105 protein-coding genes, 1 tRNA gene and 1 pseudogene (2 of these 107 running past the window's edge) are annotated in these 115343 nt (G+C 60.7%); 66 read left to right on the top strand and 41 right to left on the bottom strand.

Going from position 1 to position 115343, the window contains the following annotated elements; genetic code table 11:
• Together VM99_12910 and VM99_12905 are read left to right on the top strand one after the other, a co-directional pair.
• Positions 1-221, top strand: partial view of a lysine transporter LysE gene (locus VM99_12910; protein ID AKJ98921.1) — the 3' end only. It extends 442 nt beyond the left edge of the window; the window shows 221 of its 663 coding nt (coding positions 443-663); its start codon lies off the left edge, out of view; it ends in the stop codon at positions 219-221.
• 81 nt (positions 222-302) lie between these two features.
• Positions 303-788, top strand: a complete 486-nt coding sequence (locus tag VM99_12905) for a transcriptional regulator (protein ID AKJ98920.1) — start codon at positions 303-305, stop codon at positions 786-788.
• A gap of 7 nt (positions 789-795) precedes the next feature.
• Here VM99_12905 and VM99_12900 read toward each other — a convergent pair whose 3' ends face one another.
• A complete protein-coding gene (locus VM99_12900) occupies positions 796-1281 on the bottom strand; it encodes a GNAT family acetyltransferase (protein ID AKJ98919.1) in 486 nt (161 codons plus the stop codon).
• Positions 1282-1423: 142 nt separating this feature from the next.
• On the opposite strand from VM99_12900, the gene VM99_12895 reads away from it, so the two are divergent.
• From VM99_12895 to VM99_12880, 4 genes are all read left to right on the top strand, one after another.
• Complete coding sequence (locus VM99_12895) at positions 1424-1858, top strand: ketosteroid isomerase (GenBank protein AKJ98918.1); 435 nt, start codon at positions 1424-1426, stop codon at positions 1856-1858.
• Between the two features lie 67 nt (positions 1859-1925).
• Complete coding sequence (locus VM99_12890; GenBank protein ID AKJ98917.1) at positions 1926-2270, top strand: dehydrogenase; 345 nt, start codon at positions 1926-1928, stop codon at positions 2268-2270.
• A gap of 28 nt (positions 2271-2298) precedes the next feature.
• Positions 2299-2775 carry a polyketide cyclase gene (locus VM99_12885; GenBank protein ID AKJ98916.1) on the top strand — a complete coding sequence of 159 codons (477 nt, stop codon included), beginning with the start codon at positions 2299-2301 and terminating at the stop codon, positions 2773-2775.
• Positions 2775-4016: an RNA polymerase subunit sigma-24 gene (locus tag VM99_12880; GenBank protein AKJ98915.1), complete on the top strand. Its 1242-nt coding sequence runs from the start codon at positions 2775-2777 to the stop codon at positions 4014-4016. Before VM99_12885 ends, VM99_12880 begins: the two co-directional genes overlap by 1 nt.
• 497 nt (positions 4017-4513) lie before the next feature.
• Here the strand turns inward: VM99_12880 and VM99_12875 are convergent, their stop codons facing one another.
• From VM99_12875 to VM99_12855, 5 genes are all read right to left on the bottom strand, one after another.
• The gene (locus VM99_12875; protein ID AKJ98914.1) at positions 4514-5857 is read right to left on the bottom strand and encodes a peptidase; all 1344 of its coding nucleotides are present in this window, start codon (positions 5855-5857) and stop codon (positions 4514-4516) included.
• 207 nt (positions 5858-6064) lie between these two features.
• Positions 6065-8116 carry a diguanylate cyclase gene (locus VM99_12870; GenBank protein ID AKJ98913.1) on the bottom strand — a complete coding sequence of 684 codons (2052 nt, stop codon included), beginning with the start codon at positions 8114-8116 and terminating at the stop codon, positions 6065-6067.
• Positions 8117-8422: 306 nt separating this feature from the next.
• The gene (locus VM99_12865) at positions 8423-9019 is read right to left on the bottom strand and encodes a superoxide dismutase (GenBank protein AKJ98912.1); all 597 of its coding nucleotides are present in this window, start codon (positions 9017-9019) and stop codon (positions 8423-8425) included.
• A 175-nt stretch (positions 9020-9194) separates the two neighbouring features.
• Complete coding sequence (locus VM99_12860; GenBank protein ID AKJ98911.1) at positions 9195-9797, bottom strand: amino acid transporter LysE; 603 nt, start codon at positions 9795-9797, stop codon at positions 9195-9197.
• A gap of 5 nt (positions 9798-9802) precedes the next feature.
• Positions 9803-10204, bottom strand: coding sequence for an acetyltransferase (locus VM99_12855; protein ID AKJ98910.1), 402 nt, complete (start codon positions 10202-10204; stop codon positions 9803-9805).
• A gap of 89 nt (positions 10205-10293) precedes the next feature.
• On the opposite strand from VM99_12855, the gene VM99_12850 reads away from it, so the two are divergent.
• From VM99_12850 to VM99_12835, 4 genes are all read left to right on the top strand, one after another.
• Positions 10294-11193 carry a LysR family transcriptional regulator gene (locus tag VM99_12850; protein AKJ98909.1) on the top strand — a complete coding sequence of 300 codons (900 nt, stop codon included), beginning with the start codon at positions 10294-10296 and terminating at the stop codon, positions 11191-11193.
• A gap of 89 nt (positions 11194-11282) precedes the next feature.
• Entirely contained in the window at positions 11283-12275 is a 993-nt protein-coding gene (locus VM99_12845; GenBank protein AKJ98908.1) for a 3-beta hydroxysteroid dehydrogenase, read from the top strand.
• Positions 12276-12381: 106 nt separating this feature from the next.
• A complete protein-coding gene (locus tag VM99_12840) occupies positions 12382-13257 on the top strand; it encodes an ATPase (GenBank protein ID AKJ98907.1) in 876 nt (291 codons plus the stop codon).
• 446 nt (positions 13258-13703) lie between these two features.
• Positions 13704-14882 carry a transposase gene (locus tag VM99_12835; protein AKJ98906.1) on the top strand — a complete coding sequence of 393 codons (1179 nt, stop codon included), beginning with the start codon at positions 13704-13706 and terminating at the stop codon, positions 14880-14882.
• A gap of 101 nt (positions 14883-14983) precedes the next feature.
• On the opposite strand, the gene VM99_12830 is transcribed toward VM99_12835, so the two are convergent.
• From VM99_12830 to VM99_12820, 3 genes are all read right to left on the bottom strand, one after another.
• Positions 14984-16891: an isoleucyl-tRNA synthetase gene (locus VM99_12830; protein AKJ98905.1), complete on the bottom strand. Its 1908-nt coding sequence runs from the start codon at positions 16889-16891 to the stop codon at positions 14984-14986.
• A gap of 131 nt (positions 16892-17022) precedes the next feature.
• Positions 17023-18018 carry a C4-dicarboxylate ABC transporter gene (locus tag VM99_12825; protein AKJ98904.1) on the bottom strand — a complete coding sequence of 332 codons (996 nt, stop codon included), beginning with the start codon at positions 18016-18018 and terminating at the stop codon, positions 17023-17025.
• A gap of 118 nt (positions 18019-18136) precedes the next feature.
• Positions 18137-18553, bottom strand: coding sequence for a lactoylglutathione lyase (locus VM99_12820; protein ID AKJ98903.1), 417 nt, complete (start codon positions 18551-18553; stop codon positions 18137-18139).
• Positions 18554-18717: 164 nt separating this feature from the next.
• On the opposite strand from VM99_12820, the gene VM99_12815 reads away from it, so the two are divergent.
• The gene (locus tag VM99_12815; protein AKJ98902.1) at positions 18718-19422 is read left to right on the top strand and encodes a hypothetical protein; all 705 of its coding nucleotides are present in this window, start codon (positions 18718-18720) and stop codon (positions 19420-19422) included.
• Here the strand turns inward: VM99_12815 and VM99_12810 are convergent.
• From VM99_12810 to VM99_12795, 4 genes are all read right to left on the bottom strand, one after another.
• Positions 19395-19604, bottom strand: a complete 210-nt coding sequence (locus tag VM99_12810) for a hypothetical protein (protein ID AKJ98901.1) — start codon at positions 19602-19604, stop codon at positions 19395-19397. The genes VM99_12815 and VM99_12810 overlap by 28 nt on opposite strands.
• A complete protein-coding gene (locus VM99_12805) occupies positions 19598-20740 on the bottom strand; it encodes a hypothetical protein (protein AKJ98900.1) in 1143 nt (380 codons plus the stop codon). Before VM99_12805 ends, VM99_12810 begins: the two co-directional genes overlap by 7 nt.
• Positions 20741-20858: 118 nt before the next feature.
• Positions 20859-22355, bottom strand: a complete 1497-nt coding sequence (locus tag VM99_12800) for a hypothetical protein (GenBank protein AKJ98899.1) — start codon at positions 22353-22355, stop codon at positions 20859-20861.
• Between the two features lie 290 nt (positions 22356-22645).
• Positions 22646-25909 (bottom strand): Cro/Cl family transcriptional regulator, encoded by a 3264-nt coding sequence (locus tag VM99_12795; protein AKJ98898.1) that lies wholly within the window; start codon positions 25907-25909, stop codon positions 22646-22648.
• A 274-nt stretch (positions 25910-26183) separates the two neighbouring features.
• On the opposite strand from VM99_12795, the gene VM99_12790 reads away from it, so the two are divergent.
• Complete coding sequence (locus tag VM99_12790) at positions 26184-28109, top strand: hypothetical protein (protein AKJ98897.1); 1926 nt, start codon at positions 26184-26186, stop codon at positions 28107-28109.
• Between the two features lie 82 nt (positions 28110-28191).
• Complete coding sequence (locus VM99_12785) at positions 28192-29046, top strand: hypothetical protein (GenBank protein AKJ98896.1); 855 nt, start codon at positions 28192-28194, stop codon at positions 29044-29046.
• A gap of 57 nt (positions 29047-29103) precedes the next feature.
• Here VM99_12785 and VM99_12780 read toward each other — a convergent pair whose 3' ends face one another.
• A complete protein-coding gene (locus VM99_12780) occupies positions 29104-29508 on the bottom strand; it encodes a MarR family transcriptional regulator (GenBank protein ID AKK01746.1) in 405 nt (134 codons plus the stop codon).
• A 219-nt stretch (positions 29509-29727) separates the two neighbouring features.
• Here VM99_12780 and VM99_12775 point away from each other — a divergent pair, with 219 nt between their 5' ends.
• From VM99_12775 to VM99_12765, 3 genes are read left to right on the top strand one after another with little or no spacing between them, the layout of a single operon-like run.
• Positions 29728-30534, top strand: a complete 807-nt coding sequence (locus VM99_12775) for an AraC family transcriptional regulator (protein ID AKJ98895.1) — start codon at positions 29728-29730, stop codon at positions 30532-30534.
• Between the two features lie 35 nt (positions 30535-30569).
• Complete coding sequence (locus tag VM99_12770) at positions 30570-32924, top strand: histidine kinase (protein AKK01745.1); 2355 nt, start codon at positions 30570-30572, stop codon at positions 32922-32924.
• A gap of 46 nt (positions 32925-32970) precedes the next feature.
• Positions 32971-35280, top strand: coding sequence for a TonB-dependent receptor (locus tag VM99_12765; protein AKK01744.1), 2310 nt, complete (start codon positions 32971-32973; stop codon positions 35278-35280).
• Here the strand turns inward: VM99_12765 and VM99_12760 are convergent.
• The 6 genes from VM99_12760 to VM99_12735 form a co-directional block, all read right to left on the bottom strand.
• Positions 35264-36337 (bottom strand): diguanylate cyclase, encoded by a 1074-nt coding sequence (locus tag VM99_12760; GenBank protein AKJ98894.1) that lies wholly within the window; start codon positions 36335-36337, stop codon positions 35264-35266. The two genes, VM99_12765 and VM99_12760, sit on opposite strands and share 17 nt — an antisense overlap.
• A 280-nt stretch (positions 36338-36617) precedes the next feature.
• A complete protein-coding gene (locus VM99_12755; GenBank protein AKJ98893.1) occupies positions 36618-36848 on the bottom strand; it encodes a hypothetical protein in 231 nt (76 codons plus the stop codon).
• Positions 36845-38032 (bottom strand): toxin, encoded by a 1188-nt coding sequence (locus VM99_12750; protein AKJ98892.1) that lies wholly within the window; start codon positions 38030-38032, stop codon positions 36845-36847. The genes VM99_12755 and VM99_12750 overlap by 4 nt, the downstream gene beginning before the upstream one ends.
• A 291-nt stretch (positions 38033-38323) precedes the next feature.
• Positions 38324-38602 carry a transcriptional antiterminator gene (locus VM99_12745; protein AKJ98891.1) on the bottom strand — a complete coding sequence of 93 codons (279 nt, stop codon included), beginning with the start codon at positions 38600-38602 and terminating at the stop codon, positions 38324-38326.
• A 74-nt stretch (positions 38603-38676) separates the two neighbouring features.
• Complete coding sequence (locus VM99_12740) at positions 38677-39564, bottom strand: dihydrodipicolinate synthase (GenBank protein ID AKJ98890.1); 888 nt, start codon at positions 39562-39564, stop codon at positions 38677-38679.
• A gap of 19 nt (positions 39565-39583) precedes the next feature.
• Complete coding sequence (locus tag VM99_12735; protein ID AKJ98889.1) at positions 39584-40366, bottom strand: aldolase; 783 nt, start codon at positions 40364-40366, stop codon at positions 39584-39586.
• Positions 40367-40516: 150 nt separating this feature from the next.
• On the opposite strand from VM99_12735, the gene VM99_12730 reads away from it, so the two are divergent.
• The 6 genes from VM99_12730 to VM99_12705 all read left to right on the top strand — a co-directional run bounded on the left by VM99_12730 (position 40517) and on the right by VM99_12705 (position 48822).
• Entirely contained in the window at positions 40517-41083 is a 567-nt protein-coding gene (locus VM99_12730; protein ID AKJ98888.1) for a DNA-binding protein, read from the top strand.
• Positions 41084-41595: 512 nt separating this feature from the next.
• Positions 41596-41955 carry a hypothetical protein gene (locus VM99_12725; GenBank protein ID AKJ98887.1) on the top strand — a complete coding sequence of 120 codons (360 nt, stop codon included), beginning with the start codon at positions 41596-41598 and terminating at the stop codon, positions 41953-41955.
• A 232-nt stretch (positions 41956-42187) separates the two neighbouring features.
• Complete coding sequence (locus tag VM99_12720; protein ID AKJ98886.1) at positions 42188-43012, top strand: hypothetical protein; 825 nt, start codon at positions 42188-42190, stop codon at positions 43010-43012.
• A 755-nt stretch (positions 43013-43767) separates the two neighbouring features.
• Entirely contained in the window at positions 43768-44109 is a 342-nt protein-coding gene (locus VM99_12715; GenBank protein ID AKJ98885.1) for a hypothetical protein, read from the top strand.
• Between the two features lie 18 nt (positions 44110-44127).
• Complete coding sequence (locus tag VM99_12710; protein ID AKJ98884.1) at positions 44128-47496, top strand: hypothetical protein; 3369 nt, start codon at positions 44128-44130, stop codon at positions 47494-47496.
• Between the two features lie 132 nt (positions 47497-47628).
• Positions 47629-48822: a transposase gene (locus VM99_12705; GenBank protein AKJ98883.1), complete on the top strand. Its 1194-nt coding sequence runs from the start codon at positions 47629-47631 to the stop codon at positions 48820-48822.
• 91 nt (positions 48823-48913) lie between these two features.
• Here the strand turns inward: VM99_12705 and VM99_12700 are convergent, their stop codons facing one another.
• The gene (locus VM99_12700) at positions 48914-49816 is read right to left on the bottom strand and encodes a LysR family transcriptional regulator (protein AKJ98882.1); all 903 of its coding nucleotides are present in this window, start codon (positions 49814-49816) and stop codon (positions 48914-48916) included.
• Positions 49817-49955: 139 nt separating this feature from the next.
• Between VM99_12700 and VM99_12695 the strand changes: the two genes are divergently transcribed.
• Together VM99_12695 and VM99_12690 are read left to right on the top strand one after the other, a co-directional pair.
• Entirely contained in the window at positions 49956-50702 is a 747-nt protein-coding gene (locus tag VM99_12695; protein AKJ98881.1) for a short-chain dehydrogenase, read from the top strand.
• A 124-nt stretch (positions 50703-50826) separates the two neighbouring features.
• The gene (locus tag VM99_12690; GenBank protein ID AKK01743.1) at positions 50827-51507 is read left to right on the top strand and encodes a glutathione S-transferase; all 681 of its coding nucleotides are present in this window, start codon (positions 50827-50829) and stop codon (positions 51505-51507) included.
• 75 nt (positions 51508-51582) lie between these two features.
• On the opposite strand, the gene VM99_12685 is transcribed toward VM99_12690, so the two are convergent.
• The 7 genes and pseudogenes from VM99_12685 to VM99_12655 form a co-directional block, all read right to left on the bottom strand.
• A complete protein-coding gene (locus VM99_12685) occupies positions 51583-51912 on the bottom strand; it encodes a hypothetical protein (protein AKJ98880.1) in 330 nt (109 codons plus the stop codon).
• Between the two features lie 560 nt (positions 51913-52472).
• Entirely contained in the window at positions 52473-52682 is a 210-nt protein-coding gene (locus VM99_12680) for a hypothetical protein (GenBank protein AKJ98879.1), read from the bottom strand.
• Positions 52683-53299: 617 nt separating this feature from the next.
• A pseudogene (locus tag VM99_12675) lies at positions 53300-55297 on the bottom strand (hypothetical protein).
• 546 nt (positions 55298-55843) lie between these two features.
• A complete protein-coding gene (locus VM99_12670) occupies positions 55844-56824 on the bottom strand; it encodes an integrase (GenBank protein AKJ98878.1) in 981 nt (326 codons plus the stop codon).
• A gap of 288 nt (positions 56825-57112) precedes the next feature.
• A complete protein-coding gene (locus VM99_12665) occupies positions 57113-57388 on the bottom strand; it encodes a hypothetical protein (GenBank protein ID AKJ98877.1) in 276 nt (91 codons plus the stop codon).
• Positions 57389-57812: 424 nt separating this feature from the next.
• Entirely contained in the window at positions 57813-59141 is a 1329-nt protein-coding gene (locus VM99_12660) for an integrase (protein AKJ98876.1), read from the bottom strand.
• A 163-nt stretch (positions 59142-59304) separates the two neighbouring features.
• Positions 59305-59389: transfer RNA gene (locus VM99_12655), tRNA-Leu, on the bottom strand.
• A 108-nt stretch (positions 59390-59497) separates the two neighbouring features.
• Between VM99_12655 and VM99_12650 the strand changes: the two genes are divergently transcribed.
• From VM99_12650 to VM99_12625, 6 genes are all read left to right on the top strand, one after another.
• Positions 59498-60547 (top strand): S-adenosylmethionine tRNA ribosyltransferase, encoded by a 1050-nt coding sequence (locus tag VM99_12650; GenBank protein ID AKJ98875.1) that lies wholly within the window; start codon positions 59498-59500, stop codon positions 60545-60547.
• The gene (gene tgt / locus VM99_12645; GenBank protein ID AKJ98874.1) at positions 60544-61677 is read left to right on the top strand and encodes a queuine tRNA-ribosyltransferase; all 1134 of its coding nucleotides are present in this window, start codon (positions 60544-60546) and stop codon (positions 61675-61677) included. The genes VM99_12650 and tgt overlap by 4 nt, the downstream gene beginning before the upstream one ends.
• Before the next feature lie 43 nt (positions 61678-61720).
• The gene (locus VM99_12640; GenBank protein AKJ98873.1) at positions 61721-62056 is read left to right on the top strand and encodes a preprotein translocase subunit YajC; all 336 of its coding nucleotides are present in this window, start codon (positions 61721-61723) and stop codon (positions 62054-62056) included.
• 65 nt (positions 62057-62121) lie between these two features.
• Positions 62122-63990: a preprotein translocase subunit SecD gene (gene secD / locus VM99_12635; protein AKJ98872.1), complete on the top strand. Its 1869-nt coding sequence runs from the start codon at positions 62122-62124 to the stop codon at positions 63988-63990.
• Between the two features lie 9 nt (positions 63991-63999).
• Entirely contained in the window at positions 64000-64914 is a 915-nt protein-coding gene (locus VM99_12630; protein AKJ98871.1) for a preprotein translocase subunit SecF, read from the top strand.
• 115 nt (positions 64915-65029) lie between these two features.
• Positions 65030-65578: an outer membrane lipoprotein gene (locus VM99_12625; GenBank protein ID AKJ98870.1), complete on the top strand. Its 549-nt coding sequence runs from the start codon at positions 65030-65032 to the stop codon at positions 65576-65578.
• Positions 65579-65811: 233 nt separating this feature from the next.
• Here the strand turns inward: VM99_12625 and VM99_12620 are convergent, their stop codons facing one another.
• Entirely contained in the window at positions 65812-66630 is an 819-nt protein-coding gene (locus VM99_12620) for an inositol monophosphatase (protein ID AKJ98869.1), read from the bottom strand.
• 144 nt (positions 66631-66774) lie between these two features.
• Here VM99_12620 and VM99_12615 point away from each other — a divergent pair, with 144 nt between their 5' ends.
• The 22 genes from VM99_12615 to VM99_12510 all read left to right on the top strand — a co-directional run bounded on the left by VM99_12615 (position 66775) and on the right by VM99_12510 (position 86290).
• Positions 66775-67545 carry an RNA methyltransferase gene (locus VM99_12615; protein ID AKJ98868.1) on the top strand — a complete coding sequence of 257 codons (771 nt, stop codon included), beginning with the start codon at positions 66775-66777 and terminating at the stop codon, positions 67543-67545.
• A gap of 1 nt (position 67546) precedes the next feature.
• On the top strand, positions 67547-68323 hold the full coding sequence (locus VM99_12610) for a serine acetyltransferase (protein ID AKJ98867.1): 777 nt from the start codon (positions 67547-67549) through the stop codon (positions 68321-68323).
• A gap of 267 nt (positions 68324-68590) precedes the next feature.
• Entirely contained in the window at positions 68591-69082 is a 492-nt protein-coding gene (locus tag VM99_12605) for a transcriptional regulator (protein AKJ98866.1), read from the top strand.
• A gap of 50 nt (positions 69083-69132) precedes the next feature.
• Positions 69133-70347, top strand: a complete 1215-nt coding sequence (locus VM99_12600) for a cysteine desulfurase (protein AKJ98865.1) — start codon at positions 69133-69135, stop codon at positions 70345-70347.
• Between the two features lie 43 nt (positions 70348-70390).
• Positions 70391-70777 carry a scaffolding protein gene (locus tag VM99_12595; GenBank protein ID AKJ98864.1) on the top strand — a complete coding sequence of 129 codons (387 nt, stop codon included), beginning with the start codon at positions 70391-70393 and terminating at the stop codon, positions 70775-70777.
• Between the two features lie 24 nt (positions 70778-70801).
• Complete coding sequence (gene iscA, locus VM99_12590; GenBank protein AKJ98863.1) at positions 70802-71125, top strand: iron-sulfur cluster assembly protein; 324 nt, start codon at positions 70802-70804, stop codon at positions 71123-71125.
• An 8-nt stretch (positions 71126-71133) separates the two neighbouring features.
• A complete protein-coding gene (gene hscB, locus VM99_12585; GenBank protein AKJ98862.1) occupies positions 71134-71655 on the top strand; it encodes a co-chaperone HscB in 522 nt (173 codons plus the stop codon).
• 50 nt (positions 71656-71705) lie between these two features.
• Positions 71706-73568: a chaperone protein HscA gene (gene hscA, locus VM99_12580; GenBank protein AKJ98861.1), complete on the top strand. Its 1863-nt coding sequence runs from the start codon at positions 71706-71708 to the stop codon at positions 73566-73568.
• Positions 73569-73571: 3 nt separating this feature from the next.
• Entirely contained in the window at positions 73572-73913 is a 342-nt protein-coding gene (locus VM99_12575) for a 2Fe-2S ferredoxin (protein AKJ98860.1), read from the top strand.
• A gap of 13 nt (positions 73914-73926) precedes the next feature.
• The gene (locus VM99_12570) at positions 73927-74127 is read left to right on the top strand and encodes a FeS assembly protein IscX (GenBank protein ID AKJ98859.1); all 201 of its coding nucleotides are present in this window, start codon (positions 73927-73929) and stop codon (positions 74125-74127) included.
• Positions 74128-74215: 88 nt separating this feature from the next.
• A complete protein-coding gene (locus VM99_12565) occupies positions 74216-74641 on the top strand; it encodes a nucleoside diphosphate kinase (protein ID AKJ98858.1) in 426 nt (141 codons plus the stop codon).
• Positions 74642-74669: 28 nt separating this feature from the next.
• On the top strand, positions 74670-75818 hold the full coding sequence (locus tag VM99_12560) for a 50S rRNA methyltransferase (protein AKJ98857.1): 1149 nt from the start codon (positions 74670-74672) through the stop codon (positions 75816-75818).
• A 12-nt stretch (positions 75819-75830) separates the two neighbouring features.
• Positions 75831-76589: a pilus assembly protein PilW gene (locus VM99_12555; protein ID AKJ98856.1), complete on the top strand. Its 759-nt coding sequence runs from the start codon at positions 75831-75833 to the stop codon at positions 76587-76589.
• On the top strand, positions 76589-77638 hold the full coding sequence (locus VM99_12550) for a Cro/Cl family transcriptional regulator (GenBank protein AKJ98855.1): 1050 nt from the start codon (positions 76589-76591) through the stop codon (positions 77636-77638). The genes VM99_12555 and VM99_12550 overlap by 1 nt, the downstream gene beginning before the upstream one ends.
• Before the next feature lie 3 nt (positions 77639-77641).
• Positions 77642-78751: a 4-hydroxy-3-methylbut-2-en-1-yl diphosphate synthase gene (locus tag VM99_12545; GenBank protein AKJ98854.1), complete on the top strand. Its 1110-nt coding sequence runs from the start codon at positions 77642-77644 to the stop codon at positions 78749-78751.
• A 23-nt stretch (positions 78752-78774) separates the two neighbouring features.
• Positions 78775-80064 (top strand): histidinol dehydrogenase, encoded by a 1290-nt coding sequence (locus tag VM99_12540; GenBank protein AKJ98853.1) that lies wholly within the window; start codon positions 78775-78777, stop codon positions 80062-80064.
• Between the two features lie 40 nt (positions 80065-80104).
• Positions 80105-80746 (top strand): GTP-binding protein, encoded by a 642-nt coding sequence (locus tag VM99_12535; GenBank protein AKJ98852.1) that lies wholly within the window; start codon positions 80105-80107, stop codon positions 80744-80746.
• Complete coding sequence (locus tag VM99_12530; protein AKJ98851.1) at positions 80739-81890, top strand: dehydrogenase; 1152 nt, start codon at positions 80739-80741, stop codon at positions 81888-81890. The genes VM99_12535 and VM99_12530 overlap by 8 nt, the downstream gene beginning before the upstream one ends.
• A gap of 201 nt (positions 81891-82091) precedes the next feature.
• Entirely contained in the window at positions 82092-83564 is a 1473-nt protein-coding gene (locus VM99_12525) for a GTP-binding protein (protein ID AKJ98850.1), read from the top strand.
• Positions 83565-83880: 316 nt separating this feature from the next.
• The gene (locus VM99_12520) at positions 83881-85029 is read left to right on the top strand and encodes an aminotransferase (GenBank protein AKJ98849.1); all 1149 of its coding nucleotides are present in this window, start codon (positions 83881-83883) and stop codon (positions 85027-85029) included.
• Positions 85017-85808: a carbon-nitrogen hydrolase gene (locus VM99_12515; protein ID AKJ98848.1), complete on the top strand. Its 792-nt coding sequence runs from the start codon at positions 85017-85019 to the stop codon at positions 85806-85808. The genes VM99_12520 and VM99_12515 overlap by 13 nt, the downstream gene beginning before the upstream one ends.
• A gap of 68 nt (positions 85809-85876) precedes the next feature.
• On the top strand, positions 85877-86290 hold the full coding sequence (locus VM99_12510) for a hypothetical protein (protein ID AKJ98847.1): 414 nt from the start codon (positions 85877-85879) through the stop codon (positions 86288-86290).
• Positions 86291-86427: 137 nt separating this feature from the next.
• Here the strand turns inward: VM99_12510 and VM99_12505 are convergent, their stop codons facing one another.
• From VM99_12505 to VM99_12495, 3 genes are all read right to left on the bottom strand, one after another.
• Positions 86428-88107, bottom strand: coding sequence for a 2-isopropylmalate synthase (locus VM99_12505; GenBank protein AKJ98846.1), 1680 nt, complete (start codon positions 88105-88107; stop codon positions 86428-86430).
• Between the two features lie 465 nt (positions 88108-88572).
• Positions 88573-89406 (bottom strand): peptidase M23, encoded by an 834-nt coding sequence (locus VM99_12500; protein ID AKJ98845.1) that lies wholly within the window; start codon positions 89404-89406, stop codon positions 88573-88575.
• Between the two features lie 3 nt (positions 89407-89409).
• Positions 89410-90789, bottom strand: coding sequence for an exodeoxyribonuclease (locus VM99_12495; GenBank protein ID AKJ98844.1), 1380 nt, complete (start codon positions 90787-90789; stop codon positions 89410-89412).
• A gap of 220 nt (positions 90790-91009) precedes the next feature.
• Here VM99_12495 and VM99_12490 point away from each other — a divergent pair, with 220 nt between their 5' ends.
• The 4 genes from VM99_12490 to guaA all read left to right on the top strand — a co-directional run bounded on the left by VM99_12490 (position 91010) and on the right by guaA (position 95817).
• Complete coding sequence (locus VM99_12490; protein ID AKJ98843.1) at positions 91010-91777, top strand: permease; 768 nt, start codon at positions 91010-91012, stop codon at positions 91775-91777.
• Between the two features lie 69 nt (positions 91778-91846).
• Complete coding sequence (locus VM99_12485) at positions 91847-92395, top strand: sugar ABC transporter ATPase (GenBank protein AKJ98842.1); 549 nt, start codon at positions 91847-91849, stop codon at positions 92393-92395.
• Between the two features lie 295 nt (positions 92396-92690).
• A complete protein-coding gene (locus VM99_12480) occupies positions 92691-94160 on the top strand; it encodes an inosine-5-monophosphate dehydrogenase (protein ID AKJ98841.1) in 1470 nt (489 codons plus the stop codon).
• A gap of 79 nt (positions 94161-94239) precedes the next feature.
• Positions 94240-95817 (top strand): GMP synthase, encoded by a 1578-nt coding sequence (gene guaA, locus VM99_12475; GenBank protein AKJ98840.1) that lies wholly within the window; start codon positions 94240-94242, stop codon positions 95815-95817.
• A 100-nt stretch (positions 95818-95917) separates the two neighbouring features.
• Here the strand turns inward: guaA and VM99_12470 are convergent, their stop codons facing one another.
• Positions 95918-97864: a histidine kinase gene (locus VM99_12470; GenBank protein ID AKJ98839.1), complete on the bottom strand. Its 1947-nt coding sequence runs from the start codon at positions 97862-97864 to the stop codon at positions 95918-95920.
• 303 nt (positions 97865-98167) lie between these two features.
• Between VM99_12470 and VM99_12465 the strand changes: the two genes are divergently transcribed.
• From VM99_12465 to VM99_12450, 4 genes are all read left to right on the top strand, one after another.
• Entirely contained in the window at positions 98168-98575 is a 408-nt protein-coding gene (locus VM99_12465; protein AKJ98838.1) for a membrane protein, read from the top strand.
• A gap of 518 nt (positions 98576-99093) precedes the next feature.
• Positions 99094-99618 carry a DNA-binding protein gene (locus tag VM99_12460; GenBank protein AKK01742.1) on the top strand — a complete coding sequence of 175 codons (525 nt, stop codon included), beginning with the start codon at positions 99094-99096 and terminating at the stop codon, positions 99616-99618.
• A 152-nt stretch (positions 99619-99770) separates the two neighbouring features.
• Entirely contained in the window at positions 99771-101147 is a 1377-nt protein-coding gene (locus tag VM99_12455) for a copper oxidase (protein ID AKK01741.1), read from the top strand.
• Positions 101147-101644, top strand: a complete 498-nt coding sequence (locus VM99_12450) for a zinc-binding protein (protein AKJ98837.1) — start codon at positions 101147-101149, stop codon at positions 101642-101644. Before VM99_12455 ends, VM99_12450 begins: the two co-directional genes overlap by 1 nt.
• Before the next feature lie 198 nt (positions 101645-101842).
• Here the strand turns inward: VM99_12450 and VM99_12445 are convergent, their stop codons facing one another.
• The 8 genes from VM99_12445 to VM99_12410 form a co-directional block, all read right to left on the bottom strand.
• Entirely contained in the window at positions 101843-102799 is a 957-nt protein-coding gene (locus tag VM99_12445) for a tRNA methyltransferase (GenBank protein AKJ98836.1), read from the bottom strand.
• Complete coding sequence (locus tag VM99_12440) at positions 102796-103539, bottom strand: tRNA methyltransferase (protein ID AKJ98835.1); 744 nt, start codon at positions 103537-103539, stop codon at positions 102796-102798. The genes VM99_12445 and VM99_12440 overlap by 4 nt, the downstream gene beginning before the upstream one ends.
• Positions 103540-103641: 102 nt before the next feature.
• On the bottom strand, positions 103642-104277 hold the full coding sequence (locus VM99_12435) for a membrane protein (GenBank protein ID AKJ98834.1): 636 nt from the start codon (positions 104275-104277) through the stop codon (positions 103642-103644).
• A gap of 2 nt (positions 104278-104279) precedes the next feature.
• Positions 104280-104672, bottom strand: coding sequence for a peptidase inhibitor I42 (locus VM99_12430; GenBank protein AKJ98833.1), 393 nt, complete (start codon positions 104670-104672; stop codon positions 104280-104282).
• A 207-nt stretch (positions 104673-104879) separates the two neighbouring features.
• Positions 104880-107294: a Lon protease gene (locus tag VM99_12425; GenBank protein AKJ98832.1), complete on the bottom strand. Its 2415-nt coding sequence runs from the start codon at positions 107292-107294 to the stop codon at positions 104880-104882.
• A 159-nt stretch (positions 107295-107453) separates the two neighbouring features.
• On the bottom strand, positions 107454-108767 hold the full coding sequence (locus tag VM99_12420; protein AKJ98831.1) for an MFS transporter: 1314 nt from the start codon (positions 108765-108767) through the stop codon (positions 107454-107456).
• 413 nt (positions 108768-109180) lie between these two features.
• Positions 109181-110422 (bottom strand): CBS:transporter-associated region, encoded by a 1242-nt coding sequence (locus VM99_12415; protein ID AKJ98830.1) that lies wholly within the window; start codon positions 110420-110422, stop codon positions 109181-109183.
• A gap of 12 nt (positions 110423-110434) precedes the next feature.
• Positions 110435-111247, bottom strand: a complete 813-nt coding sequence (locus VM99_12410; protein ID AKJ98829.1) for a cytochrome C assembly protein — start codon at positions 111245-111247, stop codon at positions 110435-110437.
• Between the two features lie 193 nt (positions 111248-111440).
• Here VM99_12410 and VM99_12405 point away from each other — a divergent pair, with 193 nt between their 5' ends.
• From VM99_12405 to VM99_12380, 6 genes are all read left to right on the top strand, one after another.
• Entirely contained in the window at positions 111441-112817 is a 1377-nt protein-coding gene (locus VM99_12405; GenBank protein ID AKJ98828.1) for an RNA-binding protein, read from the top strand.
• 228 nt (positions 112818-113045) lie between these two features.
• The gene (rpsP, locus tag VM99_12400) at positions 113046-113297 is read left to right on the top strand and encodes a 30S ribosomal protein S16 (GenBank protein AKJ98827.1); all 252 of its coding nucleotides are present in this window, start codon (positions 113046-113048) and stop codon (positions 113295-113297) included.
• Between the two features lie 5 nt (positions 113298-113302).
• Positions 113303-113839 carry a 16S rRNA processing protein RimM gene (locus tag VM99_12395; GenBank protein ID AKJ98826.1) on the top strand — a complete coding sequence of 179 codons (537 nt, stop codon included), beginning with the start codon at positions 113303-113305 and terminating at the stop codon, positions 113837-113839.
• A 2-nt stretch (positions 113840-113841) separates the two neighbouring features.
• The gene (locus VM99_12390; GenBank protein AKK01740.1) at positions 113842-114594 is read left to right on the top strand and encodes a tRNA (guanine-N1)-methyltransferase; all 753 of its coding nucleotides are present in this window, start codon (positions 113842-113844) and stop codon (positions 114592-114594) included.
• Between the two features lie 44 nt (positions 114595-114638).
• The gene (locus tag VM99_12385; protein ID AKJ98825.1) at positions 114639-114989 is read left to right on the top strand and encodes a 50S ribosomal protein L19; all 351 of its coding nucleotides are present in this window, start codon (positions 114639-114641) and stop codon (positions 114987-114989) included.
• Positions 114990-115093: 104 nt separating this feature from the next.
• Positions 115094-115343 carry the beginning of a tyrosine recombinase XerD gene (locus tag VM99_12380; GenBank protein ID AKJ98824.1) on the top strand. It continues 647 nt past the right edge of the window, so only the first 250 of its 897 coding nucleotides appear in the window; it begins with the start codon at positions 115094-115096; the stop codon falls past the right edge of the window.

Here is a 115343-nt window from a genome sequence, read left to right as displayed (position 1 = left end):
CGGCGCTGTTTCTCAGTGGTTTTCTCTGCGCCGGGTTGCTATGGAGTGCGGGCCTGTGCCTGGCGGCGACCCAGGGCGGCAAATTGCTGGGGGATAAGCTGTTGCGCTACTCCTGCTGGGCATCCGCGGCGATCTTCTGCTATTTCGCCGTATACGTAATTGTTTCTGGCTACGACGAGTTCGTTGCAAAAACCGCCATGCCGGCCTTGCCGGGGTTCTGACAAGCGAAACGGTGCTGGCAATCACGTGTTGGCTTTCTATACTGCCAAGCCCGACTTCACGTTTTTCCGGAGTGTTGACGCATGGAAAAGCACGCACGCGATTACGCCGCCGAGCCACGCCTCGAACAAGGTCGCTTTCTACTGATTGCCGGTTTTGGCGCACGTTTTACCGCGTGCACGATGCAGGACATCCCGCTGGTCTGGGAGAAATTCCTGCCTTGGCTCGGCAAGGTGCCGGGGGAGAAGGATGAAGTCACCTACGGCGTGGGTTGCAACCCGGACGGGGAGGGCGGGTTCGAATACATCGCCGGCGTGGAAATCAGCCGGCTCGACGACTTGCCCGAACAATTCCGCTGGATCGAGATCCAGCCGGCCCGTTACGCGGTGTTCGAACACAAGGGGCCGCTGAAACAACTGCCGGAGACGTTCCGCTACATCTGGGATGTCTGGTTGCCCCAGTCAGGCCATGCTGCTGCGGATGCCCCGGAATTCGAACGCTACAGCGAAGATTTCAACCCAAAGACCGGCGAGGGCAGCCTGGAGATCTGGATACCGCTCCAACCGTGACCGGCGGCTAGAACATCAACCCCATCCGCCGCTCATAACCGATACGGCCCCTGTACGCCTCGCCGCTGTCGACCCAGCCCAGTCGGGTGTACAGGCCGATGGCCGCTGCATTATCGGCATCGACCGAAAGCTCCAGCCCCCTGATTTCCGGCCAGGCCGCCCGTGCCACGGCGGGCAGCGCCTCCAGGCAGGCTTTGCCGTAGCCCTGGCCCTGGACCCGATGATCGACCTGCAGGGCGTGCAGGGTGGCGCTGTGTTCATTGGCCCAGGCGGGCAGTACCGGCGGGCGCTTGAGCAGCAGGAAGGCCACGGGCACGTCGTTGGCCACCAGGGCAAAGCCCTTGACCCCGGGGCCGGGCCGGGACAGCAACGTGTGCAGTGCACCGTGGATATCACCGGCGTACTGCACCTGTGCGGGATGGATTTCGATGGCTTCGACCTGTTCGCGTTGCTGCGGGGTCAGGGCTTCGTAGGGTACGAGTTGGGCGGTCACAAAAACGTCCTTGGTTTGCCGGCAGTGTAGGGGCGCGATTCTAACGAATTTTTTGCCTCGAATTATTTTTGCCAGGGTTGTCGATTCGCCGTTTCTCCAGACGACAAAGGGTGTCTTCCACAAAAAACTGCGGAGAATCACCATGAATACCCAAGCCACCGAAACCCAGATCCAGGCCTTGATCGACACCTATCGCGAAGCGGTCATGAGCAAGGATGTCGAAAAAGTCATGGCCCTCTATGACGAGGACATCGTCTCGTTCGATGCCATTCAGGCCCTGCAATTCAAGGGCAAGGCCGCCTACCGGGCGCACTGGCAGGCGTGCATGGAAATGTGCCCCGGGCCGCACAAGTTCGACTTCCACCAGGTCCGGATCACGCCCGCCGACGCCATTGCCTTCGCCCACTGGCTGGCCTACTGCGGCGGCACCAACGACAAGGGTGAGGAACAGGCCTGCTGGATGCGCGTGACGGCCTGCTACCGGCGCGTGGCCGGGCAATGGAAGATCGCCCACGAGCACTGGTCGGCACCGTTCGACCCGATGGCCGGCACGGCGATCTTCGATTTGCAGCCCTGATCGTCGGTTTTTTCGCCAACGGTCTTTCTGCCGTCCATAGTTGATCCGTTCGATCGCGGAGTTTGTCATGAAGTACTTATGCCTGGTCTACAGCAACGAACACACGCTGCACAACGCCCCCGACAGCCCTGAGGATGCCGAGTGCATGGCCTACGCCGAGTCGATCCAGGGCAGCGGGCGGATGCTTGCCGCCGAGGCCCTGGCGTCGGTGCAGACGGCCACCACGGTGCGCATGCGCGGCGGCAAGCTGTCGATCACCGACGGCCCGTTCGCCGAGACCAAGGAGCAACTGGCGGGCTTCTACCTGATCGACGCGAAGGACTTGAACGAAGCCATCCAGGTCGCCGGCCATATCCCGGCGGCCCGGGTCGGCTGCGTCGAAGTGCGACCGGTACGCCAACTGAACCCCTGAACAACAATCACAAGACAGGATTTGACCCATGAACCTCAAGCCAGCCCCTCATGCGTTGTCCATCAGCCGAATGATCGACGCGCCGTGCCAGAAGATTTTCCGCGCCTGGACCGAGCCGGCCTTGCTGGTGCAGTGGTGGGGCCCCCACGGCATGACGACGCCGGAGTGCGAAATGGACCTGTGGGTCGGTGGCCAGTTTCGCACCTTGATGCGCGCGCCGGACGGCAGTGAGTACCCGACCATGGGCGTGTTCCTGGAAATCCTTGCACCTCGACGGCTGGTGTTCACCGATGCATTCGTGCCGGGCTGGATACCGTCGGGCAAGGCTTTCATGACCGCTGAAGTGGTGCTCGAAGAGGTCGGTGACAAAACCCGCTACACCGCCCGGGCATTGCACTGGAGCGAGGAGGATCGCCAGGCGCACGAGGCGATGGGTTTCCATGACGGTTGGGGCCAGAGCCTGGACCGCCTGGAAACGCTAGTCACCCAAGGCATGCCCGACTGATGCCGGCCGAGGCGGTTCGGGCGCGGGTCGAGCAGGTGTACCGGCAAGATTCGCGGCGCATCCTCGCCACGCTGATTCGCCTGCTGGGAGACTTCGACCTGGCGGAAGAGGCCTTGCACGACGCCTTTTTCATCGCCGTCGAACGCTGGCAGCGCGACGGCGTACCGGACAATCCGCGGGCCTGGCTGGTGTCAGCCGGGCGGTTCAAGGCCATCGACAGCTTGCGCAGGCGCGCGCGCTTTGCCGCGTCCCGGCCGCTGTTGATCGCTCAACTGGAGGCGCTGGAGCAGGCCGACTGGAGTGATGAAGACGTGGAAGACGATCGCTTGCGGCTGATTTTCACCTGCTGCCATCCGGCCCTGGCCGCCGATGCACAGGTGCCGTTGACGCTGCGAGAAGTCTGCGACCTGACCACCGAGCAAATCGCTCGCGCCTTTCTTGCCGCCCCGGCGGCCATTGCCCAGCGCATCGTGCGGGCCAAGGCGAAGATCCGTGACGCGAAGATCCCCTATCAGGTGCCGTCCCGCGCGGAGTTGCCCGAGCGGCTGGACAGCGTGCTGCGGGTGATTTACCTGGTGTTCAACGAGGGTTATTCGGCCTCGATGGGCGCCGAATTGACCCGTGAAGACCTGACCCGCGAGGCCATCCGGCTCGGGCGATTGCTCCTGCAATTGTTGCCCGAGGCCGAGGTCATGGGCCTGTTGGCGTTAATGCTGCTGCACGAATCCCGGCGCCTGGCGCGCACGTCGCCGACCGGGGAGTTGATCCTGTTGGACGAGCAGGACCGCACGGTGTGGGATGCCGAACTGATTGCCGAAGGCTGTGCCCTGGTGGAAGCGGCGCTGGGCACCCGACGGTTCGGGCCGTATTGCCTGCAAGCGGCGATAGCGGCGGTACACGCCGAAGCGCCGACGGCCCGGGAAACCGACTGGCCGCAGATCGTCGGGCTCTATGACGTGCTGTTGCGCGCCATGCCGTCCCCCGTGATCGAACTCAACCGCGCCGCCGCCCTGGCCCAGCGCGATGGCCCGCTGGCAGGCTTGTGCTTGATCGACGCGATCCTGGGCCGTGGCGAACTGCAGGACTACCACCTTGCCCACTCGGCGCGGGCCGAATTCTGCCGCCAACTGGGGCGGGACGACGAGGCCAGGGCCGCGTACGAGCGCGCCCTTGAACTGACGCAACAGTTACCGGAGCGGCGGTTTATCGAAGGGCGACTTGCGAAATTAGCCAAGCCATAGCCGGCCCGGTAAAAGTCGGGTTTAACTCGGTCATTGTGGGAGCGGTGATCACCAATGCCAGCCCCGCCTTGGAACCCTGTGGGAGAGCTTGCTCGCGAAAGCACAGTATCAGTCACCATCGATGTCGAATGTGCCACCGCCTTCGCGAGCAAGCCCGCTCCCACAGTTGGCGTTGCGGTGATCACCAATGCCAGGTCCACCTTGGAACCCTGTGGGAGAGCTTGCTCGCGAAAGCACAGTATCAGTCACCATCGATGTCGAATGTGCCACCGCCTTCGCGAGCAAGCCCGCTCCCACAGTTGGCGTTGCGGTGATCACCAATGCCAGGTCCACCTTGGAACCCTGTGGGAGCGGGCTTGCTCGCGAAGGCGGTGGTCCAGCCGACCGAGATGTTGACTGGCATACCGCAGTCGCAAGCAAGTCCCCCAAGTCGCTCCGATTTCTCCAGGTGCAAAAAAGGCGACCCGAAGGTCGCCTTTTCAGTTTGCCGGCGTCGATCAGAACTCGTGATCGGCGTTGTCCGGGTTCAGGTCGCTGATGCCCAGTTTGCCGGCCGCTTGTTCGATCGAACCGGTCTGCTTGACCAGTGCGGCGATGGCGTCGCGCACGATCTGGTTACCGGCGGTGTTGCCGGCGGCGATCAGTTGATCGTAGTGCTCGCCCTTGTTGGCGTGATCGACCATGACCTGGATCTTGGCCTCGGTGTCGGCCAGGTCGGCCTTCAGCGCGGTGTCCGCCGCCGGGTCGGCCTTGGCGACCAGGGACGACAGGCTGGCGCCAGTCATCTTGGTGCCGTCGACGCGGGTGTATTCGCCCAGGTACACGTTACGCACGCCCTTGGCGTCGTAGAAGTGCGAGTTGTGGGTGTTGTCGCTGAAGCAGTCCTGCTCGTCTTCTGGCGAGTTGGCTTCCAGGGACACCTTCATGCGCTCGCCCGCCAGTTCACCGAGGGACAGGCTGCCCATGCCGAACAGCATCTTGCGCAGGCCGCTCTCGGCCGGTTCCGCTTCCAGGGTGGCGCGGTAGTTGTCAGCCACGTTCGGCTTCCAGTTGCCGACCATTTCCTCCAGGTCGCTGACCAGCAGTTGGGTCACGGACTTGAGGTAGGCACGACGGCGGTCGTTGTGGCCACCGGTGGCGCCGGCGCCTTGCAGGTAGTCGGACGCCGGACGGTTGCCCGCACCCGGGCCGGTGCCGTTGAGGTCCTGGCCCCAGAGTAGGAATTCGATGGCGTGGTAGCCGGTGGCGACGTTGGCCTCGGAACCGCCCAGCTCGTTCAGGCTGGCGAGTTTTTCCGGGGTGATGTCCTTGACGTCGACCTTGTCTTCACCCACCTGGACTTGAGTGTTGGCGATGATGTTGGCGGTGGCGCCCGGGTTGCCCAGGGCGTGCTCGTAGGACTTGTCGACGTAGTCGATCAGGCCTTCGTCCAGGGGCCAGGCGTTCACCTGGCCTTCCCAGTCGTCGATGATGGTATTGCCGAAGCGGAACACTTCGCTCTGCAGGTACGGCACGCGTGCCGCGATCCAGGCAGTGCGGGCAGCGCCCAGGGTCTCGGCGTTCGGCTTGGCCAGGAACGCGTCGACGGCGGTTTGCAGGGTCTTGGCCGTGGATTCGGCATCGCTGTAGACGGCGTAGACGATGTCGGCGTAGTGCGCGACAACGGCCTTGGCGGCGGCTTCATCGACTTTGCCGGCGGCAGCAGGGGCGACCGGTGCCGCAGTGCTGGCGGCAGGCGCTGGCGCTTGCGGCGCGGCGGCCTTGTCTTTGCCTTCGCCGCAACCGGCGAGGGAAATAGCGATGGCCAGCAGACTGGCGGTAGCCAGAGGCATACGAATCATGGCGAACATCCTGCTTCGGAAATGGATGGGACAGGCGCGAGGGTGCGCAAAAACTGCGACATAATGCGAAAGATTTGCATTATGTGTAAAGGGTTGCGGCTGTAAATATTTCTTATTTAATCAATGCCGATCGCAGCCTCGGACTACTCCGACAGAACGGCGCGGAACCGTTGTAGGAAATGTTGAAGGCTGTGATGGATCAAGGAATCAGAGGATGGAGGCCTTGCTGCGCTCCGCCTGCTTCAGGTAAGCGCCCAGTTCCCGTGCCGGCAGCGGCTTGCTGTAGTAGTAGCCCTGACCTTCGTGGCAGCCCTCGGCGATGATGTAGGCTTCCTGCTCGACCGTCTCGACGCCTTCGGCGATCACTTGCATGCCCAGGCTCTTGCCGAGCTGGATGATCGCCCGGACGATGGTTGCGTCGTCTTCGTCTTCGAGCAGGTCCTGGACGAAGCTCTTGTCGATCTTGATCTTGTCCAGCGGCAGGCTCTTGAGGTAGCTCAGGGACGAATAGCCGGTCCCGAAGTCGTCGATGGCGATCAGTGCGCCGGAGCGGCGCAGGCTCAGCAGGTGTTGGGCCGCGGTGGTGATGTCTTCCATCAGGCCGGTCTCGGTGACTTCCAGCTCCAGGCTGCGCGGCGGCAGCCGGTACATCTGCAGGAGGTTGTTGACCACCCGCGGCAGCTCCGCATGGTGCAACTGCACCGTCGACAGGTTGACCGCCATGCGCAGTTGGGTGAAGCCCTGGTCATGCCATTCGCGCAGTTGCCGGCATGCCTGGTCCAGCACCCATTCGCCGATGGCGATGATGGTGCCGTTCTGTTCGGCCAGCGGGATAAAGAGGTCCGGCGGCACCAGGCCGTGCTCGGGATGGTGCCAGCGAATCAGGGCCTCGGTGCCCACTACCCGCAGGTCGCGGTAGCTGATTTGCGGTTGGTACACGAGGGTGAACTGCTCGCGGATCAGGGCCTCGCGCAGGTCTTTCTCCAGTTCGCGGCGGCGGCGCATCTCGCTGTCGACGCTGGCGATGTAGAACTGATAGCGATTGCGAGAGCGGCTCTTGGCCAGGGTCATGGTCTGCTCGGCTTTTTGCAGCAGTTTCTCGGTGCTGTCGCCGTCTTCGGGGAAGAGGGTGATGCCGATGGTCGCCCGCAGCCGGATCCCGTGGTCATCGAGGGCGAACGGCGCCTCCAGGTCGTCGAGGATGCTCTGGGCCAGTTCGGCAGCCTCGTAGGGCTGTTCGATGTCGGCCTGGACCAGGGCGAACTGGTCGCCCCCTAGTCGCGCCAGGGCACCGAGACGACCACTGTGGGCGCGCAGCCGGTCGGCGAGGGCGAGCAGCAACTGGTCGCCGGTCTGATAGCTGAACTGCTCGTTGATGCCCTTGAAATCATCCAGCCCGACACACAGCACCGCCACCCGACGTTGCAGACGGCCGGCATCCACCAGGATCTTGTCCAGTTGCTGTTGCAATTGCTGGCGATTGGGCAGACCGGTGAGAAAGTCGTACTGGGCCATGCGCAACAGGCTGTCTTCCGCTTCGTGGCGCAGGTGCGTGTTGCGCTCGATGGATTCGAGCAACTGGTTGGCGGTATTGATCCACAGCCCCAGCTCGTTATGTTCGTGACCGCGCAGTTGCGGGATCTTGTGGGCGCTGGGGCGATCAGGGTTGATTTCGGTCAGGTGCTCGATGATCCGCGACAACGGCTTGGTCAGCAGCCAGTGGTAGACCAGGTACAGCACCAGGCCCATGGCCAGGGCCCGAAGCATGCCGGAGATGAAGATGATCACCGAGCTGACGATGAAGCTCTCGCCATAGGTGGCGGTGTCGAGGGTAATGCTCAGGTCACCGTAGTATTCGCTGTAGGGCCCGCGCCCCACCAGTTGCGTGGTGAAGGTGCGCTCCTTGCCCAGGATCAGGTCGGTCAGCCATCGGCTTTCGGACGCCTGCAGGGCACGGCTTTTTTCGGCGAGCATGGTTTCGCGGGGATGGCCTATGGAGGCCATGCGTACGGCTTTGTCCTGGAACAGGCCTTCGATCACCTGCATGCCCATTTCCCGGTCCAGGCTGTAGACGGCCTGGGTCGACGGATCGCGGAACATGTCGAGGATACGCTGGGCGTCGTTGGCGACGGCCTGGTTGGTTTTGTAGGCATCGAACACGATCTGGGCGCAGCTCAAGAGCACGCCAACGATCAATGCCGAGAGGAGCACGACCCGGAGCAACTTCACAGACAAGCTGTTCTTGAGTTCCAGCTTCAAAGAGTGGTTCCTTGTTCCGTGCGGTAGCGTCAAGTTGCCATGAGTATTGGCAATCCTGTGATGTCAGTCAAAGGGACAATCAAACACCAGGGTTTTCGCCGATAAACATGGCCGATGGACGGTTCTTTCAGAGTGATTGCTCTATGCCCATTGTGTCGGTTGCAAGGGAGCGCAACTTGAGGCCTGGCGGGAATTTTTATTGGTGCTCAAGGCGCACGGTGTCCCCGGCGCCGATCGATACCCGGCCATTGGCGCCGGGCACAAAAAACCCGGCAAGGTGCCGGGTTCTTTGGTCTGGCTACGGGCTTAGGCGGTGAAGGTCTTGCCTTCGAACTGCTCGGCCACGAATTTCCAGTTGACCAGGTTCCAGAACGCTTCGACGTATTTCGGACGAACGTTGCGGTAGTCGATGTAGTAGGCGTGTTCCCAGACGTCGCAGGTCAGCAGCGGGGTGTCGCCGCTGGTCAGCGGGTTGCCGGCGCCGATGGTGCTGGCCAGGGCCAGGGAACCGTCAGCCTTTTTCACCAGCCAGCCCCAGCCGGAGCCGAAGGTGCCGATGGACGTCTTGCTGAACTCTTCCTTGAACTTGTCGAACGAACCGAAGGCCTTGTTGATGGCTTCGGCCAGTGCGCCGGTAGGTTCGCCGCCGGCGTTTGGCGCCAGGCAGTTCCAGTAGAAGGTGTGGTTCCAGACCTGAGCGGCGTTGTTGAAGATACCGCCCGAGGAGGTCTTGACGATTTCTTCCAGGGTCTTGCCTTCGAACTCGGTGCCAGGTACCAGGTTGTTCAGGTTCACGACATAGGTGTTGTGGTGCTTGTCGTGGTGGTATTCCAGAGTTTCTTTGGAGATGTGCGGCTGCAGTGCATCGTGTGGGTAAGGCAGCGGCGGCAATTCGAAAGCCATGGTGATTCTCCTAATCAGGTCAGTTGCGGTGAGCGCAAGGCCGATCACGGGCGGCCCGACTTGCGCCGGGGAGTTTGTACTCTTTGCGGCGCAGGAGTCGGATCATAGCACCGGGGGTGCGGCATAACCACGCAACAACTGTGTGGGATAGAGGTTCCAGAGCGGTTTGGAATAATCAGCCACTGACGATCAATTGCCCGGCTACGGTGAACATCATCGCCGCTACCAGCAGGTCGAGGATCCGCCAGGTGGCGGGGCGAGCCAGCCACGGGGCCAGCCGTGCGGCGCCGAAGGCGAGGGTGAGGAACCACAACAGCGACGCACTCGCCGCGCCGATCACGTAGGCACCGGGCATGCTCTGCTGGGCACCGAGGGAGCCGATCAACAGCACGGTGTCGAGGTACACGTGGGGGTTGAGCAGCGTCACCGCCAGGGCGCTGAGCAATACCGCCCGCAAGGAGCGCACGGCCTGGTTCTCACCGTGTTGCAGGCTTTGTTTCGAACAGGCCCGGCGCAACGCCAGGCTGCCATACCAGAGCAGGAAGGCGGCGCCGCCCCAGCGGGCGATCGACAGCAGCAAGGGGCTTTGGGCCAGCAGCGTTGCCAGGCCGAAGACGCCTGCCGCGACCAGCAGCGCATCGCAGGTAATGCACAGGGCGGCCACCGGCAAGTGGTGCTCGCGGCGCAGGCTCTGGGCCAGGACGAATGCATTCTGGGCACCGATGGCCATGATCAGCCCGAGGGCCATCAACAATCCGTTCACATAGCTTTGCCACATGTTCGTCACTCCCCGCTGGCGGCCAGTTGCCTAAGCACGTCCATGGCCCGTGCGGCGTCGTCACGGCCGACGAACAGATGGTCGTGGTAGTAGCCGGCAATCACGTTGCAACTGATCCCGGCGTTGCCCAGGGCCGTGGCGAAGGCGGCGGTCAGGCCTACGGCTTGCAGCGCCGAGTGCACGTTGAGGGTGATCCAGGCGGCGACGTAGTCCCAGCCCAGGCCGGCCTGCTGTGCCTGGGATTTTTCCAGGATGACGGTCAGCCCCTCGCGTTCGAGAAAGCTGCCGATGATCTCGATGCCGGCCGGCACCTGGCCGTCGGGCAGGCAGCAGAACACGTAGTCGCCGTGATTGAGCTGCGGGCTCAGGCTGCGGATCAGGGTGGTCAATGATGTTTCGCCAGGCATGGCTCGCTCCTTCAAATGATGCTGGCCATTGTCCGGTGGGGCGCTGTATAAGAAAAACCAATCCTGCTGATTACTCATTAGGAAAACTGATGTTCGACTACAAATTGCTTTCCGCCCTCGCCGCCGTGGTCGAGCAGGCCGGTTTCGAGCGGGCGGCTCAGGTGCTGGGCTTGTCGCAATCGGCCATTTCCCAAAGGATCAAGTTGCTGGAGGCACGCGTCGGCCAACCGGTCCTGGTGCGTGCCACGCCACCGGCGCCGACGGAGATCGGCCGGCGCCTGCTCAACCACGTGCAGCAAGTGCGTCTGTTGGAGCGAGACCTGCAAAGCCTGGTGCCGGCGCTGGATGAAGAAGGCCTGCCCGAGCGCTTGCGCATCGCCTTGAACGCCGACAGCCTGGCGACCTGGTGGGCGGCGGCGCTGGGCGATTTCTGCGCCCGGCAGCATGTGCTGCTCGACCTGGTGGTGGAGGACCAGACTGTCGGCCTCAAGCGCATGCGTGCGGGGGAAGTGGCGGCGTGCGTCTGCGCCAGCGAGCGTCCGGTGGCCGGTGCACGCAGCGTGCTGCTGGGTGCCATGCGTTACCGCGCGCTGGCCAGCCCGGCGTTCATCGCCCGGTACTTCCCCGACGGCGTGCGCGCCGATCAACTGGCCCACACCCCAGCCTTGGTGTTCGGTCCGGACGACTTCCTGCAACACCGCTACCTCGCGTCCCTGGGCGTCGAAGGCGGTTTTGAACACCATTTGTGCCCGTCGTCCGAAGGGTTCATTCGCCTTGCCGAAGCCGGTCTCGGCTGGGGCCTGGTGCCGGAATTGCAGGTGCGTGAACAACTGGCCCAGGGCACGCTGGTGAACTTGCTGGCAGATAAACCGATCGATGTGCCGTTGTACTGGCATCATTGGCGCAATGGTGGGCAGTTGCTCGGTGCGTTGACCGAACAATTGATCCGTTCCTCCCGGCAGTGGCTGGTGCCTTGGGCACCGTCCTAGACGTCAAGCAACAGGTCGCAAGCGACGCACAGTTAAATTGGCAGGTTGTTGTAGCTTGACGCTCGTAACCGCCCTTCCAAGGAGCATTCATGAAAATTCTGGTTACCGGCGCGAGCGGCTTCATCGGCGGGCGCTTTGCGCGTTTCGCCCTGGAGCAGGGCCTGGATGTACGGGTCAACGGTCGCCGGGCCGAGAGCGTGGAGCACCTGGTGCGTCGCGGTGCGCAGTTTGTCCAGGGAGACCTGAGCGATCCGCTGCTGGCGCGTGACCTGTGCGTGGATGTCGAGGCCGTGGTGCATTGCGCCGGCTCTGTGGGGCTGTGGGGGCGTTACCAGGATTTTCACCAGGGCAATGTCGAGGTCACGGAAAATGTCGTCGAGGCTTGCCTCAAGCAGAAGGTTCGGCGGCTGGTCCACCTGTCGTCGCCGTCCATCTACTTCGACGGCCGTGACCACCTCGGGTTGACGGAAGAGCAAGTGCCCAAGCGCTTCAAGCACCCGTATGCCGCCACCAAGTATCTGGCCGAGCAGAAGGTGTTCGGTGCCCAGGAGTTCGGCCTCGAAGTGCTGGCCCTGCGCCCGCGTTTTGTCACCGGTGCCGGCGACATGAGCATTTTCCCGCGCCTGCTGAAGATGCAGCGCAAGGGGCGGTTGGCCATTGTGGGCAATGGGTTGAACAAAGTGGATTTCACCAGCGTGCAGAACCTCAATGAGGCGTTGCTCAGCAGCCTGCTCGTCACCGGTTCGGCCTTGGGCAAGGCCTACAACATCAGCAACGGCGCTCCGGTGCCGCTGTGGGATGTGGTCAATTACGTGATGCGCCAGATGCAAGTCCCACAGGTCAGGCGTTACCGTTCCTACGGGTTGGCTTATAGTGTTGCCGCCCTGAACGAAGGGTTCTGCAGATTATGGCCGGGCCGCCCCGAACCGACGCTGTCACGTCTGGGGATGCAGGTCATGAACAGGCACTTCACCCTGGACATCAGCCGGGCTCGGCAGTATCTCGATTACGACCCCCAGGTCAGCCTGTGGGCCGCGCTCGATGAGTTCTGTGCCTGGTACAAAGCCCAGGATGCCCGCTGATCGGCCCGTCATGAACCGAGTGCCGGGTTCGGGGTCAATCGGTGCGGCGGGCGAGGGGGTTATACTCGCCGCACCCAGTCATCACCGGTTTCCCAAAGGTTGAACCATGCCCATGCGTAACGATGCCAACGACGACTTCGACGATGTACCGAGCCTGCGGATGCGCGCCGACATCCCCGATGACGATGACTTCCCGACCCACCGCCCGGCCCACGCGCAGGCGCGGCCGGCAGCCGTTGCCGCAGCCAAGGTCAAGGGCCCCAGCACCGGGCCGTTGTGGGCGTTGATCGGCGCCTTGGTGTGTGCGTTCGGCTTCCTGGCCTGGTGGAGCTTCCAGCAGATTTCCCTGATGGAACAGCAGCTGGTGGCGACCCAGGAAAGTTTTGCGCGCATCAGCGAGGATGCGGCAGGGCGGCTGCAGGATATTTCCGGCAAGGTGGTGGCTGGGCAATCCAATGTCATGAGCGACAGCGAAGCCTTGAAGCTGCAGATCAAGCAGCTGGAAGGCAAGCTCCAGGACCAGGCTCGGCAGTTCGACAGCAAGTTGCAGGAGCAGTACAAACTCCAGCAGGCCACGTTCGGTCCGTCCGCCGACCTGGACAAGGAGCTGGCCCAGCTCATTGCCCAGGCCACTGAGCAGCAGAACACCAGTATCCAGTTGCAGGCTGCCAACAAGGAGCTCCAGGCCCAGGTCAAGGCGTTGTCGACTGAAATGACGGCCCTGAAGAACCAAGGCGAGGGCGGAGCGCTGGATGCCCAGCTCAAGAGTATCGGCGCCGACATCACGGCGCTTAAGCGAGCCACCTCCAACTCGGCCCTCGAACGGCTGGAACAGGACGTGATCGTTCTCAAGAGCCAGCAGGACAACGGCGGCAACACCGCCGAATTCGACGCCTTCCGCGGCCAGGTCACCCGCAACATCAACACCCTGCAAGCGCAGATCCAACACCTGCAACAGCAACTCAGCGCTCGCGCCCAGTAAAGCCTTCGCGAGCAAGCCCGCTCCCACAGTGGTCTTGTGGTGCTGGCCGGAATCAGGTCCACCTCCATCCCTTGTGGGAGCGGGCTTGCCCGCGAAAGCGCTGGATCAGTCACGAAGATGTTGGCTGGCCTGACGCCTTCGCGAGCAAGCTCGCTCCCACAGTGGTCTTGTGGTGCTGGCGGGAATCAGGTCCACCTTCCATCCCTTGTGGGAGCGGGCTTGCCCGCGAAAGTGCCGGATCAGTCACGAAGATGTTGGCTGGCCTGACGCCTTCGCGAGCAAGCTCGCTCCCACAGTGGTCTTGTGGTGCTGGCGGGAATCAGATATGCCAACGCATTACCCCTGTGGGAGCGGGCTTGCTCGGGTAGAAACCGGGGACATCCTTTACGTTTTAAACCGGAGACATCGTTTACAGGTGCATAAATACGGTCAGGAGGTGCCTGACCATGCCCTGGAATCGAGAGTCCCCGATGGATCAACGAATCAAACTCATAGGCGACTGGCTGCAAGGCAGCTACTCCAAGAGCGAGCTGGCCCGTCACTACGGGCTCAGCCGACCCACTTTGGACAAATGGCTTGCACGCTACGAGGCGCACGGCATTGATGGGCTAAAGGAGCTGTCACGGCGCCCACATACGAGCCCTTTCAAAATCAGCGACGAGGTGCTTGAGCTGCTAATCGCGTACAAGCGCGAGCATCACAGCTGGGGGCCTGAGAAGTTGGTGCATAACCTTAAGATCGACCATCCAAACCTGTCTTGGCCCACTGTCAGCACGGCAGGCGAGTGGCTTAAGCGAGCAGGTCTGGTGCAAAAGCGCCGTTTCCTCAATCGACCGCCAGCAGGAAAAAATCCGCTGCGTGACGCCACTGGGCCTAATCAGACATGGGCCGCAGACTTCAAAGGTGACTTCGCGCTTCAGAACGGCCAACGTTGTTACCCTCTGACCATTACCGATCACGTCAGCCGATTTCTATTGCTGTGCAGAGCACAAGGCAGCGTTGCCGGTGCCCGCGAAGGATTTGACTGGGCGTTTCGGGAGTACGGTTTACCTGACGTAATCCGTACAGATAATGGCTCTCCTTTTGCCTCTACCGGCATTTCACGCATATCCAGTCTGGCCGCGTGGTGGATACGTTTAGGGATTCATCCGGAGCGAATCCAGCCGGGGCGGCCTGACCAGAATGGCCGTCACGAACGCATGCATCGAACACTCAAGGCTGCTTTGCTTCATGCACCTGAACGTAACCTGGTGGAGCAACAGCTGGCATTCGAACAGTTTCGACAGGAATTCAATTACGTGCGACCTCACAAGGCCCTAGAGATGAAAGTTCCTGCGGACCTCTATGAGCCATCAAAGCGGCAGTACGATGGGCGCGTGCCTGAGGCGGATTACGCGGCGGACATGACGATCCGTATGGTTAGGCAGAACGGGTCGATGAAATGGAAAGGCAAGATGATTTTCGTCAGCGAATCTCTGGCCGGTGAGGCGCTAGGACTCAAAGAAGTGGACGATGATGTGTGGGATATTTACCTCTGCAGCTACCTTTTAGGTAGGCTGAAAAGCGGCGAAAGCCGCCTTTCAAGCCAACAGAAACGTAAACGATGTCCCCGGTTTCAATTGTAAAGGATGTGTCCGTTTCTACACCGCGAAAGCGGAGGGTCAGCTTGCAACGATGTTGGATGTACCGGCCCCTTCGCGGGCAAGTTCCCGCAGGGGGAGTGGCTTCAAGTCGGCGGCGATTTCGGCGCCTGCATGCGGGTTGGCGGTTTGCCGTTGGCGTTGTGCTGGTAGATCTGTGCCGGTTGTCCCTGTTCATTGAAGAACACCTGGCCAATCCCCGCTGAGTTCCACAGGCGCTCGCCGGCCTCGGCATGTTCCGGGGTATGGGGAACGATGCGCATGCTGCGGCGCTTGGTGAACCAGTTCAGGGGCGAGCGCGGAGCGTAGAGCCAGCGGTTCAGGCGGTCGAACCATTCCAGCAGCGCCGGCGGGAACTCATTCTTGATGCCGCTGCTGGTGATCTGCCAGATGCGCGGGCCGCCCTTGCGGTGTGGGATAAGCACCTCGTAGACGAAGGAATAATGCACATCGCCTGACAGCACCACGTAATTACCGGGTGTGCGCGAGTGTCGGAAAATGTTCAGGATCACTTGGGCCGCACCGCGATGGGCCATCCAGTTTTCCGCATCCACCAACAGCGGATAACCGCACCAACTGAACACCCGTTGCACGGTTTCGATCAGCTTCACCCCGAAGATCGGCGCCGGCGAGACGATGATCGCCGAAGGATGGTCCAGCAGTTCCTGTTGCAACTCGCTCAGGGCTTCCCAATCCAGCAGGCCGGACGGTTGCTTGAGGTTGTTCTCGCTGCGCCAGCGGCGGGTGCGGGTGTCGAGCACCACCAGGGCCGGCGTGCTCGGCATCACGTAGTGCCACTGCTGGAAGCCCAGCAGCGTGTCGATCAGTTTGTCCTGCGGCGCGCTGTCGAGGTAGCGGTCGCGAGCGGTGGCGGTCACGGCCAGGGTTTGCTGGAGCACGTCGGCAAAGGCGTCCGGGTTATTGCCCCAACCCTGGCAGAGCATGTAGGCGATCAGGGCGTTGCCGATGATGCGCTTGGAGAACGGATGGCCATAGGCCGTTTCCTCCCATTGCGCGGACAGATTCCAGTCGTCGGTGATGTCGTGATCGTCGAAGATCATCAAGCACGACAGCTGCGCAAACACCCGCGCCACGCCACCCAGTCCGGCCTTGAAGGCGTCGATGCGTTGCTGTTCCAGGTCATAGCGCTGGCGCCGCTCCGGGGTCAGCTCGGGCGGCACCACGGTGATCAGCGTCCAGGGCACCGGCGACCACACCAGCAGGTACATCGCCATGACCTCGGCGAACGTCACCAGGTGATTGTCGGCGCTGCTGCTGGTGAAAATCGGTTTGCGCGCCCCGCCAAAGAAGCGCTCGCGCAGGGTTTCGTTGCTCTCCAGGGCCGGCAGTAAATCGGCGCGATGGTAATAACTGGCCGGGTGCCGGTAGAGCCTGGCGCTGTCTTGCACCACGGCACCGTCCAGGCATTCCTCGAACAGGCCCAGGCGCTCGATCAAGGCATGGATCGCCCGCAACATGGGGCCCGCGACGTCATCGGCGTAAACCTGGTCGCCGCTCATCATCAGCAACGCCGGCCGTTGTGCCGAGTCCTGTGCCAACAGCCGGTCGACACACAGCAGGCCGTCGTTGGCCGGGTAATGGGGCTTGCGGCACGAGCCGTGGACCAGTTGCTCGATGCGCGAATGCAGCATGAAGTTCGGGCACTGCGCCTCGCCATACAACAGGTGCGGCGCCCATTCGGCAATCGGGGCGCCATCCACCCGCAGGTCGTAATCGATCGGCACGTCCTGGGGCAGGGGGCTGTCGAGTGGCACGTCAATCAGATGGACGAACGCGTGCTGCCCCACCGGCACCACGGTGCAACGCGGCCCGTCGAGCTCAAGATCGCCCACTGCGTCGATGTGCAGCGTCAACGCCAGCGGTCGCGTGCCCACCAGCCACATCACCAGCCGCGTCGGTTCCAGGCGCCGCAACAGCGGACCGACCAGCACAGGGGGCAGGGAAGAGGCAATGTCAGCAGAAGACGGCAACATGGGTGGCGCAGGCTCTGTTCAGGGCAAGGCCGGGATCATAGCGCACTGTGCCTTGCGGCTGGACAGGACAAGCATTGTTCCGTGGCGAAGGCGCTCGTTGCCGCTGGGGACGAAGGGCCTTCGCCATGGTGTTACTGCGGCTTATTGGACGCTTCGGCGGCCTTGATCAGGTCTGGCCCGATCGCCTTCTCGAACGTCGCCCACACCGGCTTCAACCGTTCGCGCCAGGCGTTGCGCTCTTCGGGGGTGAGGGTAATGATCTCGGTGGTCTTGGCGTCGAGCACATATTGCTTGTCCTGCTGATTCAGCCGGTCCGCTTCCTGGTTCACATGGGCCGTCACCTCCACCACGATCTTGTCCAGTTCGCTGCGAATGTCCGGCGGCAGGTTGTTCCAGAAGTCGGAGGTGGTGATCAACATGTAGTCAAGTACGCCGTGGTTGGTCTCGGTGACGTACTTCTGCACTTCATGGAGTTTCTGGTCGTAGAAGTTCGAATAAGGATTCTCCGTGCCGTTGACCAGGCCCGTGCGCAAGGCTTGGTAAACCACCGAGAAAATCATCTTCTGGGCCTTGGCGCCCAATACCTTGAACTGTTCTTCCAGCACCGCTGAAACCTGCACCCGGAATATCAAGCCACGGGCATCGTCGGGGCTGCGCAAGGGCTTGTTGGCCGACAACTGCTTCATGCCGTTGTGCCAATAGGCCAAGCCGGTGACATTCTTGCTTTCCATGGACTTGAGCAACTTCTGGCCCTCGGGGCTCAGTTGAAAGCGGTCCACGGCGGCAATGTCGTCAAACAGGAACGGCAAGTCGAACAACTGCACGGTCCGGGTGTACTGCTCGAACTTCGCCAGTGACCGGGCAATGATCTGCACATCCCCCAACAGCAAGGCTTCCATCTCCTTGTCATCGCCATACAGCGTGGAATTGGGGTACACCTCGACCCGGACCTTGCCTGGCAATCGCTCCTCCACCAACTGCTTGAACAGCAGTGCGCCCTGGCCCTTGGGCGTTTGTTCGCCCACCACGTGGGAGAACTTGATGACAATCGGTTCGGCCGCCATGGCCGTGCCCAGCGCACTGATGGCCAGCATGCAGGCGAGTGTTTTGCACAGGCGTTTGAGCATTGCGAAGTTCCCTTTGCGTTGTGATGGGCGGCGCGGTGGTTCAAGAACGAGACACTGCAAGTCTAGGAGAAAAACCGTCGGCTGCCGGGCGACGCAGGGGGACCTTGAGTGGCGCCTTTTACGGCTCTTGAGCAGGGCCTTTCAATTCGATCTGGTTGCCATCCGGGTCGAGGCAGTAGATCGACGGGCCCTGGCCTTGCGCGCCGTATCGCACCTGCGCTTTCTCGGCCTCGACGCCGTTGGACGCCAGATGCGCGAGGATCGCGGCTTCATCGAAGGGCTCGATGCGCAGGCAGAAGTGGTCGACATTTCGACGCTGCTTATCGGCGGCCGGACCGCCCGGGCGCCCCAGCGGCCCTTCGACATCCACCAGATCGATCATCGAGACGCCTGTACCGAGATGGAGCATGCCAAGGTCATCTCGACGCTTCCTGAGTTCGCAGCCGAGCACCGACGTATAGAACGCCAGGCTACGCTCCATGTCCTTGACCCGCAGGACGATGTGATCGATGTGCTGAATCGTGAAGTTCCTCATGGCGGCCTCAGGGTCGTTGAATGGCAGGGCTCCTATCACCTTAGTGGAGAACAGGCAGAAACCAAGCCGTAAAGACTTGTGGGAATGGGCCATTGTGCAGACGATGGCGAGCCTGCTCGCGAAGCCATCAGCCCAACCACCCCGAACGCCTGGATGCGTACCCCATGATGAACTGGTTCAGAACCCTCACCCGTACGGACGCCATTGCAACACTGGCCTTGATCGTCTCCATCGCTTCAGCCTTCTTCACCTACCAGCAATACCGGGACAGCGTCGCCAGCCGCAAAACCCCGATCATCATCCGGGTCGGTGCCGAGCACACCAAGGTGTCCTTCTACAAACCCTATAAAGATGCCTCGGTCGTGCTCTTCAAACAGCGCTACAAGATCATCCTCACCAACAACAGCTTCAACCCCGAAAGCGTGATCGATTGGCGGATCTGGGAGCGCAGGGAAAACGGTGGGGGAGAATACCTCGGCATGAAATCCAAGCTGCTCGATTCCACAGGGGCGCCGATGAACCTGCCGTTCCTGATCGGCGCGAAAGAGAGCAAGGTGATCTTCCTGGACGTCGGCCAGAAGGTCACGCCAGATGCCTGGGCGGCCGTCGGGCCCCATGTGGGCCTCGACAAGGAGATGGACTGGTTCGAGGCCGACCGGCTCTTTGCCGATGCCGGGTATCCGCTGTTCGGGCAACTCACCCCGGGTGAAAGCTCCAAGCACCAAGACCTGCAAGTCGACCGCTGGCTGGCGGGCCCGGCTTACCAGGAGTTCCAGCTGAATTTCAGCAAGGCCGACGGGTATGAGGTGGCTGCGCAATTGTCATTGAATGTCAGCGATGTTTATCCACAGGGGGAGGCTGAGCGGTAAAACTGGCTGACAAACGCACGATCAAGCGCCTCGACCACCAGCACGATATCCAGATCCTTGGTCGGTCGAAATGTCTCTCCCAACTCGTCCATGACCATCGAAGCCGCCACGCCGCCAATCAGGATGTAACTGTTCTGATAGTCCTTGAAATACTCCTTGAACCGCTCTACGCCGACTACCATGTGAGGTTCTCCATCATTTCATCCAGACACATTTGCACGCGCTCATCATGGTCATCCTTGAGGCTGAGGTAGAGGGAAAAAGAATCGACAGCGCCCGGGGCTGAGTTGCTATGCACCGGCTCGTAGCTCCATACCTGAATGCAACATATGGCATGGTTTTGCGGTACTTCACGGTAAGGGGCGGTGCTTTCCAGTTTCGAATTCGTCGTTGTTGAGGTTGAGCTCCAAAGGCCGAAGTCCTTCCCATGGGCTGCATTCATTTCCAACTGAGCATGCGCTCGAATGTGATCGAACTGTGCTGCCGTCATGGCAAAGACAGGTACTTTTGGGCTGGCGAGAAGGCTCATCTCAGCCAATGCCGACTCTCCTGCCAGCAGCATCGGAATGTCAGAGGCCTCGGGTATGGCATTGAGCCAAAGTGTCTTTTTGACCGGGGTGCGCATGTGCTCTTTCGCCCTCTCCCAGGTTTCTCTGGGTGCCAGGTGAAAGAAAATCGCGTTCTCGCCCATCTCCTTTCCAGGTTGCACGATATCCAGATCGGTCAGTTCCTTGATGGCTCGGGTGACGGTCATTTTCGCGTAGCTAAAGGATTTCTCGAACGCGGAACGGGTTGTCAGCCACTTGTCCTGCCAGCCCTTGACCAGACACTGAATCAGCATGGCTTGAGTGGCTGGGCTCAGGGCCTGGGTTTTTTCCAGGCGCTGCCTGTAGTATTCGCGCAAATCCATGCCAAATGCTGGCAGAAAAAGTTGATTGCCTGGCACGATAAATTGGACACGCTTCTCTATCAGCCGCTTTCTGTCATAGCTCGGAAGTGTGTCGGTGACAAAAATCATCAGATGACCGGTGCCGGGTAACTTGTTGTACGCCGGTAGGTTGCGAATGGCTTGTATATGCTTGGCGACGTCCGCGACGCTGGCCTCACGCTGTGGACGCTCCTTTAGGATAAGACACTCGACGTTGAATAGTTCCGTAAGGAAAAACTCGTACCGGTCCCGCAGGGCATATGGAAGGACTTTGACCTCTTTCCAGGGCTTAAAGCGCAGCTTCAGACCGAGCACGCTTTCAACATAGACTTTGAGTTCGAAAAGATCAGGCCTTTCAATGAACTCAGGGTGGCGGCGGGTGGCAGTCATTGGGTGAGTGTCCATATCACGATTTCAGCACGGTATCAGAGGTGTTGATAGCGTGCAAAATTTCTGGTGTTTTTCGTATTTGAATGGCGCTCGCTCTCTCAAACACGGGCCTTTGTTTTCATTCAAACGCCAGGACATCAACGCCCTTGGCCTCGACCATCTGCGCAAACACCGGCAACCGCGCCACGAACGCTGTTTCAAACGCCAGGTACCGATCCTGCGTCGGCAGGTAGCGGATGTGCGGCTTGATGCGCCGGATGTCTCGGGTCGACAGTTTCAGCACCTCATGGGTGGCCTGGTTCCAGAACCACGCCAGGGTGTGTGAGCCGAAGGTGTGGGTCTGGTAGTTCCACACCCACCAGTCGCCGTGCCCGCGGCCAACGTGCAGCCTGCCGTGGAAGGTGCGCAGGGTGATGACCTGCTTGGGCTGGGTGACGAGCAGGCGCGTGTCCTGGCGCAGTTCGCTGCCAAAACCGTCGAGCAACGCCTGGGTCCTGGCGCCGGTCATGAAGTTGAAGCGCCACGCCAGCAGCACGGTTTCCTGGTAACCCGAGTGTTCGACATTCTGCCGCGTGCTTTCGCTGAACAGCAGGATCTCGTCGCCCCCGAGGTAGGCGGTCGCGGCGCGCAGTTTGCCGCCGCCGGCCGGCATCGGTTTGGCGGCGACGGCCTCGTGGGGCGCGTCCAGGTGCCAGATCCAGCACTGCGTACCGTGGTCCTGCATGAACAGCAAGCGGCGCGGGCCGATGGGCAGGATACTCAACTCATCCGAATGCTCGAAGATGACCTGGCTGCTGTCGGCGGTGATCCGCCAGATGCGCGTCAGGTGTTCGGGCTCGTACAGCCGCTGGCGTTCGAACACTTGGCCATCGACCACCACGCAGGGTTCTTCGAACGCGGGCCATTGTGTCTGTGCAGGGCCGAAGGGCTGTACGTCTTCGCCTTCGCGACGCTCGTAGATGTAGCGGTCGTCGGCGCTGTAGGCACCCCGTTCGACCTGACGGCGCCACAGGCTGTGCCGGTCGTCGGCATCGATCAACTGCAGGTCAGCGCCGTCGACTGGGTCGGTCCGGTGTTCGAGCATGTCCTGCTCGGTGGGCGGCCATGGGTTGTAGTCGATCAGGAAGCACAGCCACTGCTCGTCGTCCTGTTCAGTAATGCCGGCCCAGCCATTGCGGTAGTTGTATTCGTGCACATAGGTGGGCCCGGGATAGTCATGGACTTCAGGCAGCCAGTTCAACGGCTTGCGTTTGGTTGGCGTGGATTTGCGCGGGGTGGCGGCGCGAGCCTGCTCGATCCGTGTCGGTGTGAAGGGCGCCCGGTCCTGCCAATGCCGGGCAAACGCTTCGCGCTGTTCGGTCGGGACGATGACGGGCCGGTAGTCATCAGCACCGGCGTCGAGGTTCCACAGGTCGTAGCCGTGGCGCGCCAGCGCCGTTGCCAGGGCCTGGAAACAGACCTCGGGCATTTCGTTGGACAGTTCGTCCAGCAACGCTTCGAATGGCGCTCCGGTAAACACCGCGATGTCGGGATAGTAATGCTGGAACAACCCCAGGCATTCAGCGCCCGGCGTTTTCCAGTCGAGATGAATCAGCGGATCGAAACCGAGTTGCATCGTGCCTGCCGTCCCTATGGTTTTCAGCAGCCCTATCTTAGGCTCTGTCTGAAAAGCCTTGATACTCGTTCATGCTGCGTTGAAAACCGGCTCGTGCGCGAGTCCGATCGGAATGCTCATTTACTCCAGTAAAGTCGAGCGCGACCCCGGCCGTTCCTCGCCGGTTTTCGCCTTGCCTGACCTTCGTCTCAAGACTTTTCAAACAGAGCCTAGCCGGACAGCGAAGCAAAAAGCGCTCGCCATGGCAGGGCGTCCAGTGCGCGTTTGCTGGGGATGAAACCGCTCGGCCATCAGCCCAGCAACGCCCTCAAGCGAGGCATCGTGTTGCCAAACCCCAGCCGCTGTCCGTCCTCCCACAGGCCCTTGGGCATGGTCTCGCCGCGTAACGCTCGCCCCGCGCCGTCAATCACCTGCACATGGTGACTGACCCAGGCGCACGACGAGGCCTGCGGCAGCGCGGCCATCTGTTCTGCCTGCCAGGTCGCCCGTTCAACATCGCCGGCCAGCAGGCAGGTTTCCGCCGCCGCCACGCGAAAGCGCAGGGCGTTGTGGGCCAGGCAGGCCTGGGTGAGTTGGGCTTCGCCCTTGAGCAGTGCCTGCTCGCTCAGGGGCGAGTCGTCGACGATCATCGCCAGGCTGCCGTAGACCCACGGGCCGATGTAGCGTTGCAACTCGAAACGTTCGACCAGGCCGGCCGCGTCGATGATCAGGGCCTGTGCTCGCTCGCGATCGCCGTGGTGCAGCGCCACGCGCGCCAGGCCTTCGAGCAATATCGCTTCGAAACGGCTGGCGCCGAGGTTGCGGGCCAGTTCCAGTGCGCCGCTCAGTTGTTGCTCGGCCGCCTGGGCCTGGCCGCTTGCGACCAGGCCCCAGGAGGCGGTCAGGCGGGAGAACACTTCGGCGCGGTGGTTGCCGATCTTGCGGCTGCATTCGATGGCGTCGCCGGCGTCGCGTAAGGCGGGTTCGGGTTGGCCCAGGTAAAGCTGCGCCGAGCCCCGGGCGCTGCGGTTGCTCGCTTCCACGTGGACCAGCCCATGGCGTTCGCACAGGCGTACGCATTGGTCGAACACTTCGTAGGCGGTTTGCATCCGGCCTTGTGCGTAGTAGGAATCGCCGATGCCACTCAGGGCCTTGGCTTCGCTTTCCAGGTGGCGACCGATGCGCGCATAGGACAAGGCTTCTTCGTGCAGCCGGCGGCATTCGGCGTAGTCGCCACGGGGGAAGTAGATGTTGCCGCGCAATTGATGCAACTGTGCGAGGGCGATGTGGGCGTGCAGCGTGCGGGCGATCGGCAGGGTGGCTTCGATCAGGCGTTCTTCTTCGTCCAGGCAATCCAGGGTGTTGAGGGCGGCCGCGAGGCCGAGGGCGGCGTCGATTCGGTCTTGGGGCTGTACCGCCAAGGCCAGCGCCTGCTGGAAATGCTCCCGCGCCTCGGCGGTCTGGCCGAGGCCGGCACAAGCCTGGCCGCACAACAGGGCGAACGGGAAGTGGTGGCGCGTGCGCGCGTCGAAGGCCGCGCATTGGCGGGCCAGCGCCAGGACGCTGTCGTACTGGCAGGCGAGGCGCTTTTCGTCCATGGCCGCCAGCAATGCGTCGAACGCCGCCGGGTCGTTGCCCCGTAGCAGGTGCTGGGCGTGGAGTGTCCGGTCGCGCTCGCGGTAGAGCCGTGCCACGTCGCGGTGCAGTTGTTCGCGCAGGGCGGTGGGCATGGCGTCGTAGAGGCAATGCATGACCAGGTCATGGACGAACACGAAGCTTCCCGGCTCGACCTCGCGCAACAGCCCCTGGCGCATGTCCGCCGTCGGCAGGTAAGTGGCCTGGCCCAGGGCTTCGCGCCAGAGCGTCAGTTCGAAGCGGTTGCCCAGGACGGCGGCGTAGTGCAAGGCGCGGCGCTGGTCGGGGGCGAGTTTGTCGAAGCGGGTCTGGACCAGGTGCCGCAGGCTGTCGGGGAACACGCCTTCCTCACTCGACAACAGTTGTGTCAGGTACAGCGGGTTGCCCTGGGCGCGGGTGACACAGTCGGCCCGATAGCGCGGGTCGACGTCGGTGAACTGATCCGCCAGGGCGGTGGCTTCGCGGGCGCGGATCGGCGCGATGTCCAGTAGGCTCATGGGGTGGCTGGCGCCGGCGCGGATCTGGTTTTCCAGCGGGTCGCCTTCGGGGCGTGACGTCAGCAGCCAGACGATCGGCGCCTCGTCCGTGGCGTTGAGCAGCTTGGCCAGCATGGCAAACAGCGCGCTGTCGCCCCAGTGCAGGTCTTCAAGGCAGATCAGCAGGGGCTGGTGCACCGCGAGGCGCAGCACCACCTCACACATGGCCTGGAACAACCCCTGGGTGCGGGCCTGGTTGCTCATCGCCGCGTAGAGAGCGGGCGGTTCGGCCGCGCCAATGCCCGTCAACACGTGAAGAAACATCCGATGCTCGGCCGCGACTTTCAGGCGCGACAATGCCTCCTCCAACTGACCCGCGCCAACCGGCCCCAGGCCGAGCAGGCTGTGGAGCAACTGTCCCAGCGGCCAGAGGCTGCTGTTCATGCCGAAATCCAGCACATCGCCGCGGTGGCAGGCGAAGCCGCTCTGTCGGGCGATGTCGACAAACTCACTGACCAGGCGGGTCTTGCCGATGCCGGCCATTCCACGCACGTACACCACATGGCCGTCCTGGCATTCCTGGGTGGCCTCGATCACGCCCTTGAACTGCAACACTTCAATCGCCCGGCCCACCAGCGGGCGGGGCGCGTTTTCGTCGAGGCTGCGCGGGCGCCGGCATTTTCGATAGGCGGGAAATACCTCGTCGGCGGCGTAGAACTCAAACCGTGAGGCCAGCTGTTCGAGCAGGTTCTGGGCGACGTACACCGGCGCATGCCCGTAGCGATCCTGCAGCGGCTGGTGGGCCAGCGAAAGCGCCTCGGTGTGCAGCTCCGGGCTTTCGGCACTCAAGCGCACCAGCCGCAGCAACAAGGCGTGCCCCGGCTTGACGAACGCCTCCCGGCTCAGCGCCAGCGCGCAGAGTAAGCCGCGCTCGCTGTCACTGCGGTACGCCTGGGGGGAACCGAACTGGGCGATCACCACGCCTTGGGTCATCCCGAGCGGGACACCGCCGAACTGGCGCACCAACCGCTCGACCTCGTCGCCCAGCCCCTGGGTATCGAGACCGAAGGACAGCTCCAGCACATATCGGATGACGGTCTCGTCGGCCTGGTTCAACGCGTGTTGCGCAAAGGCCTGGTCGTGCAGCGCGAGCACGGCCTGTTCGATGTCGACCAGCGCCGCCGAGGCGGATGGCCCGAGCAGCGCGCTGACATCGACATCGAACGCCGTGGCCAGGTGACGGGCCGTGCGGTAGAGCACCGGCTTACCGGTTTCGGCGCGCTTGATCGAGGCAATGGACACGCACAGGTGTCGGTTCAGACAGGCTTCGGCCAGGGTTTCCTGGCTCAGGCCGTGCTGTTTGCGCAGGCCTTTCAACGAGGCGGCGTCCAGCAATACGCGACCGTCCGATACGGAGGCGTCGGGCTTGGGCAGGGCTGGAAACGAGCTTTGTCTGGAGTCCATGTCGATAGCCCTGGCCGGCCCCTTCGCTTCGGGCGGCGCGCCAATGAATGCACAATCCGATGTCGATCACCGGCACTTGCGAGGTCGAGCCTGGAAAACCGTTCGAGTCTACTCCACTGCATCGCCCGCGTTAACGGAAAGATGGCAATTGGCCTGATACCGAACTGATACCGGACTGACACCGTTCTGGACTGTCCGCCGATCCCGCCCGTTCCGATACTGAGCCCCATCAATTGGCACCAATTGATACAACCTGAGCGATGGGAGAACGGCAATGAACGATGGATTGATAGGCGGCTCAAGCAACGAACCACGGGACATCGGCGGTTCGCAATTACTGGGGCGCGGCCTGAACCGGCTCGACTGGGCCGGCGAAAGCAAGGAATGCCAGAAAGTGGGCGATACCGAGTCGGGCAAACGCGCCGTGCCGTACCGGCAAACCACTTACAACGTTGGCCAGAATGTCGCCATGAGCACGGCAGTCGCCAAGGATGATCACTTCGTCGAAACCTTCACTTCCCGCGACGAATACGAAAGCCATACCCAGTCCAAGGTCCAGGGCTCCGGTAAATACGGCGCGTTTTCCGCCGGCTTCCAAGTCACCTTCGGCAGCAATATCAAACAGCTCGAAGAGCGTGACGCCGTGCTCTACAGCCACACGGTGCGCCTGTGGAAACTGAACCTGGAGCTCAACCCCGACAGCGCGACCGCGAGCTTCAAGACGCGCGTCGGTGAGCTGCCCAAGGTCTTCGATCCGCGCGATGCAAAGCCGTTTTTCGATTTCTTCGTCGATTTCGGCGCCGACATCGTCAGCGAGGTCACCGTCGGCGGCGCGCTGAACTATGCGATGACGTCTCTCAAGTCCTTCCTCAGCAAAGACAACACCCTCAGCGCCATGGTCGAGGCGGAGTACGGCACCTTTGTCAAAGGCAGCGCTTCCACCGAGATCTCCGAGTCGGTGAAGAAAAACATCGCCCATCGCGTGGCCAACCTGACCACCCAGGGCGGCACGCACGCGATCGATTTCACCCCGGAAAAGCCGAGCAACTGCAACGCGGACTTCGGCAAATGGCGTGAGTCGTTGCCCGATGATCCCCAGATCGTGGAGTTGAAGCTTTCGCCGGTGTACCTCTTCGTCAAGAAAGGCGAAGTGCGCTACGCCCTGGAACAGGCTTACCTGTGGTACACCAGCTACAAGGCGGAAATCGAAGGCTCCTGGCAGGAATCGGTGATCACGCTCGGCCATTCCGGTGGTCAAACCGCACCGCGCGGCACGGCGACAGGCCCGGCCTTGCGTGTGGTGTTCATCGATAACTACAGCAAGCAGGCCCAGGAAAACCTGCACTTCCCGCCGGCCGCGACGGCTACCCAGGCCGAGTTCGAACAGTTCTGGGATGCCCTGGCCCTGCTGCTCAAAGAGAAAAAGGGGCAGCGATTGCTGATGGTCACCGAACGCTGGCCCCGCGATGCGCGCTACTACCCCAGCAGCGCCATGCGTGAGGCGCTGCTGCTCAACGGCGCCAGCAGGGCGACACTCCAGCGCTGGGACGCCCTGACCCGCCACATGCAGCCCAACCCGATGGCCGGCCTGACCTATGTGCTGGCGGGCAATGAGCTGGAAGTGCCGGGGGTCGATGGCCTGATTGCCGGTTTTGGCCAGCCGGGCAAGGACCTCAACCCGACCGTGAAGGTCATGGCGCGCCTGTCTTACGACTCGTTCGGCAAGGCTAAGCTGGTACAAACGGAAAAGACCGAGGAAGACCCGTGCACGGTCTTGTACATCCTGCGCAACAACACCGGCGACAAACCGGCGCTGGCGACCGACCCGCAGGACAAGACCCGCATCGCCATGCAAACGCCGGACAGGCGCAACCCCGGGCAGTTCTGGTACATGCCCGAGCTGGAAAAACCCTACCCGGAAATCAACCATCCTGTGCTGCTGATCAACTACGAGACGGGCGCTTGCCTGCAAGGTCGGCACGACCAGGGCGACTGTCGGCTCAAGGCCATTGAACCGGGTCGCCAGCAGGATGACGTGATCTGGGATCGGCGCGGCGATGAAGTGTTCCACCTGTTGATGGTCTACTACTGGATGGACGCCTTGTGCCTCACCCAGGTGGAAAAACGTGCCGCCGTGCGCCCTTGGCGCGAACCCCACGGCATGGACTGGCTGCGCGAGCAGCATCGTCCGTATCGTTGATAGCGTGCAGGTTCAGCCGGTCCGTCGCTGACGGGGCGGCTGGGCGTTTTCTGTTGTCTTCTTGTATGAGTGGTCCATGACAATGCAACTCTTTAACAGCGTGCCCTTTCTTGGCGACGGTGTGGAAACGCCCCTCGACGCTCGGACATTCCCCTACCTGTTCAACGACCACGGCCTGGCGCAGCCGAGCGACCAGGTGCGCGGAGCCTTGATCACCCTCAGCCCCGAAAACCCCGACCTGCTGCTGGGTGCCCGCTATTCCGGCATCAGTTGGAAGGACCGTGAGGTGCCGACGAGCACCGGGTCCTACGTCATCAAAGCGTTCGACTTTCACGTCAAGCAAGTGCGCTATGAGCCGCTCTGGGCCACGAAGGAAACGGCACAGGCGTTCGGCATGACCTTGCTCGGAAACGGCGAATGCCTGCGGTTTGACTATGACCAGTTGATTCTTGGCCAATACACCTACGGCAAATGGGCCGGCCATCAATCGCCTTACCTCGGGCCGGCGCGCATGCGTGAGTTGCTGACCCACAACCCCACCGACCTCGAATACCACAACTTCCCCCACGCGTTTTTCTCGCGCTACGGTCGGTTGCCGTTGGTCATCAGTGTCGCCCGCTGGCGGCCCGCCGCGCGGGAAATCTACCTGGCCGACCTCTGGGTCCGCCCTGGCGACGCCCTGGTTCTGCCACCCAAGCACTATGGCGACATTCCCCCCAGCGACGCTCGCGGCCTGGAGAACTGGCCGGTGGTGGTCGACATGCACGGCAACCGCAATTCGGCGCTGGCCTGCTGGTTCAAGGACGGCGAAGACAGCCTGCTGACGGAAACCATCCTGGCGAACTCGACGCTCATGAACTCCCCGACCGGCAAACCCCACTACCACGAAGAAAAGGCCCCGACCCAGCACGAGCTGCCACCGGGCTATCGACCCTGACTCCCCTCGATGCCGCGGCGAGGGCGCTTGCTCTCGCCGGGCGACGCGACAACCACTTCACATCTCGGGAAACTCCGCCAGGTAACACACCGGCGAACTCCCCTGCGCACGCTTCTCCACCTCATCCTCCAACCACTCGGCCAGCACCACGGCATTGTTCTCGGTGACGGACCTGGCCGCGTAAACCAGCGTCAGGGCCCCGTCCCGCGCCACATCCACCAATCGCCACCAACTTTGCGGCTGGGCGGCCAACTCCTTGCGATAAGCCACCTTGAATGCCTCGAACGAAACCGACCCGGCCTTGAATGCCTTGCGCAGCCCATGGGAAGGCGCCACCTCCGGGCGCCATTCATCGATCACCAACGCCTGCTTGGGACAATTGCGCGGCCACAGCCGATCAACCAGGATGCGCACGCCATCCGTGGCGCTTGCGGCTTCATAGGCGCGTTTGCACTGGATCATCAACAGCCTGCCGGTCAGAGTAGGTCCCTTCAGCATAGGTCCTGAGCCGCACGAGCGGGTGGAACCTGCCGCCTTCAAGTCTTCGCTGGCGCGGCCGCTATCTATGACGAGTTTTAACCGAGCCATCGATTGGCTGTGCAATTTCGGCAATGATGCTGGCAAAGGCACGATAAGAGAACGTAGCGAATGGACGACGGACGATACGAAAGGCGAGTGGCCGTGGCGGGCGACGCGACGGCGTCATCCGAGCCGCAGCCGCATATCCTGCTGATCGACGATGTTCCGGAAGACATCCGCGCAACGCTCGTCCTGCTCAAGGCGCAGTCCTGGCGCATTTCCCTGGCCAGCGATGCGCACCAGGGCTATCAACGGGCGCTGGCGCTGCGTCCCGATCTGATTGTCCTGGATGTGCACATGCCGCAGATGGACGGGTTCAGCCTGTGCCGGCTTTTGCGCGAGGCCCCGGCGACCCGGCAGACGCCCATTCTGTTCCTGTCGTCGGCCAACAGCTCGTTCGAGCGGCTGGAAGGACTGACCGTGGGCGGGGTCGATTACATCCCCAAATCCTGCGCCCCCGAGGAAGTGCTCGCGCGCATCAGGATCCACCTGCAACTGACCTGGCGCGTGCCACCGCCCCGCGAAGCCAACCCGGCCGACCCGGAGCCGGAAGGCGATGAAATCGTCCTGCGTGCCGCGATGCGCTGGATTGAAGAGCACCTCGATGACATGCCTTCCCTGGTCCAGTTGGCCCACAAGGTGGGCACCCACGAGAAACGCCTCTCGCGGATTTTTCGCGAGCACCTGGGGCTGACCGTATTCGCCTACATTCGCGACGCGCGATTGCGGCGTGGCCAAGACCTGCTCGCTGAAAGCGCCATGAGCGTGCAGGACGTTGCCGAACTGGTGGGCTTTCGCAATGCCTGCAACTTCACCACGGCCTTTCGCCAGCGAATCGGCATGACGCCCAGCCAGTTTCGCGAGCAAACCCAGGGCCGTGCCGATGCCGAGTCGGCCGGGCGCGCCTGATGTGGCTGCTACGGTGCCTATGGCTGGCGATCGGGTTGTTATCCACAGGCTTGCTCCACGCCGCGCCTGTGGATATCTGCCAGGCTGACCACCTGGACCTGATGCCCACCGTGCAACTGTTCGAAGCCCCCCCGGCACAGTTAAGCCTGGACGACGTCGCTCAACTGCCCGACGCCCGTTTCAGCCCCGTCACTCCGCGCTGGCCAACCCAAGGCTACAGCCGCTCTGCCTACTGGCTGAAATGGCAGTTCACCAACTCAAGCGCTGTGGCGTGTTCGCGCCTGCTGGTGATCGGGGCGCCGCGCCTGGAGGACATTCGCGTCTACCTGCCGGGGCGTGATGCCCACGGTGGCAGCGCTTATCCCTTGGCCGAATGGCCTCAGCCAGCGGCGCGCCAACCGGCGTTTGCGGTGTCGCTGGCGGCAGGGCAGAGCGTCACGGTGTTCGTCCGCGTGACCAGTCACTTCCAGATGTTGCTGGAGCCGGAGCTGTGGTCCGAACCGGCGTTGTTGCGCAGTCAGCAACAGACGTACCTCAGTGACGGACTCACCCTCGGCATTGTCCTGCTGGTCGTCCCGTTCGGTTTCATCGTTGGTTGGATCCTGCGCTCGCGACTGCTCACCGTGAACGCAGGGGCGGTCCTGAGCTACATCCTGCTCACCTGCATCCTCAATGGCTACCTGATCTACTGGCCGGCGGCGCTCGGCTGGACACGGGAGCTGCTCACCGGCGTCAGCGCAATCTCGTTCGTCCTGTTCCTCGCCTACATGCGCGTGCTGTTGCAGGTTGCCCGGCTGCCCAACGTCATTGCCTGGAGCTATTGGCTGCCGCTGTTGGGCTGTGTGCTCGGTCGACTCTGGTGGTTGATGGTCGACCCGGTCCAGGGCGCGGAGCTCGTGCAGGTGTCCCTGTTGAGTTTCTACGGCGTGCTGCTCGCCACGTTGTTCATGGCCTGGCGCGCACGGCTGAGCTACAGCTGGATGGCCTGGCTGGTGCCGGGGCTCTTGTTTGCCCAGCTGTTGATGCGCCTGTTCTTCCCCCAGGAGTACTTGCCCTGGCAGTCGCCGCAAAGCAAATACAGCCTGTCGTCGACCCTGCCGGGCGTGGCGTTGCTGGTGTGCACCTTGATCATGGAGGTCAGCCGCGGCCGACACCGGGAAAAGCACGCCCTGGCCACCCTCGAACAACAGCGTCAGGCCGAGCACGAACGCCTGGAAAGCACGGTGGCGCTGCGCACGGTGCAGTTGCGCGAATCGCTGGCGGCCCGCAGTGCCTTGATGGCCCGCATCAGCCACGATTTGCGCTCGCCGCTGGTGCGCATCATCGACTACGCGCGCCTGCTGCAGGGCGGGGCCCAACGCGACTACCCGACCAACATCGAGCGCAATGCCCGCCAGCAACTGGAACTGATCGACGAGATGCTCGAGTTCTCCCGGGGGGAAGTGGAGCAGATGCAACTGGTTCTGGCGCCGGGTTATCTGTATGGCTTCCTCAACGAGATCGCAGACGAAGCGGGCTTTCTCGCCGCGCGCCAGGGCAATACGTTCGAGGCCGTGTTGGCCGATGACCTGCCGCCGCTGGTCGAGGCCGATTTCAAACGGCTGCGGCAGGTCCTCATGAACCTGTTGGCCAACGCCGCGAAATTCACCCACAACGGCCGTGTCCGTTTTGAGGTGAGCGCGGCTGCGGGGGCGAGCGCCGACGGCGTGGAACTGCGCTTGAGCGTGATCGACACCGGCGTCGGCGTCGATCCACACGAATTCGAACAACTGCTGCAACCGTTCCGCCGGGGCCGCAATGCGCAACGCTACGAAGGCAGCGGGTTGGGCTTGTCCATCGTCACGCAACTGCTGGAGCGCATGGGCAGCCGGCTGGAACTGCACGCCACCGGGCAGGGCGGTAGCCACTTCAGTTTTCAGCTGCCGTTGAAATACGCCCAGGAACAGGACCTGGAAAACGGCATCGTCGACAACCATGTCGCACCGCTGGATGGCCAGGGCCTGCATGTGTTGCTGGTGGACGATGTCGAGCAGAACAGCGAATGGCTGTATGACCTGTTGGCCGGCTACGGGTTTGACGTGAGCATCGCGACCCAGGGTGAAGAGGCCCTGGCCTGCCTGGCCGAGCAGCCGGTGGATCTGCTGATCAGCGACCAGATGATGCCCGGCATGGACGGCTGGCAACTGTTGCAACGGGTGCGCGAGCGCTGGGCCGATCTTCCGGTGATGCTCTATTCGGCGGTGCCGCCACGCAGGCCGCAGGATTACCCACAGGACCTGGCCTTCGACGCGGTACTGCTCAAGCCCGCTGACAGTCGCGAGTTGCTGGCGTGCGTCAAGGCGCTGGCCTGTCCAGACACCGTGTATCGCGCGACGGCTCGGGAGCGATAACGTGGCGGGTTCGGATTATCGACTGCTCTTGCTCGCGGGTTTCTCGGTGTTGCCTTGGGCGTGGGCCACGGCTGCGCCCGCCGTGTCGACCCACACACTGGAACTCGACGAAACCACCGTGACGGCTCGCCGCCGCGAGGAAGACCCGCAACACGTGCCCATCCCGATCAACGTCCTCTACGGCGAGCAACTGGACGAAGCCGGCCTGCACCGCCTGCAAGACATCCAACAACTAGTGCCCGGCCTGGTGGTCTCCGGTCACGACGCCCGTTTTGCTGGCTTCGGCCTGCGCGGGTTCGGCGCGACGGCCTACAACGATGGCCTGGAAGGCAGCGTCGGCACCTACGTCGATGGCGTCTACCTGGCGCGTCAGGGCATGGCCTTCACCGAGTTGATGGACATCGAGCGCATCGAAGTGCTGCGCGGGCCCCAGGGCACCTTGTTCGGCAAGAACACCACCGCGGGCGCGCTGAACATCGTCACCCGCCAGCCGACCTTCCAGCCCGAAGCCAACCTTGAAGCCAGCTACGGCGAGCGCGGCCTGCGGGAGTCTCGCGGGACGATTTCCGGGCCGTTGCAGGACGACGTACTGGCGGGGCGATTGAATATCTTCCACAGCACCACCGACGGCACCGTGAAAAACCTGCAAGACGGCGCGCGCCTCGGCGACGCCGACAGCCAGGGCCTGCGCGGCCAGTTGCTGTGGACGCCGACCACCGACTTCAGCGCGCGCCTCATCGCCGACTATGCCGAGCAAAACGAAGCCGGCAACGTCCTGCTGGTCAATCACTACAGCCAGCAGACCCGCAAGCGCGCCCAGTTCCTCGGCTATCCATTGTCGGAGCCCGACCCTTACAAGCGCGAGGCACGCATCGACGCGCCGGGCCGCCCGCGGACCCTGCAAAACGGCGTTTCACTGGAATTGAACTGGGACCTGGACGAGGCCATGCGCCTGACCAGCATCACCGCCTACCGAGACTGGGATTACCGCGCAACGCGTGACGGCGACAGCACCGCGCTGTCGGTGGCCCAATCCGAGACCGAGCTGGGCCAGCGCCAGTTCAGCCAGGAGTGGCGCTTGTCCGGCACGGCCGGCTCGTCCATCGACTATGTCGCCGGGCTCTACTATCTGCGCCAGCACCTGGATCGGGACATCGATGTTCAATTCGGCCAGGACGCCGCGCCCTGGTTCGTCGGCGACCAACTGGAATCCTTGCAGAAACTCTATGGCATCACCTTCACCGATCCGAAGCAGGTGCCGGCGCTGCTGCTGGACGGCGCCCGGCAACGCTATGACGGAGAACAGAAGGGCGACAGCCGCGCCATTTTCGGCCAGCTATCCTGGCGTCCGATCGACCCGCTGGAACTCACCGGCGGCCTGCGCTACAGCCACGAGCGCAAGGACGGCTGGGTCTCGCGCGACGTCAGCAACCTGGCCCCGCTGACGGGGTTGCCACCGGTGTTCCAGGCCGGAGGGCAGTTGCTGCGCGACATCGCCCTGGGCGAGGGTTACTACCGCCAGGATTCGATCGAAGAGCACAACGTCTCCAGCCTGCTCAGCGCCAGCTACCGCTTCAGCGAGGCGGTGATGGGCTACGTCAGTTGGTCGCGGGGCTACAAGGCTGGCGGCATCAACTTCGACGTGGTCGGCCCGTTCACCGCGCCGACCTTCGAGCCGGAGCGCGCCACTTCCATGGAACTGGGCTTGAAGACGCGGTTCTGGGGGGACCGCGCGTTGCTCGATCTCGCGCTCTACCAGACCGACGTCGACAACTACCAGGCGCTCACCTACAGCCCGCCCACCTCCCTGTTCGCGCCGCCGCTGCGGGACAACCTGATCAACGTCGGCAAGGTGCGCCTGCGCGGGGTCGAGCTGGACTCGGCCTGGCAACTGACGCCCCGACTCACCGGGCGCCTGGGCCTGGCCTGGAGCGACGCGCGCTACCGCAGCTTCCCCAACGCCCCGTGCCCGCCGGCCTCGGGCCAGTGGACCTGCGACCTCAGCGGCGAGCGTCTCTACAACGCGCCGGAATGGACCCTCAGCAGCGGCCTGGATCACAGCCATCCGCTGGCGAATGGGCTGGAGGTCTACAGCGGCATCGACTACAGCTTGCGCACCGGTTACTACGGCACTCTCGAAGGCGGCAAGGGCAGCTATCAACCCAGCTACGGCCTCACCAACCTGCGCCTGGGCCTACGCAGCCAGGACCGTGGGTGGGAAGTGGAAGGCTGGATGCGCAACGTCTTCGACCGTCAGTACATCACCGCGGTCTATTCACTGCTCGGCGCCGGCGACTACGGCGTCATGACCGGCAGCGAAAGAACCCTCGGCACCACCGTCAGGCTTCGCTATTGACCGAAATGAACCGCGTCGGGCAGAACGCCAGGCGGTTGCCGCCGGCCTTCTTCGACAGGTACATCGCCTGGTCCGCCTTGCTGATCAGCGCATCGATTTCCTGACCGTGCTCGGGGAAAAACGCCACGCCGATGCTGGCGGCGATTTCCACCGTCTGCGCGCCGATCAGGATGGGTGCGTTGGCTGCTTGCAGCATGCGCTTGAGCAACGGCTCGCTGTCTTCCACCGCCTGTAGCCCGACCAGCCCGGCGACAAACTCATCGCCACCGAGCCGCGCCAGCGTGTCGCTCTCGCGCAGGGTCGCGTTGATCCGCGCCGCGACAATCTGCAACACCCGGTCGCCCCAGTCATGGCCGTAACTGTCGTTCAGGGCCTTGAAGCCGTCGAGGTCGATAAAGGCGATGGCCACCTTTTGCTGGTGCGCCCGCGCCTTGCCCAACGCCTGGCGCATCCGCTCGGCCAACAGCAACCGATTAGGCAGTTGCGTGAGCGCGTCATACCGGGCGTCGCGCTCCAGCAACTGGAGGCGCTGCTTGATTTGCGTCATGTCACTGAACAGCGCCACGTAATGCTGAACATTGCCGTACCGATCATGCACGGCACTGATGCTGATGCGCGACGTCATCTCGCGACCGTCCTTGTGGCTGCTCTGGATTTCGCCGGACCAATGCCCGTGGAAATCCAGTGCGTTCTTCATCGGCGCATAAAACGCCAGCAGCCGCCGCACCATGGGGTGGGCATTCAGCGCCCGACCCTGCACCTCGTCTTGCCCGTAACCGGTGAGACGGGTGAACGCCTCGTTCACGGCAATGACTCGGCCGAATGGGTCCACCAGAATGGCTCCTTCACGCGCGTGGCTGAACACGGTCGCAGCCAGCTCCGGGCAAATGGCCCCGGCCGACCTGTCCACGGCGCCCTCGTCACGGGCCACCGGCCACCGTTCGGAATCGAAGCCCAGCCGCGCCAGGTAACCGGCCATGAACGAAAACGTTCGATGCAGGCGGATCAGCACCGCGGTGGCGAGCCTGGAGTGACGGATGAAGGTGTGTAGGTTCATGGTGGCGGGCAAGGGGCGTGCAAGCGAAGCGGGGATTATCGAAGGGCGCGATACGCGAGGACTTTGCTGGAGCGGATGAAAGCTTTGCGGGAGGGGAAATATTGAAGTTTTTTTGCAGGTTGAACGGGGGGATTGGCGATCGGTTGTTCGGGAAGGGGAGGAGGTTGCCCGAGACCGAAAGGAAAATCCAATCCCCGTGGCGAGGGAGCTTGCTCCCGCTGGGCTGCGTAGCAGCCCCAAAACCGCCCGACGTAGTCCATCGGGAGAGGATTACCAAGGGTTATTCAAGGCAGACGATTTGAATGATGCGGTTGTCGCCATGAAATGTTGTGTGAGTCCACTCTTCTATCGTTTTTATCTGCTGCGGTAACAGCTCGTAGACAAAGCAAAAATCTTCCGGTGTTGTCCAGCCCATAAGCACAGCCAACTGGTCCATATAGACGCTTGGAACTTCCACTGTCTGTATTAGCTCTTCCGTTTCCATGTCAAAAACTTCAACGATGGGTTTCACTTTTCTACTCTCCTTGTCGGGTCGGCGGGTTTTGTTTGTTCGCCAGTTATTGGGTCGTATTCCCCAAGATGTTTCCCTTGTTTTGTATATAGCTCGACAGCACCGTGTTGTGAGTCCCACTCATAGATTCTTCCGGCGGGATCCTTCCATCTTCGACGTTTAATACCGCCACCACGTACGAACGTTTTAGATGGAGCAGTTTTAGCATCTGGAAAGGCTGGAAGCAGCGAGGGAGGTTTGTGGTACTTATGATCCCCCGGAACACTTAAAACCACATAAACCGGCCGAACCCCCGAATCCGCCGGAAACACCAGAATGAAGTCCCTGTATTCCGGCGGATAAATCGGGTCGACAATGATGCTGTCGGCCATCGGTGTCGGCGGGTAGATCCATACGGGAGGTGCCTGGGGCGCGGCCTCCAGAGCAGGGATGCCGAGGGTATCGGAAGGGTCGGTGGCCGGCGTCCAGATCAGTTCGACGCCATCACCCAGGTCGGCGACGAACTGCTCGGCCCGCGGAGTGAACTGGACAACGTCGACCATCTCCCAGCCGCCATTTTGACCCGTATAGAACCCATACCCCTTGAGACTGCCATCGGCCTGCTGCTCGATGTTAAGGCGCATGCGGCTGCGCGCCTGCTTGAGGTTGCGTAGCTGGCCCTCGCTGTAGAGTGCGCTGTCACCCAGGCTGGAAGGCCAGAGCAGGGCGATGATGCCCGTCAGCAGAGCTGCGCCGACGGTACTGCCGGCAGCAGCCGTAGACGCTGCCGAACCGCCCAGCGCGAACCGGCCCAACGTCACGGGCACCGTGTTCGCGCCGATCCGCTTGAGGGGCACCGCGCCGGAAGGGTCGGCACTGCGGCCGCCGAGCCACATCAGGTCGCCGTACTGCTTGACCAGATCCGCCGGTACGTAGCCGTTGGGGTTGCTGTAATCAATGATGCCGTTGGGCAGCTTGCAGCTCTTGGCAAACACGCACCCGGTCACCTCGGGTAGCGGTTTGTTATCCACCGGAGCCCAGCGCGCCTGTTCATAGGCTGCTTGTCGGGCAAGCATGGCTTCATAATCCCGCTGTCGGGTTTCGCGCGCGGCCAGTTCGCTGGCAGTCATGTCTCTGTAAGTGATGTGATGCCCGTCACCGGCGGGCGGGTTTCGGACCTTGGGGATGTCTTGTTTGCGTGTCACTGCGCTGAGCGTCTCGTCCGATAAAGGCAGGACAGACGCTAACGCGAGATCCCAGAGGAGGGTTGTAGGAGGTTTCTGGAAATGGTTGGTCCGTTTTCGCTAATGCAGGAAAAGCCGGATGATCCGTGATCTGGTGTTCGATCTGAATGGATCGCACGTGTGGGTGGCAGCAGATGATTTAGCTGAGGGCGTTTGAGATCAGGTGAGGAAAACACAGCCCGTGGCGAGGGGATTTATCCCCGTTGGGCTGCGCAGCGGCCCCAAAAACTCCCAGCCTAAACGCCATCACACCTACCCCGGCAGATTTCGCAGCGCCAGCACAACCCGCCCAAACCGGGCACTGTGATCCAGCGGCGTAATCGCCAGCAACTGATCAAGACGAATCTCCAGGCGACCGTCCGCAGTTTCCACATCGAGAAACTCCTCCCGCGTGGGGGCAGTCCGCGTGGTGATCGCCCGGGCGTTCAGGCGTTGGCCGTCAGTCAGTTCGATGTCCAGCGTGTAGCCGTAGAGGCAGGCGATCTCCAGGTAATCATGCAGGTCGCAGTTCAGTGGTTGATAGGTGTTCATCTCATTACCTCGACAGCGACCGAACAGGGGGTGTGCTTGAACACCCCCTGTCGATCGCAAGGCCAGTGGGTCGATCAGCGCAGTTGTTCCAGCATGGCCCGCAGTTGGCCGTCGCGCACTTCATCGAGCGGGAACACCGGCAAGCGCGGATCGCCCACCTCCAGGCCCAAGGTGCGCAAACCGGCCTTGATCGTCGCCGGCAAACCGCCCTTGAGGATGAAATCCAGCAGCGGCAACTGACGATAGAACAACGCCCGCGCGTTGTTCAGGTCATTGGCCAGCACGGCAGCGTACAGGTCGAGGTTGAGCTGCGGGATCAGGTTCGGCGCGGCCGTGCACCAGCCCTTGGCGCCGGCGGCAAAGGCTTCCAGCGCCAGCGGATTGCAACCGTTATAGAACGGCACCTGGCCTTCGCCCAGCACTTGCAGCTTGTGCATGCGCTGGATGTCGCCAGTGCTCTCCTTGACCAGGGTGACGTTCTCCACCGCGTTGAAAATCCGCAGGATCAGTTCCACCGACATGTCGATGCCGCTGGTGGCCGGGTTGTTATAAAGCATGATGGGCAGGTCGATGCTGGCGCCGATGGTTTTGTAATGGGCGAGGATTTCCGCCTCACTCAGTTTCCAGTACGAAGCCGGCAACACCATCACCACATCGGCGCCCTTCGCCTGGGCAAAACGCGCGCGGCGCACCGCCTTGGCGGTGGTCAGGTCCGACACGCTGACCACCGTCGGCACCCGGCCGGCGACGCGGGCGATGCTGAACTCGGCGACCTGGTCCCACTCGGCGTCGCTCAGGTAGGCGCCTTCGCCCGTGCTGCCCAAGGGCGCGATGGCGTGGACGCCGCTGTCGATCAGGCGATCGATGGACTGGCCCAGCGCGTCCAGGTCCAAGCCCTGGCCGTCGGCGGAGAAGGGCGTGATGGTGTAACCGATGATGCCGTGGATATTGGGGGTAGACATGGCGAGGCTCCTAATAGGGTCAGTTCAGGCAATTGGCGTGTTGGCGCAGGTTCTGCCGGACGTAGTAGTCGAAGGCGGCCGCGTGGCGCTTCGGTCGGGCGATCCAGTCGTGGGCTTCGCGGCCCAGGTGCGGCAGGATCGGTTTCACTTCGCCGGCGGCCATGGCCAGCAATTGCAACTTCGCGGCGCGCTCGATCAACTGGGCGATGTTGCAGGCTTCCTCTACGGTGGCACCGGTGGACAACTGGCCGTGGTGGGAAAGCAGGATGGCGCGCTTGTCACCCAGGGCACCGGCGATCAATTCGCCTTCCTCATTGCCCACCGGCACGCCCGGCCAGCCTTCCAGGAACGCACAGTCTTCGTACAGCGGGCAGAGGTCCATGTGGGAAATCTGCAGCGGCACTTCCAGCATCGACAGCGCGGCGATGTGGGTCGGGTGGGTGTGGATGATGCAGTTCACGTCCGGCCGAGCACGGTAGACCCAGGTATGGAAGCGGTTGGCCGGGTTGGGCATGCCGTGGCCTTCCAGCACCTCCAGGTCTTCATTGACTAGCAGCAGGTTGCCGGCGGTGATCTCGTCGAAGCCCAAGCCCAGTTGTTGGGTGTAGTAGGTGCCCGGCTGCGGCCCGCGCGCGGTAATCTGCCCGGCCAGCCCTGAGTCGTGGCCGTTCTCGAACAGGATGCGGCAGGTCAGGGCCAGCTTTTGTCGTACAGTCCACGTATTATCCGGCAGTGATTTCTGCATCTGGTTAACAGCATGCTGGACCAACTGGTCCTTGGGCGTTGCCAGTGTCTTGCTCATATCCGTTCTCCTGATTCGTTCTTTGAGCGTTCTTGATCCGCGTCATGGAAGCTGTGAAGGGAAGGTGCTAATGACACTAAATAGACTATATGACACAAAGTGTCATTTGCAATCGCAGATTGTCCGTTTCTCTGGAAATGTTGGTTACCTATGTCCATTCGCTTGAAATTGCTCAGGAAAAAACTCGGCATGACACTGGACGTCCTGGCCGAAAAAACCGGGATGACCAAGAGCTACCTGTCCAAGGTGGAGCGAGGCTTGAGCACGCCCTCCATCGCCACCGCGCTCAAGCTCGCCAAGGCGCTGAGCGTGAAAGTCGAGGAGCTGTTCTCCGAAGAAAACGTCTCCCTCGACAGCTACAGCCTGGTGCGCAGCGAAGACCGCCAATCTCTCGCGGCGAGCAGCGGTAGCTCCGAATACGCGGTCTTGGCCCACCAAGTGTCCGAGCGCAGCCTGCTGCCCTTCATCCTCTACCCGGCGGCTGAGTTCACGGCGCATCACGCCTTCAAGGAGCACACAGGGGAAGAGTTCCTGTTCGTGCACGAAGGCCAGGTGGAAGTGGATTTCATGAACGAGCGCGTGCTGCTGAACCGTGGCGATGCCCTGCATTTCAATGCACAGAAGCCCCATCGGTTGCGTTCGGTGGGCGACGTCCAGGCACAGTTGCTGGTGGTGGTGCACAGCGATGAATCATCGGAGAAGAGCGAGAACGCGTAGCGGCTCCAATCGCAATGCCATTCAGGTAAACCAACGTGGCGAGGGAGCTTGCTCCCGCTGGGCTGCGCAGCAGCCCCTCCAATGAACGCCTCGCCACAAATCTTCCAACAGCCTCAATCGCACGGCATCGAACATCGGCTCGGACCAGTCGAGTGACGTCCTGTCAGCAAAGACCGACAGACATCAGCGGCTAAGGCTCGCCAGGCCACAGCGCCTTGCGCCTTTGCCTACAACTACGCCAGAATCCGCCGGCTTGTGCGCCTAGGGTTGCGTCGGTAGTTTGGGGCCTGTCACTGATTGTCAGTGATCGGGTTTAGTCGCCCGTCTCAACCTAAGGCGTATCACGTCCAATCCGTCAGGCTTTGCTGTTCCTGTATCGATGGTGGCTGTGCGCAGGGCGCCCTCGGGCGCGCCGGGATTCTTAGGTTCACCGGTCGACTAACCTGCGCACAGCTGCCGCCCCTCGTTTAGTCGCGAGGTGGCTTCAGCATCACTTACAGGAACCTAAGTAGATGGCAAAAATTACTCCGAACCCTCCTGCGGCAGACGAACCTACGTCCCATGCCCAATCTGCCCGCAACAAGAAAATCGACGACGCTGCCACGCGAGCGTTGGATTACTACCTGAAACCCAAGCCTAAGAGCGAAACGTCTGACAAGTCCGACTCCATTTTACGGATTGATCCGGGGGTTGATTCTGAGTGTTTGCTGGCGAATTTGAGTGAGAATTTGGCTTCGGCGAATGCGATGATCAGTGATCTGGCGTTTGATCTGGATGGTTCGCGACGGCGGGTTGCGTTGGGGATTTTGCAGGTGATTGAGGTGAGTGAGCTGTTGGCGAATCGGGCGTTGGATATTGTTGAGACGCGGTAGATCAATCCGCTGCCGCCCAACGAAAAAGGTCTTGCTGTGCAAGACCTTTTTCGTTGGGCGAAGATACGACAGGAGCGATGGGAGAGAGGCTCTTTTGCGCGTACTTTTATGACCCATACGACCATTGCGAAATAGATAACGGACGGAACAGCAAAAAATTTTTTGTGGTGACAACTGGCCATTATTAGGCCGCGTAGTTACAGTTTTAAAAATACCAAATGGACCTGGCTAAATGAGACGGAAAACTCGGATTCTAATCCTTTGCAAAACGTATCCCTCGCCCAGTGCTAAGTATGCTGAGACATCTTGTGTCGCGGGTATGGACGAAGACGGTAATCTTATACGGCTCTATCCCGTTCCGTTCCGTCTGGTAACCGGTGATCAGCAATTTTCGAAATGGCAGTGGATCGAAGCACATATCGAAAGAAGTCCGGGAGATCGGAGACCTGAGAGTCATAGGATTGGAGTCGATACCATTTCACTGGGCAAAGCTTTATCAGCAGGGGACTGGAGGGAGCGACGGGTGTTGCTGGATAAGCTGCCTGTCTACAATAGCTTTGATGCTTTAGAAAAGGCGAGGGTGGACAGCAACATTACTTTGGGTCTAGTTAAGCCTGCTCGAATAACAGAGCTGCTTATTCGGAAAGCTGCTTCGGAGGCGTGGACCTCACAGGAGATCGATAAGCTTGAGCAGATGCAGCGACAGCCAAGCCTATTCGATGATCAACAAGAGCGGATGAGCATCAAGCGACTGGAAAAAGTACCGTTTGATTTCCATTATGTATATGAGTGTGTGGTTGAGGGGGAGATCAAATCATACACGCACAAGATTGTTGACTGGGAGGCTAGCCAGCTCTACAGAAACGTTCGCCGCCAGCACGGAGTAAATGGCTGGGAAGCCCCGTTTCGAGACAAGCTTGAAATCGAACTTCCCGGCAAGGATTTGCATTTTTTGATGGGCACCATTCACCGTTTCCCTGGGCAATGGCTGATCATTAGCTTGATCTATCCTCCTAAGCGACAGAACGAAGCAGTTCAGCAAATGTCTCTGTTTTGATAGGGAGATGTTTTGTTTGTAACGAGCGGTCTAAAGCCTGAGCAGCTTCAGCGATCAGGCTGCGGTGACAGAATCTCGCGTCAGCCTCGTAGCAAACCATGCAAATTCGCTGTTCCGTAGCATCGGATAGCAGTTCATTTAATATCGTGTCTTGGGTCTGGATGTAAGCTCTGAAGTCTCGAGAATATGCAGACCAATCGCCATCTATTTTGTATCGATTGCGTATCGGTTTTGGGCATCCAAGTGGCGGGCTGTGTTCGTATGAAATGCCTGCGGCACTCAGGCATTCGGCAAAGGCTTTTTTTGAGAAGCCTTTTTTGCGAGACAGTGGGTATTCCCGAACATCAAGCACCTTATCGATCTTGGCCTGCTGAAGCCGCGCTATGAAATCGTCGATCGCGAGTCCTTCGTAGCCCGCAGTGTAGATCGTCATAAATACTCTCCTTGCGCTTCCGTGCGCGATCAATCCTGAAAAATGCCGGAAACTATAGCATTGGCTGCTCTCGGTTGCGCGTTTGCAGTGATGGACGGGGCGGTAATTTTTCGATGCAATCGAGGGACAAACCTGACTTGGTGGCCATCCGAGTATTCACTCATCCCTCGTGTAACCTCCTGTTCGTCAGCAGCCATAAAATGGCGTAGGCGTGGGGCCGGGACAGGTTTTACCTCGACATCAGGATTTTCAAGCACGTGCCATCGCAAGCTCATACCGCCCCGGTTACCATCAACTCATCTAATACGAAGGAGTGTCCGAAATGGACTTCATCACCACCGGTGTCATTGCAAGCACCGTATATGACGTTTTAAAGCATGGCCTGAAGCTCAGTGCAGGCGTGCTCAAGGATCGCTTGGGACAGTGGCTCAAGGAGGATGTGATCGCCGAAGCCGTCGCGTCTGAGCTGTCAAAGCTCGACCTTCACGATGGGCTTAGCGAAAAGGCTATTTCTCAACAAATCGATCAATCCCAGGCAATTTCTACGCTGATCCGCGATATCAATGCACGGGCCGCCTTGATCGCGCCATCAACCATCACAGCTGTCAACCAGACACACAGTGGTAGTGGGGACAACGTGGGCGGCAACAAAATTGTTAGCTGAGCAGTAGGGGGAGTGTGCGTGACCACTATTGAGCAATACCATAACGGCGATGGGGACAACGTCGCGGGCGACAAGATCATCAATCAGATCAGGTCGCTTGCCCCGAAAGACCTCATCAAGCCTATAAAAATGGTGTTTGAAAGCCTTAGGCAAAAGGATAAGGCAACAGCCAGGGCCCAGATGGGCATGCTTAAGGCGATCGCACAGCGCGAAGAAGAGTCGGCTGCTCTGGTGGAAGTAATTTCTATCTATGGAGGGCTCGTAGAGGCTCAGGACCGCGATGCTGCCTGGACGACTGTCGCGAGGATAGTTTCACGCGCTACAAATCCCATTCTCAGGGATATTTGCCAAGCAGCTCTGCTGCAGCTGTCCTATAGCACCGCGCGTGAGGGGGAGGCAAAAGATCTGTATTTGGCTGAGACCTCTCCAGGTGAATACGCTCAGGAAGCTTATCTGCGTTGTTATGCGGATGAGGGAGCACTGCGAGCGGCTGGTAAGGGCTTTCCGCCGGAAGGCGTATTGACCGGTGTTATCGAGGGGGCATTTAGACTGCATTTAGCAGACCTAGCGTTGGAGTTGGCGACTCGGCTGAACTCGCTCTATAGCTCCTATAACACCAGAGTGCTTTTTTCGATGGCCACTGGCCTCGCGCTAAACCGGGCTCTGGTGGAACATCATTTTTGGCTGACCCGGCCAGAGGTGAAGGAGCGGATGGATAGTCTTCGTGACATGGTTGTTCGCCTTCTTGAAGAGTCTGATGCCGACGGGCGGGTTTATGATCTCGGCTGCTCGATTTTCAAGATCTATCAAGGCTACCAATCCGGCGAGCTGTTCGAATCACTGAAAAAACACGTTCAGGATATGGACTCGACTCGCTCTGATGAGGTTGCCAGATTCAAGGCGTTGGCTGGCGACCCATCTCAGCTTGCTCAGCCAGAAAAGGATTTACAGGCCGCCTATGAGAATTCGCAAAAACGCCAGGCATGGTGTCGGCAGTTTCTCGAAGATAGTCCTCACTCTCTTGAGGAGGTAGGCCCCTTCCTTCACCTTGCCAAGCCAACCGAGCTAGGCGAGTGGCTGAGTCACGAGCACATTCTGACTGGATCTTCAGAGATGGAGGAGGACTATATCAGGCTGGTCGCGAATATTTTTCAACGTTCGGCCCAGGGCGATAACGCGGCGCATCGACATGATATCAGTGAGCAAGTTGACCGGTTTGCCGCCCAGTGGGAGACGGTGCTGCCCGCCCTTACTCCAAATGGAATCTTCGAATTGGCGGAGAAATTGTTCGCTCTCAATCTACCGCACAAGGCGCTCAAGCTTACGACGCCCTTAATGCCCAGCCACGAACTGTGGCCTTCGCCCTACGTATTGACTCATCTGCATTGCTTGTTGGACGCGGGACAGAACAAGACCTTTGATGAAGTCATTTCCAGAATCAAAGGCGCCGATCAAACCTTTACGCTGCTGAGCTTCCAGTCAGTGCAAGCCGAACGTGGCGGTGACGTTGACTTAGCGCTCACGTTGAGTGAATCGATGATCAAGCTCGCGCCCCAACTCCCTTATAGCTGGTATCGGCACTGCTATCTCCTTGGCCGTTATCGCAGCCTGGAGGAGCAGCAGGCATTCCATCCTCGGGTTCCTGACTCGGTGCTATTGTCGCCATCACATGAAGTGAAAGGTATCCTCTTTTTTCTGGCACTTGGTGGAAGCTTCAAGCGTGCAGAATCCCGTTGGGTTGAGTGGATGATTGAGGATCCTCGCGCGCATGCAGTGGATCTCGTCAATTTCCATTTCGGTCTCGGCACCCGAAAGAGTGAACCCATGGAGGTTTCGCCCTCAATGGAGCAATGCCTCGCTGCCATCCAGTACACCCATGAGCGCGATTCGCTGATTCGGCTCATTATTGAAGATGAGGTGATGGGTGGCGAGTGCACGCTCAAGGGCTCCAGTCAGGTAGGGCAACTGTTGCTGAGGCTCTCGCCTGGCGACAGCGAAACTCTGAACATGGCTACTTACAAGGTGGAAGAGCGCCTTCCGCCTTATGTGGCTTGCTTTCGGATCGCCCTGACGTTACGTCACGTCCACAATGATGGCAGCGATTGCTTCGTGATGATGCAGATGCCGTCTGATCCAGCCGAGTTCATCCCCCTGCTTGAAGAAAAGATGGCGCAGGGTACGCGGCAGCGTGAGCATCTGCAGGCAATGGATGCCATTCCGCTCTACATGCGCGGTCATGCATTGCGATCATCAGATGCCTTCAAGGCGGCTATAAATTGCTGGACTGATCAACGAATGCCTAAGTCTGCGCTGTGTGACCTAGGGGAGGCGGAACCGACTTCGATCGTGCTCGATGCTTACGGTATCGGTTATTTGGCTGTTACAAACCTTGCGAAGTGTTTGCTGGATACTGGCGTCTCGTTCGTCGTCCCGGCAGCTACCAAAGAGACACTTGAGCAGTTCCTCGTTGAAATCTCCGACGAGGGGTTCATGCTATTGGGGGTTACAGACGCCGGCAGGCTTTTCCGAACGACAGCATCGGATCTGCGTGAGCGAGATGCCCATGTCCTCGAAACATTAAGGCTTATCTTGGACAACGCTATTGTAGTCCGACCAGTTGTACATGATGCGGAGCTTGAGGTTTTCTCAATCAAAGACGGTGTGGACGCCACTGTGTATGACGCGATGCAGTTGTCGATGGCTAACCAAATTCCATGGTTCTGCATGGACGAGACCTTTGGTGCGCTTCACAACGTAAAGGGCCATCCGCTGGTGAATGTTCAAACTATTTTGCTCAAAGCCATAGCAAGCACACGGTTTGACTTCGAGCAAAAACGGCACTCATTGGTACTGTATGCTATGGGGGCGCTTCCGCTGCCGCTGACGCTCAACGATATTTACTGTTTGGCAAGAACGCCAAGCACACTGGCTGGATTTATCCTACTGAAGATTATTCAAACTCACGGCCGTGAAATTTTTGCAGCCGAAGGGCGTCCTGAGATGCTGCTAAATGCGATTTATCTGCACCTCGATTGCCTGTTTGGGAGGGATGCCCTATCGATTAGTTCAACTTACAATCCTTGGATGGACTACACCTCTCATGTGTTCAATCACGGACTGAACCTCTACCTCGCTTTGTCCAGTAACGGGAGTGCTGAATTTCGGTTGGCGATAGCGTTGCACCATTTAGCGCAGTTGAGTATCGATAGGGCACCTTTTCTGAAGAGTCTAATAAGTAGATTTGTGCACTTTGTCCATGGGCATTTCATGAGCTGGGAGGCTATTCGACAGAGCTATTTTTTAATCGCGGAGGCTGGGCAGCTTCAAAACTCAGGGACGGGCGAGATTGAGCAAGACCCGCAATCCTCAACAGGGCAAGGGGCGTAAAAAAAGAAAAAAAGGGGACGGATTCTGAGGGATCCCCGAATTTTCTTACACAAAATCAAGAAGTTGGAATATTGAAGAGACCTGCATGAATCGGCAGCTTGTGTTGCACCACACAAAACAAGATCCCGACCCATGCAGGCCATCCGATTCTTACACAGCGCGCTCGCCCAAGCACTTCCCGATGTTCATTCTCATCGTCTGAAAACGTTGATGTGTTGTGTCAGCGCTTTACTCCGAGGACGTCGGCTCACTCTGACGGGGCTTGGTCGATTCTTGCCGAGCAAAGCCTATCCCAAACACACCATCAAGCGAGTGGATCGGTTGCTGGGTAATCGGCATCTGCAAACCGAGCGCCCGTTGTTCTACTGGGTCATGCTGAGAGCATTGCTGAGCTCGCTGAAACATCCGTTGATCCTGGTTGACTGGTCACCTATTGATGCGGCTGGAGAGTTCTTTTTGTTGCGCGCTGCCATCCCTTTGGCAGGACGTTCGTTCCCGATCTACGAGAGTGTTCACGAACGCGAGGGTTGTCCGAAATATCAAAAACGACTGCTACAAACGCTGGCCGAAATACTCCCCAAAGACTGCGTTCCGATCCTTGTGGCTGATGCAGGTTTTCGCCGGCCATGGATCAAAGCCGTCGAAGCGCAAGGCTGGTATTACGTGGGACGTGTGCGTAATCGGGATCTCTACCGAAACGACGCAGACACTTGGGTACCCGTTAAAAGCCTCTACGCTCTGGCATCGTCCTCACCGAAGTCACTGGGACGGATCGAGATGACCCAGAGCGCTCCGCACATCATTCATCTGTATTGCGTTAGGCATTCGGCAAAGGGTCGCAAACACCAGCGTGTCACCGGCTCAATTGCCAAAAACAAACTCAGTAGGCAATCGGCCAATCGTGAACGAGAGCCCTGGTTGTTGGCCAGCAACCTGCCGGAAGATCAATGGAACCCATCGAAAATCGTGGCCATTTACAAACAGCGCATGCAGATAGAAGAAGGCTTCAGGGATGTAAAAAGTGAGTATTTTGGCGTAGGCATCACTCGCCATCGGAGTCGCTGTCCACGCCGAATCGAAGTGCTTTTGCTGATCTCGGCTCTGGCTAATTACATCATTTGTTTAACGGGATTGCAGGCCCGTCAGGCGGGTCATGAGCGCCGATTTCAAAGCAACAGCCTTAAACGCCGACGTGTGCTATCGCTGTGGCGGCTGGGCTTGGAATACTGGCGCAGCGGACGCGGCTCAAATTCTCGAAGCACCTTGGAGAGGCTTGAGCACGCGCTGCGCGCAGAGGTACATCAAGAGGCGCAGGCACTGGAGTAGATTTGTGGGGATCCCTCAGGGACGGATTTATTTTTTCTATTGCTATGGTTGAGCTGGTCCGTCTCCTTGTTACCAAGCCCACCCAGTGCGCCTACACCCCCCCAGGCCGATCCCTAAACGCAGAACTCTTCGCAAACACCTCAGCAATAAAATCCATAAAAACAACAGCCCTCCTGGGAAGAAGCCGGTCGGCAACGTAGATGATCTGAACAGGAACAGCCGGCGCTGCGTGCTCCTTCAGCAACACCCGCAGATTGCCATTGTTCAGCCCCTCCTCGTAAAGCCATTCAGGCCCCTGTGCGATCCCCAGCCCCGCGTTTACGCACTCGCGTATGGCCTCAGGTGAACTGACCCGGAGCCTGCCGGAGACGGGAACATCGATATCCCGGAAGCGCCATGTGGTGCCTGTCGACAGCAAGGTATAGATCAGGCACTCGTGCGTTCTCAGGTCATTGGGGGTCGTGGGGCTTCCGTGTTTGGCCAGGTATTCGTTGCTGGCGACGCACACGCGCTCGAACCAGCCCAGGGGCCGGGCGCGCATTGCGCTGTCTTCCAGGTGCCCGATGCGTATCGCCAGTTCAGCCCCTTCGTCGACCAGATTCACGTACCGATCACTGATCTGCAGGTCGAGCGTCAACGCGGGATAGCGAGCCAGGAAGCGGGCTACATGGGGCACCACGAATGCATGGGCTAGCGCGGTCGGGCAGGCGACTCGCAGCAATCCGGACGGGGTGATGTTTTCCCTGAGGGACGATTCCGATTCTTCCACAGCGTCGAGAATGCGCCGGACATCTGCGTAGTAGCGTTCTCCCTCGGGAGTGAGGGCAAGCTTGCGTGTGGATCGGTGAAGCAGCCTGGTTTGCAGATGATCTTCCAGCGCCGCCACATAGCGGCTGACGTTGGGTTGCCCCAGCCCCAGGTCACGCCCCGCAGCCGAGAAGCTTCCTGTCTCGACAGCGCGAACAAAGCAGGTCATCAACAGCAGTCGATCCATCCGGGCCTCTCATTCATGCAATTTAGGCATGAAATGTATTCGAATAGGCCATCTTATCAATGCGAGGGTATGAATACATAGTTTCCCTTAGGCAGGTCAGTCCATCGGCTGACCGTGAAAAACCGTAAAGGAAACTGACATGTCCCGATTGCAAGGCAAGCGTACTCTCATCACCGGCGGCACCAGCGGCATTGGCCTGGAAACGGCCAAGCAGTTCCTCGCCGAAGGTGCCCGCGTGATTGTTACCGGCGTCAATCCGGAGTCCATTGCAAAGGCCCAGGCGGAACTGGGAAGCGAAGTATTGGTACTGCGTGCTGACTCGGCCAGCATCGATGCGCAGAAGGAACTGGCGCAGGCCGTTCAGGCTCACTATGGCCAACTCGATGTTGCCTTTCTCAATGCAGGCGTATCCGTTTGGCTGCCGATCGAAGAGTGGACGGAAGAAATGTTCGATCGCTCTTTCGACATTAACGTCAAAGGGCCGTACTTCCTGATCCAGGCATTGCTACCGATCTTCGCGAACCCTGCGTCGGTGGTGCTCAATACGTCGGTGAGTGCGCACCTCGGTGACGCGCGTTCATCGGTTTATGGCGCGACCAAGGCTGCATTCCTGAACATGTCGAAGACGCTTTCTAGCGAACTTCTCCCGCGTGGCATTCGTGTCAATGCGGTCAGCCCCGGCCCGATCGATACGCCGCTTTACGACAAACTCGGTATCCCCGATGCCTACCGTGAACAGGTCAACCAGGATATCGCCGCGACCATTCCATTCGGCCGGTTCGGTACGCCCGAGGAAGTGGCCAAGGCCGTGTTGTACCTGGCGTCGGACGAGTCGCGGTGGACGGTTGGCTCGGAACTCATCGTCGACGGTGGTCGTTCGCTCTAGTTGCCAACGCCTCCTGCCTTTTATTGAAAGCTGAATGCAACTCGGGCTTTCTCATCGGCGTGGCTTTCATACGGCCCGTCCTCTTTCGGGCGGCGGGCTTCTATTTTTCGATGGGCCTATTCCAATGTCACCATTCACACTTGTCAGCCATCCTTTGTGCCCATTCGTTCAGCGAGTGGCCATCGTGTTACTGGAAAAAGGCCTTGCCTTTGAACGTATTGATATAGACCTTCGTGACAGGCCGGACTGGTTCTTGGCGATATCCCCAGCCGGTAAGGTTCCACTGCTCAAGGTTCCTGCCAGTAATGAAGGCGAATCCGTTCTATTCGAGAGCGTCGCCATCTGTGAATACCTGGAGGAGATCTACCCGGAACCGGCGTTGCATCCATCGAGTGCGTGGGTCCGCGCACAACACCGTGCATGGGTCGAGTTCGCCTCTGCTGCATTGGCGGACGCATGGGGATTTTTGAACGCCACCGACCAGCAGACAGCCCTTGGCAAATCTGCCGCGTTGAGAGCCAAGCTGGAACGATTCAACGGTGAAATATCCGGCGGACCTTATTTCGCCGGCGAGAGGTTCAGCCTGGTCGATATCGCCATGGCTCCCGTCTTTCGTTACTTCGACATATTGGGTTTCGAGCCCGAACATCAGTTGTTCGATGGATTGCATCGGGTGGCTGACTGGCGTCGCGCGCTGGCCGGCCGTCCCAGCATTCAGGCGGCCGTTGCAGAGGACTATGCCATCCGGTTCCGCAAGCACTTACAGGAGCAGAGGGCACTTTTGGCTACTGGGATGGAAGCCTGAAAAGTGCCGATGCGCAGGGGATGCAGGAGGGGACGAAGCGTCGCTGGATGCATCCTCACGCTGAACGTGGGGGGTTTATAGAATATCTTTCAGATAGCCCTTAAGCGCACTGAGCGGTGCCCTAAGCTGTTCGGCTGTTTGTGCTGCGTGGAGTTCTGCAGTCAGCCGCTGCAGTTCGGTGCCGAGCACCGTATCGGCACCTCCAACGGCCTCCAGTGCCAACGCCAGGCTCTGCTGGATCTTCTCCTGGATCCCAGCCACATCATCCCGCCGCACCAACAACCCAAAAACCTCCCGATCACACCCGCCCATCAACGGATCATCCCGCAAAATCGGACTATGCCCCTCCGTCTCATAAGCCAGCTTCAGCGAGTAAAGAGCGACCGTTTCCAGCAGCAATTCCATGGGGTGGAGTCCTTTGTCATCGGTGGGTTAACTGGGTGTCGCACGGCGGAGCATCAATGGGGGGTGTGACATTTTTGTGAGCGCTTTGCGCTCAAGCGGGAGCAAGCTCCCTCGCCACAGGTTCCTACTGGCCACAGGTTCCTAGTAGCCACAGATTCTTCCTTGCCAGAGGTTTGGGATTTGGGGCCGCTTTGCGGCCCAGCGGGGATGAATCCCCTCGCCACAAAGGAGTGATTAGCCATGACCTAAGCACTTTCCTGCAGACGAAAAAAAAGACCTTGAATTTCAAGGTCTTTCTTTAAGATGGTGCCCCGAGGGAGACTCGAATAATAGCATAACTATATAATTAACATGGTTTTTTGCATGTGTACACTTCCACGTTGTACCGTTAGGTGTACACCTTACCAGCCTCCAATAAGGACTGGTGTGGATGGAAGCTTGATAGGATTTCTCCATCCAATTTCCGACGAGCTGTGAATGATATCTACAAAAAACTGGTTACGGATAGACTCCCTGGTCTACCAAAAAATGCCGAACCGACACATGGCGAACTTTCGCGATTAGTCGGGCGTCATGAGTACAGCAAGCGTTATCTTGATGAACTCCTCGTTTCGATCGATCGTGTCCAGGGCGCCCCGAACATTGTCGGCGACGTCCGCCGATCCGCGCATCTCTACCCAGTTCGAAAGCTCCATGATGGCGGCCTCCAGGGCGAGCTGGTTTTCGTTGATCTTAAATAGCAGGGAAGGGAGTAAGTCTGAGTTTGGCATTGTGCAATCCTCCGTGAAATTTTCAGCGTAGCAGGGGGATTACTGACCTCGGTAGGGAGTTGCGCATGGTCGGAAGGACGCCGGGAGGATGGTGCATCCACAGTCGATTGCTGCCAGTCACGAAGGGCCGCAGTCGACCCATTTCTGCCTGTCAGCACAGGCAGAAATTGGCCAAGAGAATTCACCGGTAAAAGGCTTATAGGCGCAAGGCTTATTCAAACCACGAATTAAACTTCAAGAGAAACGCCATAAATCGCTCTGACCTGATGGTCGTATCTCGGGCAACTCGATCGAACCAATAAACGTTGGACATAAGCATCATAGAGCCCACCATCTGGGCTTAATATCTTCAATGTACTAGTCGTTATCGGCTCTGTTGGTTGTTCAATCTGACCGATAAAATTTATAACTTTATCAGCTAGTCGAGACAAGTTGGCAGGGTCTCGGTTGTTATCCAAAATCATACGATCTAACGATTTAATAAGATTTCTGGCTGTGGCGAAGTGATGCTGAGACTTTTCGAATGTTTTCAGTAATTGGTAGTCTATAGGAATCAAACTTAAATGATTAAAAGCATTGTTCCATGGGTAGTTGATGATTCCTTGATTACGATGCTGTGCTGTAACCAATTCTCGCCATCTCGAACCACTGTCTGTGACTAACACTGAGCCAGTGACCTGTGCCACAAACAGTGCCATTTCATAATTTGGGCCCATCCTAAATTGGAAAAACTGACCGCCTTTACCAACGCCCAACTGTTGCAGCATCATCAGTGGCGAGCTTTCTGCGCTTTCTTCCAATTCGGAGACGACGTCGTTTGCATTTGCTTCAGATAACCCAAACTGATGAATTAGTAGTTGTATTTTTGCTTCTCTTGGCATCATTGCTATCGAGTTTAGCAAGTCCTCGGTCGCCAATCTGAAGTGTAATCGCTGATCTTGTTCGGTGATTATATCTGTAGTGCGGGTTTCAGATCGGGCGCTAGCCATTTCCATCATGGCGCTCATTAAATCGAGGTCAAACTCAGTTGGGTTAGGGATGAGATTTACCAAGCCGAGACGAATAAAAGGCTCCATCTCAAGCATAAAAAGAAAATCCTTTAATGCCTGATATTTGTATTTCTCTGGTGCTTTAATTGGGCTGAATTCTGGTTTAACATTATTAGGGTTGGTTATTGGGGTTTCTATTAAAAGCTCGTCAAATACAGATGCCATAGGCAACGCATGTGCACCAATAACTCGAACGTCTAATGCTCCCGTATAAAGCCCTCGAAATTTCCCATCGGACTTAGGTAGCAACGAGTAAATGTCGGTTTCACGAGGCCATAATACAGAATAAAATTCATAAATTTGTGATATCTGATTGTCAGATAGTTCTCGCCTGACATCCACCCAGGTTTTACCGCTGTCCAGGCCAAGAACATCGCGAATGCAGTTACAAAAAGCTAGGTTTCGTTCTCTAATGCTTGCCACGCTCCAGGTTGTTCTAAGCTCAATAGGAGTATTTCGACAGCAATTCTTATACTTTCGACCACTGCCGCAACCGCAGAAATCGTTACGCCCAATCAGAGCCTCGTTAATACTCTTATTCAAATATTCGTTTGGTGGTGTTGTCCGACCAAACGCATCCTGATAGTGGACGGAGCCATTATCAAATTGGGCATACATTTCACCACCGAATTTATGAAGTTTGTTTTTTGGTGGTAATAGTACGTGCCGTATGTCAGCCCAGTCACAAGTGACTTGATTTTCAGGGTGAAGCCATTCCTCTTTACCAGCAGCTACAGATGAGTTGGCTCTGCTCTTGATGACGTGATTAATTTGGACAACCTCACCCGCTGTTAGCTTGCGAGAGTTAACAAACTCAATGGTGTTGACCATGCTTTGACGAACACGGATGGCATTGGTTCGTTGCTCAAGTGGATTAACGTCATCAGGGGCTCGCGCGTATTCAAGGTTTGTTAGAATCAGGCAGCGGTTCTTGTCTAGCGGAAATATTGTCTGCGAGCCCTTTAATGCTACATCCGGATCATTGGGGTGCTCGCACAACTTTGACTCGGGAGAACATGCGTAGTTGTAAATCGTGACGGGATGGTCGGAAACGATAAATTTAATGTCAGAGTTCTCAGCAGACACTAGTTCCCGGACGCCCTCTGCCCATAAAGTGCAGTGTATTGAGCGTAACGACTGCATCTCCATCATGAGTTGCAATTGACTTAGCTCTGGGTATTTACTCTTAATCCACTCCAAACCTTTAGGGGTTCGGAGCTTTTGTGCATCAAGATAAATGAATAGGTTTTGAAAGTTATGGTGCCATTGCGATTGGTCGTCAGTCAAAAATGCTCGAACAGCTTTTGAACCATTATCATCAATAGGTCCGAAAAGTTTCTGCTCAATATCGTCATTAATTTCAGTGCCGAAGAATGTCGAATAGAGGTCTATTTTATAGAATTGTTGAGCGGACGTATGCCATCTCTTGGAATAGACCGTCTTGGCTTTACCATTTTTCAGATCGATATCTCGGCGCGTAAGATAGCAGAGTTGGTTATCTCGAGCATCCATAAAGCCTTTTTGATACCATTGCGCAACAAAATGATTATCTCTGGTTTTGTTCATTGTATTCGCCGTAACTATCAGAAAGTTTTATTCATTTGAGGAGAGCATCGAAAACTTGGGAAGACCTCTGGTGTGTCTCCGCCATGACCTATGTTCTTAATATCTTCCCTAATTGGTCGTGCCAACTGAGCACACATGATGATCGTCCTCAAAGTGATTGCTTTATGCTAGCAGTGCGTCAACACGGTGGTGGAGAAGGAGCAACATTTTTGCCTCAACACCCTGAATTGGCTTTACCTGAAGCGCCTGTTTTTGGCCGTTTTCTGACCTTCGCTTAGGGGGTGAACTGCCAGGATTTTCCTAGACGATGAGTGAGTAATTGCATGGTCAGCAAATAGTAATAGCGCGTCGATTCAGTGCGCTGGTTTAGATGGTGATTCAAAAACCATGCAAGGTGTTTTCTCTGCCAAGTCCATGGATTGTCGCATTGCCAGCGCTCAGCGATCGCTGTTTGGATAGTCTTCGCCTGACGCAGGTGGCGTTGGCGTGTGGTGTGTGACCCGGTCAAGACGCCCGCCAGGAACAACTCCATATCGAATGGCTCACTCATGCTCGACCACCAATGTAAGCCGATACCACATCGATACGACCGTGTCCGAGTTCATCGCTGATTTGCACTCGTGCATCCTTATCTAGCCGTCGGTCGAGCTGATAGCAACGGCCACCGTTGACGGGCGCGGGATGATGGGTGATTTGCTCATAGCGCTCGCAAGCATAGGCCGCCCGCAATTCGTGGAAGCCTTTGAGGTTGTGCTTATGGAGGATGTCCCGTGCGGGTCGCACGATTCGCTGTTGGAAATCGAGGTAGCTTTCGTTCGGTGCAAGCAGGTTGCGACTACCGTCGGGCGAGATCTGTTCGGCAAACCTCAGTGCGTCACGAATATGATCATCTGCCGTAATCCAGCGAGGTGCCGAGGCACCTGAACGGCCACCTTTGGTGCCATCCTGGATGTTGAACTTGCCGTACTGTTCGGCCTCACGTTTTAGGCGTGGTAGGTCGGCCAAAATGGCCTCGCGTAAGCGCATGCCTGTGGCTCGGGCCAGCTGCACGATGGCAGCCGCGCGCGGCAGTTGGTATTCGCAGAGCGCCTCGACGATCCGCTTCACCTGTTCACGATCCTGGCCTTGCGGGGTTGCTGTGCGGACGGTTGTGCGCTGCAGTCCTAAAGCCTTGCTCGGACTCGACACCTTCACATACTGATCACCTCTCAGCGCGGCCATGGTCCGATTCACACTGGATAATCGGTTTTGCGCAGTCGCGATAGCGAGCTCGCCTTGTTCAACTTGCTGGCGCAGATACCCGGCGTAGTCCAGCAAGGTCTGCCGATCAATTTGTCGCGCATCGTTAAACCCTGGTCCATCCTCCGACCGACACCAGCGTACAAACGCCTGCCAGCGATCACTGTGCGCCTTGACCGTGCCGTAATGCCCACCGCCGAACATGTCTTTCAACGCCTGCGGCCCGGCGTAGCTCAATTGCCTGCCATAGCCAAAATTGCGCCCATCCCGTTTACCGACCAGCGCCATGATCAAACTCCTCTCGAAGTCAAAACGTTGAAGCTTTTCCCCACGTCATCCCGCCAAGAATGTTGAGTGTTATCAGGGATCAAGGCCCCTGCGACCTGTGAGGGGTGTCCACTAACGCGGGACTGTCGGCTCTTTACGACCGGGAGCTTGGGCATCTCATGATCTGGCCTCCTGAACACCGTTACCGGTGGGCGGGTGGAGGCTGCACTGGCTGACGAGACCAGTGCCGCGAGATCCTGAGTCAGGTGAAGGCAGTGAAGCGATGACCGGGGCATGCCTGACTGTCAGTCAGGTGCAGTCCATTCCGTAGGCTGCGGCACCATCATCTGCATCGCCGTTGCTGGTGACTTCGGTGTTTGTCACGCCGATTGTCACGAGGGGAAATGCCGCAAAGCCTTGTACGAGATGGGCTGCAGCAGCGGTAGGAGCGCCCGTCTCTTTCCGGAAGAAAGAGACGGGCGCAGGTTGGCGCAATGAAATGGCCAAGCGGATAGGTTGCTGCAGGGCAGCTACGAAGGGGTGTGAGTTGCCGCAGTGGGCACTCTGGTAGAAGTAGGCATCCATCACATCGCTGTGACTGTGCGAGCCGCCGGACGCTCATCGCACTTTGGGAGAACCACCACGGTGTGGCGTAGCCTTAAAGGTTCTGGCTACCTGAGTTGCTGTCAACGACAGCGCTTTGCCCGATCTTTTTTACGCCTGTGGATAATTCGGGTCAAGGCTCGAATTATCCGGAGTTCTGCGGCGGTGGGTGAAATTATCCACCGGTGGAAATCAGTAGTTTTCCACAGACAGCTGTATGGGCTTTAGATTTTTTAAGTGAGGTCCATCCAAGCAGGGCGGCTTTGCAGCCCTGTTTGGATGGACCCGCGTGGAAGGCTGGGCTGTGGAGATCTCACCGACTTACCAATGTTGGAATGCGCCACGGTAGTTTTGCAAGGCGATGATGTTGTCGTCGATCGGGTCGAATTGGTGAGGCGTCACGTGATCACTGAGTCGCCGTTGAGTCTGTCTCGATAGGCAACTTTTGGAGGTGATCATCTTTGTGTGCATGGGATGCTGTTAGAAGCGGTGCAGAAGGGCGTGCGAGGAACTGATTCACGCGAGTATCAAATTGATCGCGAAGGTTGGCTGTAATGCCTTCTTTGAGGGCGTCGAGATAGTCTGCATACCACTGCATCATGATCCGACGTTGCGGCAGGTATAGGGCTTGATTGTACTCGCCAGAGATGCCGCCCTCGACGTGAGCCAGCTGGCTTTCGACATGGTCCTTCAGCCAGCCATGTTCGCGCAGCAGCGTGCTTGCGGTATGACGAGTGCCATGGCTGACGAGTCGTCCTTTGTAGCCGATCTTGGCGAACACCAGGTTGATCGTGTTTTCACTGATGACTGGCTGCTTTTCACCATTGCCTGGGAATAGATACCGACTGCGGCCAGTGCTTTGGTTCAGTTTGGTAAGCATGGCGATCAACTGATGAGGTAGAGGGCTGACGTAGTCTCTGCGCATCTTCATGCGGGCGGCGGGGATGGTCCATATCCCTTCCTCAAAATCGATTTCCTCCCATTTTGCGTAGCGAACCATGCCGGGGCGGCTCGCTGTCAGAATTGTCATCCATGATGCAATCCTCGCTGGTAGCCGGCTGGTGGTCTTGCTTAAGGCCCGGAGAAACTCAGGTAGTTCGTGTTCGTGCAGATGTGGGTAGTGTTGAGTGGGCGGTGGGGCTATCGCAATGGCATGGAGTTCGGAGGCTGGATTGTGTTCGCACAGGCCGCGTGCAATGGCTTGACTGAAAATCTGTTTCAGCCAGGTCCGGGTCTTGTCCGCAACATTGAAGGCGCCTCGTTTTTCGATGCAGGCCTGCAGTTTTGCGCAGTCGCTTCGCGTGATGAGCTCCAGTTGCTTCTCGCCGAGAGCGGGCAGTAGATCCTTATCGAGATAGTCGCGGATCTTCTTCAGCGTCGCGCTGCTGCGGCCGGAGTCCGATTTGAATTGGTACCAGTACTCCGCGGCTCGCCTGAAGGTGTTGAGCCCGGCCTCCTGCTGTCGCAGTTTGTCATCGCGGCGTTTGGCGCCGGGGTTGGTGCCTTGCTTGAGTAGGTTGCGGCATTCTGCAGCTCGTTCACGGGCTTCCTGCAAGGAGATATGCGGATACACACCCAGTGACATGCGCGCCGCCCGCCCCTGATAGGTGTACCGGAAGTGCCAATACTTGCTGCCGTTGGGTTTCACCAGCAAGGCAAGACCCGAACTATCACTCAACGTGAACGGTCTGTCGGCAGGCTTGGACGCTTTGATTTGCAAGGCGGTCAATGGCATCGCTGTACACCTCCGGTTCTCGAACTGGAATATGTACAGAAAATGTACCAAAAAGAGGCTGGCTTGCAAGAGATGGGGGTGGAACCCCAGAGACCAAAAAGCCCGCAGTTAGCGGGCTTTAGGGGTGTTACGTAGACGCTGGTAGTCGTCTATGTACTGCAAATGGTGCCCCGAGGGAGACTCGAACTCCCACTCCTTTCGAAAACGGATTTTGAATCCGCCGCGTCTACCAATTCCGCCATCAGGGCTCAATGGCGGCGAAGTATAGAGAGGTGCCTACCGTTGGTCAATCACGTTTCATGGTCAATTTTCGATATTTCCGCTAGACTTTCCGGCCCTGCTAGACGAACCCCATCATGCGTGTTGCTGACTTTACCTTCGAACTCCCGGATTCGCTGATCGCTCGCCACCCTCTGGCCGAGCGTCGCGCCAGTCGACTGTTGACCCTGGATGGGGTCAGCGGAGCCATGGCTCACCGTCAATTCACTGATTTGCTTGAGCATTTACGCCCAGGCGACTTGATGGTGTTCAACAATACCCGGGTGATTCCGGCACGGTTGTTTGGCCAGAAAGCCTCCGGCGGCAAGCTGGAGATTCTGGTGGAGCGGGTGCTCGACAGTCACCGGGTGCTGGCCCATGTGCGCTCCAGCAAGTCGCCCAAGCCGGGTTCGTCGATCCTGATCGACGGTGGCGGCGAGGCGGTGATGGTGGCGCGGCATGACGCGTTGTTCGAGCTGGAATTTGCCGAAGAAGTGCTGCCGCTGCTCGACCGCGTCGGGCACATGCCGTTGCCTCCTTATATAGATCGCCCCGACGAAGGTTCGGACCGCGAACGCTACCAGACCGTGTACGCCGAGCGCCTGGGGGCGGTGGCGGCGCCGACGGCGGGGTTGCATTTCGACCAGCCGTTGCTGGAGGCGATTGCCGCCAAAGGCGTCGAGACCACGTTCGTGACACTGCACGTGGGTGCCGGCACATTCCAGCCGGTGCGGGTGGAGCGCATCGAAGACCACCACATGCACAGCGAATGGCTCGAAGTGAGCCAGGACGTGGTCGACGCCGTGGCGGCCTGTCGCGCCCGCGGTGGCCGGGTGGTGGCGGTGGGGACCACCAGCGTGCGTTCCCTGGAAAGCGCCGCCCGCGATGGCGTGCTCAAGCCGTTCAGTGGCGACACCGACATCTTCATCTACCCGGGCCGGCCGTTCCATGTGGTCGATGCCCTGGTCACCAATTTCCATTTGCCCGAATCCACGCTGTTGATGCTGGTTTCGGCGTTCGCCGGTTATCCCGAAGCCATGGCCGCCTATAAGGCCGCCGTCGAGCAGGGTTACCGCTTTTTCAGCTACGGTGATGCGATGTTCATCACCCGTAACCCCGCGCCCCGCGGGCCCGAGGAAACCGTATGAGTCGCACCTGTCGCATGTCCTTCGAGTTGCTGGCCACCGATGGCAAGGCACGTCGCGGTCGTCTGACCTTCCCTCGTGGCACGGTGGAAACCCCGGCGTTCATGCCCGTGGGCACCTATGGCACGGTCAAGGGCATGCTGCCGCGCGACATCGAGGCGATTGGCGCTGAAATCATCCTCGGTAACACCTTCCACCTGTGGCTGCGCCCGGGCATGGAAGTGATCAAGGCCCACGGCGATCTGCACGATTTCATGCAGTGGAAAGGCCCGATCCTGACCGACTCCGGCGGCTTCCAGGTGTTCAGCCTGGGCGCCATGCGCAAGATCAAGGAGGAGGGCGTGACCTTCGCCTCGCCGGTGGACGGTTCCAAGGTGTTCATGGGCCCGGAAGAATCCATGCAGGTGCAGCGCGACCTGGGCTCGGACATCGTGATGATCTTCGACGAATGCACGCCGTACCCGGCCGATGAAGACGTTGCGCGGGTGTCCATGGAGCTGTCGTTGCGCTGGGCCCAGCGCTCCAAGAACGCCCATGGCGACAACACGGCGGCGCTGTTCGGCATCGTCCAGGGCGGCATGCACCAGGACCTGCGCATGCGTTCGCTCGAAGGCCTCGACAAGATCGGCTTCGACGGCCTGGCCATCGGCGGGCTGTCGGTGGGCGAACCCAAGCACGAAATGATCAAGGTGCTCGATTACCTGCCGGGCCAGATGCCCGCTGACAAACCTCGTTACCTTATGGGCGTTGGCAAACCGGAAGATCTGGTTGAGGGTGTGCGCCGCGGGGTGGACATGTTCGATTGCGTGATGCCAACCCGTAATGCCCGCAATGGGCATCTGTTCGTCGACACGGGTGTGCTGAAGATCCGTAACGCGTTTCATCGCCATGATGATTCGCCGCTGGATCCGACCTGCGACTGCTACACGTGCCAGAACTTCTCCCGCGCTTATCTGCATCATTTGGACAAGTGCGGCGAAATGCTCGGTAGCATGCTGAATACGATCCACAATTTGCGCCATTACCAGGTGCTTATGGCTGGTTTGCGCGAGGCTATTCAACAGGGTACATTGGCCGCCTTTGTCGAGGCCTTCTATGCCAAGCGCGGGTTGCCTGTTCCGCCCTTGGACTGAGTTTTCCGATCCTAAGATTCAATACTTGCAACTGGAGTGCTAAATGAGCTTTTTTATCTCTAACGCCATGGCTGATGCCGCTGCTCCCGCAGCCGCGCCTATGGGTGGCGGTTTCGAGTGGATTTTCCTGGTCGGCTTCCTGGTTATCTTCTACCTGATGATCTGGCGTCCACAGGCCAAGCGCGCCAAAGAGCAGAAGAACCTGCTCGGCAGCTTGCAGAAGGGCGACGAAGTGGTCACCACCGGCGGTATCGCTGGCAAGATCACCAAAGTGGCGGATGATTTCGTGGTACTGGAAGTGTCCGACACTGTTGAAATGAAGTTCCAGAAGGGCGCTATCGCGGCCACGCTGCCAAAAGGCACGCTGAAAGCGATCTAAGGTTTCAAACTTCTCTTCAATCGACGGGGCGCGCAAGGCGCCCCGCGTCATAAGCGGGCGGCGTGATGCTGAACAAATACCCTCTGTGGAAATATGTACTGATCCTGGCGGTGCTGGCGATCGGTCTGATTTATTCCGCTCCCAATCTCTACCCGGATGACCCGGCCATTCAGGTCAGTGGCGCAAGCACGGCCCTGCAGGTCACCCAGGCGGATCTGGATCGTGCGAGCGAAGCGCTCAAGGCTTCCGGTATCGAGGTCAAGGCTTCGTCGGTTGCCAGCGGTGGCAAGGGCGGCCTGTTGCGCCTGGTCAAGGCCGAAGATCAATTGCCGGCCAAGGACGTGGTGCGCAAGGCGCTCGGCGATGATTACGTCGTAGCCCTGAACCTGGCCCAGACCACCCCGCAATGGCTGCGCAAACTCGGCGCGCACCCCATGAAGCTGGGTCTGGACTTGTCCGGCGGTGTGCACTTCCTGCTGGAAGTGGACATGGAAAAAGCCCTCGACGCGCGGATGAAAGTCTACGAAGGCGACGTCAAGAGCCTGTTGCGTAAGGAGCGCGTGCGCTATCGCAGCCTGCCAGCGTTCAACGGTGCCATTCAGCTGGGCTTCAGTGATGAAGATACCCGCGAGCAGGCCCGTGCACTGATCCGCAAGACCTTCAACGATTTCGACATCGTACCGGCCGACCTCAATGGTCAGGCGGTGCTGCGTCTGGCGATGACCCCGGCCAAGCTGGCGGAAATCCGCGAATACTCCATCAAGCAGAACTTGACCACCGTGCGTAACCGGGTCAACGAGCTGGGTGTGGCCGAGCCGATCGTGCAGCGCCAGGGCGCCAACCGCATCGTGGTCGAGCTGCCGGGTGTGCAGGACACCGCCGAAGCCAAGCGTATCCTCGGCAAGACCGCCAACCTGGAATTCCGCCTCGGTGCCGAGCCGGGCGCGTCCAAGGCCACTTCCGAGAGCTTCGAGTTCCGCGAGGGCAACCGTCCACCGGCGCAGATTGAGCGTGGCCTGATCATCACCGGTGACCAGGTGACCGACGCCAAGGCGAGCTTCGACGAGCACGGTCGTCCGCAGGTGAACATCCACCTCGACGGCCACGGTGGCGAACTGATGAGCCGCGCCACGCGCAGCAACGTCGGCCGTAGCATGGCGGTGATCTTCATCGAGCAGAAGCCGATCACCACCTACACCAAGCAAGTGGTAAACGGCGTCGAGAAAGACGTCGCCGTGCAGGCCTTCAAGGAAGAGAAGAAGATCATCAGCCTGGCGACCATCCAGTCGCCGCTGGGCAGCCAATTCCGCATCACCGGCCTGAACGGCCAGGGTGAGGCCTCGGAACTGGCCCTGCTGCTGCGTGCCGGTGGCCTGGCCGCGCCGATGTACTTCGCTGAAGAGCGCACCATCGGCCCGAGCCTGGGTGCCGACAACATCACCAAGGGTATCGACGCCTCGCTGTGGGGCATGCTGTTCGTGTCGCTGTTCATCATCGCCATCTACCGCTTCTTCGGCATCATTGCCACGGTCGCGCTGGCGGTGAACATGGTGATGCTGTTGGCCCTGATGTCGCTGCTGGGGGCTACGCTGACCCTGCCGGGCATCGCCGGTATCGTATTGACCATGGGCATGGCGGTGGACGCCAACGTGCTGATCTTCTCGCGGATACGTGAAGAGATCGCCGCGGGCATGTCGATCCAGCGGGCAATCAACGAAGGCTTCGGCCGGGCATTCACCGCGATTCTCGACGCCAACCTGACCACGTTGCTGGTCGGCGGGATTCTCTTCGCCATGGGCACTGGCCCGGTCAAGGGCTTCGCAGTGACCATGTCCCTCGGGATCTTTACCTCGATGTTCACGGCCATCATGGTGACCCGCGCAATGGTCAACCTGATCTTTGGCGGTCGTGACTTCAAGAAGTTGTGGATTTAAGGGGCTGCCATGTTACGTACAATCAACTTCATGGGCGTTCGCAACGTTGCGTTCGGCGTCACATTGTTTCTTACCGTACTGGCGTTGTTCAGCTGGGCCACCAAGGGCCTGAACTACGGCCTGGACTTCACTGGCGGTACGCTCATCGAGCTGACCTACGAGCGTCCGGCCGACGTCACCAAGGTGCGTGAGCAACTGGCGACCTCGGGCTACGGCGAAGCCATCGTGCAGAGCTTCGGTGCGACCACCGACCTGCTGGTGCGCATGCCGGGCGAAGACCCGCAACTGGGTCACCAGGTTGCCGAAGCCTTGCAGAAGGCCGGTGGCGACAACCCGGCGCAGGTCAAGCGCGTCGAGTTCGTCGGCCCGCAGGTGGGTGAAGAGCTGCGCGACCAGGGCGGCCTCGGCATGCTGATGGCGCTGGGTGGCATCCTGATCTACCTGGCCTTCCGCTTTCAGTGGAAGTTCGCGGTGGGCGCCATCGTCTCGCTGATCCACGACGTGATCGTGACCGTGGGCATCCTGTCGTTCTTCCAGATCACCTTCGACCTGACGGTGCTGGCGGCGGTGCTGGCGATCATCGGTTACTCGCTCAACGACACCATCGTGGTGTTCGACCGGGTGCGTGAGAACTTCCGCGTGCTGCGCAAGGCCTCCTTGATCGAGAACATCAACATCTCGACCACCCAGACCCTGCTGCGGACCATGGCGACGTCGATCTCCACGCTGCTGGCGATCGCCGCGCTGCTGTTCTTTGGTGGCGATAACCTGTTTGGTTTCTCCATCGCGCTGTTCGTCGGTGTACTGGCGGGTACCTACTCGTCGATCTACATCGCCAACGTGGTGCTGATCTGGCTGAACCTGAGCACCGAGGACCTCATTCCTCCAGCGGCCACCGAAACGGAAGTGGACGACCGCCCATAAGGCTTGTCCCCGTCCGTCACGACCGAAAAGGCGCGAGTTGAACTCGCGCCTTTTTTTATGCTCCAAGGCTGGGAGAAGCGCGGATTATTCCGCTTGTGATGGTCAGGAGGTTCAAGTGAACAAATCGATGCTGGTTGGTGCGGTATTGGGTGCTGTCGGTGTGACTGCCGGTGGTGCGGTCGCGACCTACAGCTTGGTAAAAAGTGGCCCTGAGTATGCGCAAGTATTGGCCGTGGAACCGGTCAAGACCCAGATCAAGACCCCGCGTGAAGTGTGCAAGGACGTCACCGTAACCCGGCAGAAGCCGGTCCAGGACCAGCACCAGATCGCCGGCACCGTGATCGGCGCCCTGGCCGGTGGCCTGCTGGGCAACCAGGTGGGCGGCGGCACCGGCAAGAAAATCGCCACCGTGGCCGGCGCGGCCGGCGGCGGCTATGCCGGTAACAAGATTCAGGAAGGCATGCAGGAGCGTGACACGTACACCACGACGCAAACCCGCTGCAATACCGTCAACGACATCAGTGACAAGGTCGTCGGCTACGACGTGCGCTACATGCTCGACGGCAAGGAAGGCAAAGTCCGTATGGATCGCGACCCGGGCAACCAGATCCCGGTGAGCAAGGAAGGCCAACTGATCCTGGGCCAGAACGAACCGGCCCAGTAATTCGGAAGAATTGAAAAAGCACCCTTCGGGGTGCTTTTTTTACGCCGTATTCCTGACCCACCCCAATCCCGTGTGGGAGCGGGCTTGCCCGCGAAGGCGGTGGAACAGCTTGCATCCATGTCCAATGAGACATTGTCTTCACGGGCAAGCCCGCTCCCACAGGATCTGCCTCATCCATAAAACCGAGGCACAAAAAAAGCACCCCGAAGGGTGCTTTTCTGTGGCTGTGTCGCTTAGCGTTTCAGCGAAGCCGGCAGGTGTGGCTGGATAGCCGTCAGCACCGCCTTGAAGCATTTGGTGTTGCCCGCCACGATGTGGCCTTTTTCGAGGAAGTCGTGGCCGCCGGTGAAGTCGCTCACCAAGCCACCAGCTTCCTGGATCAGCAGGGCGCCTGCGGCCATGTCCCACTCGGACAGGCCCGACTCCCAGAATGCATCGAAACGGCCGGCGGCTACATAGGCCAGGTCCAGGCTGGCGGCGCCAGCGCGGCGGATGCCGGCGGTCTGGCCGACCAGGGCGCGGAACATGCCCAGGTAGTTGTCCAGGTTGTCCATTTGGTCATCGCGGAACGGGAAGCCAGTGCCCAGCAGGGCGCCGTCCAGGCTGGTGCGACCACTGACGCGCAGGCGACGACCGTTCAACTGGGCGCCACGGCCACGGCTGGCGGTGAATTCTTCCTGGCGAACCGGGTCCAGCACGACAGCGTGTTCCAGGCGGCCACGGTATTTGCAGGCGATGCTGACAGCAAAGTGAGGAATGCCGCGCAGGAAGTTGGTGGTGCCGTCCAGTGGGTCGATGATCCACAGGTACTCTTCGCCTTCGATGCCGGTGCCGGCGTGCATGCCGGTCTCTTCACCCAGGATCGAGTGGTTCGGGTAAGCCTTGCGCAGGGCGTCGACGATCTTCTGTTCGGCGGCGCGATCCACCTCGGACACGTAGTCCTTGGCGTCTTTTTCGTCGACCTTGATGGTATCCAGGCGCTCGATGGAGCGGAAGATCAGTTCACTGGCGCTGCGGGCGGCGCGCAGCGCGATATTCAGCATGGGCTGCATGGATGTGTCACCTAAGGTTGTTAAAGAAAGCCGCGCATTCTATCAGAAAGTTTTCCGAGGAGAAGGTTGGTGTTCGCTTTCATAGCTTAACGGTAGGTGCTTATGTAAGATTTGCTCCCTTTATCGTGTTCGAGAGCGCCTCCCTTGTTGCAGAACATTCGTGTCGTCCTGGTCAATACCAGCCATCCGGGTAACATCGGCGGGGCTGCGCGGGCCATGAAGAACATGGGCCTGTCACGCCTGGTGCTGGTCGAGCCGCGGCTGTTCCCCCATCACGAAGCCGACGCCCGGGCGTCCGGCGCCGATGACATCCTGGCCGGTGCGCAAGTAGTCGCCACCCTGGAAGACGCCTTGGTCGGGTGCAACCTGGTGCTCGGCACCAGTGCCCGCGACCGGCGCATCCCCTGGCCGTTGCTCGACCCCCGCGAGTGCGGGACCAAGGTCATCGAGGAAGCGGAGCAGGGCAGCGAGATCGCCCTGGTGTTCGGCCGTGAAGACTCCGGCCTGACCAATGAAGAGCTGCAACGATGTCACTTTCACGTGCATATCCCTTCCGACCCGACGTTCAGTTCCCTGAACCTCGCGGCGGCGGTGCAGGTGTTGAGTTATGAAGTGCGCATGGCCTGGCTGGCCGCCGAAGGGCAGCCAAGCAAGGTCGAAAAAACCGAGGTCGGCTCGCCGCGCAGTGAGACACTGGCGACGATGGATGAGCTGGAACGATACTTTGAACACCTGGAGCAGACCCTGGTGGACATCGAGTTCCTCGACCCGGACAAGCCAAGGCACTTGATGGCGCGCCTGCGTCGGTTGTACGGACGAAGCTCGGTCAGCCGGGCGGAGATGAATATATTGCGCGGCATCCTCACGGAAACCCAGAAAGCGGCCCGTGGTGAGCTGATTAAGCGGAAGAAATAAAATGTTCGAACGTTTGCGTGAAGATATCCAAAGCGTTTTCCATCGTGATCCGGCGGCGCGCAATGCCTTTGAAGTGCTGACCTGCTACCCGGGAATGCACGCCATCTGGCTGCATCGGTTGTCTGGCGCGTTGTGGAACATGGGCTGGAAGTGGCTGGCGCGGCTGGTCTCGAACTTCGGACGCTGGTTGACCGGGATCGAGATCCATCCTGGCGCCAAGGTCGGTCGGCGGTTTTTCATCGACCACGGCATGGGCATCGTCATCGGCGAAACCGCCGAGATCGGTGATGACGTGACCCTGTACCAGGGCGTGACCCTCGGCGGCACCAGTTGGAACAAAGGCAAGCGCCACCCGACGCTGGAAGACGGCGTGGTGGTGGGGGCGGGCGCCAAGGTGCTCGGGCCGTTCACAGTGGGCGCGGGGGCCAAAGTCGGCTCCAACGCCGTGGTGACCAAGGCTGTGCCGCCCGGGGCGACCGTGGTCGGTATTCCGGGGCGGATCATCGTCAAGTCCGATGACGAGCAGAATGCCCGGCGCAAAGCCATGGCCGAGAAGATCGGCTTCGATGCCTACGGCGTCGGCGAAGACATGCCCGACCCGGTGGCCCGCGCGATCAACCAGTTGCTCGATCACCTGCAGGCCGTCGATGGTCGCCTGGAGGGGATGTGCGGCGCCCTGAAGGAACTGGGCAGTAATTACTGTGCCAAGGACCTGCCTGAACTGCGCGAGGAAGACTTTGCGTGTGTGCAGGACAAGGATGAAAGCCAGGCCAGCTGAGACCCTGCTGGCCTCATCGCGAGCAAGCTCGCTCCCACAGGGATCTCTGTCGAGCACATCACTCATGTACGACGCAGACCCCCTGTGGGAGCGAGCTTGCTCGCGAAGAACGATAACGCGGTATCACTGGTCCTGCCCGCCAAGCCTTTGCTATCATGCGCGCGCTCTTTCGCGGGTAAATCCGAGTAACCCACTAGGTCTTATACTTGACTTAAATACTCGGGAATTGCATACTCGCCCCCATTCCGAACTCCGTGGTAATTGTCCATGCGACTGACTACAAAAGGCCGATACGCCGTGACCGCAATGCTGGATCTGGCATTGCACGCGCAGCACGGGCCGGTGTCCCTGGCCGATATCTCCGAGCGCCAAGGCATTTCCCTGTCTTATCTTGAGCAGCTGTTCGCCAAGCTGCGCCGCAGCAACCTGGTCTCCAGCGTGCGCGGCCCCGGCGGCGGATACCAGCTGTCCCGTGAAATGCAAGGCATCCAGGTCGCCCAGGTGATCGATGCCGTGAACGAATCGGTCGATGCGACCAAATGCCAAGGGCTGGGCGACTGCCATGGCGGCGATACTTGCCTGACCCATCACCTGTGGTGCGACTTGAGCCTGCAGATCCACGAGTTTCTGAGCGGTATCAGCTTGGCCGACCTTGTCACCCGCCGTGAGGTGCAAGAAGTAGCCCAGCGTCAGGACCAGCGCCGTTGCAATGGCAGGGCGCCGCACCTGGACAAGATTGAAGCGTCCGCCGTCGAATGACCGCCGCAGAGCACGCGGAACGCCAGCCAGCCTGATTTAGGAGAGAGTCCATGAAATTGCCGATTTACCTTGATTACTCTGCGACCACCCCGGTTGATCCGCGTGTCGCGCAAAAAATGAGTGAATGCCTGCTGGTCGACGGAAACTTCGGTAACCCGGCGTCCCGTTCCCACGTGTTCGGCTGGAAAGCCGAAGAGTCGGTTGAAAACGCTCGTCGCCAGGTCGCCGATCTGGTCAACGCCGACCCGCGTGAAATCGTCTGGACCTCCGGTGCCACCGAGTCCGACAACCTGGCAATCAAGGGTGTCGCGCATTTCTATCACACCAAGGGCAAGCACCTGATCACCTCCAAGGTCGAGCACAAGGCTGTCCTGGACACCATGCGCCAATTGGAGCGTGAAGGCTTCGAAGTCACCTACATCGAGCCGGGTGAAGACGGCCTGATCACCCCGGCCATGGTTGAAGCCGCGCTGCGCGACGACACCATCCTGGTTTCGATCATGCACGTGAACAACGAAATCGGCACCATCAACGACATCGCCGCCATTGGCGAGCTGACCCGTTCCAAGGGTGTGCTGTTCCACGTCGACGCGGCGCAGTCCACCGGCAAGGTCGAGATCGACCTGTCGAAGCTCAAGGTCGACCTGATGTCCTTCTCGGCCCACAAGACCTATGGTCCCAAAGGCATCGGCGCGCTGTACGTCAGCCGCAAGCCGCGTGTGCGCATCGAAGCGACCATGCACGGTGGCGGTCACGAGCGTGGCATGCGTTCCGGCACCCTGGCGACCCACCAGATCGTCGGCATGGGCGAAGCCTTCCGCGTCGCCAAGGAAGACATGGCCGCCGAGAATGTCCGCATCAAGGCTCTGAGCGACCGTTTCTTCAAGCAGGTCGAGCACCTCGAAGAACTCTACGTCAACGGCAGCATGACCGCCCGCGTCCCGCACAACCTGAACCTGAGCTTCAACTACGTTGAAGGCGAGTCGCTGATCATGGCACTCAAGGACCTGGCTGTGTCGTCCGGTTCGGCTTGCACCTCGGCTTCGCTCGAGCCTTCGTACGTCCTGCGCGCCCTGGGCCGCAACGACGAACTGGCCCATAGCTCGATTCGCTTCACCTTCGGCCGCTTCACCACCGAAGAGGAAATCGATTACGCCGCGCAGAAAGTCTGCGAGGCCGTCACCAAGCTGCGCGCCTTGTCGCCGCTGTGGGACATGTACAAAGACGGCGTCGACATCTCGAAAATCGAGTGGGCTGCGCACTGAAGAAGTCGCCACCAGAGCGGCTCACTGATGAGGATTGAAGCAAATGGCATATAGCGAAAAGGTCATCGACCACTACGAGAACCCGCGCAACGTCGGCAAGATGGACGCGCAGGATCCTGATGTCGGCACCGGCATGGTCGGCGCCCCGGCATGCGGCGACGTGATGCGCCTGCAGATCAAGGTCAACGAGCAAGGCATCATCGAAGATGCCAAGTTCAAGACCTATGGCTGCGGTTCGGCCATCGCGTCCAGCTCCCTGGCCACCGAGTGGATGAAGGGCAAGACCCTTGATGAAGCCGAAACCATCAAGAACACCCAGCTGGCCGAAGAACTGGCCCTGCCGCCAGTGAAGATCCACTGCTCGGTACTCGCTGAAGACGCCATCAAGGCCGCCGTTCGCGATTACAAGCAGAAGAAAGGCTTGATCTGATCCGCGCACCGCTAAGGAGTTTCCATGGCTATCCAGATGACAGAAGCGGCAGCTAAACATGTGCAGCGTTCCCTCGCGGGGCGCGGCAAGGGCGAGGGTATCCGCCTGGGTGTTCGCACCACGGGCTGCTCTGGCCTTGCCTACGTGCTCGAATTCGTCGACGAAGTGGGCGAAGACGACCAGGTGTTCGAGAGTCATGGTCAGAAAGTGATCATCGACCCGAAGAGCCTGACGTACCTGGACGGCACCGAGCTGGATTTCGTCAAGGAAGGGTTGAACGAAGGCTTCAAGTTCAACAACCCCAACGTACGCGGTGAGTGTGGCTGCGGCGAAAGCTTCAACATCTGAGGCGGCTCGTGGGAACTCCTTGTCATTTTGCCTTGTTCCAGATGCAGCCTGCTTTCCAGCTGGATCTCGATCAGTTGTCCGCGCGTTACCTGGAGCTGGCCCGGGGTGTCCACCCGGACCGGTTTGCCGATGCCTCCGAAGCCGAGCAGCGCCGGGCGCTGGAGCAGTCTGCCAACCTCAATGAGGCCTACCAGACGCTCAAGCATCCGGCCAAGCGCGCGCGCTACCTGCTCGCCATCAGCGGTCATGAGCTGCCCCTGGAAGTCACGGTCCACGACCCTGAGTTTCTTCTGCAGCAGATGCAGTGGCGCGAAGAGCTCGAAGACCTCCAGGAGAGCGCCGACCTGGCCGGTGTCGCGGCCTTCAAGCGCCGTCTCAAAGACGCCCAGCACACACTGAACGAAAGCTTCGCAGCCTGCTGGAACGATGCCGCGCAACGCGAACAGGCCGAACGCCTGATGCGGCGCATGCAGTTCCTCGACAAGCTCACCTACGAAGTGCGCCAGCTCGAAGAGCGCCTCGACGATTAACCCAGTGCCGCTCCGGTCGCACGCCTGATTACAGATAAGTCCTGATTACGATGGCCCTACTGCAGATCGCCGAACCCGGCCAAAGTCCACAACCCCACCAGCGTCGCCTGGCAGTGGGAATCGACTTGGGTACTACCAACTCCCTGGTCGCTGCCTTGCGCAGCGGTCTCTCCGAACCGCTGGCGGACGAGCAGGGGCAGGTGATCCTGCCGTCCGCCGTTCGCTACCACGCCGACCGCGTCGAGGTGGGTGAGTCGGCCAAGCTGGCCGCCTCCACTGACCCGCTGAACACCATTGTGTCGGTCAAGCGCCTGATGGGGCGCGGCCTGGCCGACGTCAAGCAACTGGGCGACCAACTGCCGTATCGTTTTGTTGGCGGCGAATCCCACATGCCGTTCATCGACACCGTGCAGGGGCCGAAAAGCCCGGTGCAGGTGTCGGCCGACATCCTCAAGGTCCTGCGCGTGCGTGCCGAAGCCGCATTGGGCGGCGAGCTGGTGGGTGCGGTGATCACCGTTCCGGCCTACTTCGACGACGCCCAGCGTCAAGCCACCAAGGATGCGGCCAAGCTGGCCGGCCTCAACGTGCTGCGCCTGCTCAACGAGCCGACTGCCGCGGCGGTGGCCTACGGGTTGGACCAGCACGCCGAAGGCCTCGTCGCGATCTACGACCTGGGCGGCGGCACGTTCGATATTTCGATCCTGCGCCTGACCGGCGGTGTTTTCGAAGTCCTGGCCACCGGCGGCGACAGCGCCCTGGGCGGTGATGACTTCGACCACGCCATTGCCGGCTGGATCATCGAGCAGGCGGGCCTGTCCGCCGACCTCGATCCGGGTGCGCAGCGCCACCTGCTGCAAACCGCCTGCGCCGCCAAGGAAGCCCTGACCGACGCCGCCAGCGTTCAAGTGCACTACGAAGGCTGGAGCGCTGTGCTGAGCCGTGAAGCCTTCGATGCATTGATCGAACCCATGGTCGCCCGCAGCCTCAAGGCTTGCCGTCGCGCCGTGCGTGACTCGGGCGTCGAGCTCGAAGACGTCAAGGCCGTGGTCATGGTCGGTGGCTCGACCCGTGTGCCTCGCGTTCGCCAGGCCGTGGCCGAAGCCTTTGGCCGTCAACCGCTGACGGAAATCGACCCGGACCAGGTGGTGGCCATCGGCGCCGCGATCCAGGCCGACACCCTGGCCGGCAACAAGCGTGACGGCGGCGAACTGCTGCTGCTCGATGTGATTCCGCTGTCCCTGGGCCTCGAGACCATGGGTGGCCTGATGGAGAAGGTGATTCCGCGCAACACCACCATTCCCGTCGCCCGCGCCCAGGACTTCACCACTTACAAGGACGGCCAGTCGGCCATGATGGTTCACGTGCTGCAAGGCGAGCGTGAGCTGATCAGCGACTGTCGTTCCCTGGCGCGCTTCGAACTGCGTGGCATCCCGCCGATGGTGGCCGGTGCCGCGAAGATCCGCGTGACCTTCCAGGTCGATGCCGACGGCTTGCTCAACGTCACCGCCCGCGAATTGGGTTCGGGTGTCGAGGCAAGCATCCAGGTCAAGCCGTCCTATGGCCTGACCGACGGCGAAATCGCCCGGATGCTCAAGGACTCGTTCCAGTACGCCGGCGACGACAAGGTGGCCCGCGTGCTGCGCGAGCAACAAGTCGATGCCCAGCGCCTGATCGAAGCGGTGCAGGGTGCCCTCGAGGCCGATGGCGATCGCCTGCTGGACGCCGAAGAGCGCATGGTCATCGAATTGCAGATGCAGGAACTGTCCGAATTGATCAAGGGCACCGATGGCCATGCCATCGAGCAGCAGACTAAGCGTCTGTCGAGCGTCACCGATGCCTTTGCTGCCCGCCGCCTGGACTCGACGGTCAAGGCCGCCCTGGCGGGGCGCAACCTGAATGAAATCGAGGAATAACTGATGCCGCAGATCATTTTTCTGCCACACGCCGAGCACTGCCCGGACGGTATGGTGGTCGAGGCCGAAACCGGCAAATCCCTGCTGGAAGTGGCCCACGACAACCACATCGAGATCGAAAGCGCCTGCGGCGGCGTTTGTGCCTGCACCACGTGCCATTGCATCATTCGCGAAGGGTTTGACTCGCTGAACGAAGCCGATGAGCTCGAAGAAGACTACCTGGATCGCGCCTGGGGCCTGGAGCCGACGTCGCGCCTGACCTGCCAGGCCAAGGTCGGCACCGAGGACCTGGTGGTGGAGATCCCGAAATATTCGCTTAACCATGCGGCCGAAGCGCCGCACTGATGGTGACACTGTCATGAGCTATGGTTGGAATGATGTACGGCGCATCGCTGAGGAATTGGCCGAAGCGAAGCCAGACGTAGACCCGTTGACGGTCAACTTCGTCGATCTGCAGCGATGGATCATGGAGCTGCCCGACTTCGACAATGCTTCCGGCCGTTGCGGCGAGAAGGTCCTGGAGGCGGTTCAGACGCTCTGGATCGAAGAAATCGACTGATCGACCCGGCAGGTTAGGCAATACCCCTGAACCCGCGTATAATTCGCGGGTTTAATTTTTCACAAATTATCGTTTCTGGAGTTACACCATGGCTGTTCAACGTACTTTCTCCATCATCAAGCCTGACGCCGTTGCTAAAAACGTCATCGGCAAGATCGTTACCCGCTTCGAAGACGCTGGCCTGCGCGTTGTAGCTTCGAAAATGAAGCAACTGTCCAAGGCCGAGGCCGAAGGCTTCTACGCCGAGCACAGCGAGCGCGGTTTCTTCGGTGAACTGGTTGCCTTCATGACTTCCGGCCCGGTTGTCGTCCAGGTTCTGGAAGGCGAAAACGCCATCGCTCGCAACCGTGAGCTGATGGGCGCCACCAACCCTAAAGAAGCGGCTGCCGGCACCATCCGTGCTGACTTCGCCGAGTCCATCGACGCCAACGCCGTTCACGGTTCGGACTCCGAAGCCGCTGCTGCTCGCGAAATCGCTTACTTTTTCTCCGCTACTGAAGTAACCACTCGCTAAGCCCAGGCTTTTGAGTGAAGGTGAATCCATGACTACATCGAACGGCAAAACCAACCTGCTGGGCCTGACCCAGCCGGAAATGGAGAAATTTTTCGACTCGATCGGGGAGAAGCGTTTCCGTGCCGGCCAGGTGATGAAATGGATTCACCACTTCGGCGTCGACGACTTCGACGCCATGACGAATGTCGGCAAGGCCTTGCGTGAGAAGCTCAAGGCGGTTGCCGAGATTCGCGGCCCCGAAGTGGTCAGCGAGGACATCTCCAGCGACGGCACCCGTAAGTGGGTGGTGCGCGTGGCGTCCGGCAGCTGCGTCGAGACCGTCTACATTCCCCAGGGCAAACGCGGCACCTTGTGCGTTTCGTCCCAGGCAGGCTGTGCCCTGGATTGCAGTTTCTGCTCCACCGGCAAGCAAGGCTTCAACAGCAACCTCACCGCCGCCGAAGTGATCGGCCAGGTGTGGATTGCCAACAAATCCTTTGGCAGCGTCCCGGCGACCGTCGACCGTGCCATCACCAACGTGGTGATGATGGGCATGGGTGAGCCGCTGCTTAACTTCGACAACGTCGTCTCGGCCATGCACTTGATGATGGATGACCTGGGCTACGGCATTTCCAAGCGTCGGGTGACCCTGTCCACCTCCGGCGTGGTGCCGATGATCGATGAGCTGGCCAAGCACATCGACGTCTCCCTGGCGTTGTCGCTGCACGCACCCAATGACGCATTGCGTAACCAATTGGTGCCAATCAACAAGAAGTATCCGCTTAAGATGCTGCTCGAGTCATGCCAGCGCTACATGTCGGCCCTGGGCGAGAAGCGCGTGCTGACCATCGAGTACACCTTGCTCAAGGATGTGAACGACAAAGTCGAGCATGCGGTCGAGATGATCGAACTGCTCAAGAACATCCCGTGCAAGATCAACCTGATCCCGTTCAACCCGTTCCCGCATTCCGGTTACGAGCGTCCGAGCAACAATGCGATTCGTCGCTTCCAGGATCAGCTTCACCACGCTGGCTTCAACGTCACCGTGCGCACCACCCGCGGCGAAGACATCGATGCCGCGTGTGGCCAATTGGTAGGGCAGGTGCTGGATCGCACCCGTCGCAGCGAACGCTACATTGCCGTGCGCGAGTTGAACGCCTCCGACGATGTGGCGCAGAACGCTGCGAACAGTCACTAAGAGAGGAACTCTATGTCCCTGCGCTTCGCGCTCATCTTGCTGTTGGCCGGGCTGTGTTCCGGTTGTGTTCTGTCGGGTGACTACAACCCGATGAAAACCAGCAAGGGGCGCGATGAGGCGCGTGCGGCCTATGTACAGCTGGGCATTGGCTACTTGCAGCAGGGCATGACCGAACGGGCCAAGGTCCCGCTCAAGAAAGCCCTGGACCTGGACGACAATGACGCCGACGCCAACGCGGCCCTGGCCCTGGTGTTCCAGGCCGAACTGGAGTCGGAGCTGGCCGACCAGCATTTTCGCAAGGCGCTTTCGGCACGGCCCCAGGACGCACGGATCCTGAACAACTACGGCGGTTTTCTTTACGAGCAGAAGCGTTACAAGGAAGCCTACGAGCGCTTCGAGCAGGCCGCCGCCGACACCCTTTACCCAGAGCGCTCGCGGGTATTCGAGAACCTTGGCATGACGGCCGCGCAACTGGGCCAGCGAGACCTGGCCCGCCAGCAGCTGGAAAAGGCCCTGCGCCTCAACCGCCAACAACCGCGGGCCCTGCTGGAAATGGCTGAGTTGTCCTACGAAGACAGGCATTATGTGCCCGCGCGTGACTACTACGAGCGTTTTAGCCTGCTCAGCGAGCAAAATGCACGTAGTCTATTGCTCGGCGTTCGGCTGGCACATGTGTTTGAAGATCGCGACAAGGCTGCAAGTTATGGCCTGCAACTCAAAAGACTCTATCCCGGTACGCCGGAATATCAGCAATACCTGTCGGAGCAATGATGAAAGCGGCGCATCCCGAAGTTGTAGCAGCGACTCGCGTAAATCCCGGTGAGACCCTGCGTCAAGCCCGCGAAAGCAATGGTTGGTCGCTGGCCGAAGTGGCCCACAAGCTCAATCTCACCGTGACTTCCCTGAGCAACCTGGAAGCGGGCGCGTTCGACAAGCTGCCCGGGCACACTTTCGCCCGCGGCTATATCCGCGCCTATGCCAAGTTGCTCGGCATGGACCAGACCGTTCTGGTCCAGCAGTTCGATCAATACACCGGTTCCGACGCCCAGGGCAGCAATGTGCACAGCCTGGGACGCATCGAGGAGCCAGTTCGTGTTTCCCACACGATCCTGCGCATTGTCAGCCTGTTGTTGCTGATCGCGGTGATCGGTGGCGGTTTCGTCTGGTGGCAGGACCAGACGTCCCAGCGCAACAAAGAGCCGGTGGCGATGAACTCCGAGCACGTCGAGGTCGAAGGCGCCGACGGCACGACCCAGATCCATCCGCTGGACGAGCCGGAAGACCAGGCCGTCGTGGAAGGCCAGGCCGAAGGCGAGACCAATCTGGCGCTGCCACAAAGCCCGGACGATGCCGACGCCCAGGCCGGCGCTGAGCCAGCTGTCCCGGCACCGACCACGCCTGCTGCCCCGAGCACGGGCGGCGCACCGATTGCCACCGCCCCTGCCGCGCCAGGCACGCCAGCGCCAACAGTGGCTGCGCCTGCCGCCCACGCCGCTCCAGTCGCTCCGGCAGTGCCGGCCGTTCCAGCCACCCCGGCCGCCCCAGCCGCTCCGGCGACCTCGGTTGCCCCGGCTGCCGGTGAAGGCCAGGTCCAGATTCAGTTCACCGCCGACTGCTGGACCCAGGTCACCGACGGCAACGGCAAGGTCCTGTTCAGTGGCCTCAAGCGCAAGGGCGACAGCACGTCCATCAATGGCAAGCCGCCTTTCGCCGTACGCCTGGGGTATGCCCGTGGCGCACAGGTCAGCTACAACGGCCAGCCGGTCGATGTGGCTCCGTTCACCAGTGGCGAGACCGCTCGCCTGAAGTTGGGTCAATAAGTCATGCACGGCGAATCTCCTATCAAGCGTCGCGAATCCCGAAAAATCTGGGTCGGCAACGTGCCCGTGGGCGGCGATGCTCCTATCGCTGTGCAGAGCATGACCAACAGCGACACCAATGACGTGGCCGCCACGGTCGCGCAGATCAACCGCCTGGAAGCCGCCGGTGTCGACATCGTGCGGGTTTCGGTGCCGGACATGGACGCCGCCGAGGCATTCGGCAAGATCAAGCAACTGGTCAAGGTCCCCTTGGTGGCCGACATCCACTTCGACTACCGCATCGCCCTGCGCGTGGCCGAGTTGGGTGTGGATTGCCTGCGCATCAACCCCGGCAACATCGGTCGCGAAGACCGCGTGCGTGCCGTGGTGGATGCCGCCCGCGACCGTGGCATCCCGATTCGCATCGGGGTGAACGCCGGTTCCCTGGAAAAAGACCTGCAAAAGAAATACGGCGAGCCGACCCCGGCGGCGCTGGTCGAGTCGGCGCTGCGTCACGTCGAGCACCTCGAACGCCTGAACTTCCAGGACTTCAAGGTCAGCGTGAAGGCCTCCGATGTGTTCATGGCCGTTGAAGCCTACCGGCTGCTGGCCAAGGAAATCGTCCAGCCGCTGCACCTGGGCATCACCGAAGCGGGCGGGTTGCGTTCGGGCACGGTGAAATCCGCCGTCGGCCTCGGTATGCTGCTCGCCGAAGGGATTGGCGATACCATCCGCATCTCGCTGGCGGCGGACCCGGTCGAGGAAGTGAAGGTCGGCTACGACATCCTCAAGTCCCTGCACCTGCGGTCCCGTGGCATCAACTTCATCGCCTGCCCGAGCTGCTCGCGGCAGAACTTCGATGTGGTCAAGACCATGAACGAGCTGGAAGGGCGACTCGAAGACCTGCTGGTGCCGCTGGATGTCGCGGTGATTGGCTGCGTGGTCAACGGGCCGGGCGAAGCCAAGGAGGCCCATATCGGCCTCACCGGCGGTACGCCGAACCTGATTTACATCGACGGCAAGCCGTCGCAGAAATTGACGAATGACAATCTGGTGGATGAGCTGGAACGGCTGATCCGCGAGAAGGCGGCCGAGAAGGTCGAGGCCGACGCAGCGGTGATCGCGCGCGGCTGATCGAACGAATTTAAGGAAAATCTGTGAGCAAGTCCCTGCAAGCCATTCGTGGCATGAACGACATCCTGCCCGAGCAGACGCCCCTGTGGCGCTATTTCGAGGGCACCGTGGCGCGTTTGCTGGATAACTACGGTTACCGGCAGATCCGCATGCCGATCGTCGAGTTCACCGAGCTGTTCAAGCGCTCGATTGGTGAAGTGACCGACATCGTCGAAAAAGAGATGTACACCTTCGACGATCGCAACGGCGATTCCCTGACCCTGCGCCCCGAAGGCACGGCGGCGTGCGTACGTGCGGTGCTCGAGCACGGCATCACCGGTGGCGGCCAGGTGCAGAAGCTCTGGTACATCGGCCCGATGTTCCGTCACGAGCGTCCGCAGAAAGGCCGTTATCGCCAGTTCCACCAGATCGGCTGCGAAGTGTTCAACCTCGATGGCCCGGACATCGACGCCGAGCTGATCGTGCTGACTTGGCGCCTGTGGGGTGAGCTGGGCATCCGCGACGCGGTCAAGCTGGAGCTCAACAGCCTCGGCACCGCCGAAGCCCGTGCTCGGTACCGTGACGCGTTGGTGGAGTTCCTCTCGGCCCGCCTCGAGCACCTGGACGAAGACAGCCAGCGTCGGCTCAAGACCAACCCGCTGCGGGTGCTGGATACCAAGAATCCGGACACCCAGGCCGTGCTGGTGGATGCGCCGAAGCTGGCCGACTACCTGGACGAAGAGTCCCGCGTGCACTTCGAAGGGCTCAAGGCTCGTCTCGACGCCGCCGGCATTCCCTACGTGATCAACCCGAAACTGGTCCGTGGCCTGGATTACTACAGCAAGACCGTATTCGAATGGGTCACCGACAAGCTCGGCGCCCAGGGCACCGTGTGTGCCGGCGGCCGCTACGACGGGCTGGTGGAACAGATGGGCGGCAAGCCGACCCCGGGCGTGGGCTTTGCCATGGGCATCGAGCGCCTGGTGCTGATGCTCGAGGCCTTGGACAAGGTGCCGCAGGCGCTGTCCCGTCAGGTTGACGTCTACCTCTGCGCGTTCGGCGAAGCGGCCGAGCTGGCGGCATTGTCGCTGAGTGAGCGGGTCCGCGACCAGTTGCCCAACCTGCGCCTGCAGATCAACGCCGGTGCCGGCAGCTTCAAGAGCCAGTTCAAGAAGGCCGACAAGAGCGGTGCGCTGTATGCACTGATCCTTGGTGACGACGAACTGGCCCAACAAGTGGTAGGTTTCAAACCCCTGCGTGGCCAGGGCGAACAACAAAGCATTGCCTGGGATGCGCTTGCTGCACACCTGGCCACCTGCGTCGTGCAGGGTTGAAGCTGTCAAACAGCCGATTTAGCGATTAAGGAGTATTGGGGTGTCGAGTACCGAAGATGAACAGCTGGCGGATTTGAAGGACTGGTGGACGCGCAATGGCAAGCCGCTGGTCACTGGCGGCCTGTTGGCGCTGGTCATCGTGTTCGGCTGGCAGGCCTACCAGAAATACCAGAACAACCAGTCGCAAGGCGCCTCGGTGCTCTATCAGCAATTGCTGGAAACCACCCTGACGCCAGACGGCAAGCCTGACGCGGCACGTGTCGCGGATCTGGCCGGCAAGCTCAACAGCGAGTTCGGCGGCACCGCGTACGCGCAGTACGGTCGCCTGTTCGTGGCCAAGGTAGCGGTGGACAACGGCAAGCTGGACGACGCCGCCACCGAGCTCAAGGGCATTGTCGACAAGCCGGCCAACCCGACCCTGGGCGAAGTGGCGCGTCAGCGCCTGGCGCAGGTGCTGGCGGCACAGAACAAGACCGAAGACGCCCTGAAGTTGCTTGACGGCGATGCCGACAAGGCCTTCCTGGCGACCCGCGAAGAACTCAAGGGCGACCTGCTGGTACAGCTGGGCCGCACCGATGAGGCTCACGCGGCCTACCAAAAAGCCAAGGCTGCGCTGTCGGATGAAGCCGCAGTCGGTGGCCTGCAAATCAAGCTGGACGACCTGGCCAAAGGGGATGCGTGACGTGATCCGTTGGAAACATGCAGCATTGCTGACCCTGGCCATTCTGGCCGCGGGTTGCAGCAGCAACAGCAAGAAAGAACTGCCCCCGGCCGAGCTGACCGATTTCAAAGAAGAAGTCGTGCTGCAGAAGCAATGGAGCCGTTCCATCGGCGAAGGCCAGGGCGAAACCTACAACATGCTGGTGCCGGCCATCGATGGCGACACGATCTACGCCGGTGACGTCACTGGTGAAGTGTATGCACTGGATCGCATGAACGGCGACACCAAGTGGGAAAAGGATCTCGAACTGCCCGTGTCCGGCGCCGTGGGCGTGGGTTACGGTCTGGTCATGATCGGCACGCTCAAGGGGGAGATCGTCGCCCTCGATGCGAGCAGCGGTGAAGAGAAATGGCGCGCCCGCGTGTCCAGTGAAGTGCTCGCACCGCCGGCCACCAACGGTGACGTGGTCGTGGTCCAGACCCAGGATGACCGTCTGATCGGCCTGGATGCCGCCACCGGCAACCAGCGCTGGGTCTATGACAGCACGCCGGCGGTACTGACCCTGCGCGGCACCAGCGCGCCTGTCGTCACCAACCGCCTCGCGGTGGCTGGGTTGTCGACGGGTAAGGTGGTCGCCCTGGACATCTCCAACGGCGTGCCGGTGTGGGAGCAGCGCGTTGCTGTGCCGCAAGGTCGTTCGGAACTGGAGCGCGTGGTCGACATCGACGGCGGCCTGCTGTTGTCCGGCGGTACACTGTACGTCGCCAGCTACCAGGGCCGCGTGGCCGCACTGGACCTGGAAAGCGGTCGTCCGCTGTGGCAACGCGATGCGTCCAGCTACGCCGGTGTCGCCCAAGGGTTTGGCAGCGTCTACGTGAGCCTGTCCTCGGGCACGGTCGAAGGCGTCGACGAGCGTTCCACCACCGCGTTGTGGAGCAATGATTCCCTGGCCCGCCGCCAGTTGTCGGCCCCGGAAGTGTTCTCCAGCTACGTTGCAGTGGGTGACCTGGAAGGTTACCTGCACCTGCTCAGCCAGGTAGACGGCCGTTTCGTCGGCCGTGAGCGCATCGACAGCGACGGCCTGCGTGCCCGTCCGCTGGTGGTGGGCAACATGATTTATGTGTATGGCAACAGCGGCAAGCTGGAAGCCCTGACCATCAAGTAAGACTATGCTTGGGGGTAATCCCCCAAGCGGCTGTACTTTGTGGGAGCGAGCTTGCTCGCGAAAGCGCCGGATCAGTCGATTTCCATGTCGCTGGTCTACCGCTATCGCGAGCAAGCTCGCTCCCACAGGATTGGCCCCGAGCACCAGCCGCTGCCTCGCAGCGGCTTTTGTATTTTCTGAAATAACGAAGTGGAGAGCCGCATGGTTCCCGTAATCGCCCTGGTGGGCCGACCGAACGTCGGCAAGTCCACCTTGTTCAATCGCCTGACCAGGACTCGCGACGCCATCGTCGGCGACTTGTCCGGTCTGACCCGTGATCGCCAATACGGTGAGGCCAAGTGGCAAGGGCGTACCTATATCCTGGTCGACACCGGCGGCATCTCCGGTGATGAACACGGCATGGACGAAAAAATGGCCGAGCAGTCGTTGCTCGCCATCGAAGAAGCCGATGTGGTGCTGTTCCTGGTAGACGCCAAGGCCGGTTTTACCGCCGCCGACCAGATGATCGCCGAGCATTTGCGCAAACGTAACAAGCGCTCCCACGTGGTGGCCAACAAGGTCGACAACATCGACCCGGACATGGCCCGCGCCGAATTCGCACCGTTGGGCATGGGCCAGGCGATCCCGATCGCCGGTGCCCACGGCCGTGGTATCAGCCAACTGCTGGAAATCGCCCTGGCGGACTTCCCGAAGGACGATGAAGACGAGCCGGAAGAGGGCGAAGAGGAAATCGTCGCCGAAGGCGAAGAAGCCAAGCGTATTCCGGGCCCGAGCGAAAAAGACGGTATCAAGATCGCCATCATCGGTCGTCCGAACGTGGGCAAGTCGACCCTGGTCAACCGCATGCTCGGTGAAGACCGGGTGATCGTGTATGACCAGCCCGGCACCACCCGCGACAGCATCTACATTCCCTTCGAACGCAACGAAGAGAAGTACACGCTGATCGACACCGCTGGTGTGCGCAAGCGCGGCAAGATCCACGAAGAAGTCGAAAAATTCTCCGTGGTCAAGACGTTGCAGGCGATCAAGGACGCCAACGTGGTGATCTTCGTGATGGACGCGCGCGAAGGCGTGGTCGATCACGACCTGAACCTGCTGGGCTTTGCCCTGGAGGCCGGTCGCGCATTGGTCATCGCGATCAACAAATGGGACGGCATGACGCCCAGCGAGCGGGATTTCGTGAAGGTCGAATTGCAGCGCCGGCTGTTCTTCGTCGACTTCGCCGACATCCACTTCATCTCGGCCCTGCACGGCACGGGCGTGGGCAACCTCTACGCCTCGGTGCAGAACTCGTTCAAGTCGGCGGTCACCCGCTGGCCGACCAACCGCCTGACCCAGATCCTCGAAGACGCCGTCGGCGAGCACGCGCCACCGATGGTCAACAACCGTCGGATCAAGCTGCGTTACGCCCACCTGGGTGGTGCCAACCCGCCGATCATCGTGATTCACGGTAACCAGATCGAGAAGGTGCCCAAGTCCTACGTCCGTTACCTGGAAAACACCTATCGCCGCGTCCTGAAGCTGGTCGGCACGCCGATCCGCATCGAGTTCAAGGGCGGCGAGAACCCGTACGAAGGCAACAAGAACACGCTCACCGACCGCCAGGTCAACAAGAAGCGCCGCTTGATGTCGCACCACAAGAAGGCCGACAAGAAGCGTCGCGATAAGCGCTGATTGACTGCTCAGAGGGGCGTTGCCCACAGAGACAGCATCCAGAACCTGTGGCGAGGGGATTTATCCCCGCTGGGCTGCGTAGCAGCCCTAAAACCCACAACTCGGTGTGTCAGGTAGATTGAATTCACTGCTTTGGGGTTGCTGCGCAACCCAGCGGGGATAAATCCCCTCGCCACAGGGTTCTGTGTCGGGATGGCTGTGATGTCATTGAGTGATATCGGGTGCCCCTGGGCACCCTTTTTCATGCCCGACGATTGGGCTATTCTCGGTCTCTCCCGCGCCGCGCCAGAGCCGGGGGCAGAGCAAGGGACCGTTGATGATCACCAGCAAGTTGCCAAACGTCGGCATCACCATTTTCACCCAGATGTCCCAGCTTGCCGCGCAGACCGGCGCGCTGAACCTGTCCCAGGGGTTTCCCGATTTCGATGGCCCGCAGGCCTTGCGCGATGCGGTCGGTCGGCATGTTGCCCAAGGCCATAACCAGTATTCGCCCATGACCGGCCTGCCGGCCTTGCGTCAGCAGATCGCCGCGAAAATCACCCGCAGCTACGGCGCCAGCGTCGATGCCGACCAGGAGATCACCGTGACGCCTGGTGCGACCCAGGGGATTTTCTGTGCCATTGCCGCCGTGGTCCACCGTGGTGACGAAGTGATCGTGTTCGACCCTTGCTATGACAGCTACGAGCCCGCCGTAACGTTGGCCGGTGGGCGTTGCGTGCACGTGCAACTGGGCCTGGAAGATTTCGCCATCGACTTCCAGAAGCTTGGCGAAGCCTTGAGCCCGCGTACCCGCATGATCATCCTCAACACCCCGCACAACCCCAGCGGCGCGCTGATCAGCCGCGCCGAGCTGGATCGGTTGGCGACGTTGATTCGCGACCGCGATATCTACCTGGTTAGCGACGAAGTCTATGAACACCTGGTGTTCGACGGTGTGTCCCATGCCAGCGTGCTGGCCCACGAAGAACTGTATCAGCGGGCCTTCGTGGTCAGTTCGTTCGGCAAGACCTATCACGTCACGGGCTGGAAAACCGGCTACGTCGTGGCACCGCCGGCTCTGAGCGCGGAGCTGCGCAAGGTCCATCAGTACGTCAGTTTCTGCGGTGTGACGCCGTTGCAGTACGCCCTGGCCGACTACATGGCCGAGCACCCCGAGCACGTCGATGAGCTGCCGGCCTTCTACCAGGCCAAGCGTGACCTGTTCTGCGATCTGCTGGCTCCGTCGCGGTTCAGCTTCAAGCGCGTGGCCGGGACTTACTTTCAGCTGGTGGATTACAGCCAGATCCGCCCGGACCTGAACGACGTCGACATGGCGGTCTGGCTGACCCGTGAACACGGCGTGGCGACGATTCCGGTGTCGGTGTTCTATCAGGACCCACCCCAAGGCCAGCGCCTGGTGCGCCTGTGCTTTGCCAAGCGCGAGGAGACGCTGCGTGAAGCGGCGGAAAAACTATGCGTGATTTGAGCGCGTTGCCGAACCTCGACATTGCCCTGATCCAGACCACGCTGGCCTGGCACGATCGCCAGGCCAACCTGGAGCATTTCGAAGGCCTGTTGGAACAGGCCCGCGGGGCGGACTTGATCATCCTCCCGGAAATGTTCACCACCGGGTTTTCCATGGCGTCGCACACCCTGGCGGAGCCGGAGCACGGCCCCACCAGCGTGTGGCTTCGCACCCAGGCGGCGCGGCTCGATGCGGTGATCACCGGCAGCCTGATTGTCCAGGCCGCCGACGGTAGCCACCGCAACCGCCTGCTCTGGGTGCGGCCGGACGGTGAAGTGCTGCATTACGACAAGCGTCATCTGTTTCGCATGGCGGGGGAGCACAACCACTACACGCCGGGGGAGCGCCAGGTGCTATTCGAGCTCAAGGGCTGGCGGGTTCGTCCGCTGATCTGCTACGACCTGCGCTTTCCGGTCTGGAGCCGCGACGCCGAGGACACCGACCTGCTGCTGTACACCGCCAACTGGCCAGGTGCGCGTCGCCAGCATTGGAACCGGCTCCTGCCGGCCCGGGCGATCGAGAACCTGTGTTATGTCGCCGCGGTGAACCGCATCGGTACCGATGGCAAGGGCTTCGCCTACACCGGCGACAGCCAGGTGCTGGATTTCCAGGGCGAGACCTTGCTCAGCGCCGGCGACGCCGACGGTGTGTTCACGGTGCGCTTGAACGCAGCCGACCTGGCCGCGTACCGCACGCGGTTTCCCGCGAACCTGGATGCAGATGACTTCGAATTCATCTAAATGTAACGATTCAGCCCTTTAGAAAGGGGGGCGCAGGCCGATAGAAAGTCATCCAAGGAGGCGTACCCATGACCACTATCAGCGCAACTACCGTAAACCCTTATCCGCTTTCGGCCCCCACCGTTCGGATCAAGGGCGCTGGCGAAGAAACGGCGACTACCACGACAGCGACCGAAGCTGGCGATGAGAAGGGGAAAACACTGAAAGTCGATACCAGCGGCGCCAACGTGGCCGGTGCGCCTTCCAGCGGCGGTATCGATGTCGTCGAGCAGTTGAAGAAGCAAATCGAGCAGGCCGAGAAGCTCCTGGCCCAGCAGCAAGCTGAGCTGGCGCGAGTGCAGAAGAGCCAGGCCAGCGCCGAACAGAAGACCCAGCAGGCGATGGCCATCCAGACCCAGATCATGGGCACCCAGGCTGCCTTGCAAACCTTGCGGGCATCGTTGCTGCAGGCGATGGCCGGCCCTGTCGACACCCATGCTTGACATTGGGGGGCTGAGCCGCCGCCGTCTTCGCGAGCAAGCGCGCTCCTACAAGAGCCGAACGCAGAACGTCCGTTAATGCCAGCCCACAAAAAAGCCCCGGGGTTCACACCCCGGGGCTTTTTGTATTCAGCGGAGGATCAGGCCGCTTTGGCTTCTATCTGGCTCAGCGAGCGGTTCAGCGCGCTGAACAGGGCCTTGAAGCTGGCGGTGGTGATGTTTTCATCGATGCCCACACCGTGCACCGCGCGTTCACCGTTGACCCGCAGCTCGATGTAGGCCGCAGCCTTGGCGTTGGTCCCGGCGCCGATGGCGTGTTCGTTGTAGTCCATGATTTCCACCGGCACCGGCAGGCCGGCCACCAGGGCTTCCAGGGCGCCGTTGCCCTTGCCGCGCCAATGCAGGTTGGTCTCGCCCTGGCCCTTGCTGGCCACTTCGACTTCCACCGCGCTGTTGCCGTTCTCTTCCTGCAGGCGATGGCTGACCAGCGCATACGGGGTGTTGGCTTGCAGGTACTCGCTGTGGAGCAGGGCGTGGATCTGCTGGGCGGTCATCTCCAGGCCGAGGCGATCGGTTTCGCGCTGGACCACCTGGCTGAACTCGATCTGCATGCGCCGTGGCAGGCTGATGCCGTATTCCTGTTCCAGCAGGTAGGCGATGCCGCCCTTGCCGGATTGACTGTTCACGCGAATCACCGCCTCGTAGCTGCGACCGATGTCGGCCGGGTCGATCGGCAGGTACGGCACTTCCCACAGGGTGTCCGGTTTCTGCTGGGCGAAGCCCTTGCGGATGGCGTCCTGGTGCGAACCGGAGAACGCGGTGTGGACCAGGTCGCCCACATACGGGTGACGCGGGTGCACCGGAATCTGGTTGCATTCCTCGACCACCTTGCGCACGCCGTCGATGTCGGAGAAGTCCAGCTCAGGGTCGATGCCTTGGGTGTAGAGGTTCAGTGCCACGGTCACCAGATCGACGTTGCCGGTACGCTCGCCGTTGCCGAACAGGCAGCCTTCGACACGGTCGGCGCCGGCCATCAGGCCCAGCTCGGTGGCGGCTACGCCGGTGCCACGGTCGTTGTGGGTGTGCAGGCTGATGATCACGCTGTCACGGCGGTTGATGTGGCGGCCGAACCATTCGATCTGGTCGGCGTAGATGTTCGGGGTGGCGACTTCCACGGTGGCCGGCAGGTTGAGGATCACCTTGCGCTCGGGCGTCGGGTTCCAGACCTCGATCACCGCGTCGCAGACTTCCTTGGCGAACTCCAGCTCGGTGGCGCTGAAGGTTTCCGGCGAGTACTCGAACTGCCACTGGGTTTCGGGTTGCTGCGCGGCGTATTTGACGAACAGCTTGGCGGCGTTCACCGCGATTTCCTTCACGCCTTCCTTGTCCTGGTTGAACACGATGCGGCGGAACGACGGGCAGGTGGCGTTATACAGGTGGACGATGGCTTTCTTCGCCCCGCGCAGGGATTCGAAGGTCCGCGCAATAAGGTCTTCGCGAGCCTGGGTCAGCACCTGGATGGTGGTGTCGTCCGGGATGTGGCCTTCTTCGATGAGGGTGCGCACGAAGTCGAAGTCGGTCTGCGAAGCGGCCGGGAACGACGCTTCGATTTCCTTCACGCCGACGGCGACCAGGGTTTTCCAGAAGCGCAGCTTCTTCGCGGCGTCCATCGGCTCGATCAGCGACTGGTTGCCGTCACGCAGGTCGGAGCTGCACCAGATCGGCGCGGCGGTGATGGTCTTCGACGGCCAGGTGCGATCCGGCAGGTTGATGGTCGGGAAGGCGCGGTACTTGGAAGACGGGTCTTTGAGCATGCTCATCGGGGGAATCCTTTTGTTGTCGTGGCCGGAAAAAGGCGGCCTGCCGGTGGTTCGAACGGGGGTGGCTTCATAGCCTGGACGAGGTGCCGCGATTCAGCCCGGCAGTCGTGCGCTGACGAGGCACAGGCTGCGGTGCTGGCGAAGCTGGATGAGGGTGTGAGAGGTTTTCATGCCCTCAACCCTAACCGTGTGAGGGGAGGATCGCAAGCAGTCGGAAAAAATTGAGAGAAGTTCTGATTTTTGGCGGGTTTGCGAGATTTAATCGCGCATGTGTCAGGTATGGATATCAGGAATTGCGTCGATGTTTTGAGCTTGGCAATTTGCGGGAGGGTGGTGATGGGAGGCGTCACCGCGAGCAAGCTCGCTCCCACAGGGGATCTCTGTGGGTTGCAAATGTTGTGTTCGCAGGAGATCCCTATGTGGGAGCGGGCTTGCTCGCGAAGAGGCCAGGAGCCTCAGCACATTTCAGGGCTGAAACGCCCCGATAAAAATGGCCGGATCCACCCGTGCATCGTTCAGGCTGATGTTCCAGTGCATGTGCGGCCCGGTCGCCCGGCCCGTGGAGCCGACCTTGCCCACCACCGTGCCCCGTGCCAGTTGCTGGCCGACCTTCACGTCGATCTTCGACATGTGGCAGAACATGCTGATGAAGCCTTGTCCGTGGTCGACGAACACGGTGTTGCCATTGAAGAAGTAGTTGCCGGTGAGGATCACCTTGCCGGCGGCCGGGGTCTTGATGGGCGTGCCGGCGGGCACGGCGAAGTCGAGGCCCGCGTGGGGGTTGCGTTCTTCGCCGTTGAAGAAGCGGCGCACGCCGAACTTGCTCGACAGCGGGCCGTTGACGGGTTTGTCCAGCAGCAGGTTGCTGGGGATGTTCGGGCTGAAGCTGCGGTAGGCCTTCAATTGCACGGCCAGTTCGGCGTCGATGCGCTTGAGGTCCGCCGGGTTCGGGTTGACCTGGCGTTTGTTCGCCAGGGTGATGTGCTGTTCGGGGTATTTCTTGTAGCCGACCACGAACGGTTGGGTGGTCCCGCCGCTGCTGATCTGCTGGGTGCCGGGTTGGACGGTCAACGGGATGCCGACAATCGCCAGCCAGTTGTTCTGTTCCTTGACCACCAGCACCGGCTTGCCCTGATAGCTGGCTTTCGGTGCCTGGGCTGCGCTGCCCAGGTCCACCACGGCCACGCCGCCGGGCACCGGTTTGTTCAACAGGCGGGTGATGTAGCTGTCGGCGTGGGCCTGGGCGGCCAGGCACAGCAACAGCAGCGGTGCCAGGGCGGAGAGGGAAAGTCGCGGCATGAGTCAATCCAGTAGAGAAAGGGTGACCGGTGTCAGGTGGTTGTCTTCGACCCGCACCAGCAGTTCGCCTTCGCCGAGCCTGGCGCTCAGGCGCTGGCCGGTGTGGGTTTGCCCGGCGCTGCGGATCGCATGGCCGCGTTCGTCGAGCAGGATGCTGTAGCCCCGGCCAAGGGTCGCCAGGGGGCTGACGATGTGCAGCGTCTGCATCTGGTTGTGCAACTGCACGCGTCGCGCTTTCAGGCCCTCGCGCATTGCTCGCGGCAGGCGTTCGGCAAGGCTGTCCAGGCGATGGCGCAGCAAGGCCAGGTGCCGGCCTGGATGTTGTCCGGCCAGGCGGGTTTCCAGACGGATGAGCCGTTCACGGCGAGTATTGAGGCTGCGTTCGAAGGCGCGGCGCAGGCGCATGTCCAGGTCGTCCAGGCGCTGGGCTTGCTGACGCAGGCGTTCGCCGGGGTGGCGCAGGCGCCGGGTGAGGCCTTCGAGGCGCAGTTGATCGCGCATCAGGCGGTCGCGCATGCGCATCACCAGCCGGCGATGCAGGCTTTCGACCCGGCGCACCAGGTCGCCGGCATCCGGCGCCAGCAGTTCGGCGGCGGCGGAGGGCGTCGGGGCGCGTACGTCGGCGACGAAATCGCTGATGGACACGTCGGTTTCATGGCCGACGGCGCTGACGATCGGTGTCACGCAGGCGTCCACGGCCCGGGCTACGGCTTCTTCGTTGAAACACCACAAGTCTTCCAGTGAACCGCCACCCCGGGCCAGGATCAGGGCATCGAACCCCCGGGCGTCCGCCAGCTTCAGGGCGCGGACGATCTGCGCGGTGGCTTCGCGGCCCTGCACGGCGGTGGGGATCAGCGTCAGGGAAATCTGCGGCGCACGGCGGCGGAAGACGCTGATGATGTCGCGGATCACGGCGCCAGTGGGCGAACTGATGATGCCGATGCGTTGTGGATGGGCCGGGAGCGGCACCTTGCGCTCGGCGCTGAACAGGCCTTCGGCGCTGAGCTTTTCCTTCAGGGCATCGAAGGCCAGGCGCAGGGCGCCATCGCCGGCCGGCTCGACGGTGTCGAGAATCAGTTGATAATCGCCACGCCCCTCGAACAGCGAGACCTTGCCGCGCACCTTCACCGCCAACCCGTCTTTCAAGGCCTGGCGAACCCGGGCGGCGTTCTGCCGGAACAGCGCGCAGCGCACCTGGGCGCCACTGTCCTTGAGGGTGAAGTACACATGGCCGGAGGCCGGACGGGCGAGGTTGGAGATTTCGCCCTCGACCCAGATGTTGCTGAACACGTCTTCGAGCAACACCCGCGCACGGCCGTTGAGCTGGCTGACAGTCAGGACCTCGCGGTCCAGGCCCAGGCGGGCAAAGGGATCTTTAATCATGGGCGGCATGATAAGGGGATTCGCCGATGGTGTGCAGACAATTAGACCGGGTTGCCTGCATCGCGAGCAAGCTCGCTCCCACAGGCGATCTATGTCGTACTGAAGATCAACTGTGGGAGCGGGCTCGCCCGCGAAAGCGGTAGGGCGGTCTCTACAAATACTGGATATGCCGCCCGGCACTTGGCTAAAGTCGCCTCTTCGCCATCAAGGAAGTTGTGCAATGGATCCTCTGTCGTGGTTGGGGCAATGGGCATTCGCCCCCGTCGAATGGTTGATCATCGGCCTGGCCATCGGCCTGGCCTACATCGTCTTCGGCATCGCCGGGTTCGGCACGGCGCTGGTGGCGGCGCCGATCCTGTTGCTGTTCATGCCCTTGTCAAAAATCGTACCGTTGCTGGTGTTGCTGGATTTTGTCGCGGCCTTCGGCAACCTGTTGCCCTCGCGACGGGACGTGTCGCGGCCCGAGCTGCTGCGGTTGCTGCCGTGCATGGCGGTGGGCTGCAGCCTGGGGGTGATGTTCCTGCTTAACCTCAAGTCCGACGTGCTGCTGTTGTTGATGGGCGTGTTCATCAGCGGCTATGCGATCTACAGCCTGTTGATCAAGGCCCGGCCGACTCAGTTGTCGGCGCTGTGGTCGGTGCCGATGGGCATAGTGGGCGGGATGTTCGGGGCGTTGTTCGGCAGCGGCGGCTTTCTGTATGCCATCTACCTGAACAGCCGCTTGCCCAAGGAGCCGGCCCGGGCGACCCAGAGTGCCTTGATCAGTTGCAGCACCGTGGTGCGCCTGAGCCTGTTCGCTGTCGCGGGCGTGTATGCCGAGCTACCCTTGCTGGTACTGGCGCTGTGTTTGTTGCCGGCCATGGCGCTGGGACTGTGGGTGGGGCGTCGCCTGACCATGAGGATGTCGCGTGAAGCGTTCGTGCGCCTGGTGACCTGGCTGGTGCTCGCCAGCGGCATTGCCTTGATCGGGCGTTACCTGAGTGCTTGACCTGGCTTGACCAGGGATTAAGCTGCCGGCCTTTTAATTGCTCCCGCCAGAGAAACCCCAGGCCTCGTCATGAACTCCCAAAGCATCATCGTTCCGAAAATCTCCACCTTGCCAGTCCACGAACCCCGGGCCAGGGCGATCGTGCGCTGGCTGGTGCGCAAGAACATCGTCGAGGAACAACTGACCACCTGCGGGCGCACCGGCAATCGCATGGCCCATGCCATTGCACCTGGCGCGAGCAACGTGGTGTTGCACCCCGATGCCTTGCCGTTCGGGGAAGCGGTCAACGGGTTGGAAATCATCACCAAGCGCTGCATCTACACGCCGGCCAAGGGCTTTCTCGAAGAAGCCGGCTGTGCCGAATGCCGCCAGGAGATCGGCGAGGCGCTGTTCGAAAGTCTGGAAGACTGGATGCCCGCCCGCACCGACAACTTCACCTGCCCTGAATGTGGCCATGAAGATGACATCAACGGCTTCCTGTTCCTGCAGCCTTGCGGTTTCTCCAACCTGGGGTTCATCTTCAACAACTGGCTGGAGGCGGGGTTCAAGCAGGACTTCCTCGACGAATTCGCCGATTGGCTGGATCAGCCGGTGAGTTGGGTGAAGGTGGAGTTGTAGAGAGGGGCACTGGAGATTGCTTTTGTGGCGAGGGGATTCATCCCCGCTGGGGCGCGAAGCGGCCCTAAACCCAGGCCATGCGGTACATCAGGCATATTGAGCCGACTGTTTTTGGGACTGCTATGCAGTCCAGCGGGGATAAATCCCCTCGCCACGCGGTTCGGAGTACAGCCGGGAGCAGTGTGTTTTCACCCATCAATCACCCCGGCAATAATAGACAGAGTTTTACATTGAGCCAGGCGGGGTGCATGAGTATAATGGCGCGCTTCCATTTTCCCGCTCGGGAGCCCCCGCGATGCTGCGTATCAGCCAAGAAGCCCTGACCTTCGACGACATTCTCCTAGTGCCTGGTTATTCCGAGGTGCTGCCTAACGAAGTCAGTCTCAAAACCCGTCTCACCCGTGGCATCGAACTGAATATCCCCCTGGTTTCCGCTGCCATGGACACCGTGACCGAAGCCCGTCTGGCCATTGCCATGGCCCAGGAAGGCGGTATCGGGATCATCCACAAGAACATGACCATCGAACAGCAGGCCGCCGAAGTGCGCAAGGTCAAGCGGTTCGAGGCTGGCGTGGTCAAGGACCCGATCACCATCGAGGCCGATGCCACGGTTCGTGATCTGTTCGAACTGACCCGCATGCACAACATCTCCGGCGTTCCGGTGCTGCACGATGGCGACCTGGTCGGCATCGTCACGTCCCGCGACGTGCGTTTCGAGAACCGCCTGGATGCCACCGTCCGCCAAGTGATGACGCCTAAAGAGCGCCTGGTCACGGTCAAGGAAGGCACCAGCAAGGACGAAGTTCGCGAGTTGCTGCACAAACACCGCATCGAGCGCGTGCTGATCGTCGACGACAAGTTCGCCCTCAAGGGCATGATGACTGTCAACGACATCGAAAAAGCCAAGGCCTACCCGCTGGCCAGCAAGGACGACCAGGGTCGTCTGCGCGTAGGCGCGGCAGTCGGCACCGGCAAGGACACCGGTGACCGTGTCGCCGCCCTGGTCAATGCCGGCGTCGACGTCGTTGTCGTCGACACCGCCCACGGCCATTCCAAAGGCGTGATCGACCGCGTTCGCTGGGTCAAGCAGAACTTCCCTGACGTGCAGGTGATCGGTGGCAACATCGCCACCGGCGAAGCCGCCAAGGCCCTGGCCGACGCTGGCGCCGACGCGGTCAAGGTCGGTATCGGCCCAGGCTCGATCTGCACCACCCGTATCGTTGCCGGTGTCGGCGTGCCGCAGATCAGCGCCATCGCCAACGTCGCCGCCGCCCTCGAAGGCACGGGCGTGCCGTTGATCGCCGACGGCGGTATCCGTTTCTCCGGTGACCTGTCCAAGGCCATCGTCGCCGGTGCCTACTGTGTGATGATGGGTTCGATGTTCGCCGGTACCGAAGAAGCGCCAGGCGAGATCGAACTGTTCCAGGGTCGTAGCTACAAGGCCTACCGCGGCATGGGTTCGCTGGGCGCCATGTCCCAGGCCCAGGGCTCTTCGGACCGTTACTTCCAGGACTCCTCCGCGGGTGCCGAGAAGTTGGTACCGGAAGGCATCGAAGGTCGTGTGCCGTACAAGGGCACCCTGAGCGCCATCATCCATCAACTGATGGGCGGCCTGCGGTCTTCCATGGGCTACACCGGCAGCGCCAACATCGAAGAGATGCGTACCCGGCCGGAGTTCGTGCGCATCACCGGCGCCGGCATGGCCGAGTCCCATGTCCACGACGTGCAGATCACCAAGGAAGCGCCGAACTACCGCGTAGGTTGAGGCTTCCAGCAAAACGTTAATCACCGGGGCTGTTCATTCAGCCCCGAGTTGTTTCTGATTCACTACATGAGAATGAGTCATGGCCCTCGACATTCACGCTCACCGCATCCTGATCCTCGACTTCGGTTCCCAGTACACCCAGCTGATTGCCCGCCGCGTGCGTGAAATCGGCGTGTACTGCGAATTGCACCCGTTCGACATGGATGACGAAGCGATTCGCGAGTTCGCTCCCAAAGGCGTCATCCTCGCCGGCGGTCCCGAGTCCGTGCACGAAGCCAACAGCCCGCGCTGCCCGCAGGCGGTGTTTGACCTGGGCGTGCCGGTCTTCGGCATCTGCTACGGCATGCAGACCATGGCCGAGCAACTCGGCGGCAAGGTCGAAGGTTCCGACCTGCGTGAGTTCGGTTATGCCCGCGTCGATGTGGTCGGCAAGAGCCGCCTGCTCGACGGTATCGAAGACCATGTCGACGCCGACGGCCTGTTCGGCCTGGACGTGTGGATGAGCCACGGTGACAAGGTCACCCGGATGCCGGAAGACTTCCACATCCTGGCCAGCACGCCGAGCTGCCCGATTGCCGGCATGTTCAGCGACGAACGCCGCTACTACGGCGTGCAGTTCCACCCGGAAGTGACCCACACCAAGCAGGGCGGTCGTATCCTGTCGCGCTTCATCCTCGACATCTGCGAGTGCGAAGCCCTGTGGACGCCGTCGAAGATCGCCGAAGACGCCATTGCCCAGGTGCGTGCCCAGGTCGGTACCGACAACGTGCTGCTGGGCCTGTCCGGCGGCGTGGACTCCTCGGTGGTCGCGGCGCTGCTGCACAAGGCCATCGGTGATCAACTGACCTGCGTCTTCGTCGACAACGGCCTGCTGCGCCTGCACGAAGGCGAGCAAGTGATGGCCATGTTCGCCGAGAACATGGGAGTCAAGGTGATCCGCGCCAATGCCGAAGAACAGTTCCTGACCAACCTGGCCGGTGAGTCCGATCCGGAGAAGAAGCGCAAGATCATCGGTCGCACCTTCATCGACGTGTTCGACGCCGAATCCTGCAAGTTGGACAACATCAAGTACCTGGCCCAGGGCACCATCTACCCCGACGTGATCGAGTCGGCCGGCGCCAAGAGCGGCAAGGCCCACGTGATCAAGTCCCACCACAACGTCGGTGGCCTGCCGGAAGAAATGAACCTCAAGCTGGTCGAGCCGCTGCGCGAGTTGTTCAAGGACGAGGTCCGTCGCCTCGGCCTGGAACTGGGCCTGCCTTACGACATGGTCTACCGCCACCCATTCCCGGGCCCGGGCCTGGGCGTGCGGATCCTTGGTGAAGTGAAGAAGGAATACGCCGACCTGCTGCGCCGCGCCGACCACATCTTCATCGAAGAACTGCGCAAGGCCGACTGGTACCACAAGGTCAGCCAGGCCTTCGTGGTGTTCCAGCCGGTGAAATCGGTGGGCGTGGTCGGCGATGGCCGTCGCTACGCCTGGGTCGTGGCCTTGCGCGCCGTGGAAACCATCGACTTCATGACCGCTCGCTGGGCACACCTGCCGTACGAGCTGCTGGAAACCGTGTCCGGACGCATCATCAACGAAATCGACGGCATCTCCCGCGTCACCTATGACGTGTCGAGCAAGCCGCCGGCGACGATTGAGTGGGAATGATCCCGCGTCCGGCACTGCCCGGCATCAAGTGGTAGGAAACACACCGAAAGCCCGCGTAATTGCGGGCTTTCGGCTAATTGCGCCTTGCCCTGGCGGCGGATTAAACCGCTTGCACCTTGGTCATTTTTTCGCCTTCAAGCCAGGCGCTGATGTCGCTGGCGCGCATGGGTTTGGAGAATAGGTAGCCCTGGGCCCAGGCGCAGCCGAGGTTTTTCAGGGCGTCGAGTTCTGCGGCGGTTTCCACGCCTTCGACGATGCATTCCAGCTGCATGTCCTGGCACATGGCAATCAGCGACTTGACGATCTTGAAGCTGGCCGGGTCGAGGTGGATGTTGGTGACGAAGGTGCGGTCCACCTTCAGTTTGGTCAGCGACAGCGCGTGGATCTGGCTCAGGCTGGAATAGCCGGTGCCGAAATCGTCGAGGGAGATGCCGCAGCCCAGTTCGCGAAAACGGCCGATCGCTCGCTGGGTCTGCGGTAGATCCTGGATGGCCGCGGTTTCGGTGATTTCCAAATCGAGACAGGCCGGGTCGAACCGGCTGCTCTTGATCAGCTCGACGATCTGCTGGGCGGCGTCCTCCGAACCACAGTCGTGGGCGGACAGGTTGAATGACAGGCGCATCCCCGCGGGCCAGCTTGCGGCCGCGTCCAGCGCCTTGCTCAGCAACGGCACCGTGAGGCGATTGACCATGCCGACGCGCTCGGCAATCGGGATGAACTCACTGGGCGGCACGTTACCCAACTCTGGGCTTTCCCAGCGTGCCAGTGCCTCGAACGCGGCGGTTTGCTCACTGCGAATATCCATGATGGGCTGGAATACCACGTTAAACTCACCCTCCAGATCGGCCCTGCGCAGGGCCTGTTCGGTCAACCCTTCGCGATTGAGCTGCTGGCGATGAGCCGCGCTGAACAGGCAGACCGTGCCGGGACGGTGGCGCTTGCTCTGATACAAGGCATAGTCGGCGTATTCATACACTTGGGTGGCGCTGGATGCCTGATCCGGGAAGGTGGCGATGCCCAGTGACGCGCTGATCTGAATAGGGATGTCCACCAGCAGAAACGGCTCGCGCATGCTGGCGCAGATTTTCTCGCCAAACACCCGCAATTGGTCATCGCTCATGACCCGAGTGATGATCAGGCCGAACTCGTCACCCCCCAGCCGGGCCAGGTGTACATCTTCATCGAGCAGCCCGGTCAGGCGCTGACCCACCTGATAGAGCAGCTTGTCGCCAATGCTATGGCCATACAGATCGTTGACCGGCTTGAAACCATCCAGATCGATCAGCCCCACGGGCAGGCGAATCGCCTGCTCGCTGGCGCGGGACAGCAGCGTATCGAGGCGGGAAAAGAACTGCCGCCGATTGGCCAGGCCGGTCAGGCTGTCCTGATTGGCCAGTTGAAGGTTTTCCTCGCTGAGTTTTGCCGTATGCGCCTGCATGTTCACCAGTCGGGTGAAGTCGGCGTACTGTGCCTTGAGAATGATCAGCATGGCGATGGACACCAGCAGGACGTCAATCGCAGTGGCAATGAAGGTAATGATATTGGTGGAGGCGAAGAACACCACGAAGGCGGTGTTGACCACGGCTGTGGTGGCCAGGGCTGCTGGCAGCAGGTGCATCATGCAAAAAATGCAGCCGATGACGGTGATCGCCATGTAAAAGGCGACATGCGCCTGGGTATAGCTCGTGCCGTAGGGAAACAGCGCCAGTGACCAGGCAGTGAACGCCACGGCGACAAAGGGTGCGAGCATGTTGGTGCGCTTGAGCTCCGTGAGCATCTGCGCCGGGCTGCGCGTCTGCTTGCGTGTGCGTATCCATTCCACCGCACGAATCACGCCGAACAAACTCATGATCAACGGGCAATACACCACCAGCCAGCGCGGCGCGACCGCAAAGTGGGTGCCCGCCAGCATCAGGGTATTGGTCAGCAGGATGAAATACATCATGGGCAACTGGCGAGACAGCGCGATGTATTGCGCCTTGACCAGACCGGGATTGTCCTTGGGAACGGACATCAACGCTCGCATGCCGAGCAGGGTTTTTTTCATCAGGCGACGCTCTGAGAATACAACCAGATGAATAACCGAACGGGTTATCCTTTCCAGCCTGGGCCAAGCAGGGCTAAACACTGCTCTTATAGGATCGTGTCGGCTGATCCTCGGGTTTCTTCAGTCTCTATGAGTGATGGCACTTTGATTTCGTTCCGTAGCCGATAAACGGCAAATAAAAAGCCGTGTGAACCTGCATTCACGCGGCTTTTTTGTTTCAGCGACGCACTACAAACCAAGGGGCCTTCTATACTCAACCGCGTCCCGTTTCGGCGCCCGCTGCGCCGCAATAAGGAGAGCGCCATGAACGACACCCAAAAACTCGCCGCCTTGCGCATGGTTTTGATCGGGGTGGGCCTGATCTCCGTGTTTGCGATCTGGCCGCTGATGATCCTGTGGCCGTCCGGTTGGACGTGGCACAGCGGCTATTCCGACTATCCGCTGATGATCGTGGGCCTCTATGCCACGCTAGGTGTGTTCCTGCTCAGGGCTTCGCGTGATCCGATGAGGCACTTGAGCCTGATCTGGTTTACGGTGTGGTCGAGCATCGTGCATGGCGCGATCATGGCCGTGCAGTCCTTTGGCGTCGGCATGGACGGCATGAGCCATTACGGCCATCTGCTCGGCGACGTGCCCGCGCTGTTCGTCGTCGCGGCGGCGCTGGCGTTCTTCACACCCCGTGGGGAGAAGGCGCGGTTGTTGGCGGGGTGATCCTTGCGTCGCGGAGCATCTGAAAAGCCCTGTGGATAATCTCTGCAGGGCTTTTGTTTTGATGCCCTTGCCGTTTTTCCCTTGCGCTGTTTTGGCCCTCGACGCAGAAGCCGTCCGGCACTGTCACCTTTCGCTACGATTCGGCCCTCAGCGTTGCGCCGGGAATGCCTATCCTCCAAGGAAGGATAAGGTTGTCATTTGACAACCAGGCAGGCCATGCGAATACTGGTGAGCCTTGATGATTCGTCCCTCGCATCCGAAAAAAGAGGTTGAAGACGCGCTGAGGCATGCCGAAGCGTGGGGGTGGCGCATAGAGGTCGGCGGCAGTCATGCCTGGGGACGCGCTTATTGTCCGTATAACGACGAAGCGTGCCGTTGCGGTGAGTTCTGCATCACATCGATATGGAGCTCGCCGAGAAACCCTGGCAATCATGCGCGAGCGCTACAACGCGTTGTAGACAATTGCACGACCCATCGCAGTCGTTGCGAGGCTGATGACGATGCTGAGGAGTAAGACAGTGGAATATACCTTTACCCTGAAATATCAGCTTGCTGACGACGACCGTACCTCGGATGAACTGTTGGAGCGGCTGGGTGCGTCCGGTTGCGACGATGCCTTGGTAGGCATAGGACAGCCGGGACGGTTGGCTCTCGAATTCACGCGCGATGCCCCTGACGCGATTAAGGCCGTGCTCAGCGCTTTGGGCGACGTACGCCGTGCGGTACCAGCGGCCCGGCTGATCGAGGTTGCTCCTGATCTGGTCGGGCTCACCGATGTGGCCGAGATCGTCGGCGTGTCTCGGCAGAACATGCGCAAGTTGATGTTGGCCCACCCGAGCAGCTTCCCGACGCCCGTACACGAGGGCAGTGCGTCTATCTGGCACTTGGCGGACGTGCTGAGCTGGCTGCAGAGCAAGGGCAGTTATTCGCTTACCAAAAATGTGTTGGATGTTGCCCTGGCAGCCTTGCAGGTCAACGTTGCGAAGGAAGGCCGACGCTTACCAGGAATGATTTTCGAGGACTGGGAGGCTTTGGTTGGCTGATAACCTGGGGGGAGGGGCACCCCCAGGCCCTCTCGTCGCCTCTGGCAGGCCTGCGCGACAATCCTTCACTTAATCTTTCTCAATTGCGGGTGTATCGTATTCGCCTTTTGCGGGCCTACCGGTTCGCGCGGATTCAATAGGTGGTTGCCTTCATGTCGTTTACCCGTCGCCAAATTCTCGGTGGCCTGGCCGGTCTTGTTGTCGTGGGCGTTGGCGCGGGAGGCGCATCGCGGTATTGGTTGGGCAAGCGGGCGGATGCCCAGGCTGGGCACGACTATGAATTGATCGCCGCGCCCCTGGACGTGGAACTGGTGGCCGGGCACAAGACCCAGGCCTGGGCCTTCGGCCCGTCGGCGCCGGGCACCGAGCTGCGGGTACGCCAGGGTGAATGGTTGCGGGTGCGGTTCATCAACCACCTGCCGGTCGCCACCACCATCCATTGGCACGGCATCCGCCTGCCGCTGGAGATGGACGGCGTGCCGTATGTCTCGCAGTTGCCGGTGCTGCCGGGCGAGTACTTCGATTACAAATTCCGTGTGCCGGACGCCGGCAGCTATTGGTATCACCCTCACGTCAACAGCAGCGAGGAGCTTGGTCGTGGCCTCGTGGGGCCGTTGATCGTCGAGGAGCGCGAGCCCACCGGCTTCAAGTACGAACAGACCCTGAGCCTCAAGAGTTGGCACGTGGACGAGCAGGGCGAGTTCGTGGCCTTCAGCGTGCCCCGCGAAGCGGCCCGTGGCGGAACGGCGGGGCGGCTGTCGACCATCAACGGCGTGTCGCAGGCGGTCATCGACCTGCCGGCCGGGCAGATCACCCGGGTGCGCTTGCTCAACCTGGATAACACCCTGACCTACCGGATCAATATTCCGGGCGCCGAAGCGCAGATCTACGCACTGGACGGCAATCCCGTCGAGCCGCGCCCGCTGGGCAAGGAATACTGGCTGGGACCGGGCATGCGCATCTGCCTGGCGATCAAGGCGCCGCCGGCCGGGGAGGAGCTGTCGTTGCGCAACGGCCCGGTGCGCCTGGGCACCTTGCGCTCGGTGGCCAACAACGATGCGCCCACCCAGTGGCCTCCCGCGCTGCCCGCCAACCCGGTCGCCGAGCCGGACCTGGCCAATGCCGAGAAACTCAACTTCAATTTCGAATGGGTCGGTTCGGTGTCAGTCAACGTGGACAACGGCAAGCCGCCGAGCCTGTGGCAGATCAACGGCAAGGCCTGGGACATCACCGACAAGACCTGCGCCGACCGGCCGATTGCCACGCTGAAAAAAGGCCAGAGCTATATTTTCGAACTGAAGAACATGACCCAGTACCAGCATCCGATCCACTTGCACGGCATGAGCTTCAAGGTGATCGCCTCCAACCGGCACAAGGTTGTCCCGTACTTCACCGACACCTACCTGCTGGGCAAGAACGAGCGGGCCCAGGTGGCGCTGGTGGCGGATAATCCGGGGGTATGGATGTTCCACTGCCATGTGATCGACCACATGGAAACCGGCCTGATGGCCGCCATCGAGGTGGCGTGATGCGCCAGATTCGTCCCGCGCGGATCATCGACCGCAGCCGTGACCAGGATTTCATGCGCGAAGCCCTGGCCCTCGCCGCCCAAGGCGCGGCCTTGGGCGAAGTGCCGGTGGGCGCGGTGCTGGTGCAGGACGGCGAGATCATCGGGCGCGGCTTCAACTGCCCGATCAGCGGCCACGACCCCAGTGCCCACGCCGAAATGGTCGCCATTCGTGCCGCGGCCCAGGCCGTGAGCAACTATCGCCTGCCGGGCAGCACCCTCTACGTCACGCTGGAGCCGTGCAGCATGTGCGCCGGCCTCATCGTCCACTCGCGCATCGCCCGGGTCGTCTACGGCGCCCTGGAACCCAAGGCCGGCATCGTCCAGAGTCAGGGGCAGTTTTTCAGCCAGGGCTTCTTGAACCATCGGGTGATGTTCGAGGGTGGGGTGCTCGCGGAGGAATGCAGCACGGTGTTGAGCGAGTTCTTCAAGGCGCGCAGGGTCAAATCGCAAGGTTGAATACATAGCCCTGTGGCGAGGGAGCTTGCTCCCGCTGGGCTGCGCAGCGGCCCCAAACCATTCAACACAGTGCCTCAGGAAAAACCAGTTGGCGGATTTTACGGCTGCTGTGCAGCCGAGCGGGAGCAAGCTCCCTCGCCACAATGATTGGCAGCCCTAAAGTGAACATGGACTGGCTCACATAAGGGGACAATCTATCTATTTACGCGCCACAATTACCGCCCGCATCGGCGCCGGCAGGCCTTCGATGGTTTTGCCGTGGTCCGCAGGATCGAGGAAGTCACTCAATGACTGGTACTTCATCCACTCGGTGCTGCGCTGTTCCTCGACGCTCGTCAGGCTCACGTCCACGCAGCGCACGTCGCTGAACCCGGCACGCCGCAGCCAGCGTTCCAGGGCCGGCACCGAGGGCAGGAACCACACGTTACGCATCTGCGCGTAGCGGTCCTCGGGCACCAGCACCTGATGTTCGTCGCCTTCGATCACCAGGGTTTCGAGCACCAGTTCACCGCCCTTGACCAGGCAGTCCTTGAGGGCCAGCAAGTGTTCGATCGGCGAGCGGCGGTGATAGAACACACCCATGGAAAACACCGTATCGAACCCTTCGAGGTCTGGCGGCAGGTCTTCGAACGGGAACGGCAGGTGCCAGGCATTGGGCTGCGACAGGTAGCGCTGCACCGCCTGGAACTGGCAGAAGAACAGCCAGTTGGGATCGACGCCGATCACGGTGTCGGCCCCGGCCCCGAGCATCCGCCACATGTAATAGCCATTGCCGCAGCCCACGTCGAGGATGCGCTTACCCTTGAGGTCAAGGTGCGGCGCGACCCGCGACCACTTCCAGTCCGAGCGCCATTCGGTGTCCACGTGCACGCCAAACAGGTCGAACGGGCCTTTGCGCCACGGCGACAGGCCCATCAGTGCCGTACGCATCTGCGCGCGGGTTTCGTCACTGCAATCGGTGTCCAGCGTCAGGCCGTTGAGCAAGTCGATTTTGCTTGGCTGCAGGACGGGCAAGGCATCGAGGGCGCTTTGCCAGCGTTCCAGGTCGCCGTGGCCCTTTTCCATTTTGCGGTCGAGTTGCGTCTGCAGCATCGCGGCCCAGGCGGCCAAGGGGGTGCCGGCCAGATGGCGGGCGAGGGGGGACAGGTCAATCATGGCAGGGCAATCAACGAGGCGAAGTTAAGGCATTGGAACCACGGCACGACTTTCGAGAACCCGGCCGCCAGCAGGCGCTCGCGGTGTTCTTCGAGGCTGTCGGGCTTCATGACGTTTTCGATGGCGCTGCGTTTCTGGGCGATTTCCAGTTCGCTGTAGCCGTTGGCGCGCTTGAACGCCACGTGCAGGTCGGTGAGCAGCGCGTGCTCCTGGACATCGTTGAAACGCAGTTTTTCCGACAGGATCAGCGCGCCACCGGGCAGCAGCGACTGACGGATGCGCCCCAATAAAGCGGTGCGCTCTTGCGGGGCGATGAATTGCAGGGTGAAGTTCAGCGCCACCACCGAGGCCGGCTGGAAGTCCAGGGCGAGGATGTCGCCTTCGATCACCTCCACCGGGAGCAACTCCTGGAACATCGAGTCCTGGCCGTTCAGGTATTCACGGCAGCGCTCGACCATGGCCGCCGAGTTGTCCACGGCAATCACCCGGCAGCCGTCGGTGCGCACATGACGGCGCAGCGCCTGGGTCACCGCGCCCAGGGACGAACCCAGGTCGTAGAGCACGCTGCCCGGTTGGGCGAACTGCGCGGCGAGCACACCGAGGTTTTCGACAATGGTCGGGTAACCCGGCACCGAACGCTTGATCATGTCCGGAAACACCCGCACCACGTCCTCGTTGAAGGCGAAGTCAGGCACTTGGGCCAAGGGTTGGGCGAATAGGCGATCGGGCTCTTTGCTCACGGGGGTTCCAGGGGAATGGAGGGTGAAAAGGCCGGCATTTTAACCAAAAAACCGCTGGGCGCGAGCCTTTGTGGACGCTGGGCGCGCGCATCGATCCTGGCCTCAGACGGGCCGTCGGGTAAAGGCTGACGCCGTGATGCCCCACTGGCCCAGCCAATAGCTGAGGATGATCAGGTAAGGCGCGGCATGGAAGGGCGCGACGAAGCGGTTGATGCCGATCATGCTATCGGACACGACGAAGGCCAGCGCCCCCGCGGCGGCCAGCCAGGCCGAGCGCCGGGGAACCTGGCTGCCCAGGCGCGCCAGCGCTCGCCAGAGCATGGCGCTGATGACCAGGCCATACACGATCACCGGCACCAACAACGGCCCGAGTCCGCCGGACACGAGCAGGCCCAGCAACAGCGCGCCGATGCCCAGCGCCAGCGCCAACGGTAGCAGCGCCGGGCGACGAGTGTCGCTGAGGTAGGCCTTCAGGTAGGCCAGGTGCGCCAGCAGAAACGCACCCAGGCCGAACACGAACAGGTCCCCAGGCCAGGCCAGCAATACGTCGCCCACCAGCGAGAACATCAACCCCAGGCTGATCCAGCGCCGGTATTCGCCAGGCGGCGCATCGTGCAGCCAGCCCAGCAGGGCCAGCACCGGCATGGGCTTGACCAGCAGGCACAACAGCGTGGCGTGCATGGCCAGGCCATAGAGGTAGGTGGCCGCGCCCATCAACGCCAGGATCAGCCAACCCACGGTCAGTTCACCGAAATGGCGCAGTCGAAGGTTTCCACCGGCGGCACTTCCGGTGCCCAGGGTTGCTGGTACGTCAGGCGCAAGCGTCCGGTGCCCGCGGTGAACGCCTGGAAGCGCCAGGTGGACACACCGGCAGCGCCGACGATGCCCGCGTCTTCCGGGTTACGGTAAACCTCGGGGCCAAGGCTTTTCAGCACGCCGCCTGCCGAGTCCTGGATCGTCCAGCGGTACCCGGTGGTGGGGTTGCTGGGCAGACTCAGGATCAGGTTTTGCCCGCTATCGAGCCGCACCGGGCATTGGCTGAGTTTTTCCACGGTCACGTTGTGTTTCGATTGCGTGGCGCAGGCACTCAACAGCGCGAGGCTCAAAGGGACAAGCAGGCGAGTGGGGGACATAAGGGCTCCGGCATTCACGACGAATGGCGAGCATAACCGAAGATGCTACCGGGTGTGTCAGGTGGGGGGGTGTTGTTTCAGATGATCCATTCGCGAGCAAGCCCGCTCCCACACTGGATCATCGCCGTGCACAGATTCTGTGCACGACCTGGTCCTTGTGGGAGCGGGCTTGCTCGCGAAGACAGCAGTGCAGGCGCTACAGGATCCTCAGAACAACACCTTCGCCACATCCGCGAACCGCTTGGCGAAATGCACCGTCATGCCGTCCTTGAGATAGTCCGGCAGTTCTTCGAAGTTGCCCCGGTTGGCGTCCGGCAGGATCAGTTCGTTGATTTTCTGCCGGCGTGCCGCGATCACCTTCTCGCGGACCCCGCCAATCGGCAGCACGTGCCCGGTCAGGGTCAGTTCGCCGGTCATCGCCACGCCTTTCTTCGGCGGTTGGTTGCGGGCCAGGGACAGCAGGGCGCTGGCCATGGTCACGCCTGCACTCGGCCCGTCCTTGGGCGTGGCGCCTTCCGGTACGTGCAAATGCACGAAGGCTTCGTCGAAGAACTTCGGGTCACCGCCGAATTGCTTGAGGTGCGAGCTGACGTAGCTGTAGGCAATTTCCGCCGACTCTTTCATCACCTCGCCCAGTTGCCCGGTCAGCTTGAAGCCGCGATTGAGGGTGTGGATGCGCGTCGCTTCGATCGGCAGGGTCGCGCCGCCCATGCTGGTCCAGGCCAGGCCGGTGATCACGCCGACACCGGACAGCACCTGTTCATTGCGAAACACCGGTTTGCCCAGGGATGCCTCGAGGTCTTTCGGACCGAGCTTGATCACCGCCTTCGGTTCATCGATCAACTTGATCACGGCCTTGCGCACCAGCTTGCCCAGTTGTTTCTCCAACTGGCGCACCCCGGCTTCACGGGCGTAACCGTCGATCAGGGCCTTGAGGGCGCTGTCGCTGATGCTCAGGCTGCCCTTGGCGACACCGGCCTTGGCCAGTTGCTTGGGCCACAGATGCCGCTTGGCGATGGCGACCTTTTCTTCGGTGATGTAGCCCGACAGGCGAATGACTTCCATCCGGTCCAGCAGCGGGCCGGGGATCGAGTCCAGGGTGTTGGCGGTGCAGACGAACAGCACCTTGGACAGGTCCAGGCGCATGTCCAGGTAGTGATCGAGAAATTCGACGTTCTGTTCCGGGTCGAGGGTTTCCAGCAAGGCGGACGCCGGGTCGCCCTGATAGCTCTGGCCCATCTTGTCGATTTCGTCGAGCATGATCACCGGGTTCATCACTTCGACATCCTTGAGCGCCTGCACCAGCTTGCCCGGCTGGGCGCCAATGTAGGTGCGCCGATGCCCCTTGATCTCGGCTTCGTCGCGCATGCCGCCGACGCTGAAGCGGTAGAACGGTCGCCCCAGGGATTCGGCAATGGACTTGCCAACGCTGGTCTTGCCCACGCCCGGCGGGCCTACCAGCAGGACGATGGAGCCACTGATCTCGCCCTTGTAGGCGCCGACCGCGAGGAACTCCAGGATGCGGTCCTTGATGTCGTCCAGCCCGGCGTGGTGCTGGTCGAGTACCTTGCGCGCATGTTTCAGGTCGAGTTTGTCCTGGCCGTACACGCCCCATGGCACCGATGTCGCCCAGTCCAGGTAATTGCGGGTGACGGCGTATTCCGGCGAACCGGTCTCCAGGATCGAGAGCTTGTTCATTTCCTCTTCGATGCGCTTCTGCGCCTGGATCGACAGCGTCTTGCCTTCCAGGCGCTGCTCGAACTGTTCGAGGTCGGCGCTGCGGTCGTCCTTGGTCAGGCCCAGCTCCTGCTGGATGACCTTGAGCTGTTCCTTGAGGAAGAACTGGCGCTGATGTTCGCCGATCTTGTTGTTGACCTCGGCGGAAATCTCTTTCTGCAGCCGGGCCACCTCGACTTCCTTACGCAGCATCGGCAGGACTTTTTCCATGCGCTTGAGCATGGGCACGCAGTCGAGCACTTCCTGCAACTCACTGCCGGTGGCGGAGGTGAGGGCGGCGGCAAAGTCGGTCAGCGGCGACGGGTCGTTGGGGCTGAAGCGGTTGAGGTAGTTTTTCAGTTCTTCGCTGTACAGCGGGTTGAGCGGCAGCAATTCCTTGATGGCATTGATCAGCGCCATGCCGTAGGCCTTGACCTCGTCGGTCGGTTCGCTGGGCTGGTGCGGGTATTCGACTTCCACCAGATAGGGCGGGCGATGATGCTTGAGCCAGGTGCGGATGCGCACGCGGGTCAGGCCCTGGGCGACGAACTGCAATTTGCCGCCTTCGCGACTGGCGTGGTGGACCTTGACCAGGGTGCCGTACAGCGGCAGCGCCGAGGTATCGAAATGGCGCGGGTCTTCCTGGGGCGTGTCCATGAAGAACAGCGCCAGCGAGTGGTGCTCGGACTTGGCGACCAGTTCCAGGGTTTCGGCCCACGGTTCTTCATTGACGATGACCGGCAACACCTGGGCCGGGAAGAACGGACGATTGTGGATGGGGATGATGTAGACCTTGTCCGGCAGGTTCTGGCCGGGCAGGGCCAGGCCAGTGCCGGAGGCGGAATGTTCGATGTGTTCGGCGTCTGCGTAATCGTTCGCGGCTTCAGTAGAGTGCTGGTCGCTCATGGGGCACCTGCGCAATGGAGTATGGGTCTTAGATGGGGCAGGTGGGGGGTGGTTTCAATGGCCGGTGATTGTTAGCAGCTATTTCGTGGAAGCTGTTCAACGTTGTGACAGGTTGCTGTGGCGGGGGACTGCCCTCGCCACAGTGCGGGTGTGAGGGGTTCAGGCGACCCGGTTCAGGTCGTTGTGGCGGGTTTCCTTCAGGCACAGCACCGCGATCACGCTGAGCACGGCAGCGGCCGATACGTAGCCGCCGACGTAGCTCAGGCCACCCATGGCTACCAGTTTCTGAGCGAAGAACGGCGCGGCCGAGGCCCCGACGATCCCGCCCAGGTTGTAGGCCGCCGAGGCGCCGGTGTAGCGCACGTGGGTGGGGAACAGCTCTGGCAGCAAGGCGCCCATGGGGGCGAAGGTCACGCCCATCAGGAACAGTTCGATGCACAGGAACAACGCCACGCCGGCGGTCGAGCCTTGGGTCAGCAGGGGTTCCATGAGAAAGCCCGAGGCAATGGCCAGCAGGCCGCCGCCGATCAGCACCGGCTTGCGCCCGAAGCGATCGCTGGCCCAGGCCGAGAGGGGCGTGGCAGCGGCCATGAACAGCACGGCAAAGCACAGCAGGCCGAGGAAGGTCTCGCGGCTGTAGCCGAGGGTGGACACCCCGTAGCTCAGGGAAAATACAGTCGAGATGTAGAACAGCGCGTAACACACCACCATTGCCGCGGCGCCCAGCAAGGTAGGCGCCCAGTACTGACTGAACAGCTCGACCAGCGGCACCTTTACCCGTTCCTGGCGGGCCACGGCGTTGGCGAACACCGGGGTTTCGTGCAGCTTCAGGCGCACGTAGAGGCCGACGATCACCAGCACCGCGCTGAGCAGGAACGGAATGCGCCAGCCCCAGGCGCGAAATTGCTCGTCGTCCAGGGTCATGGCCAGGCTCAGGAACAGCCCGTTGGCCGCCAGGAAGCCGATGGACGGCCCCAATTGCGGGAACATGCCGAACCAGGCGCGCTTGCCTTTTGGCGCATTCTCGGTGGCGAGCAGCGCCGCGCCGCCCCATTCACCGCCCAGACCCAGGCCTTGGCCAAAACGCAGCAGGCACAAGAGGATCGGGGCCCAGGCGCCGATGCTGGCATAGCCGGGCAACACACCGATCAGGGTGGTGCACACGCCCATCAGCAGCAACGATGCCACTAGCGTGGACTTGCGCCCGATCCGGTCGCCGAAGTGGCCAAACAGCGCCGAGCCCAGCGGGCGGGCGAGAAAGGCGATGCCGAAGGTCAGGAACGACGACAGCATCTGCGCCGTGCCGGAGGTTTGCGGGAAGAACACCGGCCCGATCACCAGGGCGGCGGCGGTGGCGTAGACGTAGAAGTCGTAGAACTCGATGGCGGTGCCGATGAAACTCGCGGTGGCCACGCGTGTGGCGGAGTTCGTCGGCTGGGCAAGCACGGCGTCGTTGCAGGTCGTGGTGGTCATGCAGTTATCCCTGACAGTCATGTGCTCCGTGGGAGCGAATTATTATGGTCGAACACCCAGGGATGTGGGCGGGTATCCCGTCGCTGTTTCGGGTAGGAACAGTCCTGGGGCTGATGCGGATTTTGCCGATGATCTGGCCGGAACCTGCCGGGTGCTGGGTAGGCACGGGGTTCGGGCGAGGGCTGGATAAGCGGGTTGAGTATAGGAAGGAGGCTAACGAATCAACAATACCTATTGACGCCGAAACGAGCTTTTGTGGCGAGGGGATTTATCCCCGTTGGACTGCGAAGCGGTCCCCAAAAGACGTTGCGCCGAATCTTAAGCAACTGACTAACAGTTTGGGGTCGCTGCGCGACCCAACGGGGATAAATCCCCTCGCCACAACTGTATTTCACTTAGAGGTTATTGGGGGGTTAGAGCGCCGCAGGCACCGAACTGTTATGCCACGCCAGCACCTGGCTGACGCGGTTGTCCACGGTTTCGATGATTTCCAGCCGGTAGCGGCCGATCTTCAGGCACACCGGGCTTTCGGGAATGGTTTCCAGCGCTTCGGTCACCAGCCCGTTGAGGGTCTTGGGGCCGTCGCAAGGCAGGTGCCAGCCGAGGGTGCGGTTCAGCTCGCGGATCGACGCCGCGCCGTCGATCATCAGGCGGCCGTCGGGCTGGGGATGCACATGGGGGTTGTCGAGGCTGTGTTCGCTTTCGAATTCGCCGACGATTTCTTCGAGGATGTCTTCCAGGGTGACGATACCCAGCACTTCGCCGTATTCGTCCACCACCATGCCCAGGCGCCGTTGCTGCTTGTGGAAATTCAGCAGTTGCAATTGCAATGGCGTGCTTTCCGGTACGAAGTAGGGTTCGTGGGAGGCGGCCAGCAGGGCTTCCTGGGTCAGGCTGGCATCCGCCAGCAGATGACGGATCTGGCGGGTGTTGAGGACCGCCTCGACCTGGTTGATGTCGCTGTGGAACACCGGCAGGCGGGTGCGTCGGTTCAGGCGCAGTTGCTCGATGATCTCGCCGATCGGGTCGTCGAGGTTGATACCATCGACCTCGCTGCGTGGCACTAGGATGTCGTTGACGGTGATGTTGTCCAGGGCATGGATGCCGGAAATCGGGTGCAGCCGGCCGCCGCTGTGCTCGGGTTCGTGCTCGTTGCGCGGGGGCGTGGGCATTTCGTCGTCGCTCTGCACCACCACGCTGGCCTTGCGGGCAAACGGGCGCAGGAGCAACTGGCTGATGGCGTTGAGCAACCAGGCTAACGGGTAAACGATCTTCAATGGCACGCCCAGCAAGGCGTTGCCGACCCCCAGCACCGAATCGGGGTGGCGGCTGGCCAGTGAGCGCGGCAGGTAGTCGGCGAACACCAGCAGGGCTACGCTGGTGCCGAGCCAGGCGGCCCAGGGGCCGTTCTCCAGCCAGGCGAAAATCGCCAGCAAGGTGCCGATGACCACGGCCAGGGTGCGACAAAAGGTGTTGCACAGAACCAGGCTGATCAGCGCGAAGTTCAGCGTCGCGAGCGGTTTGTCAGTGGCCCGGGAGGCTTTGCGCTGGGCCAGCAGGTGTTGCTGGGCGGCTTCGATGGCGGTGAACAGGGCCGACCAGAGGATCAGCACGACCCACACGGCGAGCAGTGGCGCCACGGGCAACGTATCCATCAGTGCCGTCCGTCACACATGCAGGATGTATTCGCGGACCAGCTTGCTGCCGAAGTACGCGAGCATCAGCAGGCAGAAACCGGCGAGGGTCCAGCGAATGGCCTTGTGGCCGCGCCAGCCCAGGCGGTTGCGGCCCCACAGCAATACGCTGAACACCACCCACGCCAGGCAGGCCAGCAGGGTCTTGTGCACCAGGTGCTGGGCGAACAGGTTCTCGACGAACAGCCAACCGGAGATCAGCGACAGCGACAACAGCGTCCAGCCGGCCCAGAGGAAGCCGAACAGCAGGCTTTCCATGGTTTGCAGCGGCGGGAAGTTGCGGATCAGCCCGGACGGGTGCTTGTTCTTGAGCTGGTGGTCCTGCACCAGCAGCAGCAAGGCCTGGAAGACCGCGATGGTGAACAGGCCGTAGGCCAGGATCGACAGCAGGATGTGGGCCAGGATGCCGGGCTCCTCGTCGATGACCTGCACCGTGCCCGACGGCGCGAACTGCGCCAGCAGCACCGTCGTCAGTCCCAGCGGGAACAGCAGCACCAGCAGGTTTTCCACCGGGATGCGCGAGCAGGCCAGCAGCGTCAGGGCGATCACGGCCACGGCGATCAGGCTGGCGGCGTTGAAAAAGTCCAGGCCCAGGCCAATTGGCGTCATCAGGTGGGTATAAAGGCTGGCCGCGTGGCCGAGCACCGCCAGCACGCCAAGCGTGACCAGCAGGCGTTTGTTCGCCTTGGCGCCGGAGGCCAGGCGAGTGCCTTGATAGAGGGTCGCAGCGGCGTAGAGGCAGGCGGCGGCGAGTGTGGCAAGCAAGCTGGGTGGCAAGGGGAGCATAAATCCTGTTAAGCAGGCCCGAAAGTCGCTGAGTTTGGCATAGAACCCCCGCCACACGAAAGACCGGCAGGTGTACGTTGCACGCTTCTTCGCTATAATCCGCGACCTGCCCACGCCGCAGGCTCGCCGAGCACATTTTTCACGGTCTGGGCCGCCATTATCCCGGTCTCATCTGGGCCTGAAAGGATCGCGCATGTTTGAAAACCTAACCGACCGTCTCTCGCAGACGCTGCGCCATGTCACCGGCAAGGCGAAACTGACCGAGGACAACATCAAAGACACCCTGCGCGAAGTGCGCATGGCGTTGCTCGAAGCCGACGTCGCCCTGCCGGTGGTCAAGGACTTCGTCAACTCGGTCAAGGAACGCGCCGTCGGCACCGAAGTGTCGCGCAGCCTGACGCCGGGCCAGGCGTTCGTGAAGATCGTCCAGGCCGAACTCGAAAGCCTGATGGGCGCCGCCAACGAAGACCTGAACCTGAGCGCCGTCCCGCCTGCCGTGGTGTTGATGGCCGGCCTGCAGGGCGCGGGCAAGACCACCACCGCCGGCAAACTGGCGCGCCTGCTCAAGGAGCGCAAGAAGAAGTCGGTGATGGTGGTGTCCGCGGACATCTACCGCCCGGCGGCGATCAAGCAGCTGGAAACCCTGGCCAACGACATCGGCGTGACCTTCTTCCCGTCCGACCTGAGCCAGAAACCGGTGGACATCGCCCAGGCCGCTATAAAGGAAGCCAAGCTCAAGTTCATCGACGTGGTCATCGTCGACACCGCCGGTCGCCTGCACATCGATGACGAGATGATGGGCGAGATCAAGGCCTTGCATGCCGCGATCAACCCGGTGGAAACCCTGTTCGTGGTCGATGCCATGACCGGCCAGGACGCGGCCAACACCGCCAAGGCGTTCGGCGATGCGTTGCCGCTGACCGGCGTGATCCTGACCAAGGTCGACGGCGATGCCCGTGGCGGTGCCGCGCTGTCGGTCCGCGCCATCACCGGCAAACCGATCAAGTTCATCGGCATGGGCGAGAAGAGCGAAGCGCTCGAACCGTTCCACCCCGAGCGTATCGCTTCGCGCATCCTGGGCATGGGCGACGTGCTCAGCCTGATCGAGCAGGCCGAGCAGACCCTCGACAAGGAAAAGGCCGACAAGCTGGCCAAGAAGCTGAAGAAGGGCAAGGGCTTCGACCTCGAAGACTTCCGCGACCAGTTGCAACAAATGAAGAACATGGGCGGCCTGGGCGGCCTCATGGACAAACTGCCGAACATCGGTGGCGTGAACCTGGCGCAGATGGGCAATGCCCAGGGCGCGGCTGAAAAGCAGTTCAAGCAGATGGAAGCCATCATCAACTCCATGACCCCGGCCGAGCGCCGCGACCCCGAGCTGATCAGCGGTTCGCGCAAGCGCCGTATCGCCATGGGTTCGGGCACCCAGGTGCAGGACATCGGTCGCTTGATCAAGCAGCACAAGCAGATGCAGAAGATGATGAAGAAATTCTCCGCCAAGGGCGGGATGGCCAAGATGATGCGCGGCATGGGCGGTATGTTGCCCGGCGGCGGCATGCCCAAGCTCTAAGGATCCACGCGCCGGCGGTGATGCCGGCGCTGCCCACGGGGACGTGGGATCTCCAGCCAACCCGCCGCCGGCGGGCGCTGACCGCGGCAGATCTGAATGGCAGGCCGGCACTCGCCGGAAAAAGTCATTTGCAAAAGTCTGGATATTCCTTAGAATATGCGGCCTTTCGGGCACCCATGCCCGCTGTGCATTTAGATTTGCAGCACCGACTACAGGAACGATGTTCACATGCTAACAATCCGTCTTGCCCTTGGCGGCTCCAAAAAGCGCCCGTTTTACCACCTGACCGTAACCGACAGCCGCAACCCGCGTGACGGTTCCCACAAAGAGCAGGTTGGTTTCTTCAACCCTATCGCCCGTGGTCAGGAAGTTCGTCTGTCCGTGAACCAAGAGCGCGTAGCCTACTGGCTGAGCGTTGGTGCACAACCTTCTGAGCGTGTTGCTCAGTTGTTGAAGGAATCGGCTAAGGCTGCGGCCTGAGCAATATGAACGCGACGCCAAAAGCGGCTGATGACCTGATCGTTGTCGGCAAGATTTATTCTGTTCATGGCGTTCGCGGCGAAGTGAAGGTGTATTCCTTTACTGATCCGATCAAGAACCTGTTGGACTACAAAGCCTGGACGCTCAAGCGCGAAGGCAGCGTGAAACAGGTGGAGCTGGTCAGCGGACGTGGGAACGACAAGTTCCTGGTCGCGAAGCTCAAGGGTCTCGATGATCGTGAAGAAGCGCGTCTTCTGGCCGGTTATGAGATCTGCGTGCCACGCAACCTGTTCCCTGAACTGACCGACGGCGAGTACTACTGGTACCAGCTGGTAGGTCTGAAGGTTATCGATTCACTCGGGCAACTGCTCGGAAAGATCGATCACCTGCTCGAGACCGGTTCGAACGATGTACTGGTGGTCAAGCCTTGCGTCGGCAGCCTGGATGATCGTGAACGCCTGTTGCCCTATACCGAGCAATGCGTGTTGGCCGTCGACCTTGCGGCAGGCGAGATGAAGGTGGAATGGGATGCGGATTTCTGAACGTGGCTAACTTGCGCGTTGAAGTCATCACATTGTTTCCCGAGATGTTTTCCGCCATCAGCGAGTACGGCATAACCAGCCGCGCGGTGAAACAGGAGCTGTTGCAGCTCACTTGTTGGAATCCGCGGGACTACACCACGGATCGGCATCACACTGTGGACGATCGCCCGTTTGGCGGGGGTCCGGGCATGGTGATGAAGATCAAGCCCCTGGAAGATGCACTGGTTCAGGCCAGGGCGGCAGCCGGGGAAGGTGCGAAGGTGATCTACCTGTCGCCCCAAGGCCGCCAGCTGACTCAGTCGGCGGTACGCGAGCTGGCGAATTCGGATGCATTGATCCTGATTGCCGGCCGTTATGAAGGCATTGACGAGCGTTTCATTGAAGCTCATGTCGATGAAGAGTGGTCGATTGGCGACTATGTACTGTCTGGCGGCGAGCTGCCGGCGATGGTCCTGATCGATGCGGTTACACGACTGCTGCCTGGAGCTTTAGGGCATGTGGATTCCGCTGAGGAAGATTCCTTTACGGATGGTCTGCTGGATTGCCCGCACTACACCCGACCGGAGGTGTATGCGGATCAGCGTGTTCCCGACGTGTTGCTAAGTGGCAACCACGCGCACATCCGGCGTTGGCGTTTACAGCAGTCCCTTGGTCGGACCTATGAACGACGCGCCGATCTTCTGGAAAGCCGCTCGCTTTCTGGAGAAGAGAAGAAGCTGCTCGAGGAATACATCCGCGAGCGGGACGATAGTTAACAACGTATCGATGGTAAGTCCGAGACTTGCCTTAGGAGCACAGCATGACTAACAAAATCATCCTTGCACTCGAAGCAGAGCAGATGACCAAAGAGATCCCTACCTTTGCCCCGGGCGACACCATTGTCGTTCAGGTGAAAGTGAAGGAAGGTGATCGTTCCCGTCTGCAAGCGTTCGAAGGCGTCGTTATCGCCAAGCGTAACCGTGGCGTGAACAGTGCTTTCACCGTTCGTAAAATCTCCAACGGTGTTGGCGTAGAGCGTACTTTCCAGACCTACAGCCCGCAAATCGACAGCATGGCTGTCAAGCGTCGCGGTGACGTACGTAAAGCCAAGCTGTACTACCTGCGCGACCTGTCGGGTAAAGCAGCTCGCATCAAGGAAAAACTGGCTTAAGTCCAGCTTCCGATGCAAAAAAAGCAGCCTACGGGCTGCTTTTTTGTTGCCTGCGATTAGGTCTTTGAGCACCCTGCGTAAGCCTGCATTTTTCACGAGTCTTTATGCCAGCCATCGATCATCCCTTGATAGACCAGTTCCTCGACGCCTTGTGGTTGGAGAAGGGACTGTCCGACAACACCCGCCAGGCCTACCGCAGCGACCTGGCCCTGTTCAACGGCTGGCTGCAGGAACAGAACCTGGAATTGATCAATGCCGGTCGGGAACTGATCCTCGATCACCTGGCGTGGCGCCTGGAGCAGGCCTATAAGCCACGCTCAACCGCACGATTTCTCTCCGGTTTGCGTGGGTTTT

This window comes from Pseudomonas chlororaphis (genome assembly GCA_001023535.1).
Classification (GTDB): Bacteria; Pseudomonadota; Gammaproteobacteria; order Pseudomonadales; family Pseudomonadaceae; genus Aquipseudomonas; species Aquipseudomonas chlororaphis_E.
Note: the sequence above shows the minus strand (reverse complement) of the source record. Positions and strands in the feature narration are given on the sequence as shown.

Excerpts from the sequence above, each read along its gene's own strand:
- VM99_12905 (AKJ98920.1), top strand. The coding sequence starts at position 303 with ATGGAAAAGCACGCACGCGATTACGCCGCCGAGCCACGCCTCGAACAA.
- VM99_12895 (AKJ98918.1), top strand. The coding sequence starts at position 1,424 with ATGAATACCCAAGCCACCGAAACCCAGATCCAGGCCTTGATCGACACC.
- VM99_12890 (AKJ98917.1), top strand. The coding sequence starts at position 1,926 with ATGAAGTACTTATGCCTGGTCTACAGCAACGAACACACGCTGCACAAC.
- VM99_12885 (AKJ98916.1), top strand. The coding sequence starts at position 2,299 with ATGAACCTCAAGCCAGCCCCTCATGCGTTGTCCATCAGCCGAATGATC.
- VM99_12880 (AKJ98915.1), top strand. The coding sequence starts at position 2,775 with ATGCCGGCCGAGGCGGTTCGGGCGCGGGTCGAGCAGGTGTACCGGCAA.
- VM99_12875 (AKJ98914.1), bottom strand. The coding sequence starts at position 5,857 with ATGATTCGTATGCCTCTGGCTACCGCCAGTCTGCTGGCCATCGCTATT.
- VM99_12865 (AKJ98912.1), bottom strand. The coding sequence starts at position 9,019 with ATGGCTTTCGAATTGCCGCCGCTGCCTTACCCACACGATGCACTGCAG.
- VM99_12860 (AKJ98911.1), bottom strand. The coding sequence starts at position 9,797 with ATGTGGCAAAGCTATGTGAACGGATTGTTGATGGCCCTCGGGCTGATC.
- VM99_12855 (AKJ98910.1), bottom strand. The coding sequence starts at position 10,204 with ATGCCTGGCGAAACATCATTGACCACCCTGATCCGCAGCCTGAGCCCG.
- VM99_12850 (AKJ98909.1), top strand. The coding sequence starts at position 10,294 with ATGTTCGACTACAAATTGCTTTCCGCCCTCGCCGCCGTGGTCGAGCAG.
- VM99_12845 (AKJ98908.1), top strand. The coding sequence starts at position 11,283 with ATGAAAATTCTGGTTACCGGCGCGAGCGGCTTCATCGGCGGGCGCTTT.
- VM99_12840 (AKJ98907.1), top strand. The coding sequence starts at position 12,382 with ATGCCCATGCGTAACGATGCCAACGACGACTTCGACGATGTACCGAGC.
- VM99_12835 (AKJ98906.1), top strand. The coding sequence starts at position 13,704 with ATGCCCTGGAATCGAGAGTCCCCGATGGATCAACGAATCAAACTCATA.
- VM99_12830 (AKJ98905.1), bottom strand. The coding sequence starts at position 16,891 with ATGTTGCCGTCTTCTGCTGACATTGCCTCTTCCCTGCCCCCTGTGCTG.
- VM99_12825 (AKJ98904.1), bottom strand. The coding sequence starts at position 18,018 with ATGCTCAAACGCCTGTGCAAAACACTCGCCTGCATGCTGGCCATCAGT.
- VM99_12820 (AKJ98903.1), bottom strand. The coding sequence starts at position 18,553 with ATGAGGAACTTCACGATTCAGCACATCGATCACATCGTCCTGCGGGTC.
- VM99_12815 (AKJ98902.1), top strand. The coding sequence starts at position 18,718 with ATGATGAACTGGTTCAGAACCCTCACCCGTACGGACGCCATTGCAACA.
- VM99_12810 (AKJ98901.1), bottom strand. The coding sequence starts at position 19,604 with ATGGTAGTCGGCGTAGAGCGGTTCAAGGAGTATTTCAAGGACTATCAG.
- VM99_12805 (AKJ98900.1), bottom strand. The coding sequence starts at position 20,740 with ATGACTGCCACCCGCCGCCACCCTGAGTTCATTGAAAGGCCTGATCTT.
- VM99_12800 (AKJ98899.1), bottom strand. The coding sequence starts at position 22,355 with ATGCAACTCGGTTTCGATCCGCTGATTCATCTCGACTGGAAAACGCCG.
- VM99_12795 (AKJ98898.1), bottom strand. The coding sequence starts at position 25,909 with ATGGACTCCAGACAAAGCTCGTTTCCAGCCCTGCCCAAGCCCGACGCC.
- VM99_12790 (AKJ98897.1), top strand. The coding sequence starts at position 26,184 with ATGAACGATGGATTGATAGGCGGCTCAAGCAACGAACCACGGGACATC.
- VM99_12785 (AKJ98896.1), top strand. The coding sequence starts at position 28,192 with ATGCAACTCTTTAACAGCGTGCCCTTTCTTGGCGACGGTGTGGAAACG.
- VM99_12780 (AKK01746.1), bottom strand. The coding sequence starts at position 29,508 with ATGATCCAGTGCAAACGCGCCTATGAAGCCGCAAGCGCCACGGATGGC.
- VM99_12760 (AKJ98894.1), bottom strand. The coding sequence starts at position 36,337 with ATGAACCTACACACCTTCATCCGTCACTCCAGGCTCGCCACCGCGGTG.
- VM99_12745 (AKJ98891.1), bottom strand. The coding sequence starts at position 38,602 with ATGAACACCTATCAACCACTGAACTGCGACCTGCATGATTACCTGGAG.
- VM99_12740 (AKJ98890.1), bottom strand. The coding sequence starts at position 39,564 with ATGTCTACCCCCAATATCCACGGCATCATCGGTTACACCATCACGCCC.
- VM99_12735 (AKJ98889.1), bottom strand. The coding sequence starts at position 40,366 with ATGAGCAAGACACTGGCAACGCCCAAGGACCAGTTGGTCCAGCATGCT.
- VM99_12730 (AKJ98888.1), top strand. The coding sequence starts at position 40,517 with ATGTCCATTCGCTTGAAATTGCTCAGGAAAAAACTCGGCATGACACTG.
- VM99_12725 (AKJ98887.1), top strand. The coding sequence starts at position 41,596 with ATGGCAAAAATTACTCCGAACCCTCCTGCGGCAGACGAACCTACGTCC.
- VM99_12720 (AKJ98886.1), top strand. The coding sequence starts at position 42,188 with ATGAGACGGAAAACTCGGATTCTAATCCTTTGCAAAACGTATCCCTCG.
- VM99_12715 (AKJ98885.1), top strand. The coding sequence starts at position 43,768 with ATGGACTTCATCACCACCGGTGTCATTGCAAGCACCGTATATGACGTT.
- VM99_12705 (AKJ98883.1), top strand. The coding sequence starts at position 47,629 with ATGCAGGCCATCCGATTCTTACACAGCGCGCTCGCCCAAGCACTTCCC.
- VM99_12700 (AKJ98882.1), bottom strand. The coding sequence starts at position 49,816 with ATGGATCGACTGCTGTTGATGACCTGCTTTGTTCGCGCTGTCGAGACA.
- VM99_12695 (AKJ98881.1), top strand. The coding sequence starts at position 49,956 with ATGTCCCGATTGCAAGGCAAGCGTACTCTCATCACCGGCGGCACCAGC.
- VM99_12690 (AKK01743.1), top strand. The coding sequence starts at position 50,827 with ATGTCACCATTCACACTTGTCAGCCATCCTTTGTGCCCATTCGTTCAG.
- VM99_12685 (AKJ98880.1), bottom strand. The coding sequence starts at position 51,912 with ATGGAATTGCTGCTGGAAACGGTCGCTCTTTACTCGCTGAAGCTGGCT.
- VM99_12680 (AKJ98879.1), bottom strand. The coding sequence starts at position 52,682 with ATGCCAAACTCAGACTTACTCCCTTCCCTGCTATTTAAGATCAACGAA.
- VM99_12670 (AKJ98878.1), bottom strand. The coding sequence starts at position 56,824 with ATGGCGCTGGTCGGTAAACGGGATGGGCGCAATTTTGGCTATGGCAGG.
- VM99_12665 (AKJ98877.1), bottom strand. The coding sequence starts at position 57,388 with ATGGATGCCTACTTCTACCAGAGTGCCCACTGCGGCAACTCACACCCC.
- VM99_12660 (AKJ98876.1), bottom strand. The coding sequence starts at position 59,141 with ATGCCATTGACCGCCTTGCAAATCAAAGCGTCCAAGCCTGCCGACAGA.
- VM99_12650 (AKJ98875.1), top strand. The coding sequence starts at position 59,498 with ATGCGTGTTGCTGACTTTACCTTCGAACTCCCGGATTCGCTGATCGCT.
- tgt (AKJ98874.1), top strand. The coding sequence starts at position 60,544 with ATGAGTCGCACCTGTCGCATGTCCTTCGAGTTGCTGGCCACCGATGGC.
- VM99_12640 (AKJ98873.1), top strand. The coding sequence starts at position 61,721 with ATGAGCTTTTTTATCTCTAACGCCATGGCTGATGCCGCTGCTCCCGCA.
- secD (AKJ98872.1), top strand. The coding sequence starts at position 62,122 with ATGCTGAACAAATACCCTCTGTGGAAATATGTACTGATCCTGGCGGTG.
- VM99_12630 (AKJ98871.1), top strand. The coding sequence starts at position 64,000 with ATGTTACGTACAATCAACTTCATGGGCGTTCGCAACGTTGCGTTCGGC.
- VM99_12620 (AKJ98869.1), bottom strand. The coding sequence starts at position 66,630 with ATGCAGCCCATGCTGAATATCGCGCTGCGCGCCGCCCGCAGCGCCAGT.
- VM99_12610 (AKJ98867.1), top strand. The coding sequence starts at position 67,547 with ATGTTCGAACGTTTGCGTGAAGATATCCAAAGCGTTTTCCATCGTGAT.
- VM99_12605 (AKJ98866.1), top strand. The coding sequence starts at position 68,591 with ATGCGACTGACTACAAAAGGCCGATACGCCGTGACCGCAATGCTGGAT.
- VM99_12600 (AKJ98865.1), top strand. The coding sequence starts at position 69,133 with ATGAAATTGCCGATTTACCTTGATTACTCTGCGACCACCCCGGTTGAT.
- VM99_12595 (AKJ98864.1), top strand. The coding sequence starts at position 70,391 with ATGGCATATAGCGAAAAGGTCATCGACCACTACGAGAACCCGCGCAAC.
- iscA (AKJ98863.1), top strand. The coding sequence starts at position 70,802 with ATGGCTATCCAGATGACAGAAGCGGCAGCTAAACATGTGCAGCGTTCC.
- hscA (AKJ98861.1), top strand. The coding sequence starts at position 71,706 with ATGGCCCTACTGCAGATCGCCGAACCCGGCCAAAGTCCACAACCCCAC.
- VM99_12575 (AKJ98860.1), top strand. The coding sequence starts at position 73,572 with ATGCCGCAGATCATTTTTCTGCCACACGCCGAGCACTGCCCGGACGGT.
- VM99_12570 (AKJ98859.1), top strand. The coding sequence starts at position 73,927 with ATGAGCTATGGTTGGAATGATGTACGGCGCATCGCTGAGGAATTGGCC.
- VM99_12565 (AKJ98858.1), top strand. The coding sequence starts at position 74,216 with ATGGCTGTTCAACGTACTTTCTCCATCATCAAGCCTGACGCCGTTGCT.
- VM99_12560 (AKJ98857.1), top strand. The coding sequence starts at position 74,670 with ATGACTACATCGAACGGCAAAACCAACCTGCTGGGCCTGACCCAGCCG.
- VM99_12555 (AKJ98856.1), top strand. The coding sequence starts at position 75,831 with ATGTCCCTGCGCTTCGCGCTCATCTTGCTGTTGGCCGGGCTGTGTTCC.
- VM99_12550 (AKJ98855.1), top strand. The coding sequence starts at position 76,589 with ATGAAAGCGGCGCATCCCGAAGTTGTAGCAGCGACTCGCGTAAATCCC.
- VM99_12545 (AKJ98854.1), top strand. The coding sequence starts at position 77,642 with ATGCACGGCGAATCTCCTATCAAGCGTCGCGAATCCCGAAAAATCTGG.
- VM99_12530 (AKJ98851.1), top strand. The coding sequence starts at position 80,739 with ATGCGTGACGTGATCCGTTGGAAACATGCAGCATTGCTGACCCTGGCC.
- VM99_12525 (AKJ98850.1), top strand. The coding sequence starts at position 82,092 with ATGGTTCCCGTAATCGCCCTGGTGGGCCGACCGAACGTCGGCAAGTCC.
- VM99_12520 (AKJ98849.1), top strand. The coding sequence starts at position 83,881 with ATGATCACCAGCAAGTTGCCAAACGTCGGCATCACCATTTTCACCCAG.
- VM99_12515 (AKJ98848.1), top strand. The coding sequence starts at position 85,017 with ATGCGTGATTTGAGCGCGTTGCCGAACCTCGACATTGCCCTGATCCAG.
- VM99_12510 (AKJ98847.1), top strand. The coding sequence starts at position 85,877 with ATGACCACTATCAGCGCAACTACCGTAAACCCTTATCCGCTTTCGGCC.
- VM99_12505 (AKJ98846.1), bottom strand. The coding sequence starts at position 88,107 with ATGAGCATGCTCAAAGACCCGTCTTCCAAGTACCGCGCCTTCCCGACC.
- VM99_12500 (AKJ98845.1), bottom strand. The coding sequence starts at position 89,406 with ATGCCGCGACTTTCCCTCTCCGCCCTGGCACCGCTGCTGTTGCTGTGC.
- VM99_12495 (AKJ98844.1), bottom strand. The coding sequence starts at position 90,789 with ATGATTAAAGATCCCTTTGCCCGCCTGGGCCTGGACCGCGAGGTCCTG.
- VM99_12490 (AKJ98843.1), top strand. The coding sequence starts at position 91,010 with ATGGATCCTCTGTCGTGGTTGGGGCAATGGGCATTCGCCCCCGTCGAA.
- VM99_12485 (AKJ98842.1), top strand. The coding sequence starts at position 91,847 with ATGAACTCCCAAAGCATCATCGTTCCGAAAATCTCCACCTTGCCAGTC.
- VM99_12480 (AKJ98841.1), top strand. The coding sequence starts at position 92,691 with ATGCTGCGTATCAGCCAAGAAGCCCTGACCTTCGACGACATTCTCCTA.
- guaA (AKJ98840.1), top strand. The coding sequence starts at position 94,240 with ATGGCCCTCGACATTCACGCTCACCGCATCCTGATCCTCGACTTCGGT.
- VM99_12470 (AKJ98839.1), bottom strand. The coding sequence starts at position 97,864 with ATGAAAAAAACCCTGCTCGGCATGCGAGCGTTGATGTCCGTTCCCAAG.
- VM99_12465 (AKJ98838.1), top strand. The coding sequence starts at position 98,168 with ATGAACGACACCCAAAAACTCGCCGCCTTGCGCATGGTTTTGATCGGG.
- VM99_12455 (AKK01741.1), top strand. The coding sequence starts at position 99,771 with ATGTCGTTTACCCGTCGCCAAATTCTCGGTGGCCTGGCCGGTCTTGTT.
- VM99_12450 (AKJ98837.1), top strand. The coding sequence starts at position 101,147 with ATGCGCCAGATTCGTCCCGCGCGGATCATCGACCGCAGCCGTGACCAG.
- VM99_12445 (AKJ98836.1), bottom strand. The coding sequence starts at position 102,799 with ATGATTGACCTGTCCCCCCTCGCCCGCCATCTGGCCGGCACCCCCTTG.
- VM99_12430 (AKJ98833.1), bottom strand. The coding sequence starts at position 104,672 with ATGTCCCCCACTCGCCTGCTTGTCCCTTTGAGCCTCGCGCTGTTGAGT.
- VM99_12425 (AKJ98832.1), bottom strand. The coding sequence starts at position 107,294 with ATGAGCGACCAGCACTCTACTGAAGCCGCGAACGATTACGCAGACGCC.
- VM99_12420 (AKJ98831.1), bottom strand. The coding sequence starts at position 108,767 with ATGACCACCACGACCTGCAACGACGCCGTGCTTGCCCAGCCGACGAAC.
- VM99_12415 (AKJ98830.1), bottom strand. The coding sequence starts at position 110,422 with ATGGATACGTTGCCCGTGGCGCCACTGCTCGCCGTGTGGGTCGTGCTG.
- VM99_12410 (AKJ98829.1), bottom strand. The coding sequence starts at position 111,247 with ATGCTCCCCTTGCCACCCAGCTTGCTTGCCACACTCGCCGCCGCCTGC.
- VM99_12405 (AKJ98828.1), top strand. The coding sequence starts at position 111,441 with ATGTTTGAAAACCTAACCGACCGTCTCTCGCAGACGCTGCGCCATGTC.
- rpsP (AKJ98827.1), top strand. The coding sequence starts at position 113,046 with ATGCTAACAATCCGTCTTGCCCTTGGCGGCTCCAAAAAGCGCCCGTTT.
- VM99_12395 (AKJ98826.1), top strand. The coding sequence starts at position 113,303 with ATGAACGCGACGCCAAAAGCGGCTGATGACCTGATCGTTGTCGGCAAG.
- VM99_12385 (AKJ98825.1), top strand. The coding sequence starts at position 114,639 with ATGACTAACAAAATCATCCTTGCACTCGAAGCAGAGCAGATGACCAAA.